The 114019-nt window shown below is 34.3% G+C and carries 130 protein-coding genes, 3 tRNA genes, 3 pseudogenes and 2 other annotated features (1 of these 138 running past the window's edge); of the genes and pseudogenes, 112 read left to right on the top strand and 24 right to left on the bottom strand.

Annotated features, from left to right (window positions below):
- The 5 genes and pseudogenes from GTO82_RS07515 to GTO82_RS07495 form a co-directional block, all read left to right on the top strand.
- Positions 1 to 280 (top strand): annotated as a pseudogene (locus GTO82_RS07515) (uracil-DNA glycosylase family protein) (its annotated part extends 230 nt beyond the left edge of the window); the annotation flags it as partial.
- Positions 281 to 657: 377 nt separating this feature from the next.
- On the top strand, positions 658 to 1689 hold the full coding sequence (locus GTO82_RS07510) for a serine hydrolase domain-containing protein (RefSeq protein WP_180873085.1): 1032 nt from the start codon (positions 658 to 660) through the stop codon (positions 1687 to 1689).
- 26 nt (positions 1690 to 1715) lie between these two features.
- A complete protein-coding gene (locus GTO82_RS07505; protein ID WP_180873084.1) occupies positions 1716 to 2501 on the top strand; it encodes an aminoglycoside 3'-phosphotransferase in 786 nt (261 codons plus the stop codon).
- Positions 2502 to 2946: 445 nt separating this feature from the next.
- Positions 2947 to 3099 (top strand): hypothetical protein, encoded by a 153-nt coding sequence (locus GTO82_RS07500; protein WP_004893577.1) that lies wholly within the window; start codon positions 2947 to 2949, stop codon positions 3097 to 3099.
- Between the two features lie 144 nt (positions 3100 to 3243).
- Positions 3244 to 3327 (top strand) — tRNA-Leu (locus tag GTO82_RS07495).
- Positions 3328 to 3364: 37 nt separating this feature from the next.
- Here the strand turns inward: GTO82_RS07495 and GTO82_RS07490 are convergent.
- Positions 3365 to 4213: an RluA family pseudouridine synthase gene (locus tag GTO82_RS07490; protein ID WP_180873083.1), complete on the bottom strand. Its 849-nt coding sequence runs from the start codon at positions 4211 to 4213 to the stop codon at positions 3365 to 3367.
- Positions 4214 to 4318: 105 nt separating this feature from the next.
- On the opposite strand from GTO82_RS07490, the gene GTO82_RS07485 reads away from it, so the two are divergent.
- From GTO82_RS07485 to GTO82_RS07465, 5 genes are read left to right on the top strand one after another with little or no spacing between them, the layout of a single operon-like run.
- On the top strand, positions 4319 to 6376 hold the full coding sequence (locus tag GTO82_RS07485; protein ID WP_180873082.1) for a PBP1A family penicillin-binding protein: 2058 nt from the start codon (positions 4319 to 4321) through the stop codon (positions 6374 to 6376).
- Positions 6377 to 6396: 20 nt separating this feature from the next.
- Positions 6397 to 6750, top strand: a complete 354-nt coding sequence (locus GTO82_RS07480) for a YlbF family regulator (protein WP_180873081.1) — start codon at positions 6397 to 6399, stop codon at positions 6748 to 6750.
- 5 nt (positions 6751 to 6755) lie between these two features.
- Complete coding sequence (locus tag GTO82_RS07475; RefSeq protein ID WP_180873080.1) at positions 6756 to 7979, top strand: metallophosphoesterase family protein; 1224 nt, start codon at positions 6756 to 6758, stop codon at positions 7977 to 7979.
- Complete coding sequence (locus tag GTO82_RS07470) at positions 7960 to 10398, top strand: AAA family ATPase (RefSeq protein WP_180874111.1); 2439 nt, start codon at positions 7960 to 7962, stop codon at positions 10396 to 10398. The genes GTO82_RS07475 and GTO82_RS07470 overlap by 20 nt, the downstream gene beginning before the upstream one ends.
- Complete coding sequence (locus GTO82_RS07465) at positions 10398 to 11375, top strand: 3'-5' exoribonuclease YhaM family protein (RefSeq protein WP_180873079.1); 978 nt, start codon at positions 10398 to 10400, stop codon at positions 11373 to 11375. Before GTO82_RS07470 ends, GTO82_RS07465 begins: the two co-directional genes overlap by 1 nt.
- A 56-nt stretch (positions 11376 to 11431) precedes the next feature.
- Here the strand turns inward: GTO82_RS07465 and GTO82_RS07460 are convergent, their stop codons facing one another.
- From GTO82_RS07460 to GTO82_RS07445, 4 genes are all read right to left on the bottom strand, one after another.
- Positions 11432 to 12328 carry a peptidylprolyl isomerase PrsA gene (locus GTO82_RS07460; RefSeq protein ID WP_004897825.1) on the bottom strand — a complete coding sequence of 299 codons (897 nt, stop codon included), beginning with the start codon at positions 12326 to 12328 and terminating at the stop codon, positions 11432 to 11434.
- A gap of 121 nt (positions 12329 to 12449) precedes the next feature.
- Positions 12450 to 12800 carry a YtxH domain-containing protein gene (locus tag GTO82_RS07455; RefSeq protein ID WP_180873078.1) on the bottom strand — a complete coding sequence of 117 codons (351 nt, stop codon included), beginning with the start codon at positions 12798 to 12800 and terminating at the stop codon, positions 12450 to 12452.
- Positions 12800 to 13288: a YtxH domain-containing protein gene (locus GTO82_RS07450; protein WP_180873077.1), complete on the bottom strand. Its 489-nt coding sequence runs from the start codon at positions 13286 to 13288 to the stop codon at positions 12800 to 12802. The genes GTO82_RS07455 and GTO82_RS07450 overlap by 1 nt, the downstream gene beginning before the upstream one ends.
- Positions 13289 to 13370: 82 nt before the next feature.
- Positions 13371 to 13805 (bottom strand): HIT family protein, encoded by a 435-nt coding sequence (locus GTO82_RS07445; protein ID WP_155693014.1) that lies wholly within the window; start codon positions 13803 to 13805, stop codon positions 13371 to 13373.
- A gap of 95 nt (positions 13806 to 13900) precedes the next feature.
- On the opposite strand from GTO82_RS07445, the gene GTO82_RS07440 reads away from it, so the two are divergent.
- Genes GTO82_RS07440 through trmB form a run of 3 tightly spaced genes read left to right on the top strand, consistent with a single transcriptional unit; the run spans position 13901 to position 16519 of the window.
- On the top strand, positions 13901 to 14647 hold the full coding sequence (locus GTO82_RS07440) for an ABC transporter ATP-binding protein (protein ID WP_180873076.1): 747 nt from the start codon (positions 13901 to 13903) through the stop codon (positions 14645 to 14647).
- Complete coding sequence (locus GTO82_RS07435) at positions 14640 to 15851, top strand: ABC transporter permease (protein WP_180873075.1); 1212 nt, start codon at positions 14640 to 14642, stop codon at positions 15849 to 15851. Before GTO82_RS07440 ends, GTO82_RS07435 begins: the two co-directional genes overlap by 8 nt.
- Before the next feature lie 11 nt (positions 15852 to 15862).
- Positions 15863 to 16519 carry a tRNA (guanosine(46)-N7)-methyltransferase TrmB gene (gene trmB, locus GTO82_RS07430; protein ID WP_180873074.1) on the top strand — a complete coding sequence of 219 codons (657 nt, stop codon included), beginning with the start codon at positions 15863 to 15865 and terminating at the stop codon, positions 16517 to 16519.
- Between the two features lie 72 nt (positions 16520 to 16591).
- Here trmB and GTO82_RS07425 read toward each other — a convergent pair whose 3' ends face one another.
- Positions 16592 to 16975, bottom strand: a complete 384-nt coding sequence (locus GTO82_RS07425) for a hypothetical protein (protein WP_180873073.1) — start codon at positions 16973 to 16975, stop codon at positions 16592 to 16594.
- Positions 16976 to 17104: 129 nt separating this feature from the next.
- Here GTO82_RS07425 and GTO82_RS07420 point away from each other — a divergent pair, with 129 nt between their 5' ends.
- The 4 genes from GTO82_RS07420 (at position 17105) to murC (ending at position 20744) form a co-directional block, all read left to right on the top strand.
- On the top strand, positions 17105 to 17425 hold the full coding sequence (locus GTO82_RS07420) for a thioredoxin family protein (protein ID WP_011162352.1): 321 nt from the start codon (positions 17105 to 17107) through the stop codon (positions 17423 to 17425).
- A gap of 24 nt (positions 17426 to 17449) precedes the next feature.
- Positions 17450 to 18097, top strand: a complete 648-nt coding sequence (gene ytpR / locus GTO82_RS07415) for a YtpR family tRNA-binding protein (protein ID WP_004897815.1) — start codon at positions 17450 to 17452, stop codon at positions 18095 to 18097.
- A 110-nt stretch (positions 18098 to 18207) separates the two neighbouring features.
- Entirely contained in the window at positions 18208 to 18852 is a 645-nt protein-coding gene (locus GTO82_RS07410) for a copper homeostasis protein CutC (protein ID WP_180873072.1), read from the top strand.
- 578 nt (positions 18853 to 19430) lie between these two features.
- On the top strand, positions 19431 to 20744 hold the full coding sequence (gene murC, locus GTO82_RS07405) for a UDP-N-acetylmuramate--L-alanine ligase (protein ID WP_180873071.1): 1314 nt from the start codon (positions 19431 to 19433) through the stop codon (positions 20742 to 20744).
- A 73-nt stretch (positions 20745 to 20817) separates the two neighbouring features.
- Here the strand turns inward: murC and GTO82_RS07400 are convergent, their stop codons facing one another.
- The 6 genes from GTO82_RS07400 to GTO82_RS07375 form a co-directional block, all read right to left on the bottom strand.
- On the bottom strand, positions 20818 to 21531 hold the full coding sequence (locus GTO82_RS07400) for a GntR family transcriptional regulator (protein ID WP_180873070.1): 714 nt from the start codon (positions 21529 to 21531) through the stop codon (positions 20818 to 20820).
- Positions 21532 to 22245, bottom strand: coding sequence for a deoxyribose-phosphate aldolase (deoC, locus tag GTO82_RS07395; protein ID WP_180873069.1), 714 nt, complete (start codon positions 22243 to 22245; stop codon positions 21532 to 21534). It abuts the gene before it with no gap.
- 118 nt (positions 22246 to 22363) lie between these two features.
- Positions 22364 to 23539, bottom strand: a complete 1176-nt coding sequence (locus GTO82_RS07390; RefSeq protein ID WP_260983142.1) for an ABC transporter substrate-binding protein — start codon at positions 23537 to 23539, stop codon at positions 22364 to 22366.
- An 82-nt stretch (positions 23540 to 23621) separates the two neighbouring features.
- Positions 23622 to 24296, bottom strand: coding sequence for a response regulator transcription factor (locus GTO82_RS07385; RefSeq protein WP_180873068.1), 675 nt, complete (start codon positions 24294 to 24296; stop codon positions 23622 to 23624).
- Position 24297: 1 nt separating this feature from the next.
- A complete protein-coding gene (locus GTO82_RS07380; protein WP_180873067.1) occupies positions 24298 to 25602 on the bottom strand; it encodes a sensor histidine kinase in 1305 nt (434 codons plus the stop codon).
- Positions 25602 to 26444 (bottom strand): substrate-binding domain-containing protein, encoded by an 843-nt coding sequence (locus GTO82_RS07375; protein WP_260983141.1) that lies wholly within the window; start codon positions 26442 to 26444, stop codon positions 25602 to 25604. The genes GTO82_RS07380 and GTO82_RS07375 overlap by 1 nt, the downstream gene beginning before the upstream one ends.
- 313 nt (positions 26445 to 26757) lie before the next feature.
- Between GTO82_RS07375 and GTO82_RS07370 the strand changes: the two genes are divergently transcribed.
- The 8 genes and pseudogenes from GTO82_RS07370 (at position 26758) to coaE (ending at position 34098) form a co-directional block, all read left to right on the top strand.
- The gene (locus GTO82_RS07370; protein ID WP_180873065.1) at positions 26758 to 27201 is read left to right on the top strand and encodes a PTS sugar transporter subunit IIA; all 444 of its coding nucleotides are present in this window, start codon (positions 26758 to 26760) and stop codon (positions 27199 to 27201) included.
- A 12-nt stretch (positions 27202 to 27213) separates the two neighbouring features.
- On the top strand, positions 27214 to 27717 hold the full coding sequence (locus GTO82_RS07365) for a PTS sugar transporter subunit IIB (RefSeq protein ID WP_180873064.1): 504 nt from the start codon (positions 27214 to 27216) through the stop codon (positions 27715 to 27717).
- A gap of 37 nt (positions 27718 to 27754) precedes the next feature.
- Positions 27755 to 28612 carry a PTS mannose/fructose/sorbose/N-acetylgalactosamine transporter subunit IIC gene (locus GTO82_RS07360; RefSeq protein ID WP_011162343.1) on the top strand — a complete coding sequence of 286 codons (858 nt, stop codon included), beginning with the start codon at positions 27755 to 27757 and terminating at the stop codon, positions 28610 to 28612.
- Between the two features lie 2 nt (positions 28613 to 28614).
- Positions 28615 to 29448 carry a PTS system mannose/fructose/sorbose family transporter subunit IID gene (locus GTO82_RS07355; RefSeq protein ID WP_180873063.1) on the top strand — a complete coding sequence of 278 codons (834 nt, stop codon included), beginning with the start codon at positions 28615 to 28617 and terminating at the stop codon, positions 29446 to 29448.
- A 25-nt stretch (positions 29449 to 29473) separates the two neighbouring features.
- Positions 29474 to 29782 (top strand): annotated as a pseudogene (locus tag GTO82_RS07350) (DUF202 domain-containing protein).
- Positions 29783 to 29994: 212 nt separating this feature from the next.
- Positions 29995 to 32655 (top strand): DNA polymerase I, encoded by a 2661-nt coding sequence (gene polA, locus GTO82_RS07345; RefSeq protein WP_180873062.1) that lies wholly within the window; start codon positions 29995 to 29997, stop codon positions 32653 to 32655.
- Between the two features lie 19 nt (positions 32656 to 32674).
- Positions 32675 to 33505: a DNA-formamidopyrimidine glycosylase gene (gene mutM / locus GTO82_RS07340; protein WP_180873061.1), complete on the top strand. Its 831-nt coding sequence runs from the start codon at positions 32675 to 32677 to the stop codon at positions 33503 to 33505.
- Positions 33502 to 34098 (top strand): dephospho-CoA kinase, encoded by a 597-nt coding sequence (coaE, locus tag GTO82_RS07335; RefSeq protein WP_180873060.1) that lies wholly within the window; start codon positions 33502 to 33504, stop codon positions 34096 to 34098. Before mutM ends, coaE begins: the two co-directional genes overlap by 4 nt.
- A 110-nt stretch (positions 34099 to 34208) precedes the next feature.
- Here the strand turns inward: coaE and GTO82_RS07330 are convergent, their stop codons facing one another.
- From GTO82_RS07330 to GTO82_RS07320, 3 genes are all read right to left on the bottom strand, one after another.
- Positions 34209 to 35330: a tyrosine-type recombinase/integrase gene (locus GTO82_RS07330; protein WP_180873059.1), complete on the bottom strand. Its 1122-nt coding sequence runs from the start codon at positions 35328 to 35330 to the stop codon at positions 34209 to 34211.
- A gap of 162 nt (positions 35331 to 35492) precedes the next feature.
- On the bottom strand, positions 35493 to 36368 hold the full coding sequence (locus tag GTO82_RS07325) for a hypothetical protein (RefSeq protein WP_180873058.1): 876 nt from the start codon (positions 36366 to 36368) through the stop codon (positions 35493 to 35495).
- Between the two features lie 25 nt (positions 36369 to 36393).
- A complete protein-coding gene (locus GTO82_RS07320; protein ID WP_180873057.1) occupies positions 36394 to 36780 on the bottom strand; it encodes a hypothetical protein in 387 nt (128 codons plus the stop codon).
- 385 nt (positions 36781 to 37165) lie between these two features.
- Here GTO82_RS07320 and GTO82_RS07315 point away from each other — a divergent pair, with 385 nt between their 5' ends.
- Positions 37166 to 37390 (top strand): hypothetical protein, encoded by a 225-nt coding sequence (locus GTO82_RS07315; protein ID WP_180873056.1) that lies wholly within the window; start codon positions 37166 to 37168, stop codon positions 37388 to 37390.
- A gap of 63 nt (positions 37391 to 37453) precedes the next feature.
- Here the strand turns inward: GTO82_RS07315 and GTO82_RS07310 are convergent, their stop codons facing one another.
- Entirely contained in the window at positions 37454 to 38128 is a 675-nt protein-coding gene (locus tag GTO82_RS07310; protein ID WP_180873055.1) for an ImmA/IrrE family metallo-endopeptidase, read from the bottom strand.
- A gap of 3 nt (positions 38129 to 38131) precedes the next feature.
- Entirely contained in the window at positions 38132 to 38431 is a 300-nt protein-coding gene (locus GTO82_RS07305; protein ID WP_180873054.1) for a helix-turn-helix domain-containing protein, read from the bottom strand.
- A gap of 249 nt (positions 38432 to 38680) precedes the next feature.
- Between GTO82_RS07305 and GTO82_RS07300 the strand changes: the two genes are divergently transcribed.
- Genes GTO82_RS07300 through GTO82_RS07290 form a run of 4 tightly spaced genes read left to right on the top strand, consistent with a single transcriptional unit; the run spans position 38681 to position 40065 of the window.
- Complete coding sequence (locus GTO82_RS07300) at positions 38681 to 38872, top strand: helix-turn-helix domain-containing protein (RefSeq protein WP_180873053.1); 192 nt, start codon at positions 38681 to 38683, stop codon at positions 38870 to 38872.
- The gene (locus GTO82_RS09780; RefSeq protein ID WP_260983198.1) at positions 38860 to 39048 is read left to right on the top strand and encodes a helix-turn-helix domain-containing protein; all 189 of its coding nucleotides are present in this window, start codon (positions 38860 to 38862) and stop codon (positions 39046 to 39048) included. The genes GTO82_RS07300 and GTO82_RS09780 overlap by 13 nt, the downstream gene beginning before the upstream one ends.
- Before the next feature lie 4 nt (positions 39049 to 39052).
- Entirely contained in the window at positions 39053 to 39850 is a 798-nt protein-coding gene (locus tag GTO82_RS07295) for an ORF6N domain-containing protein (RefSeq protein ID WP_180873052.1), read from the top strand.
- A 2-nt stretch (positions 39851 to 39852) separates the two neighbouring features.
- A complete protein-coding gene (locus GTO82_RS07290) occupies positions 39853 to 40065 on the top strand; it encodes a hypothetical protein (protein WP_180873051.1) in 213 nt (70 codons plus the stop codon).
- Between the two features lie 139 nt (positions 40066 to 40204).
- On the opposite strand, the gene GTO82_RS07285 is transcribed toward GTO82_RS07290, so the two are convergent.
- Complete coding sequence (locus GTO82_RS07285; RefSeq protein WP_180873050.1) at positions 40205 to 40678, bottom strand: hypothetical protein; 474 nt, start codon at positions 40676 to 40678, stop codon at positions 40205 to 40207.
- A 277-nt stretch (positions 40679 to 40955) separates the two neighbouring features.
- On the opposite strand from GTO82_RS07285, the gene GTO82_RS07280 reads away from it, so the two are divergent.
- The 53 genes from GTO82_RS07280 (at position 40956) to rplT (ending at position 80504) form a co-directional block, all read left to right on the top strand.
- Positions 40956 to 41099, top strand: coding sequence for a hypothetical protein (locus tag GTO82_RS07280; protein ID WP_180873049.1), 144 nt, complete (start codon positions 40956 to 40958; stop codon positions 41097 to 41099).
- A 1-nt stretch (position 41100) separates the two neighbouring features.
- Complete coding sequence (locus tag GTO82_RS07275; protein ID WP_260983140.1) at positions 41101 to 41385, top strand: helix-turn-helix domain-containing protein; 285 nt, start codon at positions 41101 to 41103, stop codon at positions 41383 to 41385.
- Between the two features lie 148 nt (positions 41386 to 41533).
- Entirely contained in the window at positions 41534 to 41686 is a 153-nt protein-coding gene (locus tag GTO82_RS07270) for a hypothetical protein (RefSeq protein WP_180873048.1), read from the top strand.
- A 30-nt stretch (positions 41687 to 41716) separates the two neighbouring features.
- Positions 41717 to 42628, top strand: coding sequence for a DUF1351 domain-containing protein (locus tag GTO82_RS07265; protein ID WP_180873047.1), 912 nt, complete (start codon positions 41717 to 41719; stop codon positions 42626 to 42628).
- On the top strand, positions 42628 to 43461 hold the full coding sequence (locus GTO82_RS07260; protein ID WP_180873046.1) for an ERF family protein: 834 nt from the start codon (positions 42628 to 42630) through the stop codon (positions 43459 to 43461). Before GTO82_RS07265 ends, GTO82_RS07260 begins: the two co-directional genes overlap by 1 nt.
- A gap of 69 nt (positions 43462 to 43530) precedes the next feature.
- Positions 43531 to 44367: a hypothetical protein gene (locus GTO82_RS07255; RefSeq protein WP_260983139.1), complete on the top strand. Its 837-nt coding sequence runs from the start codon at positions 43531 to 43533 to the stop codon at positions 44365 to 44367.
- A 5-nt stretch (positions 44368 to 44372) separates the two neighbouring features.
- The gene (locus tag GTO82_RS07250) at positions 44373 to 44714 is read left to right on the top strand and encodes a helix-turn-helix domain-containing protein (protein WP_180873044.1); all 342 of its coding nucleotides are present in this window, start codon (positions 44373 to 44375) and stop codon (positions 44712 to 44714) included.
- 2 nt (positions 44715 to 44716) lie between these two features.
- Positions 44717 to 44878: a hypothetical protein gene (locus GTO82_RS07245; RefSeq protein ID WP_180873043.1), complete on the top strand. Its 162-nt coding sequence runs from the start codon at positions 44717 to 44719 to the stop codon at positions 44876 to 44878.
- Between the two features lie 10 nt (positions 44879 to 44888).
- Positions 44889 to 45287 (top strand): hypothetical protein, encoded by a 399-nt coding sequence (locus GTO82_RS07240; RefSeq protein ID WP_180873042.1) that lies wholly within the window; start codon positions 44889 to 44891, stop codon positions 45285 to 45287.
- A gap of 2 nt (positions 45288 to 45289) precedes the next feature.
- Entirely contained in the window at positions 45290 to 45547 is a 258-nt protein-coding gene (locus GTO82_RS07235) for a hypothetical protein (RefSeq protein ID WP_180873041.1), read from the top strand.
- Positions 45548 to 45549: 2 nt separating this feature from the next.
- Positions 45550 to 45912, top strand: coding sequence for a hypothetical protein (locus tag GTO82_RS07230; RefSeq protein WP_180873040.1), 363 nt, complete (start codon positions 45550 to 45552; stop codon positions 45910 to 45912).
- Between the two features lie 119 nt (positions 45913 to 46031).
- Positions 46032 to 46592, top strand: a complete 561-nt coding sequence (locus GTO82_RS07225) for an ArpU family transcriptional regulator (protein WP_180873039.1) — start codon at positions 46032 to 46034, stop codon at positions 46590 to 46592.
- A gap of 561 nt (positions 46593 to 47153) precedes the next feature.
- A tRNA-Phe gene (locus tag GTO82_RS07220) sits at positions 47154 to 47227 on the top strand.
- A 37-nt stretch (positions 47228 to 47264) separates the two neighbouring features.
- A tRNA-OTHER gene (locus GTO82_RS07215) sits at positions 47265 to 47335 on the top strand.
- Between the two features lie 99 nt (positions 47336 to 47434).
- Positions 47435 to 48091 carry a terminase gene (locus GTO82_RS07210; protein ID WP_180873038.1) on the top strand — a complete coding sequence of 219 codons (657 nt, stop codon included), beginning with the start codon at positions 47435 to 47437 and terminating at the stop codon, positions 48089 to 48091.
- A gap of 41 nt (positions 48092 to 48132) precedes the next feature.
- Positions 48133 to 48333: a hypothetical protein gene (locus GTO82_RS07205; protein ID WP_180873037.1), complete on the top strand. Its 201-nt coding sequence runs from the start codon at positions 48133 to 48135 to the stop codon at positions 48331 to 48333.
- 17 nt (positions 48334 to 48350) lie between these two features.
- A complete protein-coding gene (locus tag GTO82_RS07200; protein ID WP_180873036.1) occupies positions 48351 to 48806 on the top strand; it encodes a terminase small subunit in 456 nt (151 codons plus the stop codon).
- On the top strand, positions 48799 to 50067 hold the full coding sequence (locus GTO82_RS07195; protein ID WP_180873035.1) for a PBSX family phage terminase large subunit: 1269 nt from the start codon (positions 48799 to 48801) through the stop codon (positions 50065 to 50067). The genes GTO82_RS07200 and GTO82_RS07195 overlap by 8 nt, the downstream gene beginning before the upstream one ends.
- An 11-nt stretch (positions 50068 to 50078) precedes the next feature.
- On the top strand, positions 50079 to 51494 hold the full coding sequence (locus GTO82_RS07190; protein WP_180873034.1) for a phage portal protein: 1416 nt from the start codon (positions 50079 to 50081) through the stop codon (positions 51492 to 51494).
- Positions 51475 to 53061, top strand: a complete 1587-nt coding sequence (locus GTO82_RS07185) for a hypothetical protein (protein ID WP_180873033.1) — start codon at positions 51475 to 51477, stop codon at positions 53059 to 53061. The genes GTO82_RS07190 and GTO82_RS07185 overlap by 20 nt, the downstream gene beginning before the upstream one ends.
- On the top strand, positions 53043 to 53246 hold the full coding sequence (locus GTO82_RS07180) for a hypothetical protein (RefSeq protein WP_153939354.1): 204 nt from the start codon (positions 53043 to 53045) through the stop codon (positions 53244 to 53246). The genes GTO82_RS07185 and GTO82_RS07180 overlap by 19 nt, the downstream gene beginning before the upstream one ends.
- 144 nt (positions 53247 to 53390) lie before the next feature.
- The gene (locus tag GTO82_RS07175; RefSeq protein ID WP_180873032.1) at positions 53391 to 53954 is read left to right on the top strand and encodes a DUF4355 domain-containing protein; all 564 of its coding nucleotides are present in this window, start codon (positions 53391 to 53393) and stop codon (positions 53952 to 53954) included.
- A 16-nt stretch (positions 53955 to 53970) separates the two neighbouring features.
- Positions 53971 to 54909 (top strand): hypothetical protein, encoded by a 939-nt coding sequence (locus tag GTO82_RS07170; protein ID WP_180873031.1) that lies wholly within the window; start codon positions 53971 to 53973, stop codon positions 54907 to 54909.
- A 57-nt stretch (positions 54910 to 54966) separates the two neighbouring features.
- Positions 54967 to 55341, top strand: a complete 375-nt coding sequence (locus tag GTO82_RS07165) for a phage head-tail connector protein (RefSeq protein WP_180873030.1) — start codon at positions 54967 to 54969, stop codon at positions 55339 to 55341.
- Positions 55310 to 55588 carry a hypothetical protein gene (locus tag GTO82_RS07160; protein ID WP_180873029.1) on the top strand — a complete coding sequence of 93 codons (279 nt, stop codon included), beginning with the start codon at positions 55310 to 55312 and terminating at the stop codon, positions 55586 to 55588. Before GTO82_RS07165 ends, GTO82_RS07160 begins: the two co-directional genes overlap by 32 nt.
- A complete protein-coding gene (locus GTO82_RS07155; protein ID WP_180873028.1) occupies positions 55575 to 55925 on the top strand; it encodes an HK97-gp10 family putative phage morphogenesis protein in 351 nt (116 codons plus the stop codon). Before GTO82_RS07160 ends, GTO82_RS07155 begins: the two co-directional genes overlap by 14 nt.
- Positions 55922 to 56299 carry a hypothetical protein gene (locus tag GTO82_RS07150; protein ID WP_180873027.1) on the top strand — a complete coding sequence of 126 codons (378 nt, stop codon included), beginning with the start codon at positions 55922 to 55924 and terminating at the stop codon, positions 56297 to 56299. Before GTO82_RS07155 ends, GTO82_RS07150 begins: the two co-directional genes overlap by 4 nt.
- A gap of 13 nt (positions 56300 to 56312) precedes the next feature.
- Positions 56313 to 56888 (top strand): phage major tail protein, TP901-1 family, encoded by a 576-nt coding sequence (locus tag GTO82_RS07145; protein ID WP_180873026.1) that lies wholly within the window; start codon positions 56313 to 56315, stop codon positions 56886 to 56888.
- Positions 56889 to 56924: 36 nt separating this feature from the next.
- Positions 56925 to 57305, top strand: coding sequence for a phage tail protein (locus GTO82_RS07140; RefSeq protein WP_180873025.1), 381 nt, complete (start codon positions 56925 to 56927; stop codon positions 57303 to 57305).
- 68 nt (positions 57306 to 57373) lie between these two features.
- Entirely contained in the window at positions 57374 to 57670 is a 297-nt protein-coding gene (locus tag GTO82_RS07135) for a hypothetical protein (RefSeq protein WP_260983138.1), read from the top strand.
- Positions 57670 to 62304 (top strand): tape measure protein, encoded by a 4635-nt coding sequence (locus GTO82_RS07130; protein ID WP_180873023.1) that lies wholly within the window; start codon positions 57670 to 57672, stop codon positions 62302 to 62304. The genes GTO82_RS07135 and GTO82_RS07130 overlap by 1 nt, the downstream gene beginning before the upstream one ends.
- Positions 62301 to 63113: a hypothetical protein gene (locus GTO82_RS07125; RefSeq protein WP_260983137.1), complete on the top strand. Its 813-nt coding sequence runs from the start codon at positions 62301 to 62303 to the stop codon at positions 63111 to 63113. The genes GTO82_RS07130 and GTO82_RS07125 overlap by 4 nt, the downstream gene beginning before the upstream one ends.
- Positions 63113 to 65485, top strand: a complete 2373-nt coding sequence (locus GTO82_RS07120; RefSeq protein ID WP_180873022.1) for a phage tail protein — start codon at positions 63113 to 63115, stop codon at positions 65483 to 65485. The genes GTO82_RS07125 and GTO82_RS07120 overlap by 1 nt, the downstream gene beginning before the upstream one ends.
- Positions 65485 to 65859, top strand: a complete 375-nt coding sequence (locus tag GTO82_RS07115; protein WP_180873021.1) for a hypothetical protein — start codon at positions 65485 to 65487, stop codon at positions 65857 to 65859. Before GTO82_RS07120 ends, GTO82_RS07115 begins: the two co-directional genes overlap by 1 nt.
- Positions 65859 to 68372: a CotH kinase family protein gene (locus tag GTO82_RS07110; RefSeq protein ID WP_180873020.1), complete on the top strand. Its 2514-nt coding sequence runs from the start codon at positions 65859 to 65861 to the stop codon at positions 68370 to 68372. The genes GTO82_RS07115 and GTO82_RS07110 overlap by 1 nt, the downstream gene beginning before the upstream one ends.
- Before the next feature lie 17 nt (positions 68373 to 68389).
- Positions 68390 to 68824 (top strand): hypothetical protein, encoded by a 435-nt coding sequence (locus GTO82_RS07105; RefSeq protein ID WP_180873019.1) that lies wholly within the window; start codon positions 68390 to 68392, stop codon positions 68822 to 68824.
- 59 nt (positions 68825 to 68883) lie between these two features.
- Positions 68884 to 69282: a hypothetical protein gene (locus GTO82_RS07100; protein ID WP_180873018.1), complete on the top strand. Its 399-nt coding sequence runs from the start codon at positions 68884 to 68886 to the stop codon at positions 69280 to 69282.
- A gap of 14 nt (positions 69283 to 69296) precedes the next feature.
- The gene (locus GTO82_RS07095) at positions 69297 to 69536 is read left to right on the top strand and encodes a hypothetical protein (protein WP_180873017.1); all 240 of its coding nucleotides are present in this window, start codon (positions 69297 to 69299) and stop codon (positions 69534 to 69536) included.
- The gene (locus tag GTO82_RS07090; protein WP_180873016.1) at positions 69533 to 69730 is read left to right on the top strand and encodes a crAss001_48 related protein; all 198 of its coding nucleotides are present in this window, start codon (positions 69533 to 69535) and stop codon (positions 69728 to 69730) included. The genes GTO82_RS07095 and GTO82_RS07090 overlap by 4 nt, the downstream gene beginning before the upstream one ends.
- Positions 69730 to 70125, top strand: a complete 396-nt coding sequence (locus tag GTO82_RS07085; protein ID WP_180873015.1) for a phage holin — start codon at positions 69730 to 69732, stop codon at positions 70123 to 70125. Before GTO82_RS07090 ends, GTO82_RS07085 begins: the two co-directional genes overlap by 1 nt.
- 9 nt (positions 70126 to 70134) lie before the next feature.
- Positions 70135 to 71082 (top strand): GH25 family lysozyme, encoded by a 948-nt coding sequence (locus GTO82_RS07080; protein ID WP_180873014.1) that lies wholly within the window; start codon positions 70135 to 70137, stop codon positions 71080 to 71082.
- Positions 71083 to 71418: 336 nt separating this feature from the next.
- The gene (gene nrdR, locus GTO82_RS07075; protein ID WP_004897797.1) at positions 71419 to 71883 is read left to right on the top strand and encodes a transcriptional regulator NrdR; all 465 of its coding nucleotides are present in this window, start codon (positions 71419 to 71421) and stop codon (positions 71881 to 71883) included.
- Positions 71884 to 71890: 7 nt separating this feature from the next.
- Positions 71891 to 73231, top strand: a complete 1341-nt coding sequence (locus tag GTO82_RS07070) for a DnaD domain protein (protein ID WP_180873013.1) — start codon at positions 71891 to 71893, stop codon at positions 73229 to 73231.
- 14 nt (positions 73232 to 73245) lie between these two features.
- Positions 73246 to 74145: a primosomal protein DnaI gene (gene dnaI / locus GTO82_RS07065; protein WP_180873012.1), complete on the top strand. Its 900-nt coding sequence runs from the start codon at positions 73246 to 73248 to the stop codon at positions 74143 to 74145.
- A 281-nt stretch (positions 74146 to 74426) separates the two neighbouring features.
- Complete coding sequence (gene thrS / locus GTO82_RS07060) at positions 74427 to 76358, top strand: threonine--tRNA ligase (RefSeq protein WP_180873011.1); 1932 nt, start codon at positions 74427 to 74429, stop codon at positions 76356 to 76358.
- Positions 76359 to 76516: 158 nt separating this feature from the next.
- A complete protein-coding gene (locus tag GTO82_RS07055; protein ID WP_180873010.1) occupies positions 76517 to 76951 on the top strand; it encodes a LytTR family DNA-binding domain-containing protein in 435 nt (144 codons plus the stop codon).
- Positions 76948 to 77373, top strand: coding sequence for a DUF3021 domain-containing protein (locus GTO82_RS07050; protein WP_180873009.1), 426 nt, complete (start codon positions 76948 to 76950; stop codon positions 77371 to 77373). The genes GTO82_RS07055 and GTO82_RS07050 overlap by 4 nt, the downstream gene beginning before the upstream one ends.
- A gap of 12 nt (positions 77374 to 77385) precedes the next feature.
- Complete coding sequence (locus GTO82_RS09775; protein ID WP_260983136.1) at positions 77386 to 77859, top strand: ATP-binding cassette domain-containing protein; 474 nt, start codon at positions 77386 to 77388, stop codon at positions 77857 to 77859.
- Positions 77813 to 78349, top strand: coding sequence for a hypothetical protein (locus GTO82_RS09770; RefSeq protein WP_260983135.1), 537 nt, complete (start codon positions 77813 to 77815; stop codon positions 78347 to 78349). The genes GTO82_RS09775 and GTO82_RS09770 overlap by 47 nt, the downstream gene beginning before the upstream one ends.
- Entirely contained in the window at positions 78312 to 79082 is a 771-nt protein-coding gene (locus tag GTO82_RS07040) for an ABC transporter permease (RefSeq protein WP_180873008.1), read from the top strand. Before GTO82_RS09770 ends, GTO82_RS07040 begins: the two co-directional genes overlap by 38 nt.
- Positions 79083 to 79226: 144 nt before the next feature.
- Positions 79227 to 79339: a sequence feature (ribosomal protein L20 leader region), on the top strand.
- Positions 79340 to 79377: 38 nt separating this feature from the next.
- A complete protein-coding gene (gene infC, locus GTO82_RS07035; protein ID WP_180873007.1) occupies positions 79378 to 79896 on the top strand; it encodes a translation initiation factor IF-3 in 519 nt (172 codons plus the stop codon).
- A gap of 18 nt (positions 79897 to 79914) precedes the next feature.
- Positions 79915 to 80115 carry a 50S ribosomal protein L35 gene (gene rpmI / locus GTO82_RS07030; RefSeq protein ID WP_003646917.1) on the top strand — a complete coding sequence of 67 codons (201 nt, stop codon included), beginning with the start codon at positions 79915 to 79917 and terminating at the stop codon, positions 80113 to 80115.
- Positions 80116 to 80147: 32 nt separating this feature from the next.
- Complete coding sequence (gene rplT / locus GTO82_RS07025; protein ID WP_003646918.1) at positions 80148 to 80504, top strand: 50S ribosomal protein L20; 357 nt, start codon at positions 80148 to 80150, stop codon at positions 80502 to 80504.
- A gap of 46 nt (positions 80505 to 80550) precedes the next feature.
- Here rplT and GTO82_RS07020 read toward each other — a convergent pair.
- Positions 80551 to 81424: pseudogene (locus GTO82_RS07020) on the bottom strand (adenosine deaminase family protein).
- A gap of 174 nt (positions 81425 to 81598) precedes the next feature.
- Between GTO82_RS07020 and GTO82_RS07015 the strand changes: the two are divergent.
- The 9 genes from GTO82_RS07015 to GTO82_RS06975 all read left to right on the top strand — a co-directional run bounded on the left by GTO82_RS07015 (position 81599) and on the right by GTO82_RS06975 (position 88840).
- Positions 81599 to 82117 (top strand): YqeG family HAD IIIA-type phosphatase, encoded by a 519-nt coding sequence (locus GTO82_RS07015; RefSeq protein ID WP_180873006.1) that lies wholly within the window; start codon positions 81599 to 81601, stop codon positions 82115 to 82117.
- Positions 82114 to 83223: a ribosome biogenesis GTPase YqeH gene (gene yqeH, locus GTO82_RS07010; RefSeq protein ID WP_004893702.1), complete on the top strand. Its 1110-nt coding sequence runs from the start codon at positions 82114 to 82116 to the stop codon at positions 83221 to 83223. Before GTO82_RS07015 ends, yqeH begins: the two co-directional genes overlap by 4 nt.
- On the top strand, positions 83223 to 83849 hold the full coding sequence (locus tag GTO82_RS07005; RefSeq protein ID WP_180873005.1) for a nicotinate-nucleotide adenylyltransferase: 627 nt from the start codon (positions 83223 to 83225) through the stop codon (positions 83847 to 83849). The genes yqeH and GTO82_RS07005 overlap by 1 nt, the downstream gene beginning before the upstream one ends.
- Positions 83842 to 84438 (top strand): bis(5'-nucleosyl)-tetraphosphatase (symmetrical) YqeK, encoded by a 597-nt coding sequence (gene yqeK / locus GTO82_RS07000; RefSeq protein WP_180873004.1) that lies wholly within the window; start codon positions 83842 to 83844, stop codon positions 84436 to 84438. The genes GTO82_RS07005 and yqeK overlap by 8 nt, the downstream gene beginning before the upstream one ends.
- A 22-nt stretch (positions 84439 to 84460) precedes the next feature.
- Positions 84461 to 84808 (top strand): ribosome silencing factor, encoded by a 348-nt coding sequence (gene rsfS / locus GTO82_RS06995; protein WP_004897785.1) that lies wholly within the window; start codon positions 84461 to 84463, stop codon positions 84806 to 84808.
- 10 nt (positions 84809 to 84818) lie between these two features.
- Complete coding sequence (locus GTO82_RS06990) at positions 84819 to 85976, top strand: nucleotidyltransferase (RefSeq protein ID WP_011162327.1); 1158 nt, start codon at positions 84819 to 84821, stop codon at positions 85974 to 85976.
- Complete coding sequence (locus GTO82_RS06985) at positions 85976 to 86521, top strand: DUF177 domain-containing protein (protein WP_011162326.1); 546 nt, start codon at positions 85976 to 85978, stop codon at positions 86519 to 86521. Before GTO82_RS06990 ends, GTO82_RS06985 begins: the two co-directional genes overlap by 1 nt.
- A gap of 86 nt (positions 86522 to 86607) precedes the next feature.
- Positions 86608 to 87336 carry a response regulator transcription factor gene (locus GTO82_RS06980; RefSeq protein WP_004897782.1) on the top strand — a complete coding sequence of 243 codons (729 nt, stop codon included), beginning with the start codon at positions 86608 to 86610 and terminating at the stop codon, positions 87334 to 87336.
- Positions 87302 to 88840 carry a HAMP domain-containing sensor histidine kinase gene (locus GTO82_RS06975; protein ID WP_061400702.1) on the top strand — a complete coding sequence of 513 codons (1539 nt, stop codon included), beginning with the start codon at positions 87302 to 87304 and terminating at the stop codon, positions 88838 to 88840. Before GTO82_RS06980 ends, GTO82_RS06975 begins: the two co-directional genes overlap by 35 nt.
- A gap of 39 nt (positions 88841 to 88879) precedes the next feature.
- On the opposite strand, the gene yidC is transcribed toward GTO82_RS06975, so the two are convergent.
- Complete coding sequence (gene yidC, locus GTO82_RS06970) at positions 88880 to 89863, bottom strand: membrane protein insertase YidC (protein WP_086875079.1); 984 nt, start codon at positions 89861 to 89863, stop codon at positions 88880 to 88882.
- 63 nt (positions 89864 to 89926) lie between these two features.
- The gene (locus GTO82_RS06965; RefSeq protein WP_011162323.1) at positions 89927 to 90202 is read right to left on the bottom strand and encodes an acylphosphatase; all 276 of its coding nucleotides are present in this window, start codon (positions 90200 to 90202) and stop codon (positions 89927 to 89929) included.
- 97 nt (positions 90203 to 90299) lie between these two features.
- On the opposite strand from GTO82_RS06965, the gene GTO82_RS06960 reads away from it, so the two are divergent.
- The 6 genes from GTO82_RS06960 (at position 90300) to greA (ending at position 96978) form a co-directional block, all read left to right on the top strand.
- Positions 90300 to 91061, top strand: coding sequence for a TrmH family RNA methyltransferase (locus tag GTO82_RS06960; RefSeq protein WP_011162322.1), 762 nt, complete (start codon positions 90300 to 90302; stop codon positions 91059 to 91061).
- 87 nt (positions 91062 to 91148) lie between these two features.
- A complete protein-coding gene (locus GTO82_RS06955; protein ID WP_012846505.1) occupies positions 91149 to 91505 on the top strand; it encodes a winged helix-turn-helix transcriptional regulator in 357 nt (118 codons plus the stop codon).
- A gap of 45 nt (positions 91506 to 91550) precedes the next feature.
- Positions 91551 to 91759, top strand: a binding site (T-box leader).
- A 34-nt stretch (positions 91760 to 91793) separates the two neighbouring features.
- Positions 91794 to 92843, top strand: a complete 1050-nt coding sequence (pheS, locus tag GTO82_RS06950; RefSeq protein ID WP_180873003.1) for a phenylalanine--tRNA ligase subunit alpha — start codon at positions 91794 to 91796, stop codon at positions 92841 to 92843.
- Positions 92843 to 95257 carry a phenylalanine--tRNA ligase subunit beta gene (gene pheT, locus GTO82_RS06945; RefSeq protein ID WP_086875078.1) on the top strand — a complete coding sequence of 805 codons (2415 nt, stop codon included), beginning with the start codon at positions 92843 to 92845 and terminating at the stop codon, positions 95255 to 95257. Before pheS ends, pheT begins: the two co-directional genes overlap by 1 nt.
- Positions 95258 to 95320: 63 nt before the next feature.
- Positions 95321 to 96415: an endolytic transglycosylase MltG gene (gene mltG, locus GTO82_RS06940; protein WP_069168610.1), complete on the top strand. Its 1095-nt coding sequence runs from the start codon at positions 95321 to 95323 to the stop codon at positions 96413 to 96415.
- A gap of 80 nt (positions 96416 to 96495) precedes the next feature.
- On the top strand, positions 96496 to 96978 hold the full coding sequence (gene greA / locus GTO82_RS06935) for a transcription elongation factor GreA (protein WP_003646934.1): 483 nt from the start codon (positions 96496 to 96498) through the stop codon (positions 96976 to 96978).
- Between the two features lie 50 nt (positions 96979 to 97028).
- Here the strand turns inward: greA and GTO82_RS06930 are convergent, their stop codons facing one another.
- Complete coding sequence (locus tag GTO82_RS06930) at positions 97029 to 99605, bottom strand: YfhO family protein (RefSeq protein ID WP_180873002.1); 2577 nt, start codon at positions 99603 to 99605, stop codon at positions 97029 to 97031.
- 115 nt (positions 99606 to 99720) lie between these two features.
- On the opposite strand from GTO82_RS06930, the gene GTO82_RS06925 reads away from it, so the two are divergent.
- From GTO82_RS06925 to GTO82_RS06900, 6 genes are all read left to right on the top strand, one after another.
- Positions 99721 to 101820: a peptidoglycan D,D-transpeptidase FtsI family protein gene (locus GTO82_RS06925; RefSeq protein ID WP_180873001.1), complete on the top strand. Its 2100-nt coding sequence runs from the start codon at positions 99721 to 99723 to the stop codon at positions 101818 to 101820.
- 72 nt (positions 101821 to 101892) lie between these two features.
- Positions 101893 to 102042, top strand: a complete 150-nt coding sequence (rpmG, locus tag GTO82_RS06920; protein ID WP_003646937.1) for a 50S ribosomal protein L33 — start codon at positions 101893 to 101895, stop codon at positions 102040 to 102042.
- Between the two features lie 54 nt (positions 102043 to 102096).
- A complete protein-coding gene (locus GTO82_RS06915; RefSeq protein ID WP_180873000.1) occupies positions 102097 to 102654 on the top strand; it encodes a 5-formyltetrahydrofolate cyclo-ligase in 558 nt (185 codons plus the stop codon).
- Between the two features lie 15 nt (positions 102655 to 102669).
- The gene (locus GTO82_RS06910) at positions 102670 to 103356 is read left to right on the top strand and encodes a rhomboid family intramembrane serine protease (RefSeq protein ID WP_180872999.1); all 687 of its coding nucleotides are present in this window, start codon (positions 102670 to 102672) and stop codon (positions 103354 to 103356) included.
- 2 nt (positions 103357 to 103358) lie between these two features.
- Positions 103359 to 103589 (top strand): YqgQ family protein, encoded by a 231-nt coding sequence (locus GTO82_RS06905; protein WP_004893755.1) that lies wholly within the window; start codon positions 103359 to 103361, stop codon positions 103587 to 103589.
- Between the two features lie 35 nt (positions 103590 to 103624).
- Positions 103625 to 104023: a rhodanese-like domain-containing protein gene (locus GTO82_RS06900; RefSeq protein WP_004897770.1), complete on the top strand. Its 399-nt coding sequence runs from the start codon at positions 103625 to 103627 to the stop codon at positions 104021 to 104023.
- 46 nt (positions 104024 to 104069) lie between these two features.
- On the opposite strand, the gene GTO82_RS06895 is transcribed toward GTO82_RS06900, so the two are convergent.
- Positions 104070 to 104249, bottom strand: a complete 180-nt coding sequence (locus GTO82_RS06895) for a DUF3042 family protein (protein WP_004897769.1) — start codon at positions 104247 to 104249, stop codon at positions 104070 to 104072.
- Positions 104250 to 104389: 140 nt separating this feature from the next.
- On the opposite strand from GTO82_RS06895, the gene miaA reads away from it, so the two are divergent.
- The 4 genes from miaA (at position 104390) to GTO82_RS06875 (ending at position 108975) form a co-directional block, all read left to right on the top strand.
- Positions 104390 to 105310: a tRNA (adenosine(37)-N6)-dimethylallyltransferase MiaA gene (miaA, locus tag GTO82_RS06890; protein WP_061400709.1), complete on the top strand. Its 921-nt coding sequence runs from the start codon at positions 104390 to 104392 to the stop codon at positions 105308 to 105310.
- A gap of 204 nt (positions 105311 to 105514) precedes the next feature.
- Positions 105515 to 106852 (top strand): glutamine synthetase family protein, encoded by a 1338-nt coding sequence (locus tag GTO82_RS06885; RefSeq protein WP_004897767.1) that lies wholly within the window; start codon positions 105515 to 105517, stop codon positions 106850 to 106852.
- Between the two features lie 128 nt (positions 106853 to 106980).
- Positions 106981 to 108150: an MFS transporter gene (locus tag GTO82_RS06880; protein ID WP_180872998.1), complete on the top strand. Its 1170-nt coding sequence runs from the start codon at positions 106981 to 106983 to the stop codon at positions 108148 to 108150.
- A 12-nt stretch (positions 108151 to 108162) separates the two neighbouring features.
- On the top strand, positions 108163 to 108975 hold the full coding sequence (locus tag GTO82_RS06875) for a Cof-type HAD-IIB family hydrolase (protein WP_180872997.1): 813 nt from the start codon (positions 108163 to 108165) through the stop codon (positions 108973 to 108975).
- A gap of 41 nt (positions 108976 to 109016) precedes the next feature.
- On the opposite strand, the gene GTO82_RS06870 is transcribed toward GTO82_RS06875, so the two are convergent.
- A complete protein-coding gene (locus GTO82_RS06870; protein ID WP_180872996.1) occupies positions 109017 to 109313 on the bottom strand; it encodes a hypothetical protein in 297 nt (98 codons plus the stop codon).
- A gap of 75 nt (positions 109314 to 109388) precedes the next feature.
- Here GTO82_RS06870 and GTO82_RS06865 point away from each other — a divergent pair, with 75 nt between their 5' ends.
- From GTO82_RS06865 to GTO82_RS06850, 4 genes are all read left to right on the top strand, one after another.
- The gene (locus GTO82_RS06865) at positions 109389 to 110333 is read left to right on the top strand and encodes an alpha/beta hydrolase (protein ID WP_180872995.1); all 945 of its coding nucleotides are present in this window, start codon (positions 109389 to 109391) and stop codon (positions 110331 to 110333) included.
- Between the two features lie 122 nt (positions 110334 to 110455).
- Positions 110456 to 111622 (top strand): thiolase family protein, encoded by a 1167-nt coding sequence (locus GTO82_RS06860; protein WP_180872994.1) that lies wholly within the window; start codon positions 110456 to 110458, stop codon positions 111620 to 111622.
- Positions 111600 to 112835 (top strand): hydroxymethylglutaryl-CoA reductase, degradative, encoded by a 1236-nt coding sequence (locus tag GTO82_RS06855; protein WP_180872993.1) that lies wholly within the window; start codon positions 111600 to 111602, stop codon positions 112833 to 112835. Before GTO82_RS06860 ends, GTO82_RS06855 begins: the two co-directional genes overlap by 23 nt.
- 1 nt (position 112836) lies before the next feature.
- On the top strand, positions 112837 to 114000 hold the full coding sequence (locus GTO82_RS06850; RefSeq protein WP_011162307.1) for a hydroxymethylglutaryl-CoA synthase: 1164 nt from the start codon (positions 112837 to 112839) through the stop codon (positions 113998 to 114000).
- Positions 114001 to 114019 lie beyond the last annotated feature (19 nt).

Genomic DNA, 114019 nt, shown 5'->3' with positions numbered 1-114019 from the left:
TTATGGAATGATTGCAATTTTACCAATGGATTTTTATTATCCCGGGAAAGGCAAGTCTGGTAATCTCCCACCGCGTAAAGGATTTGCTCAAAATTGGCATCCACAGCTATTGAAATTAATGCCTGATATTCAGTCAACCATTTTAGTGGGCGCTTATGCGACGAGAAGCTACCTTCATCTAGGATATAAAGATCGGTTGACTGATAGTGTCAGGGATTATCAGCAATACCTGCCAGACTATTTTCCAATCGTTCATCCGTCACCACGAAATAAAATATGGCACCAATAGGTTTCCACAGACTGATTAAAATTCTTAACTCTGAGTAACGTTGAAAATACTTAAATCCATGGGGCATAACGGTTGTGTAGACATAAGAGCTACCATTACACAGACATAGTCAACCGCGCCACATGACCGTTTAGCCCCAATGTGCAATTGTCAGAAACCAGTCACTGCATGTTGAAGCTGTAGCAGTACTGGAGAAGAAATAACGATTATTAAAATAAAAAAATTCTGTATGCTTTGTAAAAAACATGCAGCATATTTTTTTGTCTTAAAAGGGTTGAGGATCTTGATATCCAAGAATTACAATTAAAGAAAGATAATAAAAGGAAAAGCTCTATTAAAAACTGGCATAACACAAAGAGGAAAATATTATGCATCATCTAAAAAAATTCATTTTATATATTGTCATGGCGCTTTGTGCTTTTTCATTGCTTTTATTTGTAATACCGGTCGATAAGATGAATCCTGGAAGCCGAAATACACCGAAAGACCTTAAAAGCTACATGAAATCTCATCATATTAATGGGGTAATGTTAGTCAGTGGCAAAGACGGAAAACCAGTTGTAGTGGAAAATAATGAAACTACTAATAAAGAAAAGATAGTGAAGGCTAATCAATTGTTTCCTACAGCTTCTTTGCAAAAAATTATGACAGGAACTGGAATTTATCAACTTCAACAAAAAAAGCAGCTTAATTGGAATACGCCTTTAGCTAAATATTTCCCTCAGGTTCCAGGTAGCAGTGATATAACAATTCGGGAATTAATGAATCATACAAGTGGATTGATTAATAATGCTCGCCCATCTGCGCCGCTTAAAAACCAGCAAGAGCAAATTGCTTATATGCTTGACCATATGCAATATGACCATCTTCATACTTGGGATTATCAGGATGTAGACTATGAATTATTGGCAGCAATTATTAGTCGAGAAAGTAATTTAACTTATAATAATTACATTCAAAAGCAATTTGCAAAGCCTCTTCATCTTAATCAGATAAAAGATTTTTCTGAAGTTAATAAAAAAGAAATTCCGCAACCGTTAAACGAAAATGTTAGCTGGCATACAGTAACAGTGACTACATCTTCTGACTTTGGAGCAGGAAATTTATTTATATCTCCAAATGATTATTGGAAATTCGTTTATAACGAAGTTTTAAAAGACTCTAAGATGATTAACCAATTTTCTCAGCAAACTAAAGGTCAAGAGGTAGACTACTTTGGTGGAGTATATTTTAAGGGGAATATAATTCGCGCAGAAGGTAGTATCCCAGGATATAATTCCTGCTTTGTGGCTGACTACAAAACTAAGCAAATGATAATGCTTTTCTCTAATAATATTGACTATCTAACTTTAAAGAGAACATCTGATTATATTTTGCATCATTATTATGGAGAGTTGTAATTGGTATTTATTAACGGAATCAATCTATGAAAAAGACTTTAATTACTCAAATTCCAGAAGAATTACCAAAAGAGATTAAAAATTTTATTTCTGGATCACCAATTTATGACAGTTCCTCTTCACCTGAAGCAAGAGTATATTTTATAGATAGAGACGAAGGCTATTATTTAAAAAGAGCTAAACCTGGAAAGCTAGCAAAAGAGGCCAAGATGACACAGTACTTTTATTCAAAAGGACTTAGCGCAGAAGTATTAGATTATACTGCAAATGATTATGATTGGCTTTTAATAAGGGCAGTGAAGGGCGAAGACTGTGTTTATTCAGAATATCTCATAAATCCGGAACGCTTATGCGATACCATTGCTTGCGAATTAAGAAGACTGCATGAAACAGATTACACTGATTGTCCGGTTATGGAGAGAACCAGGGAATATTTAGCAACCGCTGAGAAAAACTACCAAACAGGAAATTATGATAAGTTGGCTTTTCCTGATAGTTTTGGTTACCGATCAGCAGAAGAAGCTCATCAGGTTTTGGAAGCAGGTAAAGATGCTTTGCAGGACAAAGTTTTACTTCATGGAGATTACTGTTTACCAAATATTATTCTTGATAATTGGAAGTTCTCAGGCTTTATTGACGTTGACTGCAGCGGAGTCGGCGATCGACATATTGATTTATTTTGGGGCGTTTGGACTCTTTGGTTTAATTTAAAAACTAATAAATATCGTGATCGCTTTCTTGATGCATATGGAAGAGATAAGATAGATGAGTCGCTATTAAAGGTGATTGCTGCAGCTGAGGTTTTTGGGTAGGAGTGTATAGAAAAAAAGATTTTGCGGTCATATAAAAGTAGGGATTGTAAAAAGTTAATTAATCTTTTCTATAATACAGTTCATACTGTGAATGAAAAAGATTATACAAGTGAGCAACTTGATGTTTGGGCTCCTAAAAATATAGATTTAAGAAAAAAAGAATAAGATAGGAAGTAAAGATAGCCATTCTAACTTCCACATCAATGATTCAAAAAAGAGCTCAGAATCGACAGTTGAAAAATTACCAGTTCAAAATGATAATTCAGTCACAAAACTAGATGCACTAGAGAATAAGCAAAACCATCAACCCAAAACTAATGGTATTTCCGCTACATTATTAGCTTCAAAGTTAGATATACCTGCAAATAATCTAGAAAAAAGCACGAATAATAAATTTACGGAGACAAGTAACCATAAAAATGTTTCCTCTGGAATAAATAATAAGATGAATAATGGCTATGTAGCTTCAACTTCCAGAAATAATGCAAGCTTGCCACAGGCGGAAAGTAAAAACAATAGTACTATCTTAGTTTTGGCAGGTATTAGTAGCTTGTTTACTGCACTTGGATTGAGTATTTTCAAAAAGAAAACTAAATAGAAATAAAAAGCATAATTTTCAGAAGGAAGTTTTGTTGACTAGAACACACTGATAATGGAAAAAATAGATTATCTTGTTCTGTAATTAAGATTTTTCTTTCCAACTTTATTAACTTTTTGGTATGATAGATGTGTTCAAAAAGTTGCCTCAATGGCGGAATTGGCAGACGCGCAGCGTTCAGGTCGCTGTTCACGCAAGTGAGTGCAGGTTCGACTCCTGTTTGAGGCACAAATAAAAGAGATGTGCATGTTTTTGCATATCTCTTTTATTTTTTCTCTAATTTAACCGTTTTATTTTCAAAACTAAAGGGTTTTCTAAAGGTAAGTTGAAAGGCTGTTAACTGTAATTGTTCCCCATCTTGATAAGTCGAATTATATAAGGGATCACCAATTATTGGGGCACCGAGAGCAGCTAAATGAACTCTGATTTGATGAGTTCGCCCAGTTTCTAGTGTAAGTTTTACTAGTGCTCGGTCTTTATCTCTTTTTATTATTTCATAGTGAGTTACTGCTTTTTGTCCATCTTCTCTCACCATTCTTTTTCTTTGATCATTGGGATTGTGACCAATTGGAAGGTCAATAGTACCGATATTTTTTATTTGTGGAGAGTTAGAAATCCAGGCTAAATATTCTCGATGCAATGTTTTATCAGTTAATTGCCTGTTTAAAATTGGTACGACCGCAGGATTTTTGGCTACTAATAAAAGACCATTAGTCAACATATCTAATCTGTGAACAATAAAAGGACTATAGCCTAAATAAGTTGCGCAGTCATTTAAGGCTGTATCTTCTTCATTTAAATTAGGATGTGTCTTTTGTCCTGATGGTTTATTAATCACTAAAATATCATTATCCTCATAGACAATTTGAGGTAATTTTCCACTAGGTTGGTAAGTTTGTTGATCACTTTCAACATGATCAAGCTGAATTTCAATCTTATCTGCAGGCTTTACTAAAAAATTAAGTGGTAAATATTTTCCATTAATTAATACTTTCTTTTCACTACGTAAAAAGTGTCGCCATTTTCTTGGAATAAGCAATTTACGCATTAGCCTATCAACACTCATTGGCGTTAAATGGTCGGGATATGTAAGCGAATATTGGTATATAGTCATTTTTTCACCTTATCTAATTTTTAACCTTTAAAACACTATTTTTCAAATAAAGATATGCTAAAATCGTCATATTAGGTTTATTGACGAAAAGGGAGTTTTAATTTTATGCATTCCCAAAATCATGAGTTTTGGCATCGCGTTCATTTAGCGATTAAAAACTTCAACCATCGTTTTCAAATTTGGCGTTGGTTAATTTTAATATTACTGTCCTGTTGTTTGTTCGTTTGTACATATTATACCGTTAAGGTAAAAACTTCGAACATCTCTAATATGAAGGCAGCACTTTCTACTACAACCACGATTTATGATGATAAAAATCAAAAGGCTGGATCTCTATACTCACAAAAGGGATCTTTTGTAGAATTGAACCAGATATCGCCTTATATTCAAGATGCTGTCATCGCTACAGAAGACCGGACTTTTTATAAAAATCCTGGTTTTAGTGTAAAGGGGATGGCAAGAGCAGCCATCAGTAGTGTAATCCATCGCGGTATTGTTGGTGGTGGATCTACATTAACTCAACAACTAGCCAAGAATGCATTACTGACGCAAAAGCAGACTTTTTCTAGAAAACTAGAAGAACTCTTTTTTGCGATCGAAATTAATCGTGTCTATTCTAAAAAAGACATCTTAACAATGTATTTGAACAATGCGTATTTCGGTAATGGTGTTTGGGGTGTTCAGGATGCAGCAAGGCGCTACTTTGGAAAAAATGCCAGTGATGTAACAGTAGGGGAAGCCGCGACAATTGCAGGTATGCTTCGTAGTCCAAGCTACTATAATCCAATTGATCATATGGATAATGCAATTTCAAGGCGAAACGTTGTTTTAGGTTTGATGGCTGATACAGGTAAGATTTCTAAGACGCAAGCTGATAATGCTAAGAAGACCACTCTTACACTTAATGATACATTTTCTCAAGAAGATGGCTATCGCTACCCTTACTTCTTTGATGCTGTTGTTGATGAAGCAATAGATCGTTATGGCTTAAAAGAAGAAGATGTGATGAATAAAGGGCTAAAAATCTACACGACTTTAGATACTGGTTATCAAACTGCCTTGCAAGATAGTTTTGAAGAAAGCTGGAATTTTCCACCAAATGCCAGTGATGGTACTAAAGTGCAAGGAGCTAGTGTTGCAATGGATCCCAAGACTGGAGCTGTTCGAGCAATGGTTGGTGGTAGAGGACAACACGTCTTTCGCGGCTATAACCGTGCTACCCAAATGAAACGTCAGCCTGGTTCGACTATGAAACCACTAGCTGTTTATTCACCAGCCTTACAGAGCGGCTATCATTATGATTCTGAACTTTCTAATAAACTACAAAAATTTGGGAAAAACGGTTATGAGCCAAAGAATGTTGACAATCAATACTCAAATAAAATTCCAATGTATGAAGCACTAGCTCAAAGTAAGAACGTACCAGCAGTATGGCTTTTAGATAAGATTGGTGTCAGCAAGGGTGTTCAATCAGTGGAAAACTTTGGCATTCACGTTAATAAGAGTGATCAAAACTTGGCATTAGCTTTAGGTGGACTTTCAACTGGAGTTTCACCATTGCAGATGGCACGAGCTTATAGTGCTTTTGCTAACGAAGGTAATTTACCAAATCAATCCTACTGTATTACTAAAATCACTGATGCTAGCGGAAATGTTATTGCTCAAAACAAGAATCCTGGCAATCACCGAATTATTTCAACTAATACTGCTAAAGAAATGACATCAATGCTTTTGGGTGTATTTACTTCAGGAACTGGTAGATCAGCTCAACCATCAAGTTTTAGAGTGGCAGGTAAGACTGGTTCAACTGAGGTACCAGATAGTTATGGATTTGGTACAAAAGACCAATGGATCGTTGGCTATACTCCAGATGTTGTTTTATCAACATGGGTAGGTTTTGATAAGACTGATCAAGAACATTATATGGAGGGTATCTCAGAAACTGGAATTACTCACTTGTATAAATCTGAATTAGAGCGGCTACTTCCATATACTTCTCAAACGCAATTTAAGGAAAAAAGCGCCCAACAGATAGCCAAAGATACAGGTGCAAATTCAGACTGGCTTGGGAATTTAGGTCAACAAGTACAAAAAGGAATCAATGATACTGGGTCTAAGTTCACCGAATGGTATAATAATCTTAAAGGACTTTTAGGTCGTTAAAAAAGGAGTTTTTATTTAAAATGGTTAATATTTACGATAACGCTAATCAATTAGCAAAGGACTTGCAAGAAACAGAACAATTCAAAGATTTGAAGAAATCTCTTGAAAATTTAAAGAACAATCCAGAAAGTTTAGACTTATACCAAAGAATGGATAAGCTTCAACAACAAATTTTAGCTGCTCAAAATTCTGGTCAACCACTTTCTGAAGAAGCACAAAAAGAATATCAAAAGATCAATGAAGAAGTTCGTAATAATGATGAATTAAAAGACATGATTACCAAGGAACAAGCTCTCTTCCAAATGATCAATGACGTTCAACAAGCTATGACTAAGCCAATCGGCGATTTATATGATGATTTAAAGGTAAAATAATTAGTATGAAATTTATGCATTTAGCAGATGCGCACTTAGATAGTCCCTTTCAAGGACTATCTTTTTTGCCATCTAATGAATTTAAAAATATTAAACAATCTACCCAAAAGTCATTCACTAAAGCAATTGATACAGCGTTAGATAGAAATGTAGATTTAGTTTTAATTGCGGGTGATACATTTGATTCAGTTCATCCTAGCCCTCAGAGTCAACTGTTTTTTAATCGTGAAATAAAACGACTGACAGATCAAAAAATTCAAGTTGTGATGATTTTAGGAAATCATGATTATTTGAATCCGGATGAGATGTTATTACCCCAAACACCCTACTTCAAACTTTTAGGCTCTAATGAAGAAGTAGAAGAATTTGAATCTAAAACTAAAGAGGATTTTCCGTATACAGTAGTTGGATTTTCTTATCAACATAATCACATTGAAGCTGATAAGATTAGTGAATTTCCTAAAAAAGGAGATAACTTTACTATTGGTTTAATGCATGCGGGTGCTAAGACTACTACAAATTATCAGAATGTTTATGCTCCATTTACAACGGCTGAAATTAAAGATTTAAATTATGATTACTTTGCCTTGGGTCATATTCATTTACGTCAGACTTTAAGTGAAGAGCCATTAATTGTTTATAGTGGTAATCTCCAGGGGAGACATATTAACGAACAAGGTAGTAAGGGTGTATATATTGGTACAGTAGATGAACCAACTAAAAAAGTAAGTCTAGATTTTATTGAAACAGCACTAATTATTTGGCAAATGGCAACCCTAACTTTGGATCAAGAAATTTCACAAACTGATCTAACAAGACAAATAGTTGAAATTTTGAATAAGAAAAATGTGCAAAAAACTTTATTTGGCTTAACAATTGAAGGAGCCCAATATTTAAGTGAAAAGGAATTAGAATTAGTTAAGGACAGTGATTATTGGCTTCAGCTTTCTAATTCTTTAAAATTTGATTCTAGACTTGTAAAAGTTTATCTGACAAATAATGAAAAACTCCAACTTAGAACAGCCGATACAGAAGCATTTGATCAAGCTGAAAGTGAAACTTTTGAACTAGATAAGATTTATGCGTTAGCTAATGATCTAAGTAAAAAAAGTGACTATGTTGCTGATATTTTAAAGAAACCTGAATTTATTGATGAAGTAAAAGAATTAGCAAAGGTTAAATTGGGACAAAAATTAAAGGATATAAATGATGAAGTTAACTCAAATTAAAATTATTCACTTTGGAAAATTAAATGATGTGACTTTTAATTTGAACAAAGATTTAACGATATTTTTAGGTGCGAATGAAGCTGGAAAAAGTACAACTGTAGCCTTTGTTAAGCAAGTTCTATTTGGCTTTCACCTAAGAACTAATAAATCACCTTTCTTTGAGAATTACCAACCTTTGGATCATGTTAGTCCAATGGGTGGAAGTTTAACTTTTGAAGATACAGATGGAACCTTTATTTTAAGCCGGTTATATGCAAAAGGTGATCCAAAGAGAGGTGTATTAAAAGTTAGTTTAAACGATCAAGAAGTACCAGAGAGTGTATTTTTTGATCGTATCCAAAATATAGATGGTAGTTTTTATACTGACAGCTTTATTTTTAATCAGGATATGATGCGTGAGGTAAATGGATTATCTCAGGCCGAATTAATGGAACAAATTTACTTTTTAGGAGCATCCCAAAGTCACAAATTACTTGATTTAAGAGATGAGTTTTCAAATAATGCTCAGAAGCTTTTTAAAAAGAGTGGACGTAAGCCGATAGTTAATCAATTAATTAATCAAATTCAAGAGCAAAAAGAAGTTTTAGCCCAAACTAATAATGAACTTAATGATTATCGTGAACTTGAAGAAAAATTAACTCAAGAAAAGGAAGAGCTTAAAAAAATTCAAGCTGAACTAGTTGAATTAAATAAAGAAGAGCAAAAAATTAGTCTATTGATGCAAAAGCTAACTAATTTTAAGCAGTATCAGCAACTTAGAGAGGAAGTACAACCTGTTTCCTTTTCTAAAGAGAGTTATGAGAAAGCACAGGCTATTCAAAGTAAGATTTCGGATTTAACAGCTGATATTAAAAATTTAGAGACGCAGCTTGATGAAATTAAGAACAGTAGCGAATTATCTAACAAAGATAAAATTCAAGCATTAGTTGATCATAAGGCCGAAGTTTTATATTGGGAAAGTGAAAGTAAAGATTTGCACCGGCAAATTGAAACTGCCAAGAAAGATTTAGAGTCTTATGAACAGTTTCAGCCAGAAGCAGTTAAATTAAGCAAATTATCAAGTGAAACTCGAACAAAAATCAAAGACGATTATCAAGCTCTAAAGAGTCAAAAGCAAGAAAATAATAATTTGCCAGGAATTTTATCATTAATTTTATTAGTTGCAGGACTTTTTAGTGCAATCGCGATTAACAACTTATTTGTGCGTTTCTTGGGAGTAATGATTGCTTTAGGTGGGCTTGGACTATTTGTTTGGACAAAGCAAACTAATACTAAGAAAAGCCAAAAAGACCAAGAATTTATTGAAAAATATGGACTTGATCCTAATGTCATTGACCTAAATAGTTTGTGGAACGAAGTAGTTCAAATTGAATCTAAAAAGCAAACACTTAGTCAACTAGATCAAGATCAAGCTTCTCTGAATGAAAAGATTCAAGCTTTTGTTCAGGAGTTATATCCTTTTACTCAAAGAAATGTTCAAACATTTTCAGATATTATAAATCAGTTGAATTCGTTACAAAAATTAATTGATCAGAATAATTTGTCTAAGCAACATTTAAATGATGTGGCAGTACATTTACAAGAAAAAAAGAACCAATTAGCTAAGAATAAAATTGATCTTTCTAATTTATTTGCGGCAAGTAAAGTTACTGATTTTGCAGAATTTTCTAAGTTAAAGCAACAAGCCGAAGTACAAGAACAATTGAAGTTGAAAATTGAAGCGCTGCAAAATGATTTGCAAGCTGATCTCGCACAATTAGAAGAAATTGCAAAAGATCCAAATAAATTAACAGAGAATAAGGATCAAATAGAAAAGCAGATTTCTCAAAAGCAAGATCAAATTAATGATCTACATGCAGAGAATGCAAAACTTGAAAATCAGATGCATGTCTTAGCAAATTCTGATAAATATTTTGCTGAAAAACAAAAATTAACTGACCTAGAAACATCATTGGGTGAAAATGTTAAAGAATATTTAGCTAACTTATTAACTAGCAACTGGATCGCGCGAGGCTTAGATTTAGCCTCAAATGAGCGTTTTCCTAAGATGATTGAAGATGCGAAGAAATATTTCAATCTTTTAACTGGTGGAAGATATGTTGATATCCAATTAGATAAAAAACTTAAAGTTAAAAGAGAAGATGGTAAAAAGTTTGATGTTGAATATCTGTCTCGTGGGACAAGTGAGCAATTATATTTTGCTTTGAAATTAGCCTTTGTAGAACAAGTTGCAGATAAAATTGCGTTGCCAATTTTGATTGATGATGCTTTTGTAAACTTTGATGCACAAAGAACCAATTATATTGTCAAATTATTAGAAGAGTTGGCTAAGAAGACACAAGTTTTAATTTTTACAGCACGACAAGATTTAGTAGCTAGTCTTGAGATGGAACCAATAAGAATAGAAAAGGAACAATAATGATAAAGAGGTTGCTTGATTATAATGACGGTGAAGACATGAATTTGGTTTTACTTTTAAAAGATTCAAGTCTTCGTACGAGTAAAAATGGCAAACAATACTTAGTTTTACAATTTAGCGATTCAAGTGGCACAATTAGAGGAAATCTTTGGAACGCTAGTCAACAGGATGCGGATACTTTTAGTCCAGGAACCATCGTGGAATTGAGTGGTAGAAGAGAAGAGTATCAAGATAGACCACAAATAAGAATTTATGATTTGCGAGTAGTGGGGCCAAATGAAGGATATGACTTAAGTCAATTTGTTCATTCAGCTCCAATTAAACAAAAAGATCTTGAAGAAGAAATTAATAAACGTGTATTTGAGATCTTAAATCCAACCTGGAATCGAATTGTCCGCTACTTACTTAAAAAATGGAATAAAGATTTTTTCTCATATCCAGCTGGTAAATCTAACCATCATGCCGTCAGAAATGGACTAGCATTCCATACTGTTTCAATGCTAAGGGATGCAGAAGGAATTGCTAATACTTATCCTCAAATTGATCGGTCACTTCTGTATGCGGGATGCATTTTACATGATATGGGAAAAGTAATTGAACTATCGGGTCCTGTAGCAACGACTTATACGACTGAAGGAAATTTGATTGGACATTTGGTTTTAATTGATGAGCAGATTATGCTAGCAGCTCATGAATTGAAAATTGATGAGCATAGTGAAGACTTAATGCTCTTGCGGCATTTAGTTTTATCACATCATGGCTTACCGGAATATGGTGCAGCTCATCGGCCAGTAGTACTAGAAGCTGAAGTTTTACATAAAATTGATGATTTAGACGCTACAGTTTATGCAATTACTAATGCTTTGCAGCAAACTAAACCAGGAGAATTTACTGAAACTATTAAGTCACAAGACAATCGTAGATTTTACAGGCCTAAAAATGATGATGCTTTAGATAAAGCACCAAAATTAGAGTAAATAAAAACCAAGGTTAATGACGATTTTAACCTTGGTTTTTATATTATGTAAAATTTCTATTTTGAAAGACTATCTGATGAAACGTATTGAGAAAGAACGTTCTTTAAGTCTTTATCCTTAATAGAAACATCAGCACGCTTAAGAACAGTAGCAATTACGCTTCTCATAACGTTTTGGTCTTCAGACATTGATTGATAGATTTGGTTATCAATTTGTTTCTTGTGTTCCTTGAAAGTGCCTTTAGCAGGGTGCTTAATCATTTTAATTACGTGGTAGCCGTATTGAGTCTTAACTGGAGTAGTAGTGATTTCACCAGTCTTAAGCTTAAATGCGGCAGTCTTGAAACTAGAATCTAAAGTAGAATCAGTTGAGTCAAATGCAGGTAGTTTACCAGCATCGTTCTTAGTAGCAGTATCAGTAGAATACTTCTTAGCTAGTTTCTTGAAGTCACCGCCATCTTGTAATTGTTTGATGACATCTTCAGCTGTACTCTTCTTTGAAACAAGAATGTGTTGTACAGTAACTTCTGGTTGATAATTCTTCCAAGCTTTCTTTTCTTGAGCTGGAGTAATCTTCTTGATGTGCTTCAAAGCAGCCTCAGTTAAAAGATTAGTCTTTAAGTTATCTTTAAAGGTAGAAGCGGTCATTCCATTTTGTTCAAGAACTGAGTCAAATTGACTACCATATTGCTTCTTGTACTTATTGTATTCTTTATCAACTTGCTTTTGAGTAACATCTTTGCCGTATTGACTTTCTAGGGCATCAGAAACAATCATGCTGGCAAGAGTTGATTGACCGGCTTGAGATTCTTTCATCTTGTCGTAATATTGTGATTCGGTAATTTTACCGCCCTTATAAGTAACGACAGCTTTACCACCAGAACAAGCAGTAGCACTTAAGGCAATTCCTGCAAAAGCTAGAACAGTAGCTGCTTTTTTCCATGTTTTATTCATAAATTAATTTGCACATCCTTTGCTTAATTACAAGTTCAAATATAACATAAAAACTCCTATTATCCCAATGGACAATAGGAGTTTTCTTGATATTTATAAAAAAGACTAACAAATCTTAAAATTAAAGTTCATTTTTAATTCCATCAGCTGTGTCTTTTGCTTCTTTAGTTAAATTAGAAACATTTTCTTTCATTTGATCAACTTCTGGTTTAATTGAACTTTGAAAATCAGTTAAGTTATTTTGTATGTCTTTAACTGTTTGTTCAGCTTGTGGTAGATTATTCATTAATTCATTAGCAGCTTGTGTAGCTTGCTTTGTACTGGTAACTAATGCAGAAGCATCATTTTTTGTGCCATTTAAAAAGAGCCGAACATCTTCTTTAACTTTATGGCCAGTTTGTGGATTTGGAAGAAGAGAGATCCCCAATCCTGCTAAGCTTCCTAAACCTAATCCGATTCCAAAAAATTTCATTAATTTTCTTCCTTATGTTCTTCTTCGCTTGCGCCAGAGTTACTATCTACTTTTTCTTCATCTTCAGTAGCGTCCTTAACATCATCGCTTGCGTCTTCAAGATCTTCTTTTGCTTCATTTAATTTATTCTTAACTGCAGCAAAGACACGGTCATGGTCAACAGCTTTGAATGAAGCAGCAGAGAAAGCATCAACTAAATCATGAGCCTTGTCCTTGAGTGAAGGACGGTCAGAAACTTCAACTTCTTCGTCACTTGGAGTTTCAGTAGTATCTGTTTCTTCAGTCTTGTTTTCTTCTTTAGGTTGTTCCATTCTCTTTTCTTCGAGTTCATCGTAAATTGTCTTAACCCGGTGAACTGAATCAGTGAAATTATCTGCAGAGTCCTTAACATCACTTCTGATTGAGTTACCACTTAATGGATTCTTAGCGTATGACAATAAGCCACCTGCAACAGTACCTGTAAGAATTCCTAATAAAAATCCAGACATAATGTATACCTCTTATCTATTCAATAATTTTTAACTTAATAACCACCTTTATTGTACCGCATTAAAGAAAAAATTACTCTTATTATAGATTGCTTTTGATAGCGCTTGCAACTGCTTGATAATCTTCTTCTGAATATTCATCTGCATTGTTTACATGAGGAGTAGAAACAGGATCATTTTCGCTTCTACGTGGAATTAAATGAATATGTGAATGCATTACAACTTGTCCAGCGATTTCACCGTTGTTTACTTCAACATTCAATCCCTTAATAGTTGGATCAGACTTTTTAATTGCTTGTGCAATAACAGGAATATATTGTAAAAATCTAGCAGCATCTTCTTGGCTATAATCAAAGAAGTTAACTAAGTGCTTCTTAGGAATAATGAGAGTATGTCCTTTAGTTACTTGAGAAATATCAAGAAAAGCTTTGACATCGTCGTTTTCAAAAACTGTGTAAGAAGGAATTTCTCCTCTAATGATTTTACAAAATAAACAATCCTTTTCTAATTCTGTCATGATAAGACCCCTTTCTTAATGAAAAGAAAATTTAGTTTAACTTATGTTCATGCTATCATAAATATGTATCTTATTGCAGTAGAGAGGAAAAAGTAATGGCACTTAAAATTGAAAATTTAACTGGAGGATACTCCGGGATTAATGTCATTAAAAATGTAAATTTAACAATTGAACCGGGACAAGCTGTTGGTTTAATTGGATTAAATGGTGCTGGTAAATCAACGACCATTAAGCACTTGCTTGGATTATTAAGAATGCAAAAGGGCAAGATTATTTTGAATGGGGTAAGCTTAACTGAAAATCCTGCCGAATTTAAAAAGATGGTTGCTTATATTCCAGAAACCCCAATTTTATATCCGGAACTAACTTTGAAAGAGCATTTAGAGTTAGTAATGCTTACCTATGATTTAGATCATGATCAAGCTTGGGTACGAGCAAAAGAATTATGCAAAATGTTTCGTTTAGAAAATAAGCTGGATTGGCTTCCAATTAACTTTTCTAAAGGGATGAAGCAAAAAGTAATGATTGTAACTAGCTTTTTAGCAAATGCGGACTTGTTAGTAATCGATGAACCATTTACTGGTCTTGATCCCTTAGCGGTAGCTAATTTTATTGATTTAGTTAAAGAAGCTGTTGCTGATCAAAAGATGGTTTTAATGACTACTCATGTTTTAGCTGAAGCACAAGAAGCGGTTCAGACATTTGCCGTCTTAAATAATGGCACAATTGAAACTGAGGGTAGTTTAAATGAAATTAGACAGTTTTATGGATTAAAGCCAAGCGATTCATTTGATCGTTTATATCAAATTTTAAATCAGGAAACGGTGAAGAAGCATGACTGACTTAATTAAGAGTAGACTCAATAAAAACTTTAAAAAGCAGATGCACTATCTAACTCTAGTTTTTAATGATTTTTTTATCTTGGCTTTGATTTTTCTATTTGGAGCCTTAATGTTTTGGTATGCACAAAATATTAAAAAGTGGCCCAATAATCTTTGGTTCTACAGGCCACTCTTAGCCTTGATTTGGACTGCAACTTTGGGAATTGGTCATTTTGCTACTTTATTTGATAGGGCAGATGAACATTTTCTTTTTAATCAAGATAACGAAATGAAGGCGTATTTTAAGCCTTTATATCTGCATAATATGATCTTACCTGTTGTTTTAATTATTCTGGTGTCAGGAATTTTATTGCCTTTTGCGACAATGAGAGCTGGCTTTTCAATTGGTGGCCTGATTTTTATTGTGATTGGTTTGATTATCAGTAAGAATGTACAATTTAAATTGATTGTTAGAAGTTTCTATTTTAACAAATATGATTATTACAATACTTGGTTATATCTAGGAATTAACTTCCTAGTCTTGTATTTTTCCTTTTTAGGCCATTACCCTAATCCAATTATTTATACTACGGTAGCGATTGCTGCTTGGGTTGGAGTAGACTATTTGCCACAAGGAAAGATGTTTGACTGGTATAAGGCATTAGATTATGAAGAAAGAAGAGTAGACTTACTGAATAATTTCTATAGTATGTTTACTGATGTACCAGATAAGAAAGTTCGAATTTCTAGAAGAAAATATTTAGACTTCTTAATTAAAACGACTGATCAAACGCCCAATACTTTTATTTACCAAAGAGTATTATTGCGAGATCCAGAGTACAGTAATTTATTGATTAGAATGATTCTGTTTGCAATTTTATTAATTGCCTGCTTGCAAGATGCAGGTTGGACAATTGGTACTGGTGCCTTGATCATTTTCTTAACACTTTATCAATTGATTCCACTAGGAACAGTATATGAGCATAATATGATGTATCATGTAATGCCAATTCCATTTGCTTCTAGAGGACAGGCACTAAGAAAAGTTCTACAAAAGGGAATGTTACTTGAATGGGAATTAATTAGTTTGGCAATAATAATCTTTTCTCCACAAAAATTAGAAGCATTTGGTGGAATTATTGCTTTATTTGCCTTAACATTCTTATTGCTATATTTTTATTTACCAAGTAAAATTGAACAGTTATTTAAAAAAGTTAGATATTAGGTTGTGAAAAAATGAGATTAAGAAATAAACCTTGGGCTCAAAAATTAGTAGCTGAACATCCAGAAGCAATTTTAAATGAGCCAGATCCAGATAAGAAAATTAACTGGGAAGAAAGATTCGATGATTTTTCTAAGCTTTTAGCAATTGAAATTGGTTCAGGAAAGGGTCAATTCATTACTACTTTAGCTAAAGAACATCCTGAAATGAATTTTATTGGAGTAGAACTCCAAACAACAGCTGCAGGGATGATTTTAAGAACTAAGCTTGAAGAAAAGATCGATAACTTACAATTGATGTGTGCGGATGCTGCTAATATTGCAATGTATTTACCAGAAAACAGCGTAGATATTGTTTATTTAAACTTTTCTGATCCTTGGCCAAAGACACGTCATGAAAAGCGTAGATTAACTTATAAGAGCTTTTTAGATAAGTATCGTCAAATTTTAAAGCCAGAGGGACATTTAGAATTTAAGACAGATAATCGAGGATTATTTGAATATAGTTTAGTAAGTCTTAATAATTATGGGATGAAATTTGACTATGTAAGTCTAGATTTACATCACGCAGATGATGAAATTTTTGAAAGAAATGTTGAGACTGAATATGAACATAAATTTGCAGCTAAGGGTAATCCAATTTACTGCTTGCATGCACATTTTGTAAAATAAATTGATAAAAATATTTTGAAAAGACAAAAAGGTGCCTAGGAAAATTTAATCCTAGGTACTTTTTTAGTCTAATTATTTGTTTTGCAATTTTAATTCTAGAAGTAATTCGTTTGTATAATTGACGGCCCTAAAAAATTTGGTAAAGGCTTTGATATGGTCACTATTATCGACAAAATTATCGAAAGTAAGAATTTCATCATTAAATCCGTCCATCACTTTTAAGGTATCATCTGAAGCAGATTTTAAGTGTGCAGGTAGTCCATTTTTTCGAGTATTGGTGGTAATTGTAGCTGCAATTTTATGATAGGCAGAAATTAATGAGGAAATTTGGTCAATATTTTTTTCAATAATCATAATCCAATTATCAGGATCTTTTCTAATATCTTGAACCATTTCGTCAAAAACTAAGTGTAATTGATAACCGGCGTGGAGTAATTTCTTATTCATATCAACCATTGTTTTTATACCTTCTTTCTATATTTTTATTGTAGATCGTTTTTAAGCTAAAAGATCTGACACTAGATTTTTGAAATAAAAGGATGTAAAATTATTATAACTTATAAAAAGTAAGAAAAGGTGAGATAAATGGAAGAAATTAAAGAATTAACTCCTGAGAAGTTGAAAGAAATTACCAAAAATGGAAAAGTAGTATTACTATTTTCAGCTACATGGTGCCCAGATTGCCGCTTCTTAGACCCATTTTTACCACAAATTGAAAAAGATAATCCTGATGCAAAATTCTATAAGATTGACCGTGATGGATCAATTGATGTAGCCAAAGAATTAAATATCTTTGGAATTCCTAGCTTTGTTGTCTACCAAGATGGCAAAGAAATTGGTAGACTAGTAAATAAGGACAGAAAGACTAAAGAAGAAGTAGAAAACTTCCTTAACTCTCTCAAATAGTCTAGGAAAGGAAATTTACTAGAAATGATTATTTCTACCAATAAAACAAGTTACCCTGATACTTTAATTGTGATTTTGGACCAAGATAAAGGTCGTAGTAAGTTCACAGAGAAAGATCAAGTTACAAGAGTTGAAAATGAAGATGGAGAAGTCATTGGATTTAATTTCTTTAACGTAAGTAGCTTTTTAGACTACGATAAGTTACCAAATGGTGAAGTTAAACCAACACAAGAATTAGTTGATGCTTTAAACAAGAAAATTGCTGAAGCTGGTTTTGATACTAAGCTAGAAATTGGAAAGCCAACTCTTGTTTATGGTTACGTTAAGACTTGTGAAGCACATCCAGATTCAGATCACTTACATGTAACTACTGTTGATGTGGGTAATGGTGAAGAACACCAAATCGTTTGTGGTGCTCCAAATATTGCTCAAGGCCAAATGGTAGTTGTGGCACTTCCTGGTACTTTAATGCCAAATGGTCAACAAATTTGGCCAGGTGCACTTCGTGGTGTTGATTCATACGGTATGATTTGTTCAGCACGCGAATTAGGCTTAGCACATGCTCCTCAAAAGCGTGGTATTATGGTTGTTCCTGACGACTTTAAAGCTGGCGATGAATTTGAACCAACTAAGTGTGATGAATTATTAGCTAGTGGTCAAATTAGCCTTTAAAATAATTCTATTAATTAGTAAAAATTATAAAACCCGGAATTCAGACGAATTTCGGGTTTTCTTGTAAGTTATTGGATAAAAGCAAGCTTAGATTGGGGAGAAACATAAAGTTGATCAAAGAAGTATGTGTTGAAAATTTTACGAATGTACCTTTGATGATTGAACGAGGTGCCAATCGAATAGAACTAAATAATGATTTAACTGTAGGTGGAACGACACCTTCTTTTGGCGTAATTAAAAAGACTGTTGAGTATGCACATAAACATGATGTTCCTGTAATTGTAATGATTAGGCCTCGTGGCGGAAATTTTGTCTATAGTGAGGATGAACTAGAGATAATGATTAATGATATTCAAATATGCAGCTTACTAGATGTCGATGGGGTTACTTTCGGGTGTTTAACTAGGGAAAAACATTTAGATAAGAGGGCAATGAATAGATTGCTTTCAGTGGCTCATATTGTGGACTTAGAAGTTGTGATGCACATGGCATTTAATGAATTAACAGATGCAGAACAAAAAGAAACCATTGATTGGTTATCTAAAAATAGTGTGAAACGCATTCTCACTCATGGTGGACCATTAAATCAACCAATCTCACATACACTTGATAATTTAAAGGAACTAGTCAAACAGGCGAAAAATAAGATAGAAATTTTACCTGGTGGCGGAATTACAAATAAAAACATAGCTGAAATAATTGAACAAATTCATGTAGATCAGGTACATGGCACTAAACTATTAGATAGAATTTAGTTTTGTGTAATTTTAAGCTTCTTTTGATAAGTCAGATAGCATTTTTGACTTTATATATTCCATATGTAGTAGAAAGGCTATTAAGCTATAAATTACAAATTATAAAAAATATATATCTTTATTATGTTATTTAATGGCAATAAGTGATATAGTAAAAATGTAAGAATAATGTTTTTTTATTTGATATATATGGTGAATAAAATAATGGAGCAAGATAGTAATGATGAAGTGCAATATGTACCCGATACTAGACGATCCTCCAGAAATTCTGGGGGGGGGTATAGCCTCACTTATCGGCCAAGTATAAAGAGTATGAGGAGTTTTTTCGATGATTACCATTTTGGGTTGTCACCTACATAAGAATGCTGATGGCGTGGATTGATGATCTGAGACTACTTAATATTTTAGGGTTTGATAAATAATTTATTACAGATTAATAAATATAAAGAAAGTAGGGAGTAAGGATGAGCTAACTACTTTCTAATTAGAACATAACATTGTGTTATGTTCTTTTTTTGTGCTAAAAATGGTAGAATTAAAGCGAATATTTTGGCATAAACGATGGAGATATTAATAATATGTTAGACAAAAACAAACAAATTTGGTTCATTGGTATTAAAGGAACTGGTATGGCATCCTTAGCTCTAGTTTTACATGACTTAGGTTATAACGTTGCGGGTTCAGATATTGAGAAATATACTTTTACACAAGTACCTCTTGAAAAAGCTAGTATTGAAGTAAAAAACTTTGATCCAAAAAATATTAAGAGCAATGCAGAACAAGTAATTGTTAAAGGAAATGCTTTTAAGCAAGATAATCCTGAAGTAGCAGCATGTTTAGACAAAAATGTTGAATGGCAAAGCTATCCTGATACAGTGGAAGAAATTGTACAGATGCATACTTCAATTGGTGTATCCGGTACTCATGGCAAAACCTCAACTACTAGTCTTTTAGCTCACGTTTTAGGTGAAGTAGCTCCTACTTCCTACTTAATTGGTGATGGCCGTGGTAAAGGAGTAGAGGGTTCACGTTTCTTTGTTTATGAAGCTGATGAATACCGTCGTCACTTCTTGGCATATCATCCAGACTACCAAATTATGACTAACATTGACTTTGATCACCCTGATTACTTTAAGGATCAAGATGATTACACTAGTGCTTTCCAAACTGCGGCTGATCAAACTAAGAAGGCTCTCTTCGTTTGGGGAGATGACAAGCGCCTGCAAAGCTTAAAGACTGATATTCCTAAGTATACTTATGGCTTCAAAGACACTGATGATTTTCAAGCAGTTAATATTGAAAAGACAACTACTGGCTCTAAATTTAATGTTTTAGCACATGGGAAAGACCTTGGCCGTTTTGAAATTCACTTGTTTGGTGATCACAGTATTTTAAACACTACTGCTGTAATTGCAGTTGCTTATACTGAAAAAGTTCCAATGGATGATATTAAGGAAGGTCTACTTACTTTCAAGGGTGCAAAAAGACGTTTTGCCGAAAAAGATTTTGGGGATGTTTCCGTAATTGATGATTATGCTCACCACCCAACAGAAATGCGTGCAACTATCCAAGCTGCCCGCCAAAAATTCCCAGATAAAGAATTAGTGGTAGTTTTCCAACCACATACTTTCTCAAGAACTAAGAAATATCAAAAAGATTTTGAAGAAATCTTACGTGATGTAGACAAGGCCTACGTTACTCCTATCTATGCATCTGCCCGTGAAGCAAGTGGAGATATTTCAAGTGAAGATTTGGTAAATAATATTCCTGGTTCAGAAGTAATTGATTTAGACAATATTGCTGATTTAACTAAGCACAAAAATGCAGTTGTAGTATTTATGGGTGCTGGTGATATTCCTAAATATGAAGATGCTTATGAAAAGTTACTTTAATTAAATATTTTGAAATATGATAAAAGGATTGATTAGACTTTTGCAGTAAAGTAAAAGATCTAATCAATCCTTTTTAGTTAAGATTAAGATCAATAATAAACGAGTTCAAATCTCCACGGTAAGTAGCAATTGAGTATTCTATTTTTTGATCCTTTTTTGTAGATCCATAACTATGAAAGTAAAAAACAGGATCATTTTCTTTAATTTTTAAAATTTTAGATATAGTTAAAGAAGCTGGTTTAACTTCTAATTTTCTTGTGACATGGGTGACAGGTAAATTTCTTTTCCTAAGTTCATCGTATAAGGATGCTTGTGAAAAATCTATTTTATCTAGGCCTGGAACAAGCGTAGCAGGGATATAAGTGGTAACTTCAACAATTGGAGCCGTATCTACATATCTTAGTCTAACTAATTTAAAGACTGAATCAGAAGGAGATAGGTTTAAAGCACTTTGTATTTCTGAAGTAGAATCAATTTTCTCAAGAGAAATCACTTTAGTTCTCGCTTTTAATCCTTTATCGTCCATTTCTTGATTATAGCTTTGGATTACATGAGTAAATTCTTGTGCAATCTTGTTTCTTTTAACAATAGTACCTAATCGTTTGCGTTGCTCTAAGAATCCCTGCTGAACCAGATTGTGAATCGCATGGTTAATTGTAGGACGACTTGTATTGAATTCGGCAGCTAGTTCAATTTCTTTCGGTAATAAACTATTAAGAGGATAGGTTTGATCTATAATTCTTTGTTTTAAAATAGTCTCAATTTTTTTATATTTTGATTCAGTCATTTATCTACTAATCTCAATTGTAGTTACGTTATCATCTTGCATCCGCTGTTTAAGAGCTTCAATTATTTTAACACCAGCACTACAGCCAATACGGTCTGCACCGGCTCTTACCATTGCTAAGAAATCGTCACTGTTTCTAATGCCCCCAGCTGCTTTGACCTTTACGGCATCCCCAACGATTGACTTCATCAATTTTACATCTTCAACCTTTGCTCCTGATGGACCAAATCCTGTAGAAGTTTTAATAAAATCAGGTTTAATTTCTTTCGCAATTTCTGCCAATTTTTTGATTTCTTCTTTGGTTAGGTAACAATTTTCAAAAATCACTTTACATGGCACATGATATTTGTGACAAATATCAACCATTTGCTTCATTTCCTCTTTAATATAAGTATAATTTTTATTTTTTAATTCAGTAATATTAATTACATAGTCAATTTCATTAGCGCCATTTTTAATAGCATCTTCAGTATCAAAAACTTTTGATTCAATAGTTTGTTGGCCTAATGGAAAAGCAATTGCTGCTCCGGTGTCAATATCAGTATTCTTAAGTTGTTCTGAACAAAACTTAGATTGAACCTGATTGATAGCTACCATTTTAAAATGGTATTTCTTTGCTTCATCACATAGTTTCTTCATGTCTTCATTAGAAGCATCAGCGTGTAAATTAGTATGGTCAATTAATCGAGCGAAATCATCAATAGTGTATTTCATTTTTTATCCTTCTTTCAAATATGTAATTACATATTACAAATATATAGTAGATCTATGAAAGCGTTTTGTCAATTTTGAGATGATAATAAAAAGCAGAGAGGATCATCTCTGCCTTTTATTAATAAGTATTTTTGTTGATCTGATGCTGAATACTAAATAATTGAAGATTCAATTGATTATTTTTTAGTGCATTTTGAATGAGATAATTTAATTCATCCTCTTTATGACTATAATTTCTAAATTTAGGTGTAGTTGCAACATCTTTTAGAATTGAATCAAGCATATTAGGAGTAAGCTGATTTTGCTGTTCTCCTTTAAAAATTTTTTTAGTATAACGACTCTTAATAACCCGTGGTAAGACAGAAGATCCCATTCTACTTCTTAACACTTCTTGTTGTATTTCTTTGTCAGTGCACATAAGTTTAATAAATTTCCAGGAAAGAGTAAGGTGTGCTGTTTGGGCAGAAATTCTCAAACAAACTGTTGATGCAGGGGTCGCCTTAACATTCTTGATAGCCGGCATTTGAAATACTTTCCATTTAAAACTAGATGTATGAGCAACATGATAGGGATAGGAAGTATAGGTACGATATTTAGCTAAGGGGAGCGGCATAAAAGCTACTCTCCCTTGATCAAATTGATTTGAACTGACGTATTGATAACCATTTTCATTAGTTAAGTCTTCAATTAATGAGAAACCTGTGCGTGCCTTATTGGAAGTAAGATTGATAGAGGAATTTTCAAAAACAGAATTACCATAGGCTAGTTGTGCATCTTGCCAAGTGTAATCTGAAGTAATACCCGCATAATTATTATTTATATTAATTGTACGACAGATATTTTTGAATTCATTAGGGGAAAAATGCTGGTTTAAATTAGTGAAGCCATTTTTAGCTAACAAATCATTGTTAGCAATCATTAAGGTAGGGTTAGTTTCATATGGAAGACCATATTGAACGTTATGATATTGTCCGGCTTTGAACACACTACTATAGAAAGTTGAATGAGAAATTTGGTCGTCCTTTAATGGATTATTTAATGATTTTAAAGTACCGTTACTGGCTAATAAATTGAAAATATCTTCTGGCAACATAATTACATCTGGCGTATTACCTTTAACAATTTTTTCGGTTAACCAATTATTATAGTCACTTTTTCTAATTCCAGCAGTATATTGAACATCCACATTAGGATATTTCTTTTTAAATTTCTTAATTGCTAATTTTGTTACACGGTCCGCATCTCCATTAGGTACATTCCAACTACTATCTGTGTAAACCCCAATTGTTAACACAGGTTTACTGTATTTAGCTTTAAAAAAAAGAAATAAGCCCAATAATAAAGTTATAAAAAGTATAGTGCAGGCGATTATTTTGCTATTTTTTGTCGATATTTTCACTAGTAACACCTGTTTGAACAGCCCAAATTGCTAATTGAGTTCTATCACGTAAATCTAATTTCTCTAAAATCTTAGAGATATAATTTCTAACAGTTCCTTCAGATAGAAAAAGTTTAGTAGCAATTTCTTTATTGGATAGCCCTAGACCAACTTGTTGAATTACGCACCATTCACTTCTAGAAAAGTCTTTTGTTTCTTTGTCACTTACTGAAATTGTGTAATTTGATTGGGCCATTTTCGAAAATAATCTGAAGACTTTTTCTGTAATATCAGGATTGATCATTGCTCCGCCTTGTGCAACTGTACGAATCGCTGTAAATAAGTCAGCAGGAGAACCACCTTTTAATAAATATCCCGAAGCACCATATTTTAAAGCACTAAAAATAAAATCGTCATCATCAAATGTGGTTAAAATTATCACCTTAATATTAGGATATTTTTCTTTAACGTATTTTGTACAAACTGTTCCATCCATTACAGGCATTCTAACATCCATTAAAATAACGTCTGGCTTATTTTTTTCAATACTACTTAAGACCTCTTTACCGTTAGCAACTGTGTCAGTTACAGAAAAATCATCATTGCTTTCTAAAATTATTTTTATTGAATCTCTAATTAATTGTTGATCATCGGCAATTAGTATTTTTATCATTTTAAACACCTACCTTAGGAAATTTTACAACTGTAGTAAAACCTTTTTCACCATCAAGCTCAACTGTTCCATTAATAATTGTGAGCCGTTCTGTCATTTGCGTAATGCCATAACCTGGTTTAATATGTGCTTCACTTTTACCGTTATTGTGGATAGAGAGAACATAGGAAGAATCCGTGCTGGTACATTTGATCCAGATTCTTGTTGCATGACCATGACGCAGGGAATTAGTGACTGTTTCTTCAATTACACGAAAAATAATATTTTCAGTAGTTTTTTGAAAGTTTGCATCTCCCCATCCATAATTGAAATCAATCTTTATATGAGAAATATCGCTGTATTCCTTTAACATTTTGCTTAATGCAGAGTCTAAAGTATAACTTTTTAAGGCATCAGGACGCATTTGATTCAGAACTTGTCTTACTTCTTTTATGCCTTGTTTAACTGCAGTGGATATTTTTTGCAGTTGGTTTTTTGCTGCTTCTGGATTAATGTCAATTAAAACCATTACAGCATCAATTCCAGCTGCTACACCAGTCAAAGTGTGGCCAACTGTATCGTGAATATCACGAGCAATTCTTTTTCTTTCATGATCTTGAGCAATTTTTTCCGATATTGCTGTATAACTTTTAAGCTCATCATTAGCTTTTTGCATACTATGCAGTTTTGATTGAACGGTATGAGTTCGATTTAAAATATAAATTACGTAACCTAGGCAAATGCAGATAAAGGTAATTAGGTTTAATGAGACAAGAAAATTATTGAAGAAAACTAGAAGCGAGCGAGATTGAGTAGGAAGAAAATCAAGATAGGTGTTTAGACTAGGCATCTTAAAGAAAACACCCAAAAGAGAATAATTTGAAAATGAAAATAATAGTAAGAAGATAGTTCCTGAGATGCCCCAAAACCAATAGCTTTGAATAGTTGGTAAGTTTCGATAAGTTAATAATAGGTCAATGAAAATTAATAAGAAGATCCCATTATAATTCATTCTAACTGCAAAAAAGATTACGAAAGCTAATATAAATTCAAGAGCAAGTAACAATAGAGTATTTTGAGTAGAAAAATTGTAATGATAATGGATATACATTACTAGGACTAACAAACCATAGGAAATAATACATTCACTAAATAGTATGAGGGGAGAATCGGGAACTTGAGCTAGTGTAGTTAAGAGTTCTGAACTTAATTGGTGATTAAGGATATACTGGGTTATTAGTAAAAATTGTGCGCCAATAAAAGAAACAATAATAAAATTTAAGGTTATCATGAAGTGACGTATACTTACTAAGTATTTAAATTTCATTATTGCCACCCCGTAATATTAAAATTTTTTATATTTTTAGATGTGATAAGCTCGACAGGCAGAATGATTTCTTTTTTCACTTTGTGATGATTAAGAAGTTTGTAAGCTACATTAACAGCAACCTTGCCGATTTGGAGTGGTGATTGAGCTACTGTAGCCTTAATACTAGGATTTTTATTACTGATCATTTTTTTAATATTTTCTGAACCGTCAATGCTGTAAATAGAAATTTCTTTATTTGAATTGATCGAATTAATAGCTGCTAAAGCCCCAACTGCAGTTTTGTCATTTAAGGACATAATCGTATCAAAATTTTTTCCTTTATTAAGATAACGCTGTACTTTTGGATAGCTATTTTCTGATTGTCCGGTAGTATTTATTTTATCGATAATTTGAAAGTTTGAATGACTTTTAAGTGTATCCTCAAAGCCCTTAATTCGTTCTACAACAGAAATTGCAGTTGGTTGTTGTAAGACCAAAATATTTGCGCTTTTTTGTTTTGACATTAATTCTTTTGCACAAAGTACCCCAGCTTGGTAGTTGTTGGATCGAATAGTACAATCTACATAATTATTTAAATTTTTGAGTTGGCTATCAACTACAATAATTTTAATCCCCCTTTGATGTGCTTTTTTTAATGCTCTAATTAGCCTCGGAGAGTTACCATCGACTGGATTAATAAAAATAACTTTGACTCCATTTTTAATAAAATTTTCTATTTCTGTAATTTGATTATTAACACTTAGTTCTGGATTTCGACTATAGAGAAGATCGTTATGATCATCTACTTCATTAGCAATTGGTTCATTCAAGGTTTGATAAAAATCGTTATTTATTGTCATATAAGTACTGCCAAATTTAATTGGTTTATGACTAAATGGTTGTGCATAGAAGAGATAGATAATTATCCCAATTACAAATATTGGAAAAATGATTCTGCTTATTATAAATATTTTCCTCATAATTAACCCTTTATTAACTACTTTATAAAACAAATCATGTTATGGATATTTTATAAAAAATTAAAAAATAAGTTAAGCAGTAAAAATGTGACAAATGTCATATTCATTACGTAGTAAACGATTACATTTGACACTTATGTACACGCTTTCATAATGATAAATTATAACTGTAATTAAGAGAAGGGGTGTAAAAGTGAAAAATCTAATTTTAGTTTCTCACGGTAAATTTGCTGAAGGTCTTAAAACTTCATTAGATATGTTTGCTGGGGATGCAATTAAAAGAGTTCATACATTGTGCCTATACAATGGTGAATCAGCAGATGATTTTAAGAAAAAAGTTAATGATTTCTTCGAGGAACATAATTTTAGTTCTGAAGATGAATTTGTGATTTTAGCTGACATAATCGGTGGAAGTCCCCTGACAACATTTTTAAGTGTTTTTTCTGAAAGAGGATTAATGAATAAAGGTGTTGTTCTAGGTGGAATGAACTTTACTATGGCTTTAACTGCAACGGTTTCTTTAGACACGATGAGTAAAGAAGATATTGCTAAGAATGCTTTAGATGAAGCCAGACAAGCATTGAAACAATATGAAGTTACGCCAGAAAATAGCACAGATGATGATGACGATATTTAGGAGGAAATAAAAATGACTGTATCACTTGTTAGAATTGATGACCGCATGATTCATGGCTTAATTACTACTCGTTGGTCAAAGGAAGTTCCATGTGATGGAATTATCGCCGTAAATGATAAAGCTCATGATAATCCAATTTTAAAAGAAGCTTATAAGTCAGCAGCTGAAGGTCAAGGTAAAAAATGCTTTGTTTGGACAATGAACCACTTTAAGAAAGTTCAAGATAAAGTTTTAGCTTCAAATACACGCTACTTTTTAATCACTAAAAATCCACTTGATATGAAAACTATTTTAGTTGACTGGGGATTTAAACCAAGTGATGTAAATGAAGTTATCGTTGGACCAGGTAATGACCGTCCAGGTGCTATTAAGTTAGGTGATAACCAATCATTTACTCAAGAAGAAGGAGATGCCTTTGAAGCAATGGCTGATAAAGGTTATAAGATTCACTTTGCACTTCTTCCTGATAAGCAAATTGGTTACTGGGACAAATTTAAAGGCAAGTTTGGTTATTAAAATATAAGTCATAAGTATAGGTAAAGAGGTAGAGAAAATGACTATAAGTTGGTTACAAGCCTGTATATTTGGTCTGTTAGCATGTTTATGTTCAAACTCTTGTATGGCTGGTCAAGCTATCGGTAACTACATGATTGGTCGTCCATTAGTCGGAGGATTAATCTGTGGAATCGTAATGGGAAACGTTCCATTAGGAATTGCTTGTGGTGTTGCTACACAGCTTGTTTATATTGCTTTGGTAACACCAGGTGGTACTGTTTCAGCTGATGTTCGTGCAATTTCTTATATTGGTATTCCTTTAGCAATGGTTGCTATTAGTTCTAGAGGATTGAGCCCATTTAGCAGTCAAGCAGCTAATATGGCTAAATCATTAGGTACTTTGGTTGGTACTATTGGTTCAGTGTTGTTTTACTCCGTTGCATTCCTTAACTTGGTTTGGCAATCAATGGGTTGGAAAGACATTGAAAACAACAAACTAGATAGATTATATGCAGTTAACTTTGGCTGGCCATGGATTTCACACTTGATTTTCTCATTCTTGCCAACTGTTTTAATGACTCACTTTGGAGCACAAGGTGTTACTGCTTTACGTAACGCCCTTCCTATGGATGGTATTCCAATGAAGACCCTGTTTACTGTCGGTGCTATGCTTCCATGTGTTGGTATTGCTATTTTACTTCGTCAGATTGTTAATAAGTCAGTAGACTTTATTCCATTCTTGGTTGGTTTTACATTAGCTGCTTCATTAAAGCTAAACTTAGTATCAATTACTGTAATTTCATTACTATTTGCCGTAATTATGTACGAAATTGAAATGAGCAAAGGAAAAGCTGCTCCTACTACTAGTGCAAATACGACTGTAGATGATGACGATGAGGAAGACGAGGATATTTAACAATGGATGAGAAAAAGATTAGTCACAAAACATTAAATAAATCCTTTAACTTATGGTTCTGGGGTGCTTTAACCTGTTTCTCACAGGAACAAATGCAAACATTTGGATATTTAGCTTCTATGTTACCAATTATTAAAGAACTATATCCAGATAAAAAACAACAACAAGAAAATATTCATGCATATACAGCTTTCTTCAACACTAACCCTATGTTAGGTTCAGTTATTATTGGTACGACTGCTAGTTTGGAAGAAGCTCGTGCAAACGACAAGGGAATTGACGGTGAAACTATCAATGACATGCGTGCTGGGTTAATGGGACCTATCGCTGGTATTGGTGACTCGTTAATTGATGGTACTTTAATTCCAATTCTTTTAGGGATTGCTTTAGGGATGTCAAGAAATGGTTCACCAGTTGGTGCGATTTTCTATATTATAGCTTGGAGTTTAATCGCTTACTTTGGTCAACGTTTCTTATACTTCCGTGGCTATAAACTAGGTGATAAAGCGGTTGATATTTTAGTTGGTACTCAAGGTAAAGCAATTCGTAAAGCTATTTCAATTGTTGGTGGAATGGTAGTTGGTGGTGTTCTTGCAAGTTGGGTAAGTGTTACAACATCATTGAAATTACGTGACTCAAGTGGTCGTGTATTCATGGACTTGCAAAAGCAGCTGGATAATATTTATCCTGGTTTGCTTACCGTTATTGTTACTTTCTTATGCTGGTGGTTAATGGCTAAGAAACACGTTTCAGCTATTTGGACTATGATTATTTTAATCGGAGTTGCCCTCCTAGGTGTATTGGTTGGCTTCTTCAACCCAGGTTTATCATACTAAGTAGAATCTTGGAGGAGATCTTATAATGACAATTGAAGAGTTAAGAAAAGGCTATGTTAACGAAGTTAATTACCAAAAAAAGATGTTAAAAAATCTAAAAACTTGGTTTAATTTATTTTTTATGATTAGTGCAATTGGTGTTGTATTAATTTATTACTTTCACGCTCAAACTCTTTGGTTGTTTATTATAGGAATAGTGCTATTTATTTTAGGATCTTTAGGCATGTCGATCTTTGGCTATGGACAATGGAAAGGTTGACAAAATTTAAATTTGTTGATAGATGATTATCAACAAAAAGTAACTATTTTCACGAAAAAAGTAGAATCTAAGTAAAGATATTCCCCTATAATTATTAATTATTTTTTACTTAAGCATTCATCATAGGAATCACATTATAGCAGAGATGTGATTCCTTTTTTCTTTATAGTGGTAAAGAATTAATCTGAGAGCAAACTAAAGCAAAGTAGATAATTAAATCATAGAAGAAAAACTGTTAAAATAGTTAAGAGACTAATTTGACAGTTTTTTTATCTAAGGAGAAAAATATGGCACAAAAGAAATTACTTTTAATTGACGGCAACTCTGTGGCCTTTCGTGCCTTTTATGCTTTATACCGTCAGCTTGATCGTTTTACTAGTCCAGATGGTTTGCATACAAATGCAATTTTTACTTTTAAAAATATGCTTGATGCAATCATGAAGCAGATTAATCCAACTAATGTATTAGTTGCTTTTGATGCAGGAAAAGTTACTTTTAGGACTGAGATGTATCAGGACTATAAGGGTGGTCGCCAAAAAACACCGAGTGAATTATCAGAGCAACTTCCTGTAATTCGTGAAATGCTTAAAGACTTAGGAACAAAGAGTTATGAGCTAAAGAATTATGAAGCTGATGATATTATTGGAACACTTTCTAAGATGGGAGAAGATGCGGGCTATACAGTTGATATTGTGACTGGAGATAGAGATTTAACTCAGCTTGCATCTGATAAAACCACAGTTTTAATTACTAAAAATGGAGTTGGCGATACAGAAGCATATACTCCAGATCATATGAAAGAAGTTAATGGGGTTACCCCAACTGAATTCATTGATATGAAAGCCTTGATGGGGGATAATTCAGATAATTATCCTGGTGTGACTAAGGTTGGTCCCAAAACTGCATCCCGGCTAATTCAAAAATATGGTTCTATTGAAGAACTTTATGAACATGTAGACGAAATGAAAAAGTCTAAGCTAAAAGAGAATCTAATTAATGATAAAGATAAGGCCTTTTTAGCTAAAAAGTTAGCCACGATTGATCGTGATTCGCCAGTCGAAGTAACTCTAGCCGACACTAAATTACAAGAACCAAATATTGAAGACTTGCGTAATTTATATGAACGTTTAGGATTTAAGAAATTCTTAGCAGAATTAGGTAGCACGGGTACGACGAGTAGCGAACAAGAGATTGAAAAATATGAATATCTTGAATTAACTAAAGAAAATATCGTTGAACTAGATAAAATCAGTGAAAAAGAAGTAACTTTTTATTTAGCAATGCTAGGTGATAATTATCATCTAGCTCCAATTGAAGGCTTTTCTCTAAAAGTTGGTAATAAGATTTATGTATCTAAAGATCCAGTTTTACTACAAGAAAATCCACTTCGTAAAATGCTAGAAGATAAGACCATCAAGAAGAATGTTTTTGATATTAAAAGAACTTATGTTGGTTTACATCGACTAGATATCAAGGCAGAAGGTTTAGACTATGATATGCTTCTTGCTTCATATTTAGTTAATAATGAAAATAATTCGAATGATCTTGGGGAAGTAGCTCATTTATATGACGATTATTCTGTAAAGACTGATTTAGAAGTTTACGGGAAAGGTAAAAAACAAGCTGTACCTGACGATAATGAATTCTTTGAACATTTAGCAGCTAAAGTTGCTGTAATTGAAAAATTAAAGACTCCACTTCTTGAAAAACTAAAAGATCATGAACAAGATGATTTATATGAAACAATTGAAATTCCAGTGGCTCTTGTCTTAGCAAAGATGGAAATTACTGGTATCAAGGTTGAAGCATCGGTTTTGAATCAATTAGGTAATGATTTTGCAGTTAAATTACAAGAACTAGAACATAAGATTTATCAACAAGCTGGCGAAGAATTTAACTTGAATTCACCTAAGCAGTTGGGACATATTCTATTTGAAAAATTAGGTTTACCACCAATTAAGAAGACAAAGACTGGTTACTCAACATCTGTTGAAGTGTTAGAACAGTTAAAAATGAAAAGCCCGATTGTTTCAGAAATTTTGGACTATCGCCAAATCGCTAAAATTCAAAATACTTATGTTAAGGGCTTGCTTGAATGTATTCAGCCTGATGGAAGAATTCATACTCGTTATTTACAGACTTTGACAGCTACCGGTCGTCTTTCTTCAGTTGATCCTAATTTACAAAATATTCCAACTAGAACTGATGAAGGAAAGCAGATTAGAAAAGCTTTTGTTCCTTCGACAAAAGATGGTTATATTTTCTCTTGTGATTATTCTCAGGTTGAGCTAAGAGTATTAGCTCATGTTTCTGGGGATGAACATATGCAAGAAGCATTTAAGTCAGGCTATGATATTCATGCCCACACTGCAATGAAGATTTTTCACTTGGACTCACCTGATGAAGTAACGCCATTAATGCGTAGACATGCTAAAGCTGTTAACTTTGGTATCGTTTATGGTATTTCAGACTATGGTTTGTCTAAAAACTTAGGGATTAGCCGCAAGCAAGCTAAAACTTTTATTGAAAATTATTTTGAACAATATCCTCAAATTAAAAATTATATGGATGAAGCAATTAAAAAGGCCCGTGAGAATGGCTATGCAGAAACAATTATGCATAGAAGACGGTATTTACCAGATATTCATTCAAAGAATTTCAATGTTAGAAGTTTTGCGGAAAGAACTGCAATTAATTCTCCAATTCAAGGCTCAGCAGCTGATATTATTAAGATTGCCATGATTAATATGCAGAAAAAACTTGATGAACTACATTTAAAGACTAAAATGGTCTTACAAGTACACGATGAATTGATTTTTGATGTACCAAAAGATGAATTAGATACAATTAAGAAAATTGTTCCAGAAGTTATGCAGTCAGCTGTCAAATTAGATGTTCCACTAATTGCTGATTCGAACTGGGGACATAATTGGTACGATGCAAAATAAATAGTAAGTGGGTGAGACGATGCCAGAAATGCCAGAGGTAGAGACGGTTAGGAGAACATTAACTCCTCTAGTTAAAGGGAAGATAATTGCTAAAATTATTGTTTGGTATCCAAAAATTATAGTTAATGATCCAGACGAGTTCGTTGAAAAATTAACAAATAAAAAAATTTTAAAAATTGATCGTTACGGTAAGTACTTACTCTTTAGGTTTAATGATGACTTAACTATGGTTTCCCATTTGCGAATGGAAGGAAAATATCATTTAGTAACTCCTGATCAGCCTAAAGGAAAGCACGAGCATGTGGAATTTGTCTTTACTGATGGAACTGCTCTGCGCTATGCTGATGTACGTAAATTCGGAAGAATGCATCTAGTAGAAACCGGCACAGAAAAGCAGACGACTGGAATTCGGAACCTTGGCCCTGAACCAAATACCAAAGAGTTTAGTGGAGAATACTTTATTAATGCTCTAAGTCGAAAGAAGAAAAATATTAAGAATACTCTTTTAGATCAAACCGTAGTTTGCGGCTTAGGAAATATTTATGTTGATGAAGTGTTGTGGCAGAGTAAAATTCATCCCTTAAGTAGTGCTAAGTCAATTCCTGCTGACAAGATAGTAGATTTATATCACAATATAAATCATACGATTACTGTTGCAACTAAGGAACGTGGTACTACTGTACAAACTTATTTGGATGCTAATGGTGATATAGGTGGCTATCAAAATATGCTCCAGGTTTACGGTCATGCGGGTGAAGAATGTAATAATTGCGGTACTATTCTAGAGAAAATTAAAGTAAATGGACGCGGTACAACGTTTTGTCCGCATTGTCAGGTGCTATACAAATGACATATTTTTTAGGTTTAACTGGTGGAATTGCTAGTGGCAAAAGTACAGCTGATGATTTTTTTAAAAAGAAAAAAATTCCAATTATTGATTCAGACTTGATTGCTCATCAAATAATGGAAATTGGGCAAAATGGTTACAAAGCAGTAGTTGATTATTTTGGTACTGATATTCTTAATGAGGATCAAACAATCAATCGTCGCAAATTAGGTGGAATAGTTTTTAACGATAAGGCTAAGTTGAAAAAACTTAATGAGTTAACACATCCACTTGTCCATCAAGAAATTAAACAACAAATGGCACAATATCGTGCAAATCAAGAAAAATTAGTTGTAATTGATGTGCCTTTATTATTTGAATCTGGCTTTGAAAGTTTATGTAACGGTGTTTTGGTTATTTCTATTTCACCAGAATTACAGATTGAACGTTTAATGAAACGAAATGACTTCACTAAAAAAGAAGCTATAGTTAGAATAAATAATCAAATGCCATTAAGTGAAAAAGAAAAAAGGGCTACCTATGTAGTAGCTAATACTGGTACAATAGGTGACTTAGAGAAAAAATTATCTGATTTATTACAAGAGATAGGCAGGTAAAAAAATGGAATGTCCAAAGTTCCATAAAAATAGCGATTTACTTTATGTAAACCGCTATATATCAACATTCTTGTCTTTATAAATATACTTTCCACAGAAAAAGCACAGAATTAAAAATTTAAAGCGTCAATGGAACGAATTACGTTCTGTTGGCCTTTTTTACTTTCATGAGTATATATGTTCAAAGTCATATCTACAGTTGAGTGACCTAGTATCTTTTGAATATCTTTAGGAGTGTTTCCCATGCCTGGTTGAAGTGTAAGAGTAGCGAAAGTGTGCCTGAACCCATGAACAGTTATTTGTTTTAACTCAGTATTATTTTTATAGATTCTTGCTAACCATGATGCAGGTGTACTTAGGCTGAGATGCTCTCCGTTAGCTTTGCAAAAAATATACTCATATAAATTAGATCTATATTTCAAGAGATCAACTTTTAGGTTTTTAGATAGAGGTACATCACGAGTTGATTCTTTAGTTTTAGGCGATCTAATTAATTCCTTATTATGAAAGCCAACATCGACTGTTTTAGTGATGTGAATAATATTATTTTTAAAATCAATGTCTGACCATTTGAGAGCCAGTGCTTCACCTTTTCTAATACCAGTAGAAACTAAAAGCTTAAAGAATACATAAGCCATCTCACTATCATTCCTAGCAGCTTCTAAAAATTTAGTTACTTCTTCGGTACTACTATAATAATTATTTTTTGTATCTCTTCTTTTCTTGGTAGTCTTTTTCGGTACTAATACTCTACTCATAGGATTGTAGCTAGCGAATCCCATCACAATAGAATATTTGATTAGATTATTAAGTAAGTTAAAGGCAGAACGATATTGGACTAAGGTGGTTGATAAGTGATTAATCCATTTTTGGATTTTTGGTGGTTTAATTTTATCTATATAGCTATTGCCAAAATCTGGTTTAACATGATATTTATACATTTGTTCCATCTTGTGAGCTGTTGCTTCTTTGGCGTGTCTCTTATAGTTATCAAACCATAATTTCCAGACTTCTTCGACAGTGGTTTGTTTAGGCTTGGTGTAGCCTTGTGTGCCCTTAGCACGAAGTTTTTCATACTCTTCGTTGGCCTCAGTGTAAGTTCTAAATCCTTGACGAGTTACCATCACTCTCTTGCCATTATCATCTAGACCTAGGTAAGTTTGAAATTTATATCTCTTTTCACCATTTTTTAAAGTGTAGTCTTTGATATCAGAATTTTTTCTTTTTGGCATAATAAAAAACCTCCTATTGTAGCCTAAATATGAACTCTGCTACAATAAGAGGGCAGAGTTCATATTTTTTATGGCTTTGTTAATCGAATTTATGTTGAGCTATTGGCGTAGCTCATTTCTTCCCACTGATGTTGGCGCATCAGTGGGATTTTTGTTTATTTTTTAATAGTCCGTATCATAACTTGAATCATCATCGTTTGTATCGTAACTAGAATTATTGGAATCTGCGTCTTCATCATCAGAACCCTGTTGTAATAATTGTTTACCTTTTTCAGTGTCCGTTCCATCAGGATTCATGTAACCTTCACGAATAGCCCAATCGATTTGTCCCTGTACCCAAGGATCAGGATCACCATTTACATTCGCGCCAGCAGCATGATCTTGCCCCGGTAAGAGTGGGGCACCTTTCGGATCGTGTCCGAGTTCTTTGTTAATCTCACCTTGTGATTTAGGCTTAGATTGTTGCTTAGCTGTGTTACTATTTTGAACAGTTGATGAGGAAGATTGTGCAGTAGTCTGCTGGGAAGAAGATTGCTGACTGGAAGAATTAGTCTCAGTGTTTGATTTATTTTCTGTATCAGTCTTTCCAATTAATTTTTCTTTTTCTGCCTTAGATAAAGAATTTAACGGTACTTTACGCAGACTTGAATACTTAATAACAAATGATCCTAGGGTAGACGTTACTTCTTTTACTTTAACAATAACTACATCACCAACTTTTACTTTTGGATTATGTGAACTAACAAAGTTTAAATGCTCGCCAGTTTCTAAATTATATCCAAAAGCACTTTTAGGCTTTAAGTCGTTTACTCTAAAACGAACAGTTTTACCTTCAAGAACTTTTCCTGCATTTAATGCTGCTTCAGCATCTTCGGCTGTAGCATAATCAGGTTTAGGCAATTTTACTATTTTCTTTTTATGTACACTTTTAGATGATTGAACAGTTGAATTTGACTTATTTGAACTTGATGAACAAGCTGTAGTAGACATTCCCATTGCTACTAGTAAGCTTGCTGTGATAACATACTTCTTTTTCATTTATTTTCCTATACTTGCTTTTACTTTATTCATTTATTTTGATTACTGTATCTCCGACTCTAATGGGATCTTTGGAAGGTGATGGTAGACCACCTGTAATTTCCTTGGGATCAACATTTAAATCGGATTGAATAGTAGTACTCGGCATTTTGAATGTTCCTGTCAATTGATCGAACACGCTATATGTTTCAGAAGGAGCTTCAGCAATACTCATTTTAGGAAAGACTCTTGAGACTATTACCTTACCTTTAGAAATATTCAAATAGCCAAGATTTTCGCCACTTTCAGGATCTACAACAGGTTCATCACCTATTTTATCAATAATTTCTAGTTGTTGACCTTCTTTGATACCGTCCTTAGATCCGGCATTAACGACTATTTGTTTTGTACTAATTATCTTCACTACTTTCAAAGTCTATTGTTTCCTTTCTTCTTTCAGATTCAATAAATGCCATTCGTTTATCCTCGGAAGACAATCGCTTCCAACACTCTTCAAAGAAAATATTTTTTTGTTTAATATATGCTTTTAATTTTTTCTTATCGCCTAAGTCTATTTGATGTTGTTTAGCTAATCCATTATTGTTTACGATTAATTTGTTAAGCTTTATAGCCAGTAAGAAGCAATTGGTTATGAGGCCTAGGAGATATATAATAATAATTAAAGATACATATATCCAAAAAATACGTTGTTTCCAAAGTGTATTGATACTGTTTGTTAGTGTAATTATTATTTGAACAAATGTAATAATGATTCCTATAAAAGCCAGCGGATATTTAATGACGGGAGGCCAAAGAACTTGTTTAATGAGGTTTTGCAATCGAATAATATCACCAAGTTTCTAAATAAATTAACTTATTGGCAATCAATAAATCTTTATATTACTTTGCTTCAAGCAAGATCAGATATTTCATATGATGATGCAAAAGCAGAAGCAATTGTAAAATGGAATAATCCAGATGAGCTGAGATATTTACTTGAAGAATCTCTCAATAGCCCATCTCCTAAACGTAAAAGTCACTAAATTAAGTGGCTTTTTTATTTTCCAAATCAATCTCTTGTATTAAATATATTTAAGTGTGGCTAGTTAGAGGATAATTTCTTTATCAATTTGATTGTTTCTAGTAAGATTGATTGAATTAATATTTTTCACTAGAGAAGTTTTAAATTGATTTTCTAACTCTCTATCTTGTGGCCATTTTCTTAAATTTTTCATGTTGTCAATCACATATTCTGTTGTTTGATCACTTAAGCCAAATTCAGTAGCTATTTCATATGGATATAAAATATTGTCACTAATTTTTTCTATCGTGGCCACTATTAATGGAATTGGAGCTAATAAACGTTTAGCAAAATAATTAGCTTCTTTTTCCATTACATCGTATTCTTCATCATTTAAGTTTCTATGAGCAGATAAACAATTATCACTATTTTCAACGTGATTTAAAAAATAATGTCCTAATTCATGTGCTTGTGTAAATCTAATCCTATTTTGACTAAAAACATTTTCGTTATAAAGTAACACATATTTGTTTTGAGCAGGTTTAAAAATGAGATCACCATCTGTGGTATCCAATGAATCACTAATTTCTTGGATTGAATAGTTAGTCTCTTTAGAAATATCACCAAAAGTTTTTATGGTCATGTTAGAAATTAAAGTGGCAATTTCTAAGGGATCTATAGGTAATTTTGAATAATTAACTGCTTTTAATAAATCAGTTGCTTTTTGTTGAGCAAGTGCATAATCCGGTATTTTTTCCATATGTTATTTATCTCCAAAAGCTGCCTTCATAATATTTAAAAGTTTTTTTTGATCTTGATTGGTCATCTTTTTCGCTTTTCTTTGTATTGCACGGTATTCTGGCGTCTCGGAGTCTTCAACAGTTGTCAAATCTTCTACATCCACATTTAATGCAATAGCTACTTTATTTAAAGAAGACATAGAGGGTTTATGATTTTGCCATCTGTATATTGAATTTTCACCAATCCCAGCTTTTTTAGCGACTTCTTTCAGCGACATGCCACGATCTTGTGCTATTTCTTGTATATTTTGATAAATACTCATTTTTATCTCTTTCTAAAAAAAATATCAAAAATGATTGTATTTATGCTTTACAACTACCAAAAATGGTAGTAGTATATAAATTGTCCTAACGGAGGACAACACATAAAAACAACATTCAACTATTATTTGTGCAACTATAGATAGGTTATTGAAATACTTCGAAAACTATCAATAACACTCATTTCTTATGCTTAAATAGTATCACTTTTGATAGTTGAATGCAATGAGAACTATCAAGAAGGTGGAAATATGTCAGATAAACTTGTTAGAACGATTGAACAACTTGGACAGCTCCAGGGAAAATCGCTAAAAGAAATTGGTGAAGAATCGGGAGTTGGCGCTAATGCAATCTATCGTTGGAATAGAGTTGAGCCTAAAATTTCAACTTTGAAGAAAGTAGCAGATTATTTAGGTATCGACTATAAAGTATTACTTCCGTAAGAAGAAAGAAGTCTAAAAAATCAATTTATCAAATTGAACATGACTTGCAACTTTCAAATAGAATTATTAGCAAGTGGAATAAAAGTATCCCACGCGCTGATGTCTTGCAAGATGTGGCTGATTATTTAGGAGTTACGCCACAATATTTATTCAAGTTAGCTAGAAAGGAAAAGTAAGTAAATGGAAGCTTTAAAAGTTATTGGTCAAGAAAAGATCGGAAAATTCAAATTCACTGGAATTGAAGGTGGATTCGGTGAAGGCAAGAAAGCAATGCTTGTTAGAGATATTGCACTAATTCATGGAAAACAATTGCGTCAAATTAACGAAGCAATCACTAACAATATTAAACGGTTTAAAGAGGGAATCGATATTATTGATCTTCTAAATCGATCTGATCGATTTAGAAATTTTGCAAAAGAAAATGGATTAATTGGTAGTAACAGAACACAGCATGTTTACCTATTATCTGAACGTGGGTATGCCAAACTATTGAAAATTATGGATGATGATAAGGCCTGGGATATTTACGACGAACTAGTAGATAACTACTTCAACATGAGAATAGCCATTAAGAAAAATCAGCCAGCTCTTGTTAGTCAGGAACGCCTGAAAATCATGAAAGATAATTCAGCTACTCGTAAAGCTAATATGCTCTATAAAATTGCAATGGCAACTGAATCGAACAGTTCAAAACAAGCCTTACTAGCGAAAGCAGCAGAAACGATTACGGGAGAAATGACTATTCCTGTTATGAAAATTAAATATTACAGTGCAGGAGAAGTTGGAAAGAAGTTAGGAATTAGTGCCCAAAAGGTAGGGCGAATGGCTAATAAATTAGGTCTAAAAGCTAATCAGCCAGGGCAAAACAAATACGGTCGCTGGGCTAATAGTAAGTCTCAATATTCTGATAAAGAAGTTCCACAATGGCTTTATACCGATGCGGGGATGAAAGCAGTTAAGAAAGAAGTGGAGAAATAATTATGAATTACGAAAATGTTAAAGATGCACTCAAAGAATTAATTACTTTAAATGATCCTAATACAACATTTGGCAAGGTTTCGACAATTATTGATTCAGGTGTGAAAACTGGCGAAAGAAAATTTGAGTTGAAAGATCTTCAAGAATCTAACTATGAGCTTTTAGCTAATATTTGTGACCTCTTGGGAATGAGCGAGATTTATTTAAACGATTAGAAAGAAAAAGTACATGAAACATTTCACTTGGATTTTAATAGCAGATATTATAGCTGTTTTATTAGACAGATTGATTTTAAAACGAATAGCAGGGGAAGCCCTAGGTTTCCCTTACTACATTTATATCGGATTTGTAACTCTAATCTTTTATATATTGTTTGTTTAGCAAACGTAAAATTTCAGAGTTAACTTTTTTAGATTGAGCGTGAAGATCATTGAAATTTGGGTCATGTTTATCTAATTCCTCAATGACGCTAAGGATAATTTTTTGATCATTTGTTTGGAGATAAGGCAGAAGCATAAGTCCAAGATTAACAGCTTCACGTCGTTTAACGAACCTATCTTTTATAGTGGCTGAATTTGAGTATAGAACGACACATTCATTAATTGCAGATACGAAATCTAATAAAGCATGTACATATTGTTCTCTGTCTTGTTTTTTTATCTTACTATCTCTTTCACGTTTATTGTCATCCCTAATAGATTGTTTTAAATCAAATTCTCTTTTATTTAAACGATAATCAAAAAAGCTTTTAATAATTTGAACTAGTACAGGGGAAACAATAGCGGCAATAGCAATGACAGTAGTGATATTTGTTGAATTCAATTTCATAATTAGACCTTTTGATTATTTAAATATATGTAATTTTATCAAATAAGGAGATATCGGTGAACGAAGAGCAAAAGAAAAAGCAGCTCATTTTTATGGAAGCTGCCAATAAGTACTTTAATCTAATGAATTTGGTTGTATGTAGTAATTGCCACAATGTTGTTCATAATGGCAATTACTGTGAACAATGTGGAAACAAATTAATTTCTACCTTTCGGAACTATGTGTAAAATTGCTGACGCTTTGGGTGTCAGCTTGGATGAATTGAGAGGTGATAAAGATGAAACTAACGATAGAAGGTAAATCAGAAGAGATCCAACAAATTCTAAGTTTTATGCATCTTAAACAAGTAGATTATTTCAGCATTAAAGAGACTAATGAATTTAGGAATGCTGATGTATTGGATAAAAAATGGAGTGATTGATATGAATTTAATTAATTCAGCAGCTCTCCGTTCAATGATTCGTGAGGAAATACCTGATGTTAGTGATAATTTTCTTTCAAAAAAGGATGCTAAATCTTTAATTAAAAAATATGCATCACAAGGGTATTTCAATGTAGGGGATGCTGCTAACTATTGCGGAGTTAGCCGAAGTACATTTGATAAATGGCGGAAAGACGGAATAATTACACCCCGCATTGTTTGCGGAGTAGTTAGATATGCAAGAGCAGATTTAGATAGGATGATGAGCAACGATGAGATGGTTTAACAGAGTAGTAAATAATTGGTTTCACGTTGATTTGAATTGCCGGGAAACAGATTTCTTAGCATTAGGCGGATTTATCGGAATATTTATTACCTTTATATTCACAATATTTACTGCAGTTTTTCCAAATATTTAAGGGGGGGTGAATGTAATGAATTTAGAAACACGATTAATTAGTAGCAGCAATGCTTTTTTCACAAAAGAAACAAAGCAGCAAATCATTGAAGACGAGTATCAACGTCAGTTTAGAACAGATTTAATGTTAACAAAAAAGCCGCTAACTGCGCCAACAGCTAACGACTAGAAAAATATATAGAACCAAAGGAATTATAACATGAATAAGATTAACAAAGCCAAACAAGAATTAATTACGTTTGAAAATAATGATTTTTCTTTAGAATATCAACCAGCAAAAATTAATTTTCAAAATATGAATAAACTAAAAAAATTAGTAGAAGAAAAGGCAGAAGGTTGGAATAACTACGTTGTTACTCCTGAATCTTATGAAGCAGATAAAAAGACTAGAGCTGAACTTAACCGATTAAAAAAGCTATTAGATGATGAAAGAAAAAGAACTGTAAAAGTTATTGCCAATCAAGTAATTGAATTTGATAAGAATATGAAAGTTCTAGCGACCATTCCCAAAGATGCTGCCGATCATATTGGTAAGGGGATCAAAGATATTGATAATCAGGCTAGAAAAGATAAGCATCAGATTAATCTTCAAAAACTAGGTGAATTAGCTATTTCATATGATTTACCATTACAATCTATTGACTATCAAGACAATTGGGATAATAAGTCTATCTCTTGGCCAAAAATAGAAAAAGATGCAAGAGAACGCTTTGAAATTGCTCTTCAGCAAAGAAAAAATAAACAAGAGATTATTAAGATGATTATTGAAAAGGCTAAATCTTTTACTGCTCCAGTTGTTAACCCTAATCCTTATATTGAATTATTAAAGATTAAAGATGCTACAGAAGTTATCAATCAAATGGAAAAGGATCATGCATACTCTGTTCAGTTAACTGCTGAACACTCATTAAATGGCTCTAAAAATAGTACTTATACCATTTTGGAAGATGGCACAGCTGTTGATGAAAAGACAGGTGAATTAGTAAGTAATTTAACCAGTGTTGGTCTTAAATTTACCGATAAGACTTCTAAGATTGCAGAATTATCGAAGTATATCAAACAAAAGCAAATTAACTATGAAGTAATTGAAGAAGAAAGGACAAGTAAGTAATGGAGTTACTTAATGAACCTAAAAATCCAATTGCTTCTCCTCAGTCAGTTGGATTAATGAATATTCAAACAATTGTAGGGATGGATGCTAAGCAATCCTTGGATGCAAAGCTATCACTTCTTAAAAGTTTTGTTCAAGTCAAGCAAGCACTTGAACAACCTTCAAAAAGTAAAGATGGATATGGATATAAATATGCTGACTTGAATGCAGTCTTAACTGCGATTCAAAAAGCCATTGGAGGATTAGATTTAGCATACATTCAACAACCAGTTAATGAAATTGCAAAGACTGGTGTAGAAAATTATATTTTTAATAGCAAGGGAGCAGTTATCGACTTTGGTAGTTATTTATTAGATATAACGAAACCACAAGCTCAACAATATGGATCAGCATTAACCTATTGTAGAAGGTACTCAATTAGCAGCATTTTTGGAATAGCCTCTGAAGAGGACACGGATGCTAAAGAATTGCCGCAATATATGAGTCCAACAGAGATTGAAAAATTAACTCTTTCTTACAAAGGAAAGCAAGTTGCTTTATCTAAACTATTCTCTCTAGGACTAGCAGGTGATCTAGCAGCAAAAGGTAAATTACTAGATCGAGACAATAACAACGTAACTAAATTAGCCGTTAATAGTATGACAGATATGTGGGATTTCGCCAGCGAGATATCAGCGATGAAGAGTGAAGCCAATGATAAGGTTAAAGCTAAAAAAGATAAGGAGAAAAAGGAAAAACAAGCTGCAGTCAATAAAGTTCAGCAATCTCAAAAAGATCCTTTCGCTGATAAGAAGGTAGAGACTGCTGTTCCAAAAGAAGGAAAGTTATTTTAGGTGGTGAATTAATTGGCACAACGTAGAATGTTCTCACAGCGTATTGTTGAAAGTGCAAGATTTCTTAAAATGCCTCCATCAACTCAATGTCTCTACTTTCATTTAGGGATACATGCTGACGATGATGGAGTTGTTGAAGGCTATAACGTAATGAAACAAACAGGCTCTACTGAAGATGATTTAAAAATTCTGGCAGCTAAAGGGCTTATAACAGTTTTAAATGCTGATCTTGTTACTTATATAAATGATTGGAAAGAAAACAATCGCATTCGTTCCGATAGAAAAGTTGATTCGATATATCGAGACTTACTTGTCAAAATGTTGCCAGACATTGAAATTCAGCAAGCCAAAGCAAGAGCAGATACTGGAAAAAAGACTGGCATTAAAGGAGTTGAAAATAATGGACGTCCAGTGGACAACCAATGGACGTCAAATGGACCGCATAGGTTAGGTAAGGATAGGTTAGGTAAGGATAGTATAAATAATATAGTCGATTCTTCCGAATCTCCGACACAAATTTATGAGTCAGAATTTGAGCAATTATGGTCAATGTATCCTAAGAAACAAGGTAAAAAGGCCGCTCTTAGACACTATAAGACGTGGAGAAAGCGTAGCAAAGATAATACATTTGAAGTGATGAAAGAAAAACTAGAGCACTATCTTAAGTTTCTTAAAATTAAACAAACACCGCTAGAATACACACTTAATGGTTCTACTTGGTTTAATGGTCGATTTGATGATGAACTTGATATGACGCCATCTAAACCACGCTATATGCAACAAGCTAAGACTATCCGTAAGGCTACTGATTGGAGTAAGGTTCAGCAACAGATTAGGCAACAGAATCCAGTGTCACATATAAGTCGAGAAGAACGTAACGCAATTTTTAGAGAGTACGGAAGGTAACCACCATGCAAAACAGATTAAGAGAAGTTAGAAATAAGACTAATTTAACTCTAAGCTCATATAGCCGAATGATTGGAATACCAAATAATACTTTAAGCCAATATGAAACTGGAAAAAGAGAGCCTAAATTAAAAACTTGGGAAAAGTTAGCTAAATTTTGGAAAGTTTCTGTCCCGTACTTGCAAGGATATGTTGACGAGTATATCGACATTCACGACTTAAACGAATATGAGCAAGACGCATATGAACGCATTACTGACATGCTGAATGAGGATTATCCAGATGGCAGTATATCTCAATCCAAGATTGGCAAACTGCTAATTGATGCAAGTTTTGATGAGGAGTAAGGATGAACGGACATTTATCAGCTGAATGGTGGGTAGCATTCATCCTAATCAATTTATATTACGGTCTGAACGTTGATCCGAAGTATGACAAAGTAGTGACTGTTTATTCACTAGTGGGACTAACCATTATCAACGTAGTTCTATTATTTTTGAGATTTGTATAAGGAGAAAAAAATGAAAGTAGCATCTGACGTATTGGGCGATTTAAAGATTGCCTATGTAGACAAGACAATTATTAAGAAGTTAGACGATCATAAGCCTTTAGAAGACTTGGATACCTTAAACCTTATCGGGGGGGTATTTTCAGCTGGGTATCAGGCCAAAAGAAAGAAATTATCATTAGCTGATCCTTTTCATGATTATTATGCTGAAGAAAAGAAGGAACCAGTACAAGAGTCTTATAGCAAGTTAACCAGCAAGAAGTTAGCTGACGCTTTAAATGAAGAGTATGCCCGTAGCCAACTTATGGGCAAGTCAGCATGGAGCAATCCAGATTTTCAAAAATTAATGATGGAAGTGGCTACTAGATGGGTAGCAGCTAACAAACGTAAGAGAGTTAGATTGGAGTTTTAAGTATGAGAAAAGAAGATAAATTGCGGAAGAAACAAGCCAAAATTGAGATTCGTTACTTGCTAATCGAATATAAAAAGGCAATGCAAAGAGCATGGCATACACGTAGCGATCAAGATCTAGGCCGTGTCGCAATAATGGAGATAGTTCTTCCTTTTAAGTTGAGACTTGCTGAAATACAACTAAATGCAGTTGCAACCGCATATAAGAAGACTATTCATTTTGATTTTGGAGATCTTAAGAAAGAATATGGTGGGGTATAAACATGTTATGTAGTGTATGTGGCGATCCTCTATATCCAGGTGAGGGTGTTTACTCATTTGAAGACCCGAATGATGGTGAAAAAGAGATAATTAAAACCGGATTAAGTCTTTCGAGATCAATTTTAAAAGACCTTGAATTTGAAAACGAGCCTGCTGATGATTATTATACTTTTAAATTACGTGATTTAGATCATGAATGTACTACTGCAAAAAGAGTCGAAGCACTCTTTAAAACTAATTTTAAAGATTACGATAATTTTAGAATTGAGAAAATTGCTGAATATGAAAAAGAAGAGACGGACCGGCTTTTGTCGAGTATAGATGGATTAAAAGACTTTATTGAAGATAGAGAGACAAGGTGGTAAAGATGAGTAACGATTATAGGGAGCTAAAACAAGCAGCATATCGTGAAGGATATCTGCGTGCGATGGAAGTAAGACAATATAGAGATTATGGCTTAGAAGGCTAGTTTAGGAGTGGGAACGTGGAACAGAAAAATACAGACTTAGGACTTGATATGGATATGGATAAGACTTCCGGCAGAGTTATTGGATTTCTAAAGTACACGTTTCCAGGGTATGTGAAGGGCGCTGCACTTAGTTTGGACGATTTATCCGGTCAACCCTTTACAGGAATGCCTGCATCTCATAGTGCCACTAACTCACAAGAGCGTAAGCTAGAAAAAGCATGGGAGAAAGTAGAGCGCAACGAGCTAAGAGCAGTAACTGTTTATCAGACTATTCTTTTATGTCAAAAGAGTCCCACGTATCCATATCAGCAAATTTTACTTAATAAGTTTGTCAAAAAGATGCCTGATTGGAAGATACAACCAATTGTGGGCTATTCTAACAGCCAGTATTACTCTAAGCGTAAGGCAGCACTATGCGAGTTTGCAGAGTTGCTGAACTCCAAAAAGACCAAGAATGGTTGCTTAGACATACCTGACTTGATCATCAAAAAAGAAGAAGAAAAGCCTAAAAAGAATGCTCCAGAAAAAAGTAAATCGTACGATTATCGTACAGTTTCCGGACACTTATCGGATTGAAAGCATGGTAAATTGTTAGTGTCGAAAAAATAAAAAGTTTCGACATGACACCCTTTCAAGCAAGGAAGATCCTAGAAATCCTCCAAGAATTTTTAGTAATTACAATTTTAGGTCTTGAATAAAGATCTCTTAGTACATCAACCATTATTTGTTTATCTCTGTTAATTAGTCTCATGATTGGTGTGCAGCAGCATTTAGGTTCGATTCCTATTTGTTGCTTACCTAGGGCTTGATGCTACTCCCTAGGATTAAATATGCGATGACCCCACGGTTCGGGCGAGCGTATTGTAGTTAAGAGTTGGCTATCGTTCAGTGGACTGCGCGATAGTCGTGGGCAGTACGACACAATTTGGAATTAGAAAGAAGGAATCTTCTTTCACAATATACAGTGGGTTCGATCCCCACGCTGCTCATTGTCCGGCGGAAAACGGACGTAAAACAAAAACTTTACCTTGTCATACAAAACAAAAATTATATTGGTAGAGTGTGATAAACATTCACGAAATAAATCGGTTGTTTATTTTACAGTTGGTTTAGCTCTGTACCTTAACAGAGCATCATGGCAACTTAGCTCAGTTGGTAGAGCGTTAGAGTGAAGTTCTAAGTCGTCGGTGGTTCGATCCCATCAGTTGCCATAGGAGGCTGATCACCTCCACGATTCATGAAAAGGGTAGCGATATAGCTTAATCGGTGGAGCGGGCCGTGAAAATGGCTGCGGGGCGGTTCGATTCCATCTATCGCTATTGTCCTAATAGGGACAAGCAATGTATATTCATCTCAAAAAAGTCAACTCTGTCACTTCGGAGTTGATTTTTTTATAATTGTTACTGAGGTGAATATTTATGACTGCTTTAAATGCCGAAATTAGTCCTAATAGTATTGTTTTATCTATGGATACTTTAGCGTCGAGAAAAGATGACAGTGGAAAAACTGTTCCATCTTACTTTACTCAAAAATTTGAATATTATCTTTTTACTCAAAGTATACTGTGTGGAACTGGGGACTTTTCAATTATTAGAATAGCTATGGATAAGGCTAGATCAATTTTATCGAAAGAGGTTAAAACATTTAGTCTAATAATACGAGACTTTTTAAAAAATAATATTGAAAAAGTAAATACGGATACGACGATTTATATCTTTGGATTTGATGAAGATCTGAATACCCATGCTTATGCTCTTAGGAGTACAGATAGATTCGATATGCAAGAGATAGCAAGTTATTCAAATCCTAATTGGATATTAAAGCCTAAGTGTGAAGAAGCGATAGACTATTTGCTAAATGGAGATTCAAATAATAAAATTCATATATTTAAAGAATTAATGAAAATTGAAAAGAATATTGACGATAAAAAGATTGAAAATAAAGTTGGAATAGGTGGCCAAAATATTTTAATTGATTTAGTAGTTAAAGATGGAAAAATATTATCCATTACTAACATAATTGATGAATTTGAAGATTATGATAAGCAATATAAGTTTTGTCTAGACAATTTATAATTTTTAAGCCAGCATAAGCTGGCTTTTTATTTTGGAGAATAATGGATATTAAAGATGTAGTAGACCAGGTTAAAGAAATAAAAGAAGAGCAGTCAGATCCCGAAGTAGCCCATTTATTGGAAGATAATTTGTATGAGCAAGTACTTAATATGATTGCTTCTAGTAAATGTTCTGATCCAAAGAGTTTTGCAAAAGAAGCTTTAAAAACTAAAGATATTCTGTTTAGACGTTGGTATGCATAAACTAAGGTGGTGATAATTTGAAAGAACTAACTCCAAAACAGAAGAAATTTTGTCAGGAATATTTGAAAGATTTCAATGCTTCTAGAGCGTATAAGGCTGTTTATAAAGTCAAAAGTGATAATCAAGCAAGAGCCAATGGGTCAAGATTGATAGCAAATGATAACGTATCTGAATATCTTAGCGAAATAATGCATAAAACTAAGGTTAACGATATTCTTGATATCAATGAGGTTCTAGATAATTTGAGCCATATTGCAGCAGGAAAGCCTAGTCAAAAGATATTTAAGCGTGTGTCCTATAAGGGAAAGAAGCCAAAGGTTGAGTATGACAATGTAACTACAGTAACTCCTGAAGATCAAGATCAGTTAAAAGCTTTGGAATTACTAGGAAAGTACTATAAGATCTTTACCGATAAAGTTGAAACTCAAACTGATATCACAGTAAATATTGATCCAGGTGATTATGATGGTTAGGATTAATTTGAATTTCCCGCATCCCTCAAAAGTGTTTAATCAGCAAATATATGACAATTTATTTGATTACTCTAAATTTACAGAAGTTTGGTATGGTGGAGCTTCTAGTGGTAAAAGCCATGGTGTTGTACAGAAAGTTGTACTGAAGTCTCTGAAGCACTGGCGTGTACCAAGAAAGGTATTATGGCTTCGTAAAGTTGACAGAACAATTAAGAATTCAATTTTTACTGATGTTACCGAGTGTTTAAGTAGCTGGGATATACTCCAGTACTGTCACGTAAATAGATCTGATAAGACAATCGTCCTTCCAAATGGGGCGATTTTTTTATTTCAAGGTATGGATGATCCAGAAAAGATTAAATCTATTAAGGGACTGTCAGATGTGGTTATGGAAGAAGCAAGTGAGTTTAATCATAATGACTACACGCAACTAACTCTTAGACTTCGTGAGCCTAAGCATAAGCAACGACAAATATTTTGTATGTTTAATCCAGTTAGCAAGCTTAATTGGACTTATACAACCTGGTTTGATCCAGCAGCTGATTATGATAAAAACCGTGTGGCAATTCATCAATCGACTTATAAGGATAATAAATTCTTAGATGCTGACAACATCAAGACAATTGAGGACTTAAAGAGAACCAATCCTGCTTATTATAAGATCTACACACTGGGTGAATTTGCAACATTGGATAAGTTGGTCTTCCCAAGCTTTGAAACAAGACGTTTAAATCCAAGAGATCCAGAATTGATTAATCTACATGATTACTTTGGATTGGACTATGGGTTTGTTAACGACCCTAGTGCATTTATGCACATCAAATTAGATTTAAAGCGACGTAAGCTTTATGTAATGGATGAATTTGTGAAGAGAGGGTTGCTTAATAACCAACTTGCTAAAGTTATTAAGGACATGGGTTTCGCAAAAGAAGTAATAACTGCAGATAGCGCAGAAAAGAAGTCGATTGCTGAAATGCGTAGAGATGGAATATATCGAATTCGGCCAGCTTTGAAAGGACCTGATTCAATTGTTCAAGGTATTCAGTTCTTGCAGCAATTTGATTGGATAGTCGATGATCGTTGCGTTAAGACGATTGAAGAGTTGCAGAATTATACGTATGTAAAAGATAAGAAAACAGATGAATACACTAATAAGCCTATTGACGCTTATAACCACTGTATTGATGCAACTCGTTATGCTGTTGAAGAAGAAAATGGTCATGGAAGTACTAAAGCTACGTTACTTAAATCATTCATGTAGGGAGTGAGATTTTGAAAGATATTAATTACGGAAGAGATAAAGTTACTGGAAACAGTAGCTTTATTTTTCCTAAGGGAGAAAAATTAACTAGCAATGAGCTACTTGGTTTTATTGCATACAATGAAACAGTATTAAAGCCTAGGTATAAAGAAAATATGAAGCTATATTTAGGCAAACATAATATCCTAACAGCACCTGGGAAAGAGACGGGGGCAGATAATCGGATTGTAGTTAATTCAGCAAAATATGTTGTCGATGTTTACAATGGATATTTCTGCGGTATTGAGCCTAAGCTCTCACTACTTAATGGCAGTTCAAAAATTGATGAAATAGCCAGATGGAATAGGCAGGAAAACTTTTTTGACACAATTAATGAAATCAGCAAACAATGTGATATTTTTGGCCGTTCTATTGCAAGCGTATACCAGGGCGAAGATGCGAGACCGCATTTGATGTATTCTAGCCCTAATCATGCTTTTATCATTTATGACGATACAGTACAGCGTCAGCCCTTAGCATTTGTTCATTATCAGATTGATAATTCTAACAATTGGACTGATGCTTATGGAGTAATCCAATACGCTGATAAGCTATATCGTTTTAAAGGATATGATATTGAAGAAGATACTAATGAGGCTGGATATGCAATTAATCCATATGGGTTAGTTCCTGCAGTTGAGTTCTTTGAAAATGAAGAACGACAAGGTATCTTTGATTCTATCAAGACTTTAATCAATGCTCTGGATAAAGTAATCAGTCAAAAAGCCAATCAAGTAGAATACTTTGACAATGCTTATATGTATATGCTGGGCTTCGAATTACCAGAAGATGCTGAAGGTAATCCTAAGTTTGATTTTAAGAATAATCGTGTATTGTATGTTAATCACATTGATCCAGATACTAATCCACAAATCGGTTTTATTTCAAAACCGGATGCAGATCAGATGCAAGAGAACCTTATTCAGCATTTAACAGATTTTATTTTTATGATGGCTATGGTTCCAAATATTCAAGATAAAAACTTTGCTGGTAATTCTAGCGGTGTAGCCCTGCAATATAAGTTGTTTGCAATGAAGAATAAGGCCGATAGCAAAGAGCGTAAATTTGATAAATCATTGATGCAACTTTATCGGATTGTACTTGCTACTTTATTTAATAATAAGCAAGATCAAGAGTTATGGAGTGAATTAGATTTCAAGTTCATTCGTAATCTTCCTGAAGATATGGCTAGTGCAATTGATAATGCTAAGAATGCTGAAGGTATTGTTTCTAAGAAGACCCAATTAGGGATGATTCCAGATATTGATCCGGAATCCGAAATGAAGCAGATTTCAAAAGAAAAAACTGATGCAATTCAGCAAGTTCAAAAATTAAGTTTACCTATTGATGGTTTGAAGCGTGATGACGATGTTAAGAAAGAGCAGTAAATATTGGCTTGATCGTCAAGCAATGGAAAAAGAAGCCATTAGAAAATATATTCAGCAAGATAAAAATGCTATTGCTCAGTTAAATAGGCATTATGACGTAATGCTGAATAATATTAATCAACAAATTGCTGCAGAAATATCATCATTAGCAGATCGAAATAATGTAGGCTTAGAATTAGCTAAAAAACAAGTAACTGATATGGACGTCAAGGCATATTCTGCTAAAGCAAAGCAAATTGTAGAGCAGGCTGCAGTAATGAGAAAAAATGGCCATCATGTTACTTATAAAGATTATCCAAAAGCGGTTAACCAAGAATTACGTGTTTATAACACTACAATGAGAGTTAATCGTTTAGAATATCTCAGGGCTAATATTGCTTTAGAAGTTGCTAGAGCAAGTCTAAATGCTGCTTCTATTACTGGGAATACTTTAGTTGATCGATATATTGCTGAAACCAAACGGCAAGCCGGTATTCTAGGAATTAGCGGAAAAAATGATAGTATGTTGAACAATGTAGCAATTCAGGGCGTTGTTAGTGCAGACGTTAATGGAGCTAATTGGTCAAGCAGATTGTGGGCTAATCAAGTAGGATTAAGAGCTAATGTTGAACAAGTTCTTGCTACTGGATTAGCTCATTTTGATGTTAAGAGAATGCAGTCCTTAATGACTGATACAGTTCATAATTGGCGATATGTTGCTGATAGACTACTGAATACCGAAATATCTAGAGTACTTTATATGGCACAATGGGGAAGTATTAAAAAGGCAGGTTATAGGTTTGTAAAATGGATAAATGAGCCTAAAGCCTGCCTTTTATGTTCAGCAATTGGTCGGGAAAATAGCGGTTTTGGTAGCGGAGTATATGAGTATGATAAAGTACCGAGTATTCCTGCCCAAACTCATCCTAATTGTAGATGTGCTATTTCTGCCTATTGGGTTGATGGTGAGAGTAATGATATTAAAGATTTAGGCAAAGAAAGTAGTTCTACTATAAAAGAAAAAGGTGGAAGCTGGCGATCTGGAACTAATAAAGTAAATTGGAACTATATTAATTCCGAGAAATTTAAGTCTAAATTCGATCATATAACCAATGATAGAAATTTGAATGCACAAATTAGAAAATATGCAATTGCTATGCTAACCCATAGACAGAATAGCGATAGTGAAGATAGTTATATTTTGAATAATAAAGGTGAAATTGTTGCAAAAACGTTTGGACCAGATGATAAATTAGAAGTTGGTTTAAGCGAAAAAGCAAGACACCGTATTAGTCAAGAATATGATCCATATACAATTATCGGAATGCATAATCATCCAACTAATATACCTCCAACCGGTTCTGATTATGCAGCAGCTAATAAAAGAAAGTATAACTTCGGTATTGTAGTTACACATGATGGAAGGATATTTAAATATTCAGCTGATAAATTTGCTTATTCATATCTTGTAGACAAGACAATTGAAAACGTTAGAAGAACTCATTATAATTGGGATGATAATGAAATTTATAAAGAAGCTATGCGTAGGCTAAAAGGAAGTGGATTATCGTGTCAAGAAATAAAATAAGAAAAAAAGAAATAATTGCTTATGAGGAAAAATTATCTAAAGGGCCTTTCACTGACGAAATAAAAACTACTCCTTTTGAAGATAGTTTTTCTGATGAAGAATGGGAATTCTTTTTAAAACTGCTAAAAAAGAGAAATGATACGATGCCAGATTCTATTGATCCCGACAAAATATTAGTGGGTTAACAATTTAAATAAATACATTCAAGACTATTGATCAAGTTCAATGGTCTTTTATTTTTGCCTTTTTCCTTGTGTGCAGGCTCTAAAGAACACCATGAGTTAGTTCCCCGAAACTTTAAAACGTGTGTTTAGAAAGGACATTTAATTATGCCAAAAGATATAAAAGATAATGTTGTTAATGATACTGAAGAAGGTAAAGCTGCAGCTACCAATTCAGAAAAAGCAGATTACAAAAAGCTTGATGCAGATGAAATTGTTAAACCCTATATTGACCGAATTACTAAGGAACAAGCAAAGAAAAATGACTATAAGTCAAAGTATGAAGATGCCTTAAAAGAAATCGATCAATTAAAGACTAATAATGGCAAATCTGCTAAAGAAATCACTGAAGAAGATGAGCGTCAAAGAGAATATGAGCAATTAAAGAAAGCTAATGCTGACTTAAAAGCTCAAATCCAGCGATCTAACGCTATTAAAGATGTTAATGGCATCTTTAAAAAGGCAGATCTCAATATTGACGATGATGTTCTTAATATGGTGGTTAATAATGATGCAAACATTACTGCTTCTAATGCAAAAGCAATTATCGAATTAGTTAATAAATCGCGTGAAGAAGGAAGAAATTCCATTCTTAAAGGTCAAACTCCGAAAGTTGGAGGCAATAAGCTGAAAACTCCAGAAGATGATTTAAAACACGCCCTAGGTTTATAGAAAGGATTTTGAAAATATGCCAGAAACAGGCGTAGAAGCTAAGGGCTTCAATTATGTTACAAAAGACGGAAATTTATTAGATCAAAAGATCACAGCTGGATTATTTACTGGTGCATTAGGTACTCCAGAAGTAGATTTAGTCAATGGCGGTAGATCTTTTACTTTAAAGACCATTAGTACTAGTGGTTTACAACCTCATACCCGTGGTAAAGGTTTTAATTCGGGTACTGTTACTGATGAAAAAACTATTTACACTATGGGACAAGACAGAGACGTTGAGTTCTATCTCGATCGACAAGAGGTGGATGAAACTAATCAAGAATTAGCAATGGCTAATATTTCTAATGTATTCATTACCGAGCAAGTTCAACCAGAATTAGACTCTTATCGTTTTTCTAAGATGGCGACTTCTTTCGATAATATCGATACAAGTGATACAGAAGGAAATTTACTTGCTAAAACTCATAAGGTAGAAGAAACCTTAGATGCAACCAATGCTTACTCACAATTGAAGACTGGTATTGGTAAAGTTCGTAAATATGGCACACAAAACTTAGTAGGTTATATTTCTAGCGAAGTAATGGACTCTTTAGAACGTTCAAAAGAATTTACTAGAAATATTACTAACCAAAATGTAGGCACTACTGCGTTAGAATCTCGTATTACTTCAATTGATGGAGTTCAATTAATTGAAGTATACGAGCCTAATAGATTTATGACCAAGTATGATTTTAAGGATGGTGCTAAACCAACGGAAGATGCCAAAGCAATTAATTTCTTAATCGTTGCGAAACCTTCAATTATTTCAATCGTTAAAGAAAATGCGGTCTTTTTATTTGCACCAGGTCAACATACTGAAGGTGATGGATATCTTTACCAAAACCGCTTATACCACGATCTATTTATTAAGAAACACAAACGTGATGGTATTTACTCTTCAATAAAAAAAGCGTAACCCCGCAAGGTAATCAAGAAACCGAGCGAGGCGGGGAAAATAATAAGGAAGATCGAAATGAGTGACGTATTAGATGACCAACTAACAAAGCTGAAAACAGCTCTCCAATTATCCGATACTAAACATGACAACCTCTTGAAGCTGTATCTTGAAGATGCTACCGATTTTTTAAAATTAAGGCTATCTGTTACAGGTACTCTCCCAAATGAGATGTTAGCAATTGTACGTGGTGCAGCAGTTAAAAAATTTAATCGTTTTAAGAATGAAGGTATGGCTAGCTATTCACAAGATGGAGAATCTATTACATTTGCTTCTTCTGATTTTGATGAGTGGGATGATGAAATAAGTCAGTGGCGTAAAGATCATTCTGGTGTAAATAAAGGAACGTGGGTGAATCCGTATGCGATACGACACAGTCGTTCATCTAATTAATAAAAATCAGCCTAATGAAAGTACTGCATATTCGGCTAATGTTACTCAAATGGGATTAGATCAAACGATTAATATTTTTGGTGATGCCAAGCAGCGACCTTATGTTGTCAGATTACCTGTTCCAGTCCAGTTTAGAAATGGTTTTATTAAATCAAATGATTTGCCTTGCAACTTAGAAGTAACTAGTGCAAGGACAACTGATCGAGTTACTACTTTGATCGGTGTTGAATATCATGGCAGACTATAGTATTTCATGGGAAGGTTTAGACGCTTTAGATGAAGCATTAGCCAATCAACAAAAAATGAGTGCTGTAAAAAAGGTTGTTAAAAAGCACACAGCTAATTTAATGACAGCTACTCAACAAGCTGTACCGGTTGATACAGGACATCTAAAGCAATCTGCTCAAACTCAAATTAGCAGAGATGGATTTACTGGATCTGTTACTTATGGTGGTGGATTGGTAAATTATGCTGCTTACGTTGAGTTTGGTACTCGATTTATGGATGCTAGAAAATATGTTGGTGTTCCATTTATGTCAGAACGAATTAAATTTATTGATGATTTAAAGGATTTAGCACGATGAGTCCATATGAAGAATTATTTGAAGCTTTAATTGAATATTGCAAAATAACAGGATATCCAACTTTCGATTATTTACCTGATGAAAGTCAAGGATATCCTTTTATTATGATTGGAGATCAGATTAATAATGATGTCTATGCTAAAGATTTTGTAACTGGAACTAGTAATTTAACTGTTCATGTTTTTGCTGAATACAATTATCGCTCTGAAGTAGCTACGATTATGGAACAAATTCAGCGATTAATACCTAAATTCTTTACCACTGAACATTATTCATTTGCTTTAGCTGGTAGTTCATCAAATATTCTAGGTGAGACTGCAAATAATATTCAATTACAGCATGGACGATTAATTTTAGATTTTAATTTGAGATAGAAAGGAAAATGAAATGCAAAAAGCATTAAGTGGGACTCGTAAAGTCCTAATGTTTAAGTTAGCTAAAGATAGAGATAAGAAAAATGCTACTCGTTTGGCGTTAGAAACTACACATACTATTAAGGAAGCTGGGAAAGTGGCAACTACTGAAACTAAAGATGGTACAGTTAACAATCCTGGTGAGATTACTACAACTATTGATATTGAAGCCTTAGCTTCTGATTCACCTACTTATCGTTTATTGCACTATGCTGCAAAGCATAGCGAACTAGTAGATTGTTGGGAGATTAATTTTGAAAAGCCAGATCCTGATAATAAAGGAAAGTATTTAGCTCAATATGGTTCTGGCTATCTTTCAAGTTGGGAAACTCCTGATAAGGTGGGAGATAACGAAACAGTTAAAACTACATTGAATGTGGACGGGAAGCTCGTTAGTGGTTATGCAACTGTAAGTGATGAAGATGTAGCTACTGCAAATAATTTCTTCCGTGATACTACTGCAGGTGCTAACGAAGAAAAAGGATTAGATGAATATAGTCAAATCTATCCTGATGATAAGAAACCAGAAACTCCAGCGAGTAACAGCTAGCCCAGTAGTTAACACTAATGAAAGCGAGAAGATATAATGAAGAAAATCACTTTGAACGGTAAAACTTATAAATTAGAATTAACCTTAAATAATTTACGAGATTTTGGTTTTGTTCCTAACAAGTTTGGAGAAAATACAGAACTATTGAGTAATATTGTTGCCGGTCTTAATTTAGGGGATGCTTTTACTTTGATTGATACTCTATCTAAATTGCTGAAGCGATACAAAGTAAAGGAAAAAGATGTTGAACAAGCAGTAATTCATGATAAAAATAGTGGAAATCTCTATAAGGTGCTGATTGATTTTTTCAAGACCGAACCACTTACCAAACAGATGATGAAGACAATCAATCCGATGATTACGGAAGCATTCGACAAGATCAAAAATCCAATGGAACAAATGGCACCCAAAGAATAACTTTTGATGAAATTATCATCACAATGATGCAGTATTATCCTACTTTTACACGTGAAGAAATAGGTAATATGACATTAACTGAATGGAAACAAAGAATAAAGGCTCATCGCTTTGCATATATTGAAGCGGAGAGCCTTTTTTATCAGATTCCGTTTATTCAGCAATTAACCACAATCACGGATAAAGATGGATATTACAAATATAAATCATTGAAAGAAATAGGCATTGATTTAGAACAACAAAGATCTGTTATAGATGGCAAAGCTAAGAAGAAGATAAACAAGTACATTCAATTGCATCAAAGAGCAGAAAGAGCAAGAAAATTAGCTAAGCAACAAATGTCACAACAGAAAGGAGGTAACTAATGTCTGATACTTATGGAGTTACTGCGACTTTTAGCGCTAGAGATAATATATCCAGTGCTATTGCTCAAATGAGATCACGTATTAGAGGTTTTTCTGATGATACTAATCGGGTAACGGCAAGTTTAGGCGAAATGGCAAAAGGAACAGCAGTATTTTCTCTTATTTCAAAAGGTGTGGAGGAAATGACTAGTTCTTTGGATGGTGCTGTTTCAAGATTTGACACCTTGCAAAACTTTCCCCGTATTATGAAGATAATGGGGTCACCAATTAAAGAAAGTACGTCAGCAATTAATATGCTGAAAAAAGGTGTTGATGGATTACCTACAGCATTAGATACAGTTGCCTCCACTACCGAAAAGCTTTATCCAGCTGTTGGAAATAATGTTAATAAAGCTGCTAAATCAACTTTAGCTTTAAACGATGCCTTTATTGCTTCTGGCGCGAGTGCTGAAGATGCAAGTCGTGGCTTGATCCAATATACTCAAATGTTATCTACCGGAAAAGTAGATATGATGTCGTGGCGCTCACTTGAAGAAACTATGCCATATGCTTTACAAAAGGTTGCTAAATCATTTGGTATCGCCTCAGGTTCAATGCAGGATTTGTATTCTAAAGTACAATCCGGCCAGATTTCGATGAAACAATTGAATGATCGCTTTATTGAATTAGATCAAGGTGCAACAGGATTTCATGAAGCTGCGTTAAATGCTACTGCGGGTATTGGTACAGCAGTAGCCAATATGAAGAACCGTGTCAAGGCCGGATTAGCGGATATCATTGAAGATATTGATAATACTATAAAAAAGGCAACTGGTGTAGATCTTGCAGGTTGGATTAACAAGAGTTCTTCAAAAATTAAAGAAAATCTTGATGCATTAGGCAATCAAATTAAAGGATCAGTAGCCACAATTAGAAATATTTTTAATATTTTACGTGATGCTATTATGCAGATTTTTCCAGCATGGAAATCAGCAATTGAGAGTGTAGTTCAATCCTATGGCTTACTGTATGCGCAAAACGATAAAGCCGCGGCTTTAAATACATTTCGAGCAATAGTTCAGCAGATAACACAGGCTCTAGTAGGATTAGCTAACTTTATTCAGCAAAATAGCACTAAAGTAGCCGCTTTAATTTCAATAGTATTACGTGCAACTACTGCATTTTTAGCATTTAAAACTGCAATAAATATTTCTAATACTATTGCTCAACCTTTCTTAGGTTTAGCTGGTGGAATCAGTACTGCTACAGCTCGTTTAACTCAATTCTTTGGGATTGGTACTCAATTTCAAACTTTTGGCGCTCGTATACTTGCGTTGTCTAATAATATCAAGACAATGGGGCCTGCTGGTGAAACGGCAAAGAATGCTATTAGCGAGGCAGTTGCAATTATTGATAAATTAGGAACTAAAAGTAATGCATCAACTACTGCAATAAATAAGGCAAGAAATGCTATTTCTTTATTGGGAAAGCAAGATCAGACAACTGCTAGGGAGCTTTCAAATCTTTTAACTAAGATTGAAGAAAGTAGTACTAAATCTACTGAATCTATTAGCGGAATAAATGCTTTAAGTAGTTCATTAAATCCTTTGAGAAATCGTTTAAATCTTGTCAAAGAAGAATTCAATAAATTAGGTCCGAATGTCGAAAAATCGACCGCACAAGTTAGAAATATAGGACCTAGTCTTCTAAGTGCAGGAAGTTCAATGCAAACGATTGCTAGAACCGTTGTCTCTAGGATAGTTTCTATTTTTAAAACAATGGGAACTGGAATTAGAGCTTCATTTTCTTCTCTAAGATCAATTGGGCCTATGTTGCTTTCCGTTTTTCAAAATCCTATTGCTGCAATTACTAGCGGGTTAGGTAGGGTTTTGGGTGTTGCACGAACATTTGGTGCATCGCTTACTGCTGCACTTGGTCCAGTTGGAATCGTACTTGCTGCAATAACTGCTGCAGTTGTGGCTTTTACTGTAATGTGGAAAAACAACTTTATGAATATTCGTGGAGTTGTTTCTAGTTTTGTTTCTGGTGTTAGTCAAAGCTTTTCTAGTATGCAAAGTACAGTTAGTCCGATAATCAATGCCTTAAAAGTAGTATTAGAAGCCCTGAAACCAGTTTTGCAAGGAATTGCAATAGTTATTGGTGGTACTTTATTGGTTGCTTTATCAGCGATTATGTTGGTAGTCGCTGGTGCGATTGATACTATTAGAACTGTAATCACAGGTATCTCCACAATTGTTATTGCAATTAAAGCTTTAATTACCGCTATTGCAAAAGGTGGAGAGGCTATCGGAAAGTTCTTTAAAGGCGACTTTAAGGGCGCCGCTGAAAGTGCTAAAGGATCAGTAGGTGCTATTAAAGATGGAATTTCTGATATTGGTAAGCAATGGCAGAACTTAGCTAATAATAGTGCCACTGCTAAAACTGTTAATGCTTTAAAGCAAGTTGGTAAATCGACAGATGATGATGCAGAAAAAGCAAAAGATTTTCAAAAGGCGTGGTCTGAAGCCTCTAAATCTATGCAAAATGATAATAAGGCTAATAAAGAAAGTTTTGACCAAGTCGTCGAATCGATGAAGTCAGCCTTTGGTTCTGATGATGGGATGAAAGGATATGTTTCAACCAGCGAAACTTTATTAAAATCATGGAGTTCTAAACAGCAAGAGATTCAAAAGAAATCCAGTGCCTTAATGGAGCAAGCAACAAAAGAAAGCGGAGAAAATCAGCGGAAGTTACGAGCTGCTGCTATTAATGAAATGCTAAGCGACCAATCTAAGGGCGCTGATCAAATGCAGCAAATTATGAATGACAATAATAAAATGCTGCAATCTGGAGTTGCTTCTAATGGTCAGAAATTAACTGATGAGCAAAAGCAAGCCCTTAAAGATCAAAATGAGGCAGTTGCACAAGCTTTAATTGATCAATCCAATATGGAATTAAGAGCTTTTAGACTTAAGATTGATAATCATGAAAAGTGGACTAAAGAAGATACAACCAGACAGATCGCTGCAATAAAGCAACAAAATAATGCTTTGTATTCAGAACATGAAGCTAATGCACAACGTGAAAAGGACTTAGAACAAAAGTTAGCTAGTGCCAAAACCGAAACTGAAAAGAATGGCTATCAAATGCAATTAGACGCTTTAAAACAAAGCGATCAGAAAAAACTGCAAGAGATTGACAATAACAATACTCAAATTGTTGAGTCAATGGCTCGTTCCGGTCAGCTAACTCATAAGACTTTCACACAAGCATTAAATAAGATGAAAATTAGTACCACTCAAGGCTTAGAAGAAATGTTGAGTGAAATTAATCAACATTCAGCTACGATGTGGGAACGTATGCAGGTAATGGCTCAGTACTTTGGAACAGCTGGAAAACAAGGAACACAAAACTTCTTAAACGCTGTAGCTTCCGGAGATTTAGAAAAAGCTGGTAACTTAATGAATAACCAAGTTATGAAGGATTTGGGTAAATTACCAGCCAAGATGTTTAAAGGTGGTAGTGATGGCAAAAAGAGTTTCTTAGATGCCATCAAACGTGGCAATTATGAGGCTGCCGGAGAAAACATTAGTGATAAAGTTGATAAAGGTCTGTCTAAACGTAAAGGTGGCGGAAAAGGAAAAGGCGCAAATGATGAAGGAACCAAGAGAGCAAAAGAAATCTCTAATGGGTTAAGTTCGCAAGCTCCTAATGTTCAAAAATCTGCTAAAAAAGTTTCTGATGCAGCCGATAAAGGGTTAAAGGCTAATACTGCTAAAGCTAAGTCGGAAGGTAAAAAAACTGCTACAGCATATTCGTCTGGTGTTAAATCGGGTAAAGGTTCCGTATCATCTGCATCTAAAGAATTGCCAAAAGCAGCAGCTAGTGGAGCGAAGTCATCAACTGGATCAATTAAGTCTGCAGGTAAATCAGTTTCAAATAGTTATGCGTCTGGAGTTAGAAGCGGTAAAGAATCCGCTCATTCAGCCGGCGCTTCATTAGGATCAAGTGCAGTTAGTGGTTTAAATAGTAAAAAATCTTCAGCTAAAAGGGCTGGAACTACATTAGGAAGTTCTATGCAAAGTGGTCTTAAGTCTAAATCTAGTGCAATGAGATCAACTGGAAAAGATTTAGGAAGTTCGGCAAATAGTGGTGCTAGAACTTATCACAGTGACATGTATTCAACTGGTAAATATTTGGCAGAAGGAATTGCAGAAGGTATTACTAGTGGCTCAGGAGCCATTAGACGAGCCGCTGAAAGTGCAGTTCAAAAAGCTGTTGCAGCAGCACGAAGAAAAGCAGATATTAATTCACCTTCTAGAGTAATGAAATTAGAAGTTGGTCAATGGCTTGCTAAAGGAATTGCTTCTGGTATTGACGAATATACAGAAGATGCGCAAAAGAGTGCCCAGAATTTAATTGGACGAGTTCGTAGTACATTAGCTGGCGAAGCTGGATTTATTCTTGATACTCGTAGTCAACTTATCATTAATCCTAATAATCAGTTACTTGGTTTAATTGCTAATATCAGTAATAAGCTTGATAGAAAACAGCAAATAGTAATGGATACTGGTGCATTAGTTGGATCGACAGCTGATGTATATAATCGAAAATTTGGTAGTGATATTTCACTAAATGAAAGGTTTTCAAAATGATGCGTGAAGATAGAATTTTTTCACAGTTTAATAAGCAATATGAGAATGATGGCTTTTTTCATGACACAATCGAAACCTCGCCGGTTATGGTTCGTGCTCCTGATGAAGATTTTACTTTTGCTAATTTCAATTCTGCTGATAAAGGCTGGTGGCTTACTAAGAGGGATGCACCAACACCTAAGGAAAAAGAGATCACTTATTCAGTTCCTTATTCGCAAGGCGAGGAAGATTTTTCTAACTTAGATAATCAAAGATTTTTTGAAGCCCGTGAGATCACTTACGAGCTTCTTTTAGTTGATGAAGATTACTCTTACAGAAAAGCCAAAGAAAAGGAAATCAAGCGTCTAATTATGCAAGCAGCAGGATATAGAGAGCTTGATGATACTTTCAATTCTGGTTTTTGTTTTTCGGCTAAATCTGAAAGCGTGGAGTGTTCTGATGATGAAAGTAACGGGACTTTAACAGCAACAGTTAAATTTAAGGCTTATCCTTATGCGATTGCTAGAAGTTATGAAGGGTCTGATATCTGGGACGAGATTAATTTTGACAATTGGCAAGACCAACAGACCACTTTTAACGTGAATAATAATTCTGCAAAAGCTGACTTAGATAATTACGGCTCTAAGCCGGTAGAACTAGGCTTTGCGGTAACTGGAAATGTTAAGGTAACAGGATCTAATATCAACCTTGATTTAGATCAGGCTGGCGCAACTAAGGTAACAATAATGCTACCAGTTGGAGTAACCAGTTTGACTGTTTCAGGTAACGGCACAGTTCACTTCCAATTCAAGCGAGAGGAGATGATTTAGTGGGCTATAGGATTGTGGCATACGATAAGCCAACTGATAAGGGTGGCTTTATCGTGTATGACCAGAACTTAGCAACAAGGAATTTAGTATCTGGTAGCCTTAATTTAAAGCTCACAGATATTGATGATCTTGATCTTACTGTTAATCAGTTAAATCCTCTCTATGATCGTGTTGAGCCATTAATAACTCACATTGAAGTTTATGAAGATGATGATCTTATCTTCCGTGGTCGAGCAATTAAGCCAACCAAAGAAATGGCTTCTAATGGTGGATTTACTCGTGAGTATATTTTTGAAGCTATTGATGCTTATCTGCTGGATAGTATTCAACGCTTTGATAATGATTCTGGGTCAAGTGCTAAAGCTTACTTGCAAAAGCTAATTAAGGTACATAATGGTCAATTTTCTGATAATTATAAGCATTTTACGCTTGGCAACTGTGATTATTCAGACAATGAGGGTATCATTCAAAGGCAGATTGATTATCCAACCACCAAAGAAGCAATTACCGCTCAGCTAATCAACAAAACTGGTGGGTATATCAGAGTACGATACGACCACGATAAGCAGACTAATTACATTGATTACACCAAAACAATAGGAGTATCCCACAAGGCGGACACTCCTATTTCTGTTGGTAAAAATATGTTATCGGCTAAGCAAACCATTGACCCTACAGGAATAATCACTCGATTAATCCCATTAGGTAAAGTGCAACCAGCACCTAAAACCACTCTGGGTGATGATGACACTGTTGATGAAAATGGTGTAGCTACTGGTGTAACTCATGCTGTCAATGGTGACTGGGGACCGGCTATTCGTAATGCTGGTAAAGTCATGGGCGTAACCATTAGTGATGAATATGTTCAGAAGATTAAAAACATGATCAAAGGCGAAAGTGGTGGCTCTGAAACAGCAGTTAATGGTTGGGATGCGAATGCTAGAGCCGGTCACCCAAGTGCCGGATTATTACAGTTCACAGAAGGTACTTTTCAAAATTACATGGTTAAGCCGTTTACAACTTGGAAACAAGGGTTTGATCAATTGTGTGCGCTTTTCAATATGAATGATTGGAAGTCCGAAGTCGATAAGTGGCAAATCTATCGTTCTTGGTCTCCAAACGGCACGAAAAGAATGGACGAAGTCAAGACAACTCACAAGGGTTCGCTTAACTCTTGGGGTTGGCCGTTTCCATCAGTTGGCGAAGGTCATTTCATGGACGCACAACTTTTTGGTGTTCATGCTGGCAACGGTAGAACTAATAACTTTCACGATGGTTTAGACTTCGGTAGCATTGACCACCCTGGAAGTGAAGTACATGCAATTCACGGTGGTACAGTAACTAGAATCGGCAATGATGGTTATATTGGCTGGTATGTAGTTACTCATTCAAGAGATGGATATGACATTGTTTACCAAGAAGCTTTTTCAAGTCGTGGAAACATCAAAGTTAGTCAAGGACAAACGATTAAGACTGGCGATGTGATTGGGATACGTGATACTAGTCACGTTCATATAGGTGTAACCAAGAAATCATGGTATGAGGGTTACACAAAAGGTCATTCTTTCGATCCTAACTGGGCTTGGCTAGACCCGTTGAAGCTTATTAAAGAGGGCGGTCAAAAAGGCGATAGTGATAATCACTCTAAGACCTATGAAGATGAAAGCCCCCAGCCTAGATTTAACATTACCAGCGTCAATGGTGGTAAGGATTATATCGAAGATGCTGACTTAATTAAGCAGTTTGGTGTGATTGAAGGAACGCAGATCTTTGATGACTTGCAAGATCCAGCTCAAATTAAGCAGATGGGCGAGAAGTGGCTTGCTAATGAGAAACGGCACGTCACAAAGAACTCTTTTGAAGTTTCAGCATTAGAGCTACCAGAATTTGATCGTTTTAAGGTTGGCGACTCTTATCAGTTCGTCAATCCACAGGTATCTAAGACAGCTCAATTACTTCAAGTAGTCGAGAAAGATATTGATTTCGCTCACGAGAGAAATAGTAGCTTAAAGATCGCTGATGTTGCTAAGAGTTTGACTGACTATCAGATTGAAGACAGCAAAAAGATCAATGCACGGTTTCAATCAATTCAAAAAACACTAGCTCAGCAATCACTTACTATTGCTAATCTTTCATCGGGTGCAATGAGTGTTGAGAGCAATAATAATCAGGTTAATCAAAGCATTAACCAAGTGTCTGAACAGAGTAATTTTGATGCTAAATATATCAAGGATGAGTTAGACAAGCACTTGAAAGATTATGCTGAAATCAAAAAAATTATTGATGATCTGCCAAACAAGTATGCGACATCCGAACAGCTAAAAGCAGTAAGTGAAAAAGTAGATAAATTAGAGCAGGAAGGGAGAGAGTAATGGCTAATTATTTTGACAACAGCCACATAGATGGCAAACAGTTAACGCCACAACAAATTGCGGACGCTATCCGACATAAGAAATTTGGCGTTGATGTCCGTGAAGCTATGGCACAAGGGTTAGAGTACTGTATGACACAAGCTCAAAAGGTGGATAAGGTTGAGAGTGATTTAAGCAATCTAAGCAAGCGAGTTACGGCATTGGAAGTTTTGCCTAGTGAAGTTGCAGAAGTTAAACGAGATATTGGAACGATTAATAAACAGATTGACAAGCTCAACGTTGCCGTCTTTGGCGATGGGGCTACAGCAGTTCAAACAATTAGTTCTAATCAAGAGAATCATAGTCAAATTGCTGAGGAGGTGAAACTTGACTAATGAATAATATGCCAACAATTAATAACGGTGGGCAACCATATTACTTTCCTGCTGATATTGCAAAAGAAGGGGAAGACTATGCCAGATTAAGTAATTTCTTCAAAACAAGAGTAGGAGATAACGGAAAAATTCTTACTCTAAAATGGTATGACCAAGGGCGTGTAATGAACGTTCACGGCTTTATTCCCTTTATTCAGGGTATGGTTGGAAAACACTATGAAGAACCAGATACAAAAGAGATCGTTATGGCACCAGACGCACTTTATCGTGAGTGGCAAGGATCAACTGATAACGGTCATGACGGTGGATTCATGGACTACATTCTTGAAGATCAAATGTTTCCTCAAGAAGGGATTTTTAAAGGCCACTTTGGACTTAAAGATACTAACGGTAACGTTCTTACAAGCGTCAATATTGTCTTTGAAGTCTTAGGTAACGACCTTAGAGTTGGTGAGACTTCAAAGTACTACAGTGCAGAGTTAGACAGATTAGTGCGAGAGTATGAAGTTAAAACTGATCAGATGGTTGCTGATGGTACTCAAAAAGTAGATCAGTTTGTTGCCCAAACAAAGAATAATATCAATACATCTCTTCAAACATCTAGAGATAACATTGATGCTTTAAATGGCGAGATCAGAGCTAATCGCGCTGAACAAGCAAATATCTCACAGCATTTAGCTGGTACACAACAACAAATTGCTAACTATGATATCGTAACCAGACCTGAATTCCAAACAGGAATGGATACGATGAACAGTGCAATCAATGAACGTCTTTCGCAAATGAAGACTAACCCTATTGCAGTTGCAAACGCTGGAGAGCTGACTAAGAATTATCCTAATGGTGCAGATGGTATCTTCATCACGGCAGATACTGGTCACAAGTGGATATATCTCTATGGTGCTTGGAAAGATTGTGGTGCATATCAAGCAATCGGTATTGAGAACTCCGAACTAGCACCTCTTAAAGAAGACTTGATAAAGCAAGAGGGTAAAATCAATCAAAATACCAATGATATTGAACTTAATTCACTAGGAATTAAGAAGAATAGCGTTGATATTCAGAACCTAGAGGGCGCTGGTCATCTGATGGATATCTTGCTAGTTGATGATTTTGGCAATCATATTACGGATGACTATGGCAATCGCATCAGTGGTTATAAGTGGCTGCCACTAACCGATGTAACTCTTACGCAAGCAGGATTGCCAGCTGATGGTCAAGCAGTTGGAGAAGCAATTAAGAATGCTACTAGTTTTAAGCCTGAAAAGTATGGCATGCCAGTTCTTTACCTTTGGGGTAGCAATATTCTATCGCTTAAAGATAAATCAAAGACTTTGAAGAACGAGGTTACTTATAGTTTCCCAGCATATGGAGTTTCTGGGACTGTAGAAAAGTTTAAAGTGCAAGGTGCTTCAAGTGTTGCTTGGCCTAAAAAGAACTATACTTTGAACCTTGACAAGAGCTTTGAAGGAATTAGTGGCTATGGCAAAAATCATAAGTATGTTATCAAAGCTAATTATGCTGATCCATCACAAGCGTTAAATGTAGTTGGTGCCAGATTATGGGGTATGATTCGTGGAACGCATAAGAATGCGAACACAGGCATTCTCAATATTAATGGCGACCAATTGGTTGACGATACAGGAAATCGTATTATAGCTGAAACTGATCCACAACTATCAATTGGCGGTACTTATGGAGCGGTAGACGGATTCCCAATTGGTGTTTACATCAATGGTCAATATTGGGGACTATATTCATTCAATATTCCTAAAGACGACTGGATGGCAAAGATGCCTAAAAAGTCTAAGAACAAATATGCAATCATTGACACAATCTGGGATCCTCAAGGTGCGTTTAAGCAAGAAACTAATTTAAAGGATCAAATGGAATTGCAATTCTGTAGCACAAAAGATACAGAATGGGCTAAAGATTCAGTAAATGAGTTAATCAGAGCTGCATTGGCTAGCTATGATACAGTAGATGATTTTAACAAAGCAGTTAGTCCATTACTTGATATAGATAGTGCCATTGACTACTACATCTTTTCAGTTTTAGTTGATAATGATGATGGCATTTTCAGAAACTACTTGCTACAAACATTTGATGGCAAAAAGTGGTACATTGCAGCATATGACTTGGATTCAATCTTTGGGCGAACACCAGACTTTTGGGAACATCTACACGCTAAGTCGGATACAAACGATTGGCGAGACCATGGCGTAACGTTCGAGAATGTAACCAATGCTAACCGACTGATGTATCAGCTATGGAAGTTCTATAAGGAGGAGATCTTAAAACGTACTAAGGCTTTGATTGATGGCGTCATGTCAGATTCAGCCGTAGATACAGCTTTTGTTGATTATGTAAGACATATTCCACTTACTGCTTTTAATGCAGAACTTGAACGCTGGCCTGGTATGCAAAATACATTGGTTGATAATATAAACCGTATTGGCAGATGGTACATGCAGCGTATAGCATGGTTGAAAAACAAATATTTTAATAACTAATAAAGGAGAAAATTATTATGGCAGATATTAAATTTATGGATTTATCAGAGAATGGTAACCCAGCTACTACAGATAGCGTTTTAATTGGAAATCAACAAGACGGATTAAAACGCGCTACATTAGGGACTATTGGAAACATGTTTTCAGTACATCAAGCTTTGCACTTTGAAGAGGTATCTGTTTTAACTTCTACTCAAGCAGATAAAGCCACTAACCCAGATCAAAATACTGAAATTGGAGTTAGTTTTGACGTTTCTGCACCTTCCGTACCTGGTTATACTTTCCAATGCTGGATTGGCTCTCAAACTAATGGCTTTATTAGCGCAACTTATATGTCCAGTAAATTAAATAGCAATGGTCAAATCTGGGTTTACGCTCCACAGTGGACTATCACTAATAGTTCCAATTCAGTTTCTGCAACTGCTCTATACATCAAGAATGAATTAGCTTAAATAAAAGCAGTCGCCTAAGAAATAAACAGTACGCAAGGGCGGCTAGTTAGGAGATATCTATGAAAAAATTTAAAAAGCTCCTACATTCTGAACACCCGCAACATGAAATACTAGCTTTTGCAATGATGGGTATAGGGTTAATTCTTATCTGCAACGACTTTTATTTCTTTTGGCCACCTTTTGCGGTCGGTTTTCTGAATGATGACTTAGTTGGCGGTGTGTTTATAACCGATGGCATTCTACTGTTAAGGTGGGCACTTAGTGCATCTGGTAAGATCTATGCTAATCGTAATCTGCTAGTTATTACGGCTGGTTTACTTGCATTTGAAGCAACCGCTGAATTCTGTCATGGCTATGTTTCAGGAAGACCACACATGCTTATGGCTGGTTTTCTTGAAATTGTAGTTTTACTTTTCGTCTTTTCCATTATAGGAAAAACTAAGAAGCACAATTACTAGTGGGAGGTGGTGCTGTGGAATTCATTAAAGCACTACCTTATATAGTAGGTATATTGGCAACCGTAGGAGCTGGCATTAAGTGGCTTTACGGAGAGCTAAAAGAAGAAAAGAAACACTATGAAGAACTTTACCAGCAAAAAGAAGCTGAGGCTGAAGCCTTAAAAGACAAAATTAATCAATTGAAAATTAAGATAATCAAATTGGAAGCATCTCAACGAGGTGCTTTTTTTGATGGAAAGGATCGTAAAGAATGACTAAGAAACTAGAAAAAGAATTGAAGAAGTTAAACGTAAAGCGTGACAAGTTATCAAAATTTCTATCCAAGCAAAATAAAAAGACTTTACCTGCTAACCAACGTGCTTTATTAACAGAACAAAAGCAAGCAATGGCTAAGTATGCCAAAGTGTTGAAGTTGCGCATCAAGGACTTAAAGGAGGCGGCTAAATAATGAGTTTTAGTCATTTATTAGACTTAATGGTTGTTGCAGTATCAGTTGCAGCAGTAGTAATTGTATCTTTCTATGCTAAGCATAAGATTGAAATTGATGAAAGAGCTGCTAAAGGTGACCGAGTTGCAATGGCACAGCAAATTGTAGCACAAGCGGTAACCCCTCTCGTTTATCAAGCTGAGAAGAGGGGTGGGGCAGGCGAAGAGAAGATGGATTTCGTAATTAATGGACTTAATTTAATCTTATCCTTGGCTCACTTACCAGCTTTACCAGCAAGCTTTTTGAAGGGCTTAGCTGAAAAAGCTGTTGTAGCAATGAAGCAAACACAAGCAATTTCTGATACCATCGATAAGCCCAAAACTACTATTGTCGGGGAATTAAAAGACGTTAAGTAGGAGGTTACTATGGAAGTCAAAAAAAGAAGTTACGGTGTAGATGTATCAAGTCACAATACTGCTGACTTATCAAGTATGGCCGGAGCAGGAGCTAAATTTGCTATAGTTAAGTTGTCAGAAGGCACAGGCTATCAAAATCCTAAAGCTCCAGTACAAATTTCAAGCGCTAAAGCGGACAACATGCTTATTATGGGTTATCACTATGCCCACTTTGGTGCTGATAGCAATCGTGCAGTGCAAGAGGGTAACTATACAGTTAATTCAGCAAAATATGCTGGGTTGCCAGTAGGTTCCTACTTAGCTTGTGACTGGGAAGTAGATGATAATAATGTTACTAATGGCGGACGAGTACCTAGTGCGAATGCAATTCTCGCATTCTTAGATACAATTGTAGCAGCAGGATATAAGCCGTTACTATACTCTGGTGCAGCATTACTAAAGGGTAATGTTGATACTAGTAAGGTACTTGCTAAGTATCCTAACTCCCTATGGGTAGCAGCATACCCACTAGGAAACGGTGTGCCAGCAAGTACGCCAGATTTTGGTTACTTCCCATCAATGGAAGGCGTGGCTATTTGGCAATTCACTGACGATTGGAATGGTATGAGCGTTGATGGTAACATCTCACTGATTGATCTTAAAACTGACGGTGTACCAACATCTCAATCAGTTAAGCCAGTAGTTAAGCAACCAGCACCACAATCTTTTGTCGATGACTTAGGGGATACCTGGTACAAAGAAGAGGGTAAGTTCTACCCGAACGGCACAATCAACATTCGCTATGGTGCTAGAACTACTAGTGATATCATTGGTACAGTTACCAAAGGCGATTGTGTTAAGTATGATGCATACAGCCGTCACGGCGGTTATGTCTGGATTAGACAACCACGTGCAACTGGTCAACCAGGATACTTAGTTTGCCGTCAAGGTAATGATCCTTGGGGAACTTTTAAGTAGAAATAAATTTTGGAATGTTTTGGAACATTTTTGGCATATTTCGAACACGAAAATTATGTTATACTTGAACCACTTAAAATGCATTTTAAAAGCCACTCTGGAGATTAAGTTCTCTGGAGTGGCTTTTTTTAGTTAAATGAAAAATCTTTATTCATTCTGGTATTTACAAGTTATATCTTATATTATATATTTAATGATTTATAAAGGATTAAAAAGTCAGGCTTAAAAACGCACAGAAAAAGCACAGAATAAATATAATAAACAATGTGAATTGATAGGAATCAAATTACTATAAATGTTGATATATTGCACTATTAAGAAAGGGTGTGTGCTTAATTGGAATGTCCAAACTGTCATAAAAATGCTTCGAGAGTAATTGATTCTCGTCCAAGTGATGAAAATAGAGCAATTAGAAGACGTAGAGAATGTGAAAATTGTGGTTTTCGTTTTACAACTTTTGAAAGAGTAGAACGTTCACCTTTATTAGTAATTAAAAATGACGGAACCCGTGAAGCATTTAATCGCGATAAAATTTTACATGGGGTAATGATGGCCGCACAAAAGAGACCAATTTCAAGTGAGCAACTTGATGCTTTAGTTGACCATGTAGAAAATGAAATTCGTAAGCAAGGTCTTAATGAAATTTCATCTAAAGATATTGGTAATCTAGTGATGAAAGAATTAGCAAACTTAGATGATGTAGCTTATATTCGTTTTGCAAGTATTTACCGTCAATTTAAAGATGTTTCAGGATTTATGGAAGCCATGGAAGATATGATGGCTAAGCATGATAAGGAGTAGGTAGCCGGTGTTTGAAAGTGCTGATCCTAAGCAGCCTTTTTATGTGGCTAATCAAGTAGCTGTTAGTGAAGAAAATATAAGGGTCTTAACTACTCTATTTGAACCCCTTGTAGGCATACAAGGAGTAGGATTGTATATAACTTTGACTAAGGAGTTTGATGAAGTTCCGTTTGCCAAAGATTATAAAACTTTGTATCAACTTCAAGACCAGACAAATCTAAAACTAGAAGATTTATTTTCCACCCTCCATCATTTAGAAGCAACAGGCTTGATTAAGACTTTTATAGGATCAAATCCCGTTGTAGGAGAAACATTGATTTTTGAAGTGGAAAAGGTTCCCTCAGCTGGTGAATTTTTTCATACATTTTTGTTGTCTAGTTTGTTACTGGAGCGGGTTGGGAATGTAACTTTTAATCGCTTAGTAAAAAAATTCACGCCGCGCACTTTTATTGGGCTAAAGGATGCTAAAGAAGTTACTAGTGGATTTTTTGATGTATTTCATCTAAGTGCTGAGAGTGCAATTGATGCTCCAATGGAAGTTAAAGAAGCGGCAGTTGAAGTTCCTAAAGATAATAAGAGTGAAATAAAGCTAGGAAATGAGCCTGTAAAGATTGATTGGAGCTTTCTACTCGACCTCTTTGCAAGCTATCATATTGACAAAGAAGAAGTTTTAAAGCATCAGGTAGAAATTAAACAAATTATTGATTTCTATCACTTAACAGAACAAGAATTTGTGGAAACTTCTCTAATTACTATGTCGGCAGGCACAGATAAATTAAATATGTATGCAATTCAAAATGCTGTTAACGAAAACTTTGGCCTTAATCGAAATAAGGAAATGGTTAGAAAGCAGTTGCAGCAAAAGCCTAAGGATGCCGATAAAACAATTAAGAACTTGTCAACAGCAGATGCAGAGTTGATTCGAGCAGTGGATAGTAAAACTCCCACTGATTACCTATATGAATTAAAAGAAAAAAAAGGCGGATATGTAACTGCTAATGAAAAGAAAGTTATTTATCGTTTGCAGGATCAGATGGGTTTAACACCGCCTTTAATCAATCTAATAGTTCATACTTGTTTTGAATATGATGCTGTCTTGACTAATAATTTAGCAGATCGAATTGCTAATGATTGGCTTCAAAAGGGGATTACTACGCCAACTGAAGCCATTGTATATCTTAAGGGACGTAAAAATAAGCGTAAGCGTCCCTCTTATCGTACTCATAAGAAGACAGTCCGTAAGACAACTGACTGGTCAAAGTATGAAAAGAAAAATCAATCGGAAAAAACAATGATGTCTGCTGAAGAAAGAAATCGAATTTTTAGAGAATTTGGTAAAAATGAATAGGGAGTGTTGTACTGGTGGAAGATATTTCTGAGGTAATTACACGAATTATAAAGAAACGCAAATTAGGTGAAGATAGCAAGAAAATTGCTAAAACAGCAATAAAGCATCCAAAAGTTCAAGCCTTTCTCGCACAAAATAAAGAAAGATTGAATAAAGAAATTGTCCAGGCATCCCTTCCTACAATTTTCAATTATGTTGAACAAATTGAGTCACCAAATCCAGTGATGGAGGGATATATACCTAAACTTTTTCTTAATGGAAAAGTAATTGATATTACCTATGTCCCTACTGAAGCAAAACTGAATTCAGAAGCTAAAAAGCGCGCAGAAAATAGAATTGAATTGATTGATCTACCGGCTAAGCTTCGTCATGTTGAATTAGCAAATGTTGATGCAACTCCTGAACGTGAGAATGCTTTGAATGAAGTAGCAATGTTTTTAGCTGAATTTAAAAAAAATAAGCATATAAAGGGACTGTATCTAACTGGCGATTTTGGTGTAGGAAAAACCTATATTCTAGCTGGTGTAGCTAATGCAATAGCACGACAAGGAAGTAGAGTAGTTTTTCTACATGTACCTTCTTTTATTGCCAGTTTAGGAAGCCATTTCCAAGATAATAGTTTAAACGATGAGATTGATCGCATTGCTTCAGCTCCAGTCTTAATTTTTGATGATATTGGAGCAGAAACGTTGAGTGAGTGGTCACGAGACGATGTACTAGGTGTAATTTTACAAAAACGGATGGATAATGTTTTACCAACATTTTTTAGCTCGAACATAACAATGGATGGTTTAAATGAACATTTTGCCGAAACTAGAAATAGCGTTGATGAAGTTAAGGCAAGACGTTTGATGGAACGAGTTCGGTTCTTGAGTAAAGAAGTTTTTGTTGGTGGTAAAAATCGTCGAAATTAATTTTAAAATTTTGCTTGCATCTATTTGATGAGCTAGTATAATGAAAGTCAATGAAAGACATGATTTTCTTCAATTCAGAGACAGGAGCCTAGTTCTGGAAGCTCCTGATTAGAAGAAAACCCCAATTTCATTCCTGAAATTTTTTATATTTGGCTAGGTACCATTAACGACCCTTAGAGGAATTAATTTTGTAATTAATTCGAATTTCGGGTGGAACCACGTATTTTAACGTCCCAGCACTGTTTTTAGTGCTGGGATTTTTTATTTGGAGGTAAAAATTTATGAGTTTTTCTGTAACTTTGCCAGACGGCTCTAAGAAAGATTTTGACAAGGCAGTTTCTGTTAAGGAATTAGCATCTTCAATTGCTACTTCTCTAGGAAAAGCTGCTGTTGGTGCAAAGATTAATGGGGTAATGAAGCCTTTAGATTACATCGTTGATGAAGATGTAGAAGCAGCTATTATTACCGATAAAGATGAAGAAGGCATAGACATTTTACGTGCTACTGCAGCATTTTTGCTTGAAGCTGTTGCAAAGCGCAAATACCCAGAATTACGTTTGGGAATGCACGAAGCTGACGAAGGTGGTTTCTTCGTAGATACTGATAAAGAAGATCAAATTAAGGTTACTGAATTACCAGAAATTGAAAAGGCAATGCAAAAAGCCATTAAGAATGGTGAAAAGATTGAATATACTTCAATGAAGAAGAGTGAATTGGAAGAAATCTCTAAGGATGACCAATTCAAATTGGATCTTTTGAAAGATGAAGAAGACGAAGTTGCAGTTTACAAGTTAGGTGACTTTGTTGACTTTGGTTTTGATGCTTTATTACCAAACACTGGTAAAATCAAGAACTTTAAGCTTTTGTCAGTTGCAGGTGCATACTGGTTAGGTAAATCTTCTAACCCAATGCTTCAAAGAATTTTTGGTACTGCATTCTTCAAGAAGGCTGCTTTAGATGAAGACTTGAAGCGTCGTGCTGAAATTAAAGAAAGAGACCACAGAACTATTGGTAGAGACTTAGATTTATTCTTTGTTGATCCTAAAGTTGGTGCGGGTCTTCCTTACTGGATGCCAAAGGGTGCTACTATTCGCCGTGTTGTTGAAAGATACATCGTTGATAAAGAAGTAGCTGATGGTTATGAACACGTTTATACTCCAGTCTTAATGAACGTAGATGCTTATAAGACTTCTGGTCACTGGGCACACTATCGTGATGACATGTTCCCACCGATGGATATGGGTGATGGCGAAATGCTTGAACTTCGTCCAATGAACTGCCCATCACATATTCAAATCTATAAGCACCACATTCGCTCATACCGTGAATTACCAATTCGTATTGCTGAATTAGGTATGATGCACAGATATGAAAAATCAGGTGCTTTGTCAGGGTTGCAACGTGTACGTGAAATGACTTTGAACGACGGACACACTTTTGTAGCACTTGATCAAATTAGAGAAGAATTTGCTAAAGTTTTGAAGTTAATCATGGACGTATACAAGGACTTTGACATTACTGATTACTACTTCAGACTTTCATACCGTGATCCAAAGAATACTGACAAGTACTATGCAAATGACGAAATGTGGGAAAGATCTCAATCAATGCTTAAAGCAGCTATGGATGACCTTGGCCTTGATTACGTTGAAGCTGAAGGTGAAGCTGCATTCTACGGTCCTAAGCTTGATATTCAAACTAAGACTGCTTTAGGTAATGATGAAACTATGTCAACTATCCAACTTGACTTCATGCTTCCAGAAAGATTTGGCTTAACTTATGTTGGTCAAGATGGTGAAGAACACCGTCCAGTTATGATTCACCGTGGTATTGTTGGTACTATGGAAAGATTCATCGCTTACTTAACTGAAATTTACAAGGGTGCCTTCCCAACTTGGCTTGCTCCAGTTCAAGCTGAAATTATTCCGGTTAATGAAGAAGCTCATGGCGAATATGCTGATAAAGTTCGTGCAGAATTAGCTAAGCGTGGATTTAGAGCAGAAGTAGACCACAGAAATGAAAAACTTGGCTACAAGATTCGTGAATCACAAACTCAAAAGGTTCCTTACACTTTAGTTCTTGGTGATGAAGAAATGAATGCAAATGGCGTTAATGTTCGTCGCTACGGTACTGAAGAACAAATTTCTAAGAGTTTAGATGACTTTATTGCTGAAATTGATGCTGATGTTAAGTCATACTCAAGAGAAAAATAATTTTAAATAAATTAGAATTAAAGCGAGAAGATTCAATTCTTCTCGCTTTTTTTATTAAATTTTTAGTGCCATTTACCTAAGAATTCATACCGTTTACCGAAAATCGCTGTTTTTAAGAGTGCAAATAAGTATACTTAAAAGCATCAAGAGGTGAGGATATGGAGATAAAGTTTAATATTGATCAGAATTTGTCAAAAGAAAAAGCCGAGTTTTGGCTTAAGAAAATGACTACCAAAGTTAAGCGAGCAGTTAAGGATTTGCAAACTGAGCAGGACTTCCTTTGGGGATATCAAGAAGGTGAAGCATATCCAATCGAATTTTCACAAATTTATTTAATCCAAGTGGAAAATGAAAAGACTTATATTTGTACTAAAAATGGTAGTTATCAGTTTAAGGGGCGGCTTTATCAAGTAAAAGATAGTTTGCCAAGTGATTTTATCGAGACATCCCGGAGTGCAATTATCAATTATCGCTTTATCGATCACCTGGAAATTATTAGTAATGGGAATATTGACGCAGTTATGAAAAATGGTTTACGCGTGCAAATTTCCAGACGAAAAATCAAGAATCTGAAAGAGAGGCTGGGCTTATGAAAAAGATAAATGAAAGTATAATCAGTGGATTAATTGGAATCGGGATTGGAATGATTTGGTTTGGCATAGAAGTGCTCCTTACACTCCATGGTAGAAATTTTGTTAGTGCGACGGTTGAAGTTTCAAGCCTTATCTTTTGGATTATTGCTTCGTTTGTAATTGGAATTTTCTTTTATGTTGCTGGCTTTGTTTTTGCTAAAGATGATTGGTCATTGCGAAAACAAATCATTGTTAACTTCTTTGTCTGTTTAATTGCATGGCTAATCTTCACGTTTGCTTTAAATGATTTCGTTTTTTCATGGCTACTATTGATTGAAGTGTTGAGCGAATTTCTTTTAATGTATGTAATTGCCTATGGAGCTTACTTGTTACATTTATTTCGTGACGTTAAAGAAATTAATAATAAGCTCAAAAAAAACTAAGAGGGGGATAAAATGTTACTTAAAGTAGAAAATTTAAGCAAGAGTTTTAATACTAGGAAAAAGAAAATTACGGCTATTAATAATTTATCTTTTGAAATCCCAGAAGGGAAAATTACCGCTTTTTTAGGCTTTAACGGTGCAGGAAAAACTACTAGTTTAAAGGCTATTTTAAATTTGCTTGTCCCCGATAAAGGAGAAATATATTTCGATGACAAGTTGTTAAAAGGCAATTTTACCCCATTGTTAAAACAAACAGGAGTAGTGCTAGAGAGTGCACGAAATATATTCTTTGCTTTGACGCCGATGGAAAACTTTGCATATTGGGGAGGTCAGCGGGGATTAGACAAGCAGACGGCACACAGAAATGGCTTAGAGTTATTAGAAAAGTTCAATCTTTTGTCTAAAAAAGACATTGTTATCTTCAAATTAAGTAGGGGGGATGCAACAGATTATTGCGATTTGCTGTGCATTAATTGCTCGACCTAAATTTTTGATTTTAGATGAACCTACTCTAGGACTAGATATTGAAGCAGTTAAGACTATGGAAAAAATACTACAAGTTTTGGCTAGTGAGAATGTAACGATTTTATTGACTACGCATGAATTAGCTTTTGCTCAAAAGATCGCTGATCGGATTTTGTTAATCAAAAAGGGACGCTTAATTTATAGTGGCACTAATAATGAATGCTTAGCCCAATTTAACCAAGAAAAAATCTTTATAGTTAAATTTTTGCACCCATTATCTGAAAAACAAGTAATAGATTTAAAAGCTATTTCAAAAGGTATTTTGCTGGCAGATAAAACCTATGAAGTGACCTTATTTGATAAAAAATATCAAGGGCAGCTATTACAGCAATTAGCGCAACTTGAATTAGTAGATATCAAGACTAAAAGCAATAGTTTAAGTGATGTGGTTGATTTTTACATGAAAGAGAGAAATGGGTATGACAACACTCAAAGCGGAATTTCATCGTGAACTGATCATTTATCGGCGCTATTTATTTAGTTCCGTATCGGATCTAGTTTTAACGATATTAATGTTTATGGGGATTTTTTGGAGTAGCAATTTAATTAGCGCAGGCATCATCGGAAGTTCGCTTTCAGCTTTGATTGTCGGTTTTACATTGTGGACAACGATTCAAAATACTTGTTCAATGCTTGGCAATAATGTGATGGGTAATGCTAAAAGTGGTGTTTTGCAGCAATTATATTTAATGCCAATTTCAAGTAAAAGATTATTTTTTAATAAGGGCATTGTAAATGTAATCGTTTCGCTCTTGCAATCTGTTGTGGTTTGCTTGGTATTGATGGTTCTTACTGGGCAATGGATTCATTTTGCACCGATAATTATTTTGCCAGGACTGCTTTCTTTAGTTACGCTTTTTGGCCTAGGATATTTAATTGTTAGTGTAGTTTTAAAATTTAAGAGAGTGGGTAGTTTTTTAGCGATTTGCCAGTACTTTTATTTGGGAGTACTTTTGACTCAGTTTGAAAATGCACCATCATTGATAAAAAATATTGCTAATCTGTTGCCACTTGTTCCAATGGTAAGTTGGATACGGATGGCCATTAATGGAATTCAGTATAATGTGGCATATTATCTAATTTTTTCAATTACTAATGCAATATTTTGGATAATCGTTGGAAGCATTGTATTCAATAGAGTTGATAGAAACATCAAGCAAAATGGAACCTTATCTTTCTTTTAATTTATCTATTGAAAAATATTTGACAATTAAAATTATCATAGCCTGACTACACTATGAAACAACAATTAAATGAAAAAATATGATCAGTTAGAAGAAAAATAAACTGCTTGACGTAAGTCAATTAGATGGTATAATTTAGAAGTTGAGAACAAGAAGAAGCTCCCGCTTCTCGCCTAAGTTAATATTACCTCTGGGCTGATCGATAATATCTGTTGATTAAAAGCGGGCGTTAACTTTGCCCGCTTTTTTCTTGTCCTCGAAATTAACGTGGAGGTGAATACTCATACCAAGAAATATGATCTTGAACGAAGATATTCGTGCTCGTGAAGTTCGTTTAATTGGAGTTGATGGCCAACAAGTTGGTGTTGTATCCAAGAATGAAGCTTTACGTAAAGCAGCTGACGCTGACCTTGATTTGGTTTTGCTTTCTCCTAATGCTAAGCCACCTGTTGCTAGAATTATGGACTACGGTAAATTCCGTTTTGAACAACAAAAGAAAGCCAAAGAAAACCGGAAGAATCAAAAGGTTATGGCTGTCAAAGAGATTCGTTTAAGTCCAACAATCGAAGGAAATGACTTTGACACTAAGTTAAAGCATATTCGTAAATTCTTGACCAAGGGCGCTAAAGTTAGAGTTTCTATTCGCTTTAGAGGCCGGGCAATTACTCACAAGGAGTTAGGTAAACAGGTCTTAGAAAAGATGGCTGACGAAGCTAGTGACTTATCTAATGTAGTTACTAAGCCAAAGATGGAAGGCCGTTCAATGTTCTTAATGCTTGCTCCATTAAGTGAGAAAGATAAAAAGAAAAAGTAGTTAATTGGAGGAATAGATATGCCAAAGCAAAAAACACACCGCGCTTCAGCAAAGCGTTTCAAGAGAACTGCTAATGGTGGTTTAAAGCGTCACCATGCTTACACTGGACACCGTTTCCACGGTAAAACTAAGAAACAACGTCGTCATTTGAGAAAAGCTGCTATGGTTTCAGCAAGTGACTTAAAGCGCATCAAACAGATGCTTTCCCAAATGCGTTAATTATTAGAAGACTTTTTGAGGAGGAATTTTAGATGCCAAGAACTAAAGGTGGAACCGTAACACGCGCTCGTCGTAAGAAGATCATGAAGTTAGCCAAGGGTTACCGTGGCTCAAAACACTTACAATTTAAAGCAGCAAGTACTCAAGTATTTGTTTCTCGTAAATATGCTTTCCGTGACCGTAAGAAGCGTAAGAGCGAATTCAGAAAATTATGGATTGCTCGTATCAACGCTGCTGCAAGACAAAATGGTCTTTCATACTCTAAGTTAATGCACGGCTTAAAGGTAGCTGGTATTGACATGAACCGTAAGATGTTAGCTGACATTGCTTACAACGATGAAAAAGCTTTTGCTGATTTAGCAGATGCTGCTAAGAAAGCTTTGAACTAAGAATATTAAAAATGCTCCGCATATGCGGAGCATTTTTTTCTCAAATTTAATTGAATATAACTAGTAAACGATTTTTTTCTTGATCAGAAGCAAAAGTAGCATTAATAGAATTTAATAGTAATTGATGTTCCTCTACTTCTGTAAGGTTATTTTTTGATTCACGTAATTTAAATTCTTTAGGTAAATTAGTATTTGAAACAGTCATGTTGTCACAATTTAGGGTTGCTTTTATTCTTTTTGAAAGAAGGGATAAGAATCAACATTCTTAAATACTTTGGTATGGAGGTTAGAAGTAGCACAACATTCAAGAGTTATGTTGTGGTCGACTAAAGATTGAACCATTTGATTGCTTTCTAAACAACGAATTCCATAACCAATTCTCTTAGTACCTAAATCTAGGGCTTCCTGCATTGATCAGGACCGGCCGCTTCTCCGGCATGAATTGTAAATGGGATATGCATTGTTTTTGCATCTTCGAAGAAGGAGCTAAAGTCTTTATTTGGAATTGGGCCTTCAGGACCAGCCAAATCGATTCCGACAACATGACGTCGAACATATTCAGCGGCTAGTTTAACTGTTAAGTTGTTTTCGTGTTCTCTATTTGGTAAACGCATGAGACAAAGAATTAAATTAGCATATAGGGAGTAAGAATTATCTTGTTGCTCATCCTGCCACTTATAAAATTTTTCCAATCCTGAAATACAAGCTTTCACTGCACCTTCTTGGGTAAGTTTTTTGAGTGTGAAGGTGGGGAGCAAATCGAATTTATTTAAATATTCTTGTAAATTAGCACATTTTTTAGAAACGGAGAGCTTTTCTTTGAGTTGTGTTTCAGTTAAACTTGGAAAGTTATGAGCTTTCATTAATTTTTTAACAGTAGGGTATGGCAAAGAACCATCTAAGTGTAGATGGAGATCAATAAAGTTTTTTCATAATTTAACTCCTTTATGTAATACGGTGGAAATATAAATTGTTATCATTTTACCATCTTTTATTCTAAAGAAAAGTAAAATTTAATTTTTCAATCATCAAATGTTTCTAAAGATTAAAGATTTCTGATACTATAGATATGAGAAAAAAGTGGAGATTTTTTAATGTTATTTAGACCTCGTTATACAATAGATACTATCTATCATTTAGATCCAAAACAGTTAAAGAAGATGGAAATTAAGGCTGTTTTTAGCGATTTGGATAATACGTTACTTGCTTGGAATAAAGCAGATACAGCTGTTGAAATGGACCAGCTTAATGAACGCTTAGCCAAGGATGGGATTCGCTTAGTTGTTATTTCAAATAATAATGCAGAACGAATCGGAAAAGTGTTGAATCCATACCATATTTCTTTTATTGCAAAAGCACGCAAGCCATTACCCATCGGTATTAATAAGGAATTAAAAGATTTGAATCTAAAAAAGGATCAAGTTTTAATGGTAGGAGACCAGTTGATTACTGACATACAGGCTGGAAATCTAGCTGGTGTAGCTACAGTTTTAGTAAAACCATTAGTTGAAACTGATAAGTGGAATACAAGAATCAACCGCTTCTTTGAGAAATTTATCTTTTTCTTTTTGAATTTAAGAAAACCTGTAGTTTTTAAGGAGAAATTAGAATGAGTGAAGAATTACGTTGTATTGGTTGTGGAAGTATATTACAAGATCAAGACCCTAAAAAATCGGGCTACTTACCATCTTCTGCCTTAAAAAAGGCACTAGAGAGTGATGATAATGAGGTATATTGTCAACGGTGTTTTAGATTAAGACATTATAATGAAATTATGCCCGTTGAAGAAAATAACGATGATTTCTTGGCCTTACTTAATTCAATTAGTCAAAAGAAGGCATTAGTCGTTAATGTGGTTGACTTATTTGACTTTAGTAATTCATTGATTTCTTCAATTAAACGTTTTATTGGTGGAAATGAATATATTTTAGTTGGTAATAAAGTAGATTTATTTCCAAAAAATTCTAAAGAATCCAAAATTAAAGATTGGATGCGCCAAGAAGCTAATCGAAATGGTTTAAAGCCAGAAAAAATATTTTTAGTTTCAGCTGCTAAAAAGAAAAATCTAGATGAGTTGATGGCATTTTTAGCTAAAAAAGGCGAAAAGAAAGATATCTATTTTGTTGGAACAACCAATGTTGGAAAATCCACGTTAATCAACGCGATCATCAATATGAACAGTGATTTAAAGGATGTTATTACTACCTCTAAATTCCCTGGAACAACATTAGATGAAATTAAAATTCCACTTTCTAATGGACACTATTTAATTGATACGCCAGGGATTTTGAATGCTAATCAATTGGCTAGTCATTTGAGTGGAAAAGAGCTTGAAGTTGTTGAACCAAAGAAACCATTAAAGCCAGCAACCTACCAACTTCTGCCTGGACAGACAATCTTTTTAGCTGGCTTAGGACGTTTTGACTATGTAGATGGCCCATCTGCTGGATTTACAATTTATGTTGCTCGCGACCTTTATGTACACAGAACAAAGACTGAAAATGCGGATGCATTTTATGAAAAACATAAAGATGATTTATTGCTTCCACCAAGTAAAGAAGATAATCTCGGACCATTAAAGGGCCAGACTTTTTCACCAAAAGAAAAAAGTGATATTTTATTTGGCGGAGTTGGCTTTATTACTACACCTGCTAATGTTGTAGTAAAAGCTTATACACCAGAAGGAATTGGTTTAGGAATTAGAAGAGCGTTGATATAATGCAATGTGTTGTAAAAGAAAAGCCACAAGTACAATTTGAAACAGTTACGAGTTCTGCTCAACAAATTGGAATTATGGGAGGAACTTTTAATCCGGTTCATTTAGCTCACTTATCAATGGCTGAGCAAGTTAGAAAACAGCTTCATTTAGATGAAATATGGTTTATCCCAAATAATACGCCGCCACATAAAAAAATAGCGGGAAATATAAGCACTAAAGATCGGTGTGCAATGCTTGAATTGGCTACACATGATAATCCACACTTTCATGTTAAGCTTTTTGAAATAATGCGTGGTGGAACATCATACATGGTTGATACTTTACGTTACTTAAAGAAGAGAGCCCCACGTAATCAATATTACTTAATTATGGGTAGTGACGAAGTAAACGACTTTGAAAATTGGCGCGAACCAGAGACTATAGCACTTTTATCTACTTTGGTTGGCGTTAGGAGACCAAATTATCCGCAAAATCCCAAGTTTCCAATGATTTGGGTTGATGCACCTAATTTAGATATTTCATCTTCCTTAATTCGTCAAAATATAGCTACCGGTAATTCTATTCGGTATTTAGTACCGGAAAGTGTACGCTTATATATTAAATCAAGAGGCTTATATAGTGACTGAAATTAATTTTGTTAAAACATATTCCCCGTTAACTTCTGATGAAATTGTTGCCAAAGAAAAAAGCAACATGGATGAAAAGAGATTTAAGCATTGTATTGGTGTAAGTGAAACTAGTCGTAAGTTAGCTGAACTTAATAATTATGATCCTGATAAGGCAGCTTTAGCAGGATTTATCCATGATTATGCAAAACAAGTCTCTCCTGCCCGATTTATTGAAGTGATTAAGGAACAGCATTTTGATCCAGATTTACTTAATTATAATCGAGCTGTTTGGCATGGAATTGTGGGATCATATTTTATTGAAAAGGAATTAAAGATAACTGATCCAGAAATTTTAACTGCTATTAAGCGTCATACTACTGCTGATGTAGAAATGACCACGCTAGATAAAATTGTCTTTGTAGCAGATTTTATTGAACCAGGTCGTGACTTTCCTGGCGTAGAAGAAGCAAGAAAAGTAGCTTTTGCTAACTTAGATGATGGGGTAGGCTTTGAATTAGCCCACACACTTGATTTTTTAATAACTAATAGAAAAAAGATTTATCCTAAGACATTTGCTGCTTACAATAAATGGGCAGTAAAGGATTAGAATTTTGAAAGGAAAAATAAAATTGGATAGTAAGAAATTATTAGATTTAACTGTAGAAGCAATCGATGAAAGACATGGTGAAGATACTGAAGCATATGATATGCAAGGAATTAGTATTTTAGCGGATTACTACGTTGTAACAACAGCTGGCTCAAACCGTCAACTTCATGCCATCGTTAACAGTATTATTGATAAGATCCATGAACATGGAAAAGAAGACTACCGTATTGAAGGAACGCGTGATTCTAACTGGCTCTTGGTAGATATGGGAGATGTAGTTGTAAATGTATTTACTGAAGATGCCCGAGACTTTTATGGCTTAGAAAAGCTTTGGAGCAATGGTAAGAAACTAGAATTAAACTTAGACTAAAGGTAAGAGTATGAGTGTAATTGGCATTGTAGCCGAATATAATCCTTTTCATAGTGGCCATGAGTTTTTAATGAATCAAGCCCGCTTAGCAGCTAAAAATGATCCAATAATTGTTGTAATGTCAGGTAATTATGTTCAACGTGGACAAATGGCGATTATGGATAAGTGGCAAAGAGCAAAGGCAGCTTTAGCTTCTGGAGCCGATTTGGTATTCGAACTACCATTTTCTTTTGCTGTGCAGCCAGCTGATATTTTTGCTAATGGTAGTATTAAAATGTTGAGTGATTTGGGAGTGTCAGAATTATTTTTTGGAGTAGAGGATGCGAATTTAAATTTCTCTTATTTGGGTCAAAAAATAAATCAAATTCCCAAGAATCGGATGGACTTTCGAGACTACACTCAAACTTATGCTACTCAATATAATGAAATGGTTGCTAGAGAAGTGGGGCATGAAGTAAATCAACCTAACATGATGTTAGCTGTTGCTTATGCAGTTGCAAGTGAACAATTAAAGAATCCACTTCATTTACATCCTATAACAAGAGTAGGAAGTGGACACGATGATCCACTTTTACAAGATAAAATAGTTTCCTCAGCTACGGCTATTAGAAATTATTGTTTGCATCATCCCAATGACTTATCTGAATTAAAAAAATATCTTCCTAAAGGAGAATTAGTAAGTTTAGAAAGTCAAAAAGTTTATCCGAACTGGAATCTTTTATTTAGCTTTTTGAAGTATCGAATTGAAAGTGCAAGTTTAGAAGAATTGCAGTCAATTTATCAAATGAGTGAAGGACTAGAATACAAAATGAAGGAAGAAATTCATACTGCAGAAGATTTTACTTCATTTTTGCGGCAAATTAAGTCTAAGCGATATACTTATGCTCGTTTAAGAAGATTATGTCTTTACACGCTTTTAAATGTCACTGAGAACGAAATAAAGGATTCTTATCAAGATGTTTCAACCCTACTGTTAGGTTACAGTAGTCGAGGAAGAAATTATCTTAAGAAAATTAGAAAAGATGTTCAAGTGCCGATTATTTCAAAAGTTGATAAGAAAAATGCTGCAAGTGGAACTTTAGGTTTACAAGTAAAAGTGGATCGGCTTTTTGAACAAATTATAGGTGAAGATCAAAATTTTGGTCGTAAGCCAATCGAGGTAAAATAATGTTAAAGTTTTCATATTCGCAAATTAAAAATAGTCGTAATCCATTAACTCATGTTGATGAGAACGTTGAGTTAAGTAAAGAGTTTTTTGATAGAAGTAAAGAATTACTGGAAGATGCAAAGAATGTTCATGTTACCGGTGACCTCTTCTATGATGAACCTTTTGTTACTGGTAACTTTACTGTCGAAGCAGATGTTGTGGCACCTTCAACTCGTAGCTTAAAACCAGTAAAAATGCATCAAAAATTCAACTTTACTGAGAACTATAGTGAAGTTGAACCAACTCAAGAACAGCTTGATGAAGAAGATACAATTGTAACTGTTAAAGACGATACAATTGATCTTCAAAAGGCTGTAGAAGATAACTTGCTTTTAAGCTTACCATCAGTGATCTTGACTCCTGAAGAAGAAGCTAAAGGAGACTTTCCTGAAGGAGAGGGCTGGAAGGTTGTTTCTCAAGAAGCTTATCAAGAACAGCAATCTAATAAAGAAAATCCTGCTTTTGCTAAGCTTAAGGATTTATTTAAAGATGAAAAAAACAAGTAATAAACCCTTGCATTAATGTATCTTTAAATTTAATATTAATTTATTAATAAAATTTTTAACCAGATTAAATAGTAGTGGAGAAAATAATGAGTAAAATTCTGATTATTGAAGATGAAAAAAATCTTGCCCGTTTTGTAGAACTAGAATTAAGACATGAAAAATATGAAACTCAAGTTGAAGGAAACGGTCGGAAAGGATTGGATTTAGCTTTAAATGAAGATTTTGACGCAATTTTATTAGATTTAATGTTGCCAGATCTTAATGGATTAGAAATTGCTCGTCGTGTTCGCCAAGAAAAAACAACTCCAATTATTATGATGACTGCAAGAGATTCAGTAATTGACCGTGTCTCAGGTTTAGACCACGGTGCTGATGATTATATTGTTAAACCTTTTGCAATCGAAGAATTATTAGCTCGTTTACGTGCTGTTTTAAGAAGAGTACAAATTGAAAAGAGAGCTATGGGCGATACGATGGGAGTTCAAAAGGTAGTTCACTTCAATGATTTAACTATTGAAACAGCTAATCGAATTGTTCACCGCGGAGATAGTACAGTTGATCTAACTAAACGTGAATACAACTTGTTAATGACATTAATTGAAAATAAGAATAATGTTGTTACAAGAGAGCAGCTTTTAAACAAAATTTGGGGACCTGAATCTAAGATTGAAACGAATGTTGTTGAAGTCTATGTGCGTTATTTACGTAATAAGATTGATGTACCGGGCCGTCCATCATACATCAAGACTGTTCGTGGTACCGGTTATATGGTAAGAACTGATGAAAATGATGAAGCACGTGAAGAAACAAAATAAATCTAAGAAAGAGACCCTAAAGTCCTCACTAACTTTTAAGTGGGTAAGTTTAGTTGCAGCGACAATTACGGTCTCTTTTGTTATATTTTCAATTGCAATTTATTCTTTAGTTAAGCAACAAATTATCTCACAGGAAAGAAATTTGACAGAGAGTGTAGCAACTACATTTCAAAGAAGACTCGTTGAAATTCCAACAAGTTTACAAATTTCAAATGTTGTACCTCAGCTTTCTCCTAATACGAATCGTATTTTAGAAGGACAAACACCAATTACTTCTAATAATGGCGGTAATGTTTTTAATGATGATGTATTAGCTACTTTATCGAATCGTGATACTAGTATTACGATTTATAATCCTGCTGGAGATGTTGTTTTTAGTAATGGGAATGTTCCCGATGAAGGGATGCCACAATTTAGTAAAACTGAAAATCATGTATTAAAAGTTGTAACGACGCAAGGGAAAATCCATATGAAGGTATATCAGAAGATTTTTTCTGAGAGGACACATCGGTTAACTGGGTATTTGATTGTGGATAATTCCATGGATCAACAAAATCAAGTATTGAAATCTATTCGACACTGGATGATTAGTCTATCAGTTATTGCTATTGTAGTTTTTATTGGGTTGTCTTACTTGATAGTTAATAGCGTTGTACAACCAATTAAGAAAATGTCTCAAATTTCTCACGATATTAATAAAGACCCCACTGATAAAAGGCGAGTACCCGATCTTCATAGAAATGATGAATTAGGAGAACTGGCTATATCTTTTAATAAGATGCTTGATAGAATGCAAGCCTATATGCAGCAGCAAAAACAATTTGTAGGAGATGTATCTCATGAATTGAGGACTCCCGTAGCTGTAATTGAAGGACACTTAAATTTATTAGAGCGGTGGGGAAAAGATGATCCTCAAGTACTGGAAGAATCAATTCAGGCTTCTCTTCAAGAAAGCAAGAGAATGAAACATTTGATTCAAGAAATGCTAGATCTAACTAGGGCTGAGCAGGTTGATTTGCAGTATCCTGATAAAACGACTGATGTCAATGAAGTATTAAATCGAACTGTTAATGACATGAGAATGATTCATCAAGACTTTACTATTACTTATGATGATGCAGACTTAAAACCTGATACAATAGTTAAGATTTATCGTAATCATCTTGAGCAAATTTTAATCATTTTGATTGATAATGCTATTAAATATTCTACTGATCGAAAAGAAATTTTAGTGGCTGCTGCTACTGAAGAAGATAAAGTTAAGATTTTAGTTCAAGATTTTGGTGAAGGAATTGCTCCTGATGAGCAGGACAAGATTTTCAATCGTTTTTATCGTGTAGATAAGGCTAGAACCCGTGAAAAGGGTGGAAATGGTCTAGGCTTAGCTATTGCTCAGAAACTAGTTGAAAGTTATCATGGAAAGATCAGTGTTAGTTCAACACTTGGCTCAGGCAGTAAGTTCATGATTGAATTTCCATTATTAAAATCTGAGTCAGATAAATAAAAAATAGGGAATCCGTTAAGGATTCCCTATTTTTATTTATTAATCTTTGTCAGAATCATTTGGACGCTTTTGTTTACCGGCATTACGTGCACGTAAATCTTGATGAAGATCTTTATTTGCCTCAGGAGTGGAGTTTGATGAAGAAGTAGTGTTAAGAATGTTATCGATTGTTTCTTGAGTAACAACTACTTTAAGTGGACGTTCGTTTAATTCAGCTGCAACATCTCTTTTTACTTTTGGCATAATAACAAAAGTAGTAATTAATTGTTGCAAGATAGCAATAAGTCCACCGACTAAGAAGTAAAGTGCTAAAGCGCCTGGAGCAGAAATACTAATAAAGAAAGTCATAGCTGGACTTAGAATTAAAGTCATTTGCATTGCTTTCTTTTGTTCTTCAGGTATTCCAACCATTGAAAGATAACCCTGAACTACATACAGCAACGTAGCAATAATTGTTAAGATAATGGATCGTTGTCCAAGAGAAATGCCAAAGAAACTTGAAGCTGCTAATTCTTTAGAGTAAGCTACAGCTTGATAAATTCCCATCATGATTGGAAGCTGAATAAGTAATGGTAAGCAGCCCATTCCGCCCATCATTGACATATTATTTTCTTTATAAACACGCATTTGAAGTTGGCTAATTTGCATTTGCTGTGGTTGTGTTAGCCCAGGCTTCTTAAGTGCTTCTTGGATCAATCTCATTTGAGGTTGAAGCTTTTGCGTTTTTTCTTGTTGGGTAGTCATTTTACGCTGAGAAGCTAGTCGAAGTGGCATAACAATGAGCTGAACAACAAAGGTAATAATAATAATTGCCCAGCCAGCTCCATTTGAGCCACCAATTTGATGTTCGACTGCTAACATGATATTTTGAATTGGTTTGCCAAATAGACTAAAGATCCAAGCATATGGCCCACTAGTGGGTGCTTGATAGATGCTATGACCATTGTTAGCACATCCTGTTAAGGTAAGTGCTAGCACAGTTATCATGGCAAAGAGACTAAAATATTTAGTTTTTGATTTCATTAACTATAACCTTTCCTACTTTATTGTTACTGCAATAAAGTTTACTAGTTATTTGTTAAAGTATCAATAAACCACACTAAAGCGAGTAAATTTTTCTGTATTGGGAATTATCTTTAAATCTACATGATCAACATGGGCAGCAACTGAAGGAGATGCTTTAATTTTTTTGATAAAATGCTCTAAAGGGAGTTCATCCCCTTGAGCTACAATTGATACAGACCCATCTGGATTATTTTTAACAGTACCGGTGATTCCTAATTCTTGGGCAATCATTTGAGTTGTCCATCTAAAGCCAACTCCTTGTACTAAGCCTGTAACTCTCATTGTAACTGTCTTCATAATTATCGCTCTTTTCTGTGTATTCTAACTTAAATTTTAACATGTTAATTTTGGGCGAGGTAATTTAAAATATTAGATTAGAAGGAAGTAGAAATTTATGATAGAAATTAACTCAGTAAATAATCCCACAATTAAAAGCCTTAGAAAGCTTGAACAAAAAAAGTATCGTAAAAAGACCCAAACTTATTTAATTGAAGGTTTTCATTTAGTTGAAGAAGCTTTAAAGAGTCATGAAAACTATCTTTATGTTTTAGGAACAGCAGAAGCTTTAAAAAAATTAGATACGACTTATAAATTAAAAGATAATAAAGTCATCCAGATTACCGATGCAATTGCTCAGCATTTAAGTAGTACTAAAAATAGTCAAGATATCTTTATGGTGCTACCAATTAATCAACCAAAATCATTTAGTTTTGAATATGGAAAATGGGTTGTTTTAGATAATTTAACTGATCCAGGAAATGTTGGAACAATTATTCGTACAGCCGATGCAGCTGGTTTTGATGGTGTAGTATTATCTGAAGAAAGTGTAGATTTATATAATCCAAAAGTTCAGCGTAGTATGCAGGGGAGCCAGTTCCATATTCAAATTATCCAAAATCCGATTTTAGAAGCTATTAGTAGTTTTAAGGAAAATGGTCTTCCAGTCTATGTAAGCATTCTTGATAAAACTGCTAAGTCCTTGAATAATTGTGCCCCAGTTCCTCAATTAGCGCTCGTAATTGGAAACGAGGCTCATGGGGCAAGTAAAGAGGTAATTGAAACAGCGGATAAAAAGATCTATATCCCGATAAAGGGAAAGGCAGAATCATTAAATGCGGCAGTAGCAGCGGGTATTATGATTTATCATTTTTCATAAGCTTGCAGCTTGTTTTTAGTAAGTGTTATCACTATAATCTTAATATAGATGATTTAAAATTATTTTGATTTTTTAGGAGGAATACATATGTCCCAAGAAATTGAAAGCAAAACTAAAATGACTGACTGTCCGGATCCAGAAGACTATTCACTGTGTTCGCATTTTATTGATGCTTTTGGAATTATTGGTAAAAAATGGAACGGCTTAATTATTAGCTCTTTGTGTGATACCAACGCAATGCGTTTTAAGGATTTAGCACGTTGTATTAGTAAGTGCTCTGACCGTGTTTTAGTTGAACGACTAAAAGAACTAGAAAAAGATGGTATTGTTAACCGTACTGTAGATAAAAAGAGTGGAATTATTAGCTATACCCTGACTCAAAAGGGTGCCGATTTACAACCTGTTTTTGAACAAGTCCATAATTGGGCTGATAAATGGGCTTAAAGGTAATTGCAAAGTTAGGTAAAAAGTTTTAAGATACTATTATAATTAAATGCGATGATTAAGATTAGTAGTGTGGATAGCTTTTTAGAGAGAGTTTTACTGGTGGAAGAAACTTAAGTTAGAAGCATGAATTTCATCTTAGGAGCAGAATCTAATCAATTCCGGTATTTCACCGTTATTCGAAAAGAGTGTGAACACGCACTTTATTTGTGCTAGTTCAAACTAGGGTGGTACCGCGAAGCTTCGTCCCTTTTGGGACGGGGCTTTTTTGTTGGAAAGGAAAATGAGATGGACTTATTCGATAGAATAAATAAGTTAAAAGAAGAAGGATTGAATCAAATCAATCAGGCTGAAAACCAAAAAATGCTTGATAAGATTAGAGTAGAATTAATGGGACGCAAGGGTGAATTAACTCAGATTCTTCACTCAATGAAAGATATTGCCCCAGAAAATAGACCTAAAGTGGGACAAGAAGTAAATCAAGTTCGTGATCTTCTTCAAAAGCAATTAGATGAAGCAAAAAACAACTTCTTACAAACTTTAATTGCCAAAAAATTAGAAGAAGAAAAAATTGATGTTACTTTACCTGGTCGTGAGGGACATTTAGGTTCAAAGCATCCTATTAATATTATTTTAGATGATTTAGAAAGCTACTTTATTGGAATGGGTTATGAAGTAGTTCAAGGTCCAGAAATTGAAACTGATCACTATGTCTTTGAAATGATGAACTTGCCAAAGGATCACCCTGCTCGTGATATGCAAGCAACTTTCTATATTGATGAGAAAAACTTACTTAGAACGCAAACGTCAGGAGATCAAGCTAGAGTTTTAGAAAAGCATGATTTTTCTAAAGGTCCATTAAAGATGGTTGGTCCAGGTAAGGTATATCGTAGAGATGATGATGATGCAACTCACTCTCATCAATTCCAACAAATGGAAGGCTTAGTAATCGATAAAAATGTTACTATGTCAGACCTTAAGGGAACTCTAGAAATGATTGCCAAGCACGTTTTTGGTCAAGATCGCAAGACTCGTCTTCGTCCATCTTACTTCCCATTTACTGAACCATCAGTTGAAATGGATGTTTCTTGTTTTAATTGTGATGGTAAGGGGTGTCCAATTTGTAAGTATACTGGCTGGATCGAAGTACTTGGTGCTGGTATGGTTCACCCAAATGTTTTAGAAAATGCTGGTGTAGATTCAACAGTCTATAGTGGTTTTGCCTTTGGTTTAGGGTTAGATCGTTTTGCAATTTTGAAATACGGCATTTCTGATATTCGTGATTTCTATACTAATGATGTACGTTTCTTAGCACAATTCCGTAAGGAGGAAGATTAATGCTTGTTTCATATAATTGGTTAAAAGATTTTCTTGATTTAGATGAAGATCCTAAAGATTTAGGAGAAAAGATTACTAGAACTGGTGTTGAGATCGCATCTGTAGATCACCCAGCAGAAGGATTAAAAAAAATAGTAGTTGGACACATTTTAGAGTGTGAGGATATTGAAGGAACTCACTTACACAAATGCCAAGTTGATGTTGGTGAAGAAGAACCAATTCAGATTGTTTGTGGTGCTCCTAATGTTGCAGCTGGTGAAGATGTTATTGTTGCTTTACACGGGGCAAGAATTGCCGGAAATGAAAAAATTAAGCGTGGTAAAATTCGCGGAATTAAATCAAATGGCATGATTTGCGGACTTCAAGAAATTGGTTTTGAAGATAAGGTAGTTCCTGCAAAATATGCAGATGGAATTTTTGTTTTCCCTAAAGATGCAGATGTAAAACCAGGTGAAGAAGTATACAAAGCACTTGGCATGGATGACTATATTTTAGATTTTGATATTACTCCAAACCGTGCTGATACTTTATCAATGGAAGGTGCCGCTTATGAAGTTGGTGCAATTGTTGATGAAAAACCTAAAGTTGAACCAGTAGTGCTTAAGGAAGATGGACCTGACTGGACTAATGAATTAGATGTACAAGTTGATGAAAAACTAGCACCTAAGTTTTACTTAAGAAAAATTTCTAATGTAAAAATTGGTGAAAGTCCATTGTGGATGCAAAGACGCCTTTGGAATGCAGGAATTCGTCCGATTAATAATGTGGTCGATGTTACTAATTATGTAATGCTTTTAACTGGTCAACCAATGCATGCTTATGATGCTCGTACTTTTAAGGACGGTAAACTAGAAGTTAGAAAAGCAAATAAAAATGAAAAGCTTACATTATTGAACGATAAAGAAGTGGAATTAGATCCAAACGATATCATCATTACTGACGGTCAAAAGCCTGTTATGATGGCCGGTGTCATGGGTGGTAAGAACTCAGAAGTTGAAGACGATACTACTGATGTAATCTTAGAATCTGCCGTTTTTGATGGAACTAGTGTAAGAAAATCTGCATTGCGTCACGCTAACAGAACTGAAGCATCAAGTCGATTTGAAAAAGGTGTTAACTGGGATAATACTCAAAAAGCCTTGGATATGGCTGCATTGTTATTGCGTAATGATGCGGATGGTACAGTTAATGAAGGTGAAATAAAAGCAACTGATGCTCAAAGAAATCCCTCAGTAGTTAAAACCACTGTATCTTATATTAATAAGGTATTGGGAACTGAGTTAAGCAGAGCTGAAATGGAAAAGATCTTTGATCAGTTAGGTTTTACTGTTGCAGGCTCTGAAGATGAGTTAGTAGTTACCATTCCTAATAGAAGATGGGATATTTCTATTCCAGCAGATTTAGTAGAAGAAGTTGGCCGAATTTATGGTTATGATAACTTGAAATCTACTCAACCACTTTTAGCTGAAACTCATGGTGGTTACTCAGCAAAAGAAACTGCTATGCGTAGAATTAAGGATATCGTTCAAGGTCAAGGATTGATGGAAGCAATTTCTTACTCGTTGACTTCCCCAGAAAAAGCAATTTCATTTACTAAAGATCCTAAACCAGTAGTTGAAGTTCAATGGCCATTAAACTCAAGTCGTTCAACTATGAGAGAAAACCTAATAACAGGATTGGTTGATGCTGCAAGCTATAATATGGCCCGTAAGCAAAAAGAACTAGCTTTATTTGAACAAGGCAGAGTTTATGATCATGAAAATAATACATTTAATGAACATGAACATTTAGCTGCTCTTTATTCAGGACATACTTTAGCAGCCAATTGGCAACATTTAGACCAAAAGATTGACTTCTATTTTGTAAAGGGCCAATTAACTAACTTATTTAGAGCAATTGGTATCAAAGATGAAGATGTAGAGTATCGCGCTGAACTGGTTCAAGGAATGCATCCAACTAGAACTGCCGGTATTTATATTAATGATCAATACGTTGGTCTAATTGGAATGTTAGCCCATGCTGTTACTACACTTGACAAAGCATTACGTGGCAGTGAGATATATGTTTATGAAATTGATTTAGATGCAATTGTTTCTATGCTTCATAAAGGGATGAAAGCTAAGGCTGCTCCAAAATTCCCAGCTATTGAGCGAGATTTATCTCTATTAGTACCTAATGATGTAACTAATGCACAAATTGAAGCTCAAATTAAGTTAAATGGAGGCAAATATCTTTACGATATTCGAGTAATCGATGTTTATGCCGGAAGTCAAATTGAATCAGGTCATAAATCAATTTCTTACTCATTAACTTTCTTAAATGAAAAAGACACATTAACTGATGAAGTTGTAGCTACAGCAATGGAAAAAATTGAAGCAGATCTGAAAGAAAGTCTAAAGATTAAAGTTCGTTAATTCTTTTCTGGGGAGCTTTGCTATAATTGTCTTAGATTTTTGTGATTTTCGGAGGAAAAGCATTTGCTAAATCAAGACAAAAAGAAAAATCATGAGTTAGAGGAACAGGCATCTAAAAAGGTTACTCGTTGGATCCTTAGTGGACTAGGAGCGATTTTAGTTTTAGTTGTCTTGATTGGAGGCTGTTACGTAGGATACGCACTTCAACCAGCCAATCGACATGATGAAGATGTTGTTAGTGTTCATATTCCTGCGGGAGCAACTAATAGTCAAATTGCTCAAATTTTACAAGAGAAAAAGATTATTAGAAATGCGGCCGTTTTCAACTTTTGGTTAAAGAGTCATAGTGCGACAAATTTTCAAGCAGGGAATTTTTATTTATCACCTTCAATGCATAACAAAGAGATTGTGAGCCAATTGCAAGGTGGAGGTGGTCGTCCAGTTGTTGGTCATGTTCTAATAAAAGAAGGACAAACAATTGATAGTATTGCTACTACAGTTAGCAAGAATACCAAGTATAGTCGACAAGATTTCTTAAAGCTAATGAAAGATAAGAGCTTTATGAAGAGTTTGGAGAAGCAATATCCTAAACTTTTAACTAGTTCTATGAACAGTAAGGGTGTTCGCTATCATTTAGAAGGATATCTCTTTCCAGCGAAATATGACGTTTATCAAGGCGCTTCTTTAAAAGAATTAGTTAACCAAATGGTTGATAAGACTGATCAAGTTTTGCAACCATACTACAGTTCAATTAAGAAGAAGCACTTAACAGTACAGGAAGTTTTAACTTTAGCTTCATTAGTAGAACGTGAAGGTGTTAAAACTAAAGATAGGCGTATGATTGCTGGAGTATTCTTTAACAGACTTAAAGCTAATATGCCACTTCAGTCAGATATTTCAGTAATGTATGCATTGAATAAGCATAAACATTCTTTATCACTAAAGGATATTAAAGTAAGATCACCATATAACTTATATGTTCATAAAGGATATGGACCTGGACCATTTAACAATCCAAGTCTAGATTCAATTAGTGCTGTATTGAACCCAATTAAGTCTAACTATCTCTACTTTGTTGCAAACCTTAAGACTGGTAAGGTTTACTACAACGAAAACTATGACGAACATTTGAAACGAAATAGTAGTTTAGGCCAGTAAAAATGGTTGACTTTTTTAGGTAGAAAACATAAGCTGTTTGGTGCAAAGAAAAATAAGTATAGGTAAGGAGAATTTTTAGTATGGCAGAAAAAGTTTATCCAATGACTGCTGAAGGTAAAGAAAAACTTCAGAAGGAATTAAAAAACTTAAAATTAGTAAAACGTCCAGAAGTTATTGAACGAATTAAGGTTGCTAGATCATTCGGTGACCTATCAGAAAACTCAGAGTATGATGCAGCAAAAGATGAACAAAGTGCTGTAGAACAACGTATTGTTCAAATTGAACAAATGCTTAAGTATGCACAAGTTGTTGATGCAGATAGTGTTGATCCTAATGAAGTTTCTATTGGTAAAACTGTTACTTACACTGAAGTAGGTACTGATGATCCAGAAACCTATACTATTGTTGGATCTGACGAATCTGATCCGCTTAATGGAAAAATTTCTAATGATTCACCAATTGCTCAAGCTTTACTTGGTAAAAAGAAAGGCGAAAAAGTAACTATCAACACTCCAGGTGGAACTTTTGATGTTACTATCAATGACGTTAAGACATTGAACTAATTTAAATAATTTATCTAAAAAAGGGATTAACTTACGTAAAAGCTAGTAAGTTAATCCCTTTTTGGTTTGAAAATAAATAAAATTATGGTTGATATAATCGAAATTATAAGACCAATTAAGAAAGCAATTGGTACATAAACTAAAGTAAGGTGATGGGTACCTTTTTTTAGAGGTGCACTTAAAAATGTTTGGGCAAATTTTTGGGTTTGCAGAAGTTTACCATTATCAAAAATCAGCCAATTTTTTGAATAAGGAATGGTAGAATTTAAAGTTTCATTTTTTGGTGCAGTGTAATCAAGAGTTAAAGAAATAGGACTTGTTTGATCGGTTATTGGTTGTTTTTGATTAAATTTACGTATAATTTCGTTAAATTCATTTTCTCTAAATTGGAGAACTCTAATACCATTTAAATTGATATTTTCAGTGTTTAGAGTGAAAACAATTTTAATGGGAGTATTTGTTGAATAATAGCCAATATTTAGTAATTTACTTGAAATTCCCAAGTCATCATTATTAAGTTGATGATTATTAACAATAATAGAAGTGACATTAGTAGTTAAGTTTGAGGGAAGCTCGAGGTAATAAGCTCCCTTTTCAAATGAGGAAATATTAAAGGTTATGGTAGCAGTTTTATTTTTATTAATTTTTTTATATTCATTGATATTCTTACTATGCTTAGTGTTTTTTAGTTTACTTGGATTTGTTAGATATAAACTATTGAAAAGATTAAGTTTTTGACCGACGATGCTGCTAAAGAGATTATTTTGATTTGTAGCAGGCATATTATTATAGAAGGTGATTTTCTGATGGGTATTTGAAATAAAAATAAGTGGTAAAGCAGATGAATTTTTTCTAATTTGTAATTGTTTAAAACTTTTAACGACTGTATTTGTAACTAAATCTGGTCGATAAAAAGCACTCGTAAATACAACTTGTTCTTTTTTAGGTAAATTACGCCTATTCTTAATGGGAACAATATTATACTTGATGCCTAAAAGACTATCGGATAAGGGCGTAGCGAAATTATTGGTAAAAGAATTATCATTGTTTTCTAGCCCAAGATAATCTACTAAATTAATAGCTGCACGATCAGAAATAGAATTAAAGTTGCTAACCCCATAATAATTATTACTGAATGGGTCATCATCGGAACGAGTAAATGTCTTTTCTGTGCGATATAAGCCAGAGTCATATTTATGTAAATAGGTTGTAGTTTGAGAAACATTACTAGTGAAATTAGCATAATCAAAATTTTTTTGATAAGAGATATTATCTAAACTTGCTAGCAGATTAATACTTACTTCTAGTCCTACTATTCCGAAAAAGATTACTGGGATCCACTTATAGTTAAAAAATAAAATTATGAGTAAACTACATAAAAGAAAAAGGATGGTAAGAATAATATTAGTTTGGCTCAAAAATTCTTTTTGATGGATACTTAATAAAAGAAAGATACTTAAGCTAATTACTAAAAGCAGACTAGCTATTTTGCTCGTAAGATTAAATTTGTGTGTATGTGCGAGAACTTGAGCACCCAGATAGATTGCATAGAAAGAAAAGATAAAGCTAAAGCGTGCTGGATACCAAACAGGATATTGGCCTAAATGCCATAACAGAACTAGTGGGTTAAAGCTAAAAGATAGGAATAGAAATAATAGTAAAATAGCTGATGTAAATTTTTCTTTTAGGGAAAAATGTTGATTGATAAAGTAAAGGAGGCACAATAGAGTAAAAATACTAGTTAGAAAAATGTTAGGTAGTCCTTTTTCCATCTCAGTAAAATTAAATGCGCCAATTACTAATTTATCAAGAGCTTGATATGGTGCAAACTGAAAACCTAGCGAAAGGGTAGTGTCGGAGTTAATTTTTCCATTTAATATTTCAAAAAAGGCTGGTAATAATACAAAGGCGCCTAGGGTAGTGCCTAAGAGACTCTTAGTGAAATAGTGGAAAATAATTTTGCTTGAGAAAGAATGATTAATTAGAGCAGTAATAAAATAAAGTAAGCCAAAAAATAGCACCATGAAACCAGTATAAAAATTAGTTAACCATAGTAAGAAAGTGATCGTGGTAAGATAAAAATAGTGTTTCTTTTGTTCAAATAATTTATCAATTGCGTCTAGTAAAAGAGGTAATAAAATTAGACTGTCGAGCCACATGAGATTTAAATTATAGCTAACAACAAAACCGCTCAGTGCAAAAGCAAGACTAGCGGCTAAAGCGAAAATTTTATTATCACCCTTGAAAAATTTCTGAAAATAAAAGAAGCTACTTAAACCAATAGCGCCGACTTTTAGACTAATAATTAAAAGAATAGCTATTGGTAAAGATGAATTTGAAAAAAGTAATAGTAGAAAATTAAAGGGACTATTTAAATAATAGGCACTAGTTCCAATAAACGAACTCCCTAGACCATTACTGAATGTAAAAATAAAGTTTAAAGGATTAGAGAGTAGATTATTTTTATAAAAAGAAAGAAAGTCAATATATTGTTGACCTAGATCAACGGTTAAAATTTCCTGGCCTCGATATAGAAAATAGCTTGCAAAGATACAAGTAGGCAGTAAAAAAGAAAGCCAATATAGATATTTATTTTTAAAATATGTTTTAATTTTGTTGATAATCATTGATAAATACCCTACTTCTTAAGAATATATAATTATTGCGATTTTCACTGGGAGAAAAATAGAATTTAGATGCATTTTTTGCTAAAATCAATTCTAGTTTAGTGAGGTTAGAATTTTGAATTATTTAAAACAGAGTAAAGGTTCGAATAGAAATTCCACTTCGACGCCCCTAAGAATGAAAATTATTTTGGGCGTCATTTTAGTTTTATTTTTATTATTAATTGGTCAATTGGCCTACTTACAGCTTTTCTACGGTGGACGTTTTCAAGCAGAGGTACAGCAAACCGACCAAAAGATTGTATCAAATAATGTACCACGTGGTGTGATGTATGATAGCAGCGGTAAAGTTTTGGTAGGTAATAAAGCTAATAACGCAATTACTTATACCAAAAATTCTAGCATTACGTCTAGTCAAATATATAAAATTTCTAATCGCTTAAGTCAATATATAACACTTGATGATGAAGAACCTACCCAAAGACAGCTTTATGATTATTATTTAGCTAACAGTAAAATATCAGAAAAAGAAACAGCTAAGCTGCCTCGATCTGAACGTTATGACAGTAATGGGGATGCTTTAAGTTCAAGTCAAATCTATAACAATGTCTTAAAACGTGTTGAAAAGCAAGATATCCATTTTACTAAACGTCAAAAAACAGCTGCTTTAATTTTTAATAAGATTTCTGGAGCATACACTTTATCTACTATCTATATTAAAAATAAAGGTCTAACTGATAGAGAAATGGCATTAGTTGGAGAGCACCTATCTGAATTGCCAGGTGTAGGTATTGGAACTGACTGGTCCAGAAGCTATCCAAATGGAAAATCCATTAAAAGTATCATTGGTTCCGTTTCTTCAGAAAAAGCTGGTTTACCAAGTGATAACTTGCAGTACTACTTAACACAAGGTTACTCACGAAATGACCGTGTAGGTACAAGTTACTTAGAAGAAAAGTATGAGCCGCTTCTGAAAGGAACTAAGTCTAAGTCACAGGTAGTTACTAAGTCCGGAGATGGTGTTGAACAAACTAAGACTGTCTATAAAGGACAAAGTGGTGCCAGTTTGATTTTGACAATGAATGCTAAATATCAACAACAAGTAGAAGATGCACTGAAGAAGCAATATGCGGCTGCTAAAGCTGCAGGTGCTACGCAGTATTCTAATGGTGCCTATGCAGTAGCGATGAATCCAAAGACTGGAGCACTTTTAGCGATTGCAGGTATTGATCATAATGCAAAGACTAATAAAGATACTGATGATGCGTTAGGTGTAATTAATAAATCCTTTGTTATGGGGTCTGCAGTCAAAGGGGCAACTGTTGCGGGTGGATTAATGAATGGTGTTATTACACCAACTAACAACGTAATGCCCGATACGCCAATTTACTTGCCAGGTTCTCCAATTAAGAAATCTGTTTACCCAGTTGGTACATTTGGTAGTCTTGATGCCCCAACAGCTCTTGAAGTATCAAGTAACATTTACATGATGCAATTAGCTTTAAGATGGGTAAATGCTAAATATACTCCACATAGTTTTATCTCAATGCCTTCAGATGCATTTACTAAATTGAGACGTAATTTTGCAATGTTTGGTTTGGGTCAAAAAACTGGTGTAGACCTTCCTGGAGAAGTTTCAGGTATTCAAGGTCGCTCATATAACTCAGCTGGTCAATTGCTTACAGGTTCTGTTCTTGACTTGTCTTACGGAAACTATGATGCTTATACGCCAATTCAATTAGTACAATATATTTCAACTATTGCTAATGGTGGATATCGTATGCGCCCATATTTAGTTCAATCAGTTGGTGAGACTAATTCGCAAGGTAATAAAGTATCAATTCTTCATAACACTAAGCCACAGGTTCAGATGCGTATTCCTTGGACGCAGGATCAACTTGATGTTATTCATCAAGGGATGTATCGTGTTGTTCATGGTACTAATTCATGGGGGACAGCCCATTCATTAAAGAACGTTAAGCCTTCGATTTCTGGTAAAACTGGTACTGCTCAGACTTTTTATTATGATGAAGATAACCCAGGTAATCCGAATGCGCCAGAAGTTATTAACGCTACTTTTGTTGGTTATGCCCCATCAAAAGATCCTGAAATCGCTGTAGCTGTGGTCTTCCCAGGACTGGCCCCAGATAAAGAAGGTTCATATACTTTGCAAGTGGCAAAGGCAATGGTTGAAGACTACTTCAAACTTAATAAATAGAAAAGTACTGGTAAAAGTACGGAAAACATGGTATAGTTTAACAGTTAACTAAATAAGTAGGTGGTGGAAAACATGGCAGAACATATTATCCTTGAATGCACCGAATGTGGCGATAGAAGTTACTTATCTGAAAAGAATAAGCGTAAGCATCCGGAACGTTTAGCTTTAAAGAAGTATTGCCCAGTTGAAAGAAAGGTAACACTTCACCGCGAAACTAAGTAATCAAAGCAACAGGCAATTCCTGTTGTTTTTTTGTATCTAATAATATTTTATTTAATGAATTTAATTAATAAAAAAGATTTACGAAATTTACAAATAAGAAAACTGACTGAATTTGGAAAAACTCAGCAAAAACAATTAGAAGATGAAATCTTAAAAGAAAAGCTACTTAAAAGCCGATTATTACATCAAGTAGAGAATGTTGGTATTTCTATTTCAATGGCTCTAGAAGTCGATACAGCCCCAATTATTGCTACTTTATGGAAAATAAAAAAGAAAGTATATATTCCACGGTGTTTACCAAATAGAAAGATGGAATTTACACTTTATAATAAAAACACTTTTCTAGAAAAAACTAAGTTTGGAGTTTTAGAAAATCACGATCCAAAAGCTGAGGTAAAAAATGATTTAGATTTAATAATTGTACCCGGATTAGCTTATGGATTAGATAAAAATAGTCGGCTTGGTTTTGGTGGTGGATATTATGATCGCTTTTTAAAGAAATATCCTACTCAAACCGTTAGTCTAGTTAATTCCGTTCAGGCTTTTGATCAAACAAAATGGAAAATTGAGGATCATGATATTCCAATAGAAAATCTTATTTTAAGTAAATGAAGGGGATGATGGATAATGCAAAAGTTGAATACTAATCGATTTTCTAGCACTTTTGTTACAAATGCGATTTTAATTGTACTCTTTGTTGTTTTCATAATCGAAACAATAATGGGTGGCTCGACTAATATTAATACTCTAGTTCGCCTTGGGGCAATGAATAATCAACTTGTTACTGTTGAACATCAATGGTGGCGTCTGTTTACAGCGCAATTTTTACATATCGGCTGGTTACATATCGCATCTAATGCAGTAATGATTTATTACATGGGTCAATTTATGGAACCACTTTTAGGTCACTGGCGATTCTTAACAGTTTATTTATTGTCCGGGATTGGTGGAAATCTGTTAAGTTATGCATATGGGAGCGATTCGGTAGTTAGTGCCGGGGCTTCTACAGCTTTATTTGGACTTTTTGGTGTAGTAATTGCTCTTTATTTAGCCAATCGAGCAATTCCGGCAATTAATTATTTAGGAAGACAAGCTTTAGCATTAGCTATCATTAACTTAGCGCTTGATTTATTTGCAAGTCATATTGACATCTTAGGCCATCTCAGTGGATTAATATCTGGTTTTCTTTTAGGAATAATTTTTGGTAGTGCCCATTTGAGACAATATCATCACAAGTTAAGAGTTATCGCAGCAGTAGTAATAATTATTTATGTTGTCTTCTGTTTACATCAGGGAATAGTGATTAATAATTAATAATGAAAAATTTACATGATGTTCAAAAGCTATTAAAAAAGTTTAATATTATCGTTTATGTTGGTAAACGTAAGTGGGACATAGAACTAATGGGAATTGAACTGGATAATTTATATCATGCAGGTGTAGTTTCTAAGAAAGAATACATGAATGCAAAATTGATTTTAAGTCACGAACATGAAATTGAAGAAGAAAAGGAAACTAGCGCAAAAGATAGTAATGGATTATCATAGTACTATAGAAATTCTTATATAGGGGTAAGTAATTAATGAATATTTTTGGGATTATCAACATTATCTTAATCATCATTATTTTGGCCTTTGCTTTGAGTTGGCTTTGGACATGGATCCAATCCAAAAGAGTCGGTGGTGCATTAACTAATGAAGAATTTGAAAAGGGAAAGCGAAAAGCACAAATTATTGATGTGCGTGAAAAAGGACCTTTTAAAAAAGAACATATTTTAGGAGCACGTAATATTCCTTATACAATGTTCAAATATCAATATCAAGAAATTCGTCCAGATTTACCAGTTTATCTTTATTCTGATTCAAATGCCTTGACAGTAAGAGCAGCACGCTTTTTACAAAAGAAGGGGTATGAAAAGGTATACTGGCTAAAAGACGGTTTTGAAAAATGGGATGGTCAAACTAAGGCCTCTAAATATTAAAAGAGAGATCAACACCTTTTTACAGGGATTAATCTCTCTTTTTTATTTAGCCTTGGTGAGCTGAGTAGCTCTTTCTGTTGGCTTTAATTCTATTTTGTTCGATTCTGTCAGCTTCTTTTTGCTCAGGTTCTACTACCTTTTTCTTGTAAGTAGCAAGTCCTGCTGCAAGTGCACCAACAGTTGCTAAAACACCAGTTACAACACCGGCACCAAATTTCTTTGCCATACAAATGCCTCCCTAGAAATTATTTATCACCTCAAATTTTAGCAATAATTCTTAATTCAATAAAGCCTTTTGCTATATTAACTCTGAAGAAAGAGGAGATTTTTGTTAGAATTGATACCAAGAAAATAAGAGGATTTTATATGCAAAAAATTATTGTACTAATTGGCCCAACCGGGATCGGAAAAACAGACCTAGCGTTAGATTTAGCTCCAAAAATTAATGCAGAAATTATTTCTGGTGATTCAATGCAAATCTATCAAGAGGTAAGTATCGGTACCGCTAAGCCAACAGATGAAGAACTAAAACGAGTAAAACACTATTTAATTAATCAACGTTCAATTTTTGAAGAATATTCTGTTAAAGATTTTGTTGCTGAAGGTACCAAAGCAGTAGATAAAATTGTTGCTGATGGAGCCATTCCATTGGTTGTGGGGGGAACCGGATTTTATATTAATGCCTTGGTCAACCAGCTTCAACTTGGTGAACCAGGGGAGTATCAAACAAGCGTTGATCCACAATGGGAAGAATATTTAAAAGAAAATGGAGAAAATAAGTTGTGGGATCTTCTTCAAGCGAAAGATCCAGCAGCAGCAGAAAAAATAGCGCCGCAAAATAGTCGTCGTACTCTTAGAGCATTAACCGTAATTAGTAGAACGGGTAAATTATTTAGTGAACAACAACGAAAGATTAATCCGCGATATGATGCTTTAATTCTTGGATTAAATAGTGATCGAGAAGAAGTCTATCGGAGAATAAATATGCGCGTAGATAAAATGATGGAGCATGGGTTACTACAAGAAGCAAAGTTCGTTTATGAAAATAGGTCTCGTGAACATCAAGTAATTCAAGCTATTGGATATAAAGAATTCTTTCCATATTTTTCTGGAGAAAAGACTTTAGATGAATGTGTGAACAAGCTGAAACAAGCTTCTCGAAAGTATGCTAAACGTCAATTGACATATTTCAAACACCAATTACCTGTTGTTTGGCTTGATCCTTTGCAAGATGAAAAAGTATCTGAAAAGGCTCTTAGAAAAATAAATGAATTTTTAAACAAATAAAAAATTATGGTTATAATAGTGTATTATTAGTATTCTTTATAACAATTAGTTTAAAATATAGCTAAAGAAATATTAATATTTATTGACGAGACCAATTTGGTCTGCTATTGTATTCAATGTGCATAAGCACAAGTAGTGAATAGATTTTTAAGGACTATACCAATTATAATATTGGACTATAGTTCTTTAGAATAGGTGTGTACAATGAGTAAAACTATTACTGCAGAAGATATTAAAAAGAGTGTTAAAGATAACGATGTTCGTTTTCTAAGATTAGCCTTTACCGATATTAACGGAACATCTAAAGCCGTTGAAGTTCCAACTAGCCAATTAGATAAAGTTTTAACTAATGATATTCGTTTTGACGGTTCTTCAATTGATGGCTTTGTTCGTCTAGAGGAAAGTGACATGGTTTTATACCCAGACTTTTCTACTTGGGCAGTTTTGCCTTGGGGAGATGAAAAGGGTGGAAAGATCGGTCGTTTAGTATGTTCAGTTCACAAGACAAATGGTGAACCTTTTGAAGGTGATCCAAGAAACAACTTGAAGCGTGTTCTTAAAGAAATGAAAGAAATGGGCTTTACTGATTTTGATATTGGTTTTGAAGCAGAATTTCATTTATTTAAGTTAGGGGAAGATGGTAACTGGACTACTGAAGTTCCTGATCATGCTTCATACTTTGATATGACTTCTGACGATGCTGGTGCAAGATGTCGTCGCGATATTGTTGAAACTTTAGAAAGTATCGGTTTTGAAGTTGAAGCTGCTCACCACGAAGTAGGTGATGGTCAACAAGAAATTGACTTTAGATTTGATGATGCTTTAACTACTGCTGACCGTGTTCAAACATTTAAGATGGTTGTTCGTGAAGTAGCAAGAAAGCATGGTTTGTATGCTACATTTATGGCTAAGCCTGTAGAAGGTCAAGCTGGAAACGGAATGCACACTAATATGTCTTTATTTAAAGATGGTAAAAACGTATTCTATGATAAAGATGGTGAATTCCACTTATCAGATACAGCTCTCTATTTCTTAAATGGAATTTTGGAACATGCCCGTGCAATTACAGCAATTGGTAATCCAACTGTTAACTCATATAAACGTCTAATTCCTGGTTTTGAGGCTCCTGTTTATATTTCCTGGGCTTCTAAGAACCGTTCACCACTTGTTCGTATTCCAGATGCTGAAGAAATTAACACTCGTCTAGAAATGCGTTCAGCTGATCCAACTGCTAATCCATATCTTCTCCTTGCAGCTTGTTTAACTGCTGGACTAAATGGTATTAAAGAGGCTAAGAAGCCAATGGCTCCTATTACTTCTAATGTTTTTGAAATGTCTGAAGAAGAAAGAGCTAAGCGAGGCATTAAACCACTTCCATCTACTTTGCATAATGCTGTAAAAGCTTTTAAGGCTGACCCACTAATTCAAGAAGCTTTAGGTGAACACTTAACTCAAAGCTTTATTGATTCTAAGAACCTTGAATGGTCTAAGTACACTCAATCAGTTTCTGATTGGGAAAGAGACCGTTACATGGGTTATTAATACCGTTACATGGGTTATTAATTAAGTAAGATAAACTACTAAGCCAGTTGATTTATTCAACTGGCTTTTTTGCTTAAACTCAAAGTATGATAAAGTTAAAAGTGATAATGCTAGATAGGAGTAAAAAATTGAAACAGAAGCAATCAATTTATACTAAAGACGTTATTCTGGTTATGGCCGCGTCTTTCTTTTTTATGTTCTCAGTAATGTTTGTAACACCCTTGATTAATGGCTATGCAATCAGTTTAGGTGCTAGTGCGGTATTTGCCGGTGTGATAACAGGGATTATGAGTGTAGTTTCAATGTTCTTAAGACCGGTCGCTGGTAATTTAACTGACCGTTTTTCAAAGTATAGTTTGTCCTTTATTGGAGGAGTATTAATTTTAATTGGGGTGGCAGGCTACTGTTTTTCTCCATCAGGAAATTGGCTTTTAATTTTTAGGCTAATTAATGGTACGGGTTTTGTGCTGGCAACGGTTTGTATGACTACGTGGTTAGCATTTCTGGTTCCTCGCAGTCATGTTGGAGAAGCGATGGGATTTTATGGTTTGATGAATGCTTTAGCCATGGCTCTGGCCCCAGCACTCGCTATTAATTTGTATAAAATAATTGGTTATAAGTCAGCTCTTTGGCTCGCTGTACTTGCAGCACTATTAATGATTGTTTCTATTCAATTTGTTGGAAACCATGCTAAGCCTAAAATTACTAATAACAAAAAAAGAAAAATTAAAATCATTCAAAAAGATGCTATTCCGATAGCTTTATTAACTACTTTTTTTGCGATTCCATATTTTATTACACAAGCTGATATTGTAGTGTATGTAGAAAGACAACATTTTTCAATTGCTGTAGGTTATTTTTTTGTAATTTATGCGATCGCCTTATTATTAATTAGAATTGGTTTAAAAAAGTATTTTGATTTAATTCGTTTTGGCTTTTGGTTCTGGTTAAGTTTAATTGCTATGATTTTATTTTTAATTATTGCTACTTTTATGGTCAATAATTGGTTAATGGGATTAGCTGCAATTATGCTTTCGATTGGATACGGGGTTATTTACTCTGTCAATCAGTCTACTGCTTTGATGTTAGCTCCAATTGAAGAGCAGGGATTAGCTAGTTCGACTTTTTATTTGGGCCTAGATATAGGAATGGCTTCTGGTCCAATGATCGGTGGGGTGACTGCTCAAAATTTGGCTCCAGATTATTTTTACCCAGTTTTGTTGGTTATTGTACCAATTATTTTAATTATTTACTTTATATATCATAAGAAATTAAATGGTGCCTTAAATCACCGTTAGTAAGGAGAAAATATGACTATTCCTTTTAAAGCTGTTGCGGTTGATATGGATGGAACATTTTTAAATGATCAACGAAGCTATGATCATGATTTGTTTGCCCATGTTTTAAATAAATTAGAAAAACATAATATTCAATTTATTGTAGCTAGTGGTCGTCCATTTGCTCGTTTAAAAAATGACTTTTCTGAATTTATTGATCGCATAGATTTTGTAACTGCCAATGGTTCTCGACTAATTGTTGAAGGAAAAGAAGTTGCTGTTGAAGGATTAACTAAAAAGCAGACCATTGATTTAATTAATTTTGTTCATCATACCTATGGAAGTATGGCGACAATGGCCTATGGTAGGGAGACAGCATATATTGGAACTAAAGCACCAGCAAAAGATAAGGAATTTTTGCAATATTTCGCTAAAGAAAGTGTAGAAATTAGTGACTGGCAAGAGTTACCTGATGATATTTTTATTGAATTGACTTTTCATCATGATAGTAAAATAGCTGGAGAGATTGAGAAAAAATTCAATGAGCAATATGGGAAGATTGTGACTACTTTTGCTTCAAATCCAGTAGCGATTGATGCTGTTAAACATGGGATTAATAAGGCAACTGGATTGAAAAAGTTACTGGCTTATTTTGGATTAACTGGTGAAGATTTGATTGCTTTTGGTGATAGTGGTAATGATATTCCAATGCTTGATTTTGCAAAATATAGTTATGCAATGGAAAATGGAATGGCTATTGCAAAAGAACATGCAAAGTATCTGGCTCCGAGTAATAATGACAACGGAGTTTTGAGAGTTTTAAATGAATATTTAGATAAAAAGTAGGGTTGTGGAAAGTAGATTTTCCACAACCCTTTTATATTGCTTTATAAAATATAAACTTGCCCCTTTACTAAATTTATTTTGATACCAAAAATTTTACTTTTTTCGTTTGTATTTTTCGGACATACATAGATAGGAAGATGGTTAGACTTTAATTTACCCAGTAAATGGTTGATTTGAGCAATTGTCTTAGCATTTTCCCCAGTATATAAAAGGCATCGTTCTCCATCGATTTGGATTTTACTGATTGGGTCAATTACACCATCTTTTTTATTTTGATAAAAAAATTGGAAATTAGGATGGAGATCAGAAATTAAAATTAAGAAATCATCTAAGTACATAGATCTTTATCCTCTCTTGATTTCTATATTTTTTTAGAGATAATATAGATTATACTTTAGAACCGAGGTCTTCTAATGAAGATGAAGAATAAAAAAATAAAAGTAATTATTATCTCTATTTTAGCAGTTTGTGGTATTTTTTTAGCTGTAGGCCTATATTTCTATCAAGTTGCTGTTGTTCCAGGACATAAATCCTTTATTAACAATGATACTAAGCTAGTTAAAACTGATCCACTGTACAAGGAAAAAAAGTGGTATCAAAATGTGCATAAACAAAAGTGGATTATGAAATCAGCAGACGATAATTTGAGGTTAGATGCAAATTATATTCCAGCAAATAATTCTAAAAAGACAGTTATTGTCTTACACGGTTTTATGAATAATAAAGATACAATGGGAGCATATGCGGCTATGTTTCATAGACTAGGCTACAATGTTCTTTTACCGGATGCGCGTGGTCATGGACAAAGTGAAGGAAACTATATTGGGTATGGTTGGCGTGAAAAAGTAGATGTTAAAAAATGGGCTGAGAAGGTTATTAAAAGGAATGGAAATAAGAGTCAGATTGCTATCTTTGGTGTAAGTATGGGTGGTGCTACCACAATGATGTCAAGTGGGTTAAAAATGCCTAAACAAGTGAAAGCTTATATTGAAGATTGCGGCTACACCAATGTTAAAGATGAGATAGAACACGAAGCAGAAGACTTATATCATTTTCCAGCTTTTCCTCGTTTTCCTTTAGTTGAAATTTTAAGTGGAATAACTAGAATTCGAGCAGGTTACTTTTTAAAAGATGCCAGTAGCGTAAACCAAGTCGCTAAAAATAAAAAGCCAATATTATTTATTCATGGTGCTAAAGATACTTTTGTACCAACCAAGATGGTCTATCAAAACTATAAGGCAGCAAATGGCCCAAAAGAAATTTGGGTTGTTCCTGGAGCAAAACACGCTAAATCATTTGCAACTCATCCGATTCAATATCAAGAAAAAGTAAATGAGTTTTTGAATAAGTATATGTAAAAGATTGCTAAGATTGGTTAGCAATCTTTTTTTAGAATTGATTAAAAAAATTATACTTTATACATTTGATGCATGGCGTGAGCTATGATGTTAATAGAATATTTTTATTAAGAGGTGGAAGAGTGTTACAGGATGTTTATATAGTAGGAATGAATCGAATTCCTTTTGGCAAGTACCGCGGATTTTATAAGGATAAAAATGCTGTTGACTTAGGAGTGTTAGCACTTAAGGGATTATTGAAAAAGAATATTGTTCCACAAGATGAAATCGATAATATTTTAGTGGGAAATGTATTAAGCGCTGGTCTAGGGCAAAATGTTGCCCGCCAAATTGCTCTTAGATCAGGTTTGCCTGAATCTATAGTAGCGACTAGTGTAGACGATGTGTGTGGCTCAAGTTTAAAGGCGGTGCGCTTTGCTCAAGGTCAAATGCTACTAGGTGATTCTCAAATTTCAATTGTAGGTGGGGCAGAAAGTATGACAAATGCACCACTTTTACTTGATAAAAGTAAAAAGCATGATGAAAATCCAGCATATCAAGATAGTTTAATGATAGATGGAATTGGGGATGCTTATTCGAGAAAGCCGATGGGAATTACGGCTGAGGATGTAGCTGATAAATACCATATTACGCGTCAAGATATGGATGAATTTGCGCGTGATTCCCATGCCAAGGCTTATGCAGCCCAAGAGAACAACTGGTTTGAGGAAGAGTATGCACCAATTGAACTCGATGGTCATATTCTTGATCATGATGAAACCATTCGACCAGATTCTAGTTTAGAAGCATTAGGTCAATTAAAACCTGTATTTAAGGAAAATGGACGAGTTACGGCCGGCAATTCTTCACCGTTAACTGATGGCGCAAGTATGTTGTTGTTATCTAATCAACAAAAATTAGATGAATTAAATTTAACTCCATTAGCATACTTGGGTGCCTATGCAGAAATTGGCTGTGATCCTGCTTATATGGGATACGCACCATATTTTGCTATTAAAAAATTACTTACAAAAACTAATAGCACAATTGAGGATTATGATCTAATTGAAATTAATGAGGCCTTTGCAGCTCAAGCATATGCTGTAGCCCGTGATCTAAATATTCCAAAAGAAAAATTAAATATCGCTGGAGGAGCAATTAGTTTAGGACATCCGCTTGGTGCAACCGGTACGCGCTTAGTAATGAGTGCAGTAAACAGTTTGCGTAAAATTAATGGTCGAAGAGCAATTGTATCTCTATGTATTGGCGGTGGCCAAGGAATCGCATATGAAATTAGAAGAATCATCTAAAAAGAAATTTTATCAATGGTTACCGGAGGAAAGAAGAGCCTTTTTAACTGAAAAAGGAATTAAACTAAGTGAGATTGAGTCTGAAACTTTGGAAAGACTAGATAAACTTAGTGAAAATGTAATTGGTCAAGTCCGTCTTCCTCTTGGTGTGCTTCCTAAGTTAATAGTTAACGGGAAAGATTATCAAGTACCAATGGCCGTAGAAGAACCATCGGTTGTTGCAGCAGCAAACCATGCAGCTAAAATTTTTAATCAAAATGGTGGAGCAGTAGCTGATAGTAGACGAAATGGAATATATGGTCAAATTGTTTTAGAGGTAACTGATAATTTTGATTTAACTAAGTTTACTACTGAATTTCCTCAATTAATTAGCTTAGCTAATAAAAAATTCGTTAGCTTAGTCAAGCATGGTGGAGGAGTTCGTAAAATTGAAGCTTCTCAAAAAGAAAATTTAGTTTTTCTTAGAGTTTTGGTTGACCCAGCAGAAGCTATGGGAGCTAATAAAACAAATGCTATTTTAGAATTTTTAGGAAATGAATTAGAGAAGCAGCCAGATATTGAACAAACTCTGTATGCAATTTTGTCTAATTATCCTACGCAATTGACTAGTGCTAAAGTAAGTCTTTCAATTGACAGTGTAGGAGGATTAAAAGTTGCTAAAAAGATAGCTTTATTGAGTAAAATAGGACAAACTGATATTTACCGGGCAGTGACTAATAATAAAGGAATTATGAATGGTATTGATAGTGTATTAGTTGCAACTGGTAATGATTATCGTGGAGTTGAAGCAGCAACTGCTGTTTGGGCTAATAAAAATGGTGCCTATACATCTTTGAGTAAGTGGAAAATTGAAGAAGATAGACTAGTGGGGACTGTAACAGTTCCCTTAGCAATCGGTGTAGTAGGTGGCTCAATTAAGGCTCGTCGAGACGTTCAACAAAGCTTTAGTTTATTAGGTAATATATCTGCCAAGCAACTAGCAGAAGTTATTGCGACAACTGGCTTAGCAAATAACTTTTCAGCTCTTTTAGCAATTTCTACTAAGGGAATTCAAGCTGGGCATATGAAATTGCAGGCGAGAAATTTAGTAGCAACCTTAAAAGCTAGTGAAGGTGAAAAAGCAATAGTTTTAAAAAAATTGCAGGAAAGTAAAAAATATACTCAAGAAGCAGCTTTTGAATTTTTAAGCGAAATGAGAAAGGATCAAAAATAAGATGAAGGTTGGAATTGATCAAATTGGATATTTTACTCCAAATAAGTATGTTGATATGGTGGATTTAGCCCATGCTAGGAATCAAGATCCAAATAAATTTTTAATTGGGATTGGACAGAAAAAAATGAGCGTTGCAGATCCAACTCAAGATGCAGTTTCAATGGGAATTAATGCAACTCTACGCTATATCGATAAGATTGATAAATCAAAAGTAGGACTTTTGATTTTTGGTACTGAAAGTAGTGTGGATCAATCTAAATCTGGCTCTTTATTTGTAAAATCGGCATTAGGGTTAGATCCTACTGTGAGAGCTTTTGAAGTTAAGGAAGCATGTTTTGGCTTAACGGCTGGCTTAATGATTGCCCAAGATTTTGTACGACTTCATCCTGATCAAACTGCTATTGTTATCGGCAGTGATATTGCTCGCTATGGGGTTAATACTGCTGGTGAAGTTACTCAAGGAGCTGGAAGTGTTAGTTTATTAATTTCTAGTAATCCAAGAATTTTAGAATTAAATGAAGGCCATAGTGCTTATAGTGAGGATATCAATGATTTCTGGCGCCCTAACTATTCTAAAACAGCCAAGGTAGATGGAAAGTATTCTACCCAGGTTTACTTAGACTTTTTCAAACATACTTTTTCTGCTTACAAAGAACAAAAGAATCTTGAAACAAAAGATTTTGCTGCTATTGTCTACCACTTACCTTTTACTAAGATGGGATTAAAGGCAAATAGATTAGCTGTTGAGGGAACGGATGAAGAAACAAATGCCCGGTTAATGGACAGCTTTACTGCAGCTAAAGAATTGAATGCAAATGTAGGTAATATTTACACTGGATCGTTATACTTGAGTCTACTTAGTTTACTTGAAAATGGTAGGTTAAAAGCTGGAGACTTAGTCGGTCTATTTTCTTATGGTTCAGGTGCAATGGCTGAATTTTATTCCGCAAATGTAGTTGAAGGCTATGAAAAACAACTTGATAAGGTTGGAGATAAAGCTTTATTAGATAATCGAAGCAAGCTTAGTGTTGCCGAATATGAGGAAATCTTTTCTGCAGGTTTGGAAGATCCAGAAAACAATGTTGAACTTATCAGTGATGAAGAAACTGGTAGATATTATTTTGCTGGTATTCGTAATGATATCCGCCAATATCAAGTTAAATAACTTGTATTCGCTTACATAG

It is taken from the genome of Lactobacillus johnsonii, assembly GCF_013487865.1.
Taxonomy (GTDB): domain Bacteria; phylum Bacillota; class Bacilli; order Lactobacillales; family Lactobacillaceae; genus Lactobacillus; species Lactobacillus johnsonii_A.
Note: the sequence above shows the minus strand (reverse complement) of the source record. Positions and strands in the feature narration are given on the sequence as shown.

Excerpts from the sequence above, each read along its gene's own strand:
- GTO82_RS07470 (WP_180874111.1), top strand. The coding sequence starts at position 7,960 with ATGAAGTTAACTCAAATTAAAATTATTCACTTTGGAAAATTAAATGAT.
- GTO82_RS07090 (WP_180873016.1), top strand. The coding sequence starts at position 69,533 with ATGACTAAGAAACTAGAAAAAGAATTGAAGAAGTTAAACGTAAAGCGT.
- GTO82_RS06910 (WP_180872999.1), top strand. The coding sequence starts at position 102,670 with ATGCAAAAGTTGAATACTAATCGATTTTCTAGCACTTTTGTTACAAAT.
- GTO82_RS06990 (WP_011162327.1), top strand. The coding sequence starts at position 84,819 with ATGAGTGTAATTGGCATTGTAGCCGAATATAATCCTTTTCATAGTGGC.
- GTO82_RS07460 (WP_004897825.1), bottom strand. The coding sequence starts at position 12,328 with ATGAATAAAACATGGAAAAAAGCAGCTACTGTTCTAGCTTTTGCAGGA.
- GTO82_RS07465 (WP_180873079.1), top strand. The coding sequence starts at position 10,398 with ATGATAAAGAGGTTGCTTGATTATAATGACGGTGAAGACATGAATTTG.
- thrS (WP_180873011.1), top strand. The coding sequence starts at position 74,427 with ATGAGTTTTTCTGTAACTTTGCCAGACGGCTCTAAGAAAGATTTTGAC.
- GTO82_RS07360 (WP_011162343.1), top strand. The coding sequence starts at position 27,755 with ATGACTATAAGTTGGTTACAAGCCTGTATATTTGGTCTGTTAGCATGT.
- pheS (WP_180873003.1), top strand. The coding sequence starts at position 91,794 with ATGGACTTATTCGATAGAATAAATAAGTTAAAAGAAGAAGGATTGAAT.
- GTO82_RS07255 (WP_260983139.1), top strand. The coding sequence starts at position 43,531 with ATGCCTCCATCAACTCAATGTCTCTACTTTCATTTAGGGATACATGCT.
- polA (WP_180873062.1), top strand. The coding sequence starts at position 29,995 with ATGGCACAAAAGAAATTACTTTTAATTGACGGCAACTCTGTGGCCTTT.
- GTO82_RS07485 (WP_180873082.1), top strand. The coding sequence starts at position 4,319 with ATGCATTCCCAAAATCATGAGTTTTGGCATCGCGTTCATTTAGCGATT.
- GTO82_RS06930 (WP_180873002.1), bottom strand. The coding sequence starts at position 99,605 with ATGATTATCAACAAAATTAAAACATATTTTAAAAATAAATATCTATAT.
- infC (WP_180873007.1), top strand. The coding sequence starts at position 79,378 with ATGATCTTGAACGAAGATATTCGTGCTCGTGAAGTTCGTTTAATTGGA.
- GTO82_RS07210 (WP_180873038.1), top strand. The coding sequence starts at position 47,435 with ATGACTGCTTTAAATGCCGAAATTAGTCCTAATAGTATTGTTTTATCT.
- GTO82_RS07510 (WP_180873085.1), top strand. The coding sequence starts at position 658 with ATGCATCATCTAAAAAAATTCATTTTATATATTGTCATGGCGCTTTGT.
- GTO82_RS07160 (WP_180873029.1), top strand. The coding sequence starts at position 55,310 with ATGCGATACGACACAGTCGTTCATCTAATTAATAAAAATCAGCCTAAT.
- GTO82_RS06975 (WP_061400702.1), top strand. The coding sequence starts at position 87,302 with ATGAAAATGATGAAGCACGTGAAGAAACAAAATAAATCTAAGAAAGAG.
- GTO82_RS07130 (WP_180873023.1), top strand. The coding sequence starts at position 57,670 with ATGTCTGATACTTATGGAGTTACTGCGACTTTTAGCGCTAGAGATAAT.
- GTO82_RS07445 (WP_155693014.1), bottom strand. The coding sequence starts at position 13,805 with ATGACAGAATTAGAAAAGGATTGTTTATTTTGTAAAATCATTAGAGGA.
- GTO82_RS07235 (WP_180873041.1), top strand. The coding sequence starts at position 45,290 with ATGAGAAAAGAAGATAAATTGCGGAAGAAACAAGCCAAAATTGAGATT.
- GTO82_RS07420 (WP_011162352.1), top strand. The coding sequence starts at position 17,105 with ATGGAAGAAATTAAAGAATTAACTCCTGAGAAGTTGAAAGAAATTACC.
- GTO82_RS06955 (WP_012846505.1), top strand. The coding sequence starts at position 91,149 with ATGTCCCAAGAAATTGAAAGCAAAACTAAAATGACTGACTGTCCGGAT.
- GTO82_RS06960 (WP_011162322.1), top strand. The coding sequence starts at position 90,300 with ATGATAGAAATTAACTCAGTAAATAATCCCACAATTAAAAGCCTTAGA.
- rpmG (WP_003646937.1), top strand. The coding sequence starts at position 101,893 with ATGGCAGAACATATTATCCTTGAATGCACCGAATGTGGCGATAGAAGT.
- GTO82_RS07230 (WP_180873040.1), top strand. The coding sequence starts at position 45,550 with ATGTTATGTAGTGTATGTGGCGATCCTCTATATCCAGGTGAGGGTGTT.
- GTO82_RS06855 (WP_180872993.1), top strand. The coding sequence starts at position 111,600 with ATGAAATTAGAAGAATCATCTAAAAAGAAATTTTATCAATGGTTACCG.
- pheT (WP_086875078.1), top strand. The coding sequence starts at position 92,843 with ATGCTTGTTTCATATAATTGGTTAAAAGATTTTCTTGATTTAGATGAA.
- GTO82_RS07275 (WP_260983140.1), top strand. The coding sequence starts at position 41,101 with ATGAATTTAATTAATTCAGCAGCTCTCCGTTCAATGATTCGTGAGGAA.
- GTO82_RS07305 (WP_180873054.1), bottom strand. The coding sequence starts at position 38,431 with ATGAGTATTTATCAAAATATACAAGAAATAGCACAAGATCGTGGCATG.
- deoC (WP_180873069.1), bottom strand. The coding sequence starts at position 22,245 with ATGAAATACACTATTGATGATTTCGCTCGATTAATTGACCATACTAAT.
- GTO82_RS07355 (WP_180873063.1), top strand. The coding sequence starts at position 28,615 with ATGGATGAGAAAAAGATTAGTCACAAAACATTAAATAAATCCTTTAAC.
- GTO82_RS07325 (WP_180873058.1), bottom strand. The coding sequence starts at position 36,368 with ATGAAAAAGAAGTATGTTATCACAGCAAGCTTACTAGTAGCAATGGGA.
- GTO82_RS07380 (WP_180873067.1), bottom strand. The coding sequence starts at position 25,602 with ATGAAATTTAAATACTTAGTAAGTATACGTCACTTCATGATAACCTTA.
- GTO82_RS07270 (WP_180873048.1), top strand. The coding sequence starts at position 41,534 with ATGAATTTAGAAACACGATTAATTAGTAGCAGCAATGCTTTTTTCACA.
- GTO82_RS07100 (WP_180873018.1), top strand. The coding sequence starts at position 68,884 with ATGAAAAAATTTAAAAAGCTCCTACATTCTGAACACCCGCAACATGAA.
- GTO82_RS07265 (WP_180873047.1), top strand. The coding sequence starts at position 41,717 with ATGAATAAGATTAACAAAGCCAAACAAGAATTAATTACGTTTGAAAAT.
- GTO82_RS06895 (WP_004897769.1), bottom strand. The coding sequence starts at position 104,249 with ATGGCAAAGAAATTTGGTGCCGGTGTTGTAACTGGTGTTTTAGCAACT.
- murC (WP_180873071.1), top strand. The coding sequence starts at position 19,431 with ATGTTAGACAAAAACAAACAAATTTGGTTCATTGGTATTAAAGGAACT.
- GTO82_RS09775 (WP_260983136.1), top strand. The coding sequence starts at position 77,386 with ATGTTACTTAAAGTAGAAAATTTAAGCAAGAGTTTTAATACTAGGAAA.
- GTO82_RS06965 (WP_011162323.1), bottom strand. The coding sequence starts at position 90,202 with ATGAAGACAGTTACAATGAGAGTTACAGGCTTAGTACAAGGAGTTGGC.
- trmB (WP_180873074.1), top strand. The coding sequence starts at position 15,863 with ATGAGATTAAGAAATAAACCTTGGGCTCAAAAATTAGTAGCTGAACAT.
- GTO82_RS07175 (WP_180873032.1), top strand. The coding sequence starts at position 53,391 with ATGCCAAAAGATATAAAAGATAATGTTGTTAATGATACTGAAGAAGGT.
- GTO82_RS07165 (WP_180873030.1), top strand. The coding sequence starts at position 54,967 with ATGAGTGACGTATTAGATGACCAACTAACAAAGCTGAAAACAGCTCTC.
- GTO82_RS07115 (WP_180873021.1), top strand. The coding sequence starts at position 65,485 with ATGGCTAATTATTTTGACAACAGCCACATAGATGGCAAACAGTTAACG.
- GTO82_RS07285 (WP_180873050.1), bottom strand. The coding sequence starts at position 40,678 with ATGAAATTGAATTCAACAAATATCACTACTGTCATTGCTATTGCCGCT.
- GTO82_RS07260 (WP_180873046.1), top strand. The coding sequence starts at position 42,628 with ATGGAGTTACTTAATGAACCTAAAAATCCAATTGCTTCTCCTCAGTCA.
- miaA (WP_061400709.1), top strand. The coding sequence starts at position 104,390 with ATGCAAAAAATTATTGTACTAATTGGCCCAACCGGGATCGGAAAAACA.
- GTO82_RS07450 (WP_180873077.1), bottom strand. The coding sequence starts at position 13,288 with ATGTCTGGATTTTTATTAGGAATTCTTACAGGTACTGTTGCAGGTGGC.
- GTO82_RS07250 (WP_180873044.1), top strand. The coding sequence starts at position 44,373 with ATGCAAAACAGATTAAGAGAAGTTAGAAATAAGACTAATTTAACTCTA.
- GTO82_RS07365 (WP_180873064.1), top strand. The coding sequence starts at position 27,214 with ATGACTGTATCACTTGTTAGAATTGATGACCGCATGATTCATGGCTTA.
- GTO82_RS07505 (WP_180873084.1), top strand. The coding sequence starts at position 1,716 with ATGAAAAAGACTTTAATTACTCAAATTCCAGAAGAATTACCAAAAGAG.
- GTO82_RS07005 (WP_180873005.1), top strand. The coding sequence starts at position 83,223 with ATGCAATGTGTTGTAAAAGAAAAGCCACAAGTACAATTTGAAACAGTT.
- GTO82_RS07125 (WP_260983137.1), top strand. The coding sequence starts at position 62,301 with ATGATGCGTGAAGATAGAATTTTTTCACAGTTTAATAAGCAATATGAG.
- GTO82_RS07400 (WP_180873070.1), bottom strand. The coding sequence starts at position 21,531 with ATGACTGAATCAAAATATAAAAAAATTGAGACTATTTTAAAACAAAGA.
- GTO82_RS07440 (WP_180873076.1), top strand. The coding sequence starts at position 13,901 with ATGGCACTTAAAATTGAAAATTTAACTGGAGGATACTCCGGGATTAAT.
- GTO82_RS06885 (WP_004897767.1), top strand. The coding sequence starts at position 105,515 with ATGAGTAAAACTATTACTGCAGAAGATATTAAAAAGAGTGTTAAAGAT.
- GTO82_RS07310 (WP_180873055.1), bottom strand. The coding sequence starts at position 38,128 with ATGGAAAAAATACCGGATTATGCACTTGCTCAACAAAAAGCAACTGAT.
- GTO82_RS06915 (WP_180873000.1), top strand. The coding sequence starts at position 102,097 with ATGAATTTAATTAATAAAAAAGATTTACGAAATTTACAAATAAGAAAA.
- GTO82_RS07050 (WP_180873009.1), top strand. The coding sequence starts at position 76,948 with ATGAAAAAGATAAATGAAAGTATAATCAGTGGATTAATTGGAATCGGG.
- GTO82_RS07385 (WP_180873068.1), bottom strand. The coding sequence starts at position 24,296 with ATGATAAAAATACTAATTGCCGATGATCAACAATTAATTAGAGATTCA.
- GTO82_RS06850 (WP_011162307.1), top strand. The coding sequence starts at position 112,837 with ATGAAGGTTGGAATTGATCAAATTGGATATTTTACTCCAAATAAGTAT.
- yqeH (WP_004893702.1), top strand. The coding sequence starts at position 82,114 with ATGAGTGAAGAATTACGTTGTATTGGTTGTGGAAGTATATTACAAGAT.
- GTO82_RS07195 (WP_180873035.1), top strand. The coding sequence starts at position 48,799 with ATGGTTAGGATTAATTTGAATTTCCCGCATCCCTCAAAAGTGTTTAAT.
- GTO82_RS07185 (WP_180873033.1), top strand. The coding sequence starts at position 51,475 with ATGTTAAGAAAGAGCAGTAAATATTGGCTTGATCGTCAAGCAATGGAA.
- GTO82_RS07455 (WP_180873078.1), bottom strand. The coding sequence starts at position 12,800 with ATGAAATTTTTTGGAATCGGATTAGGTTTAGGAAGCTTAGCAGGATTG.
- GTO82_RS07170 (WP_180873031.1), top strand. The coding sequence starts at position 53,971 with ATGCCAGAAACAGGCGTAGAAGCTAAGGGCTTCAATTATGTTACAAAA.
- GTO82_RS07375 (WP_260983141.1), bottom strand. The coding sequence starts at position 26,444 with ATGACAATAAATAACGATTTTTATCAAACCTTGAATGAACCAATTGCT.
- GTO82_RS07140 (WP_180873025.1), top strand. The coding sequence starts at position 56,925 with ATGAAGAAAATCACTTTGAACGGTAAAACTTATAAATTAGAATTAACC.
- GTO82_RS07435 (WP_180873075.1), top strand. The coding sequence starts at position 14,640 with ATGACTGACTTAATTAAGAGTAGACTCAATAAAAACTTTAAAAAGCAG.
- GTO82_RS07475 (WP_180873080.1), top strand. The coding sequence starts at position 6,756 with ATGAAATTTATGCATTTAGCAGATGCGCACTTAGATAGTCCCTTTCAA.
- GTO82_RS06875 (WP_180872997.1), top strand. The coding sequence starts at position 108,163 with ATGACTATTCCTTTTAAAGCTGTTGCGGTTGATATGGATGGAACATTT.
- GTO82_RS07480 (WP_180873081.1), top strand. The coding sequence starts at position 6,397 with ATGGTTAATATTTACGATAACGCTAATCAATTAGCAAAGGACTTGCAA.
- rpmI (WP_003646917.1), top strand. The coding sequence starts at position 79,915 with ATGCCAAAGCAAAAAACACACCGCGCTTCAGCAAAGCGTTTCAAGAGA.
- GTO82_RS07300 (WP_180873053.1), top strand. The coding sequence starts at position 38,681 with ATGTCAGATAAACTTGTTAGAACGATTGAACAACTTGGACAGCTCCAG.
- GTO82_RS06900 (WP_004897770.1), top strand. The coding sequence starts at position 103,625 with ATGAATATTTTTGGGATTATCAACATTATCTTAATCATCATTATTTTG.
- GTO82_RS07330 (WP_180873059.1), bottom strand. The coding sequence starts at position 35,330 with ATGCCAAAAAGAAAAAATTCTGATATCAAAGACTACACTTTAAAAAAT.
- GTO82_RS07085 (WP_180873015.1), top strand. The coding sequence starts at position 69,730 with ATGAGTTTTAGTCATTTATTAGACTTAATGGTTGTTGCAGTATCAGTT.
- coaE (WP_180873060.1), top strand. The coding sequence starts at position 33,502 with ATGACATATTTTTTAGGTTTAACTGGTGGAATTGCTAGTGGCAAAAGT.
- rplT (WP_003646918.1), top strand. The coding sequence starts at position 80,148 with ATGCCAAGAACTAAAGGTGGAACCGTAACACGCGCTCGTCGTAAGAAG.
- mutM (WP_180873061.1), top strand. The coding sequence starts at position 32,675 with ATGCCAGAAATGCCAGAGGTAGAGACGGTTAGGAGAACATTAACTCCT.
- GTO82_RS07240 (WP_180873042.1), top strand. The coding sequence starts at position 44,889 with ATGAAAGTAGCATCTGACGTATTGGGCGATTTAAAGATTGCCTATGTA.
- GTO82_RS07245 (WP_180873043.1), top strand. The coding sequence starts at position 44,717 with ATGAACGGACATTTATCAGCTGAATGGTGGGTAGCATTCATCCTAATC.
- GTO82_RS07110 (WP_180873020.1), top strand. The coding sequence starts at position 65,859 with ATGAATAATATGCCAACAATTAATAACGGTGGGCAACCATATTACTTT.
- GTO82_RS07015 (WP_180873006.1), top strand. The coding sequence starts at position 81,599 with ATGTTATTTAGACCTCGTTATACAATAGATACTATCTATCATTTAGAT.
- GTO82_RS09770 (WP_260983135.1), top strand. The coding sequence starts at position 77,813 with ATGCAACAGATTATTGCGATTTGCTGTGCATTAATTGCTCGACCTAAA.
- GTO82_RS07490 (WP_180873083.1), bottom strand. The coding sequence starts at position 4,213 with ATGACTATATACCAATATTCGCTTACATATCCCGACCATTTAACGCCA.
- GTO82_RS06980 (WP_004897782.1), top strand. The coding sequence starts at position 86,608 with ATGAGTAAAATTCTGATTATTGAAGATGAAAAAAATCTTGCCCGTTTT.
- GTO82_RS06905 (WP_004893755.1), top strand. The coding sequence starts at position 103,359 with ATGAAAAATTTACATGATGTTCAAAAGCTATTAAAAAAGTTTAATATT.
- GTO82_RS07205 (WP_180873037.1), top strand. The coding sequence starts at position 48,133 with ATGGATATTAAAGATGTAGTAGACCAGGTTAAAGAAATAAAAGAAGAG.
- GTO82_RS07145 (WP_180873026.1), top strand. The coding sequence starts at position 56,313 with ATGCAAAAAGCATTAAGTGGGACTCGTAAAGTCCTAATGTTTAAGTTA.
- GTO82_RS07280 (WP_180873049.1), top strand. The coding sequence starts at position 40,956 with ATGAAACTAACGATAGAAGGTAAATCAGAAGAGATCCAACAAATTCTA.
- GTO82_RS07155 (WP_180873028.1), top strand. The coding sequence starts at position 55,575 with ATGGCAGACTATAGTATTTCATGGGAAGGTTTAGACGCTTTAGATGAA.
- GTO82_RS06870 (WP_180872996.1), bottom strand. The coding sequence starts at position 109,313 with ATGTACTTAGATGATTTCTTAATTTTAATTTCTGATCTCCATCCTAAT.
- GTO82_RS07135 (WP_260983138.1), top strand. The coding sequence starts at position 57,374 with ATGACATTAACTGAATGGAAACAAAGAATAAAGGCTCATCGCTTTGCA.
- GTO82_RS07295 (WP_180873052.1), top strand. The coding sequence starts at position 39,053 with ATGGAAGCTTTAAAAGTTATTGGTCAAGAAAAGATCGGAAAATTCAAA.
- GTO82_RS07055 (WP_180873010.1), top strand. The coding sequence starts at position 76,517 with ATGGAGATAAAGTTTAATATTGATCAGAATTTGTCAAAAGAAAAAGCC.
- GTO82_RS07105 (WP_180873019.1), top strand. The coding sequence starts at position 68,390 with ATGGCAGATATTAAATTTATGGATTTATCAGAGAATGGTAACCCAGCT.
- GTO82_RS07290 (WP_180873051.1), top strand. The coding sequence starts at position 39,853 with ATGAATTACGAAAATGTTAAAGATGCACTCAAAGAATTAATTACTTTA.
- GTO82_RS07040 (WP_180873008.1), top strand. The coding sequence starts at position 78,312 with ATGGGTATGACAACACTCAAAGCGGAATTTCATCGTGAACTGATCATT.
- GTO82_RS07425 (WP_180873073.1), bottom strand. The coding sequence starts at position 16,975 with ATGGTTGATATGAATAAGAAATTACTCCACGCCGGTTATCAATTACAC.
- GTO82_RS07500 (WP_004893577.1), top strand. The coding sequence starts at position 2,947 with ATGAATAATGGCTATGTAGCTTCAACTTCCAGAAATAATGCAAGCTTG.
- ytpR (WP_004897815.1), top strand. The coding sequence starts at position 17,450 with ATGATTATTTCTACCAATAAAACAAGTTACCCTGATACTTTAATTGTG.
- yidC (WP_086875079.1), bottom strand. The coding sequence starts at position 89,863 with ATGAAATCAAAAACTAAATATTTTAGTCTCTTTGCCATGATAACTGTG.
- GTO82_RS06865 (WP_180872995.1), top strand. The coding sequence starts at position 109,389 with ATGAAGATGAAGAATAAAAAAATAAAAGTAATTATTATCTCTATTTTA.
- GTO82_RS06985 (WP_011162326.1), top strand. The coding sequence starts at position 85,976 with ATGTTAAAGTTTTCATATTCGCAAATTAAAAATAGTCGTAATCCATTA.
- GTO82_RS07080 (WP_180873014.1), top strand. The coding sequence starts at position 70,135 with ATGGAAGTCAAAAAAAGAAGTTACGGTGTAGATGTATCAAGTCACAAT.
- greA (WP_003646934.1), top strand. The coding sequence starts at position 96,496 with ATGGCAGAAAAAGTTTATCCAATGACTGCTGAAGGTAAAGAAAAACTT.
- GTO82_RS07150 (WP_180873027.1), top strand. The coding sequence starts at position 55,922 with ATGAGTCCATATGAAGAATTATTTGAAGCTTTAATTGAATATTGCAAA.